Below are 113,176 nucleotides of genomic sequence, written 5' to 3'. Positions count from 1 at the left end.
CTCGATCATCCGAGCCCGTCCCATACCGTGGCCAGATCGGCGGTGGCGTCGATGTTGGGCAGGGGGGCGGCAATCGCGTAGCGTCCGCCGCTGAACAGAAGCGGGGAGGACGCATCCTCATAGCTCGCCCGCACCACGCGCCCGATCATGATCTGATGGTCGCCTGCCGAGACGGTCTGCTCGAGATCGCATTCGAAGTGTGCCAGCGTGTCCTTGAGGAGCGGGCAGCCACCATGGCCCTCGGTGAACTCGAGGTCCCCGAACTTGTCTTCCTTGGGCGTCGCGAAGTGGTGGGAGAGGTTGGACTGCTCCTGGGTGAGGATGTTGATCGAGAACACCCGCGAATCGAGAAAGGCCTTGATGGAGGGCGCTTCGTTGCGGATCGACCACAAGATCAGCGGGGGATCGAGCGAGACCGCGGAGAAGGAGTTGGCCGTCATGCCCTCAAGCTTGCCCTCGGGCGAGCGGGTCGTGATGACCGTGACGCCGGTGGAGAACCGCCCCAGCGCGTTGCGCAACTGGCGGGGATCGGGTGGGGCGCCGTTCTCAAACTCGATCAGTTGTCTGGTCATCGCGAACCTCGCTTCCTGAGTCTATGGTGCGCGGGTCGACTGCCCGGCTGTTGAGTTCCACTGTGACAAGTCCGCCGCGGGCTGGGAAATAAGAATGTCTGCTAGGCCCGATCATCAAAACGGCTAGCGCGGGCGAGCGGATCATCGGCAATGGTGATGCCGCGTAGAAGCAAATATGATTTCAATTGGCCAGAACGCGGCGATACGGTGCGTCACGCCGAAAAGCAAGAGGGGAGAGGCATGCTCGAGATCGCTCGTATCGAGGTCAAGCCGGGGATGGAGGCAGCCTTCGAGGAGGGGGCAGCCAAGGCGGCTCCGCTGTTCAAGCGCGCCAAGGGATGCCAGTCCATGCAGGTTCGGCGGTGCGCCGAGGAGCCCGAGGTCTATCTGCTCATGGTCGAGTGGGAAACGCTTGAGAACCACACCGTGGATTTCCGCAATTCCGAGGACTTCCAGGCCTGGCGCGAGTGCGTATCGCACTGCTTTGCCAAGCCGCCCTTCGTTCAGCACTTCGACCTGTCCCATAAGCATTTTTGAGCCGCCATGACCTCCCAGAATTCCAAGACCATAGCCGCTGACCGTCTTTCCCAGTTCATCGCGCAGGTGCTGGGTGCCGAGGGCATGCCCCGCGTCGACGCCGAAACCGTGGGGCGACTGATGATCGAGGCCGACCTTCTGGGCGGCGATGGGCACGGCATCTTCCGCCTGCCGCGCTATCTCGAGCGGCTGCGGGCCGGGGGCTACAACGCCACGCCCAATATCCGCATCGACCGCGAGCGCGGCGCCATGGCGGTGGTCGACGGGGACAACGCGTTCGGCCATCTCGTGATGAAACGCTGCGCCGACGAGGCGATCAAACGGGCCCGCACTCATGGCATCGGCTGGGTCGGCGCGCACCACAGCAATCACGCGGGCGCTGCGGGCGTCTATGCGATGATGCCGATGGCCCACGACATGATCGGGCTTTACGTCGCGGTGGGCAGCGCCAATCACATGGCGCCCTGGGGCGGGATCGAGATGCTGCTGAGCACCAATCCCATCGCCGTTGCCATTCCCGGCGCCAAGCGGCCGATCCTGCTGGACATGGCGACGACCGTTGCCGCCTATGGCAAGGTCAAGCTGGCCGCCCAGCGCGGCGAGACCATGCCCGACGACTGGATGATCGATGCCGAGGGCAAGCCGGTGACCGATCCGGCCAAGGCCGCGGGGGGCTCGCTCCTGCCGATCGGCGGACCCAAGGGCTACGGCCTGTCGCTGATTTTCGGGCTTTTGGCCGGCACGCTCAACGGGGCGGCCATGGGGCGGGACGTGATCGACTACAATCACGACGACGACTCGGTGACCAATACCGGTCAGTTCATCGTTGCGATCGACGTGGCCAGCTTCAACGAGCTGGATACCTTCAAGAGCGAAGTCGACAGGATCGGGGACGAGATGAAGAGTTCGGCGCTGCGTCCGGGCTTCGATTCCATTCGCATTCCGGGAGAGCGCGCCCTGGCTACGCGCGAGAAGCGGATCGCCGAAGGGATCGCGGTTGCGGCGCCCTTGCTCGAAAAGCTTAACGCGCTTGCCACCCATCACGGGATCGACGAACTTTAGGAGGCAGGAAATGGCCGAAAAACGCGCAATGGTCCGCACGCTCGATGCGATCGACGAGTTCGACCGCGGGGGCGGGGTGGTCACCCGGCTGTTCTGCAATGAAGGCATCTGCGGAGCCGAAGTCACCACGGGCACGACCACGCTGCCGGTGGGCAAGAGCGTTGCGCTGCACCACCACAATTGCGACGAGCAGATCGTCATCCTTCAGGGCAATGCCGAAACCGAATTCGACGGGGAGCGTCGGCCGGTGGGACCGATGGAGGTGGTCTATATCCCCGCCGGGCAGGTCCATTGCTTCCACAATGTGGGCGACGAGCCGTTGCTGATGCTGTTCATCTACGACGCTGGCGAAGTCACGCGTACCTTTGCCGCAACGGGAGAAACCGTGGTCCATCTGGGATCGGGCGACAAGGCGCAGCCCGGCGCGTGACATCGAACGGCGCGATGACGCGGTCTCGGCTCGGCCAGGCGCGGCGGCATCGCTGGTGGCTGTCCTTTGCGCGCGGCATGCGCGCCGCGATCATCCTGCCTGCCTGGGTGGTGGGGTTTTCGCTGATGGGGGTGGGCGCGCTCGCCAATGACTTGGGCTTTTCGTTCTGGATGGCGACGCTTTCGACCGCGCTGGTGTGGGCGGGGCCGGCCCAGCTCGTGATGTTCGGGGGGCTGGCCGCGGGGGCGAGCCTATTGTCGGTCGCCTTGGCCGTGACCCTGAGCTCGATGCGCCTTCTGCCCATGGCCATCTCGCTGCTGGCGCTGATCCCGCGCCGTGACGGAGGCGTGTGGTGGCGGCTGGGGCTGGCCCATTACGCGGTGACGATCACCTGGGCCGAAGGCATGCGCAAGCTCCCGGGCCTGCGTCCGCGGGATCGGACGCCATGGCTATTGGGCTTTGCCAATGTGTGCGTCGGCGTCTCGACGATCCTCACCGCGCTTGGGTTCGTCCTGAGCGACAGCCTGCCGGTGCAGTTCGCGGCGGGCTTCATGTTCCTCACCCCGCTGTTCTTCTCCATATCGCTGGTTGCCTGGGCCAAGGGCAGGGCCGACATCGCGGCCATCGTCGGGGGCGTGGCGCTGATCCCGATCATGGGACCGCTGGTCGGCCCTGACCTCGATCTGCTGGTCGCCGGTGTCGGCGGAGGGCTGATGTCCTACGCGATCCACAGGAGCAGGCGATGACCGAAGCGCTCGGCGCCTGGTGGCCCTTTGTCGTTCTGGTGCTCGTGGGCATCGTGCCGACCGAGATCTGGCGGATCGCGGCTGCGGTTCTGGCGCGCTGGATCGACGAGGAGTCCGAGGTGTTCGTCCTCGTTCGGGCGATCGCCACGGCCATGGTAGCCGGGGTCATCACCAAGCTGATCATCATGCCACCCCCGGCGCTGAGTGGGGTGCCGCTCTGGGCAAGGGTGGTTGCGGTTGCGGCCGGGCTCGTCACCTATTTCCTTGCGCGCCGGTCGACGCCCGTGGGAATCGCGGCGGGGGTGGTGACCATCGTCACGCTGGTCAGCCTTTACGCGGCCTGAAGCATATCCTGTTTCGATTGAATCAGAGCAGGAGCTTTCAGTCTTTGATTTTTCGCGTTTCCGAACCGGAAAAGTGTTTCCACTTTTTCTGGAAACGCTCCAAAGCTGCGCTCGCTGCCGGCCATGGACCCCGCTGATAGCGTCCAGAAGGAATTTTAATTTCAGTCCGGGTGCCCCCCTTCCTATCCTGTTGTCCGGTAATGAGGGCACAAGGGAGGAATGGTGCGATGCCGGTGAAAAAGGAAATGGGTCTGGCGATCGTGGGCTGCGGCACGATCGGGCGGATCAGGGCGATCATTGCCCGCGACTATCCGGGCGTCAAATGGATGGGGCTGTGCGACATCAACCGCGAGCTGGGGGAAAAGCTCAAGGAGGATGCGGGCGCGGACTTCTTTACCACGGACCTCGATGAGCTGCTCAACCGTCCAGAAGTGAACGCGGTGATCGTTGCGACCGACGAGAACAACCACGCCGCCCCGATCCTCGGTGCCGCCGAGCGCGGCCATGCGCTGTTCATCGAAAAGCCGATCGCCACCGATGCGCGGGAATCGCTCTCGATCCTCAAGGCCATCGAAAGCTCGGGCGTGGACGCGGTTATGGGCTACACCCAGCGCTTCCGACGCCGGTTCCTCGCGGTCAAGGAGCGGCTGATCACCGGCCAGATCGGCGACGTCCATTCGGTGGTCACCCGCGCCTTCATGAACCGGATGGTGCCCATCGCCACGGTGCGCCGCACCCAGAATCGGCGGCACCTGACCCCCATGGTCGTCTCGGGCACCCATAGCCTGGACATGTCCATGTGGCTGATGGAGGGCAAGACGCCGGTGTCGATCTATGCCCGCTCCACCGACCGGGTCATGAGCCAGTGGGGCACCAAGGATTCCACCTTCGGCATCTTCGAAATGGACGACGGCACGATCTTTTCCATGAACATCTCCTGGGGGCTGCCCGAAGTGTGGCCCGGCTCGGTCTACGGGCTCGAGATCGGCATCGTGGGCACCGAAGGGGTCATCGATATCGAGGACACTCACCGCGACCTGGTCCTCGCCACCAATGTGCAGCAGGGCGGGGGGTATGTGCCCGATGGCTACAACCCGCCGGCCCGGCACGTGGATTTCCTCACGAGCTATCCGCCGGGCGATCTGCACATGGACCAGCTCTGGGGGCCGATGCGCGAGGAGACCGTCTCCTGGTATCAGCGCATCTGCATGGAACAGCCGACGCCGCACGCTACCGCGCAGGACGGGCACCGGAACCTCGTTCTGACCATGGCGATGGATCTTTCGGCGCGCCGGGGCAAGGAAGTGTCCCTGCCAGTGGACCTTGAAGAGCTGATGGAAGAGGACGTCTAGGCAATAGCTTCATAACAATCACAAAAGGCCGGCGGATCGCCCCGCCGGCCTTTTTGTGTTTCCGGGTGCTGTCGTCGCGGTCAGGCGATCCAGTTGGTCTTGACGTTGGTGAACTCGCGAATGCCCTGCGGGCCGAGTTCGCGCCCGTACCCGGACTGCTTGATCCCGCCAAAGGGCATGCGCGGATCGGACGCCACCATGGCGTTGATGAAGACCGCGCCGACCTCGAGATCACGGACCAGCCGCTTGGCGCGGTCGATATCGCTGGTCCAGAGCGCACCGCCCAGGCCGAACTCGGTGCGGTTGGCCAATTCGATCGCCTGCTCAGGGCCGGACGCGCGTACGACGCTGGCCACCGGGCCGAAGGTCTCCTTGTCGAACGAGGCCATGCCTGCGGCCACCCCATCGATCAGCGTCGCCTGATAGAACGCGCCGGCCCCGGCGGTGGGCTTGCCGCCACGCACGAGCTTTCCGCCCGCCGCTGCGGTGGCTTCGACGATCTCGTGGAGATCGCCACGCAGCCCGGTGCGGGCCATGGGCCCCATGCCGACTTCGGGGTCGATCGGATCGCCGACCACCAACTTGTCGATCCCCGCGGCCATGGCGTCCACGAACCGATCAGCGACCGCGTTTTCGACGATGAAGCGCTTGGGCGAGATGCAGCTCTGGCCGGCATTGTGGAACCGGGCCTTGAGCGCGGTCGCGGCGGCCTTGTCCAGATCGGCATCGGCGAGGACGATGAACGGGTCCGAGCCGCCCAGCTCGAGAACCTGCTTTTTGATCCGGCGGCCGGCCTGAGCGGCCACGAGCGAGCCGACTTCGGTCGAGCCGGTGAGGGTGACGGCCGAGATGCGGTCGTCATCGATCAGCCCCTCGACGGCGCCGGCGCCAATGAGAAGCGTGGTGACGAGCCCGTCGGGCGCCCCAGCCCTGCGCGCTATGTCCTCGACGGCGCGGGCACACTGGGGCACGTTGCTGGCGTGCTTGAGCACATAGCCATTGCCGCCCGCAATGATCGGCGCAAGGCAGCGGAACACCTGCCAGAAGGGATAATTCCAGGGCATGATGGCAAGCACGATCCCGAGCGGCTCGTAGCTGACATAGCTCTCGCTGGCCGGGGTCTTGATGTGCTCGGGCGCCAGGAAGGCCTCGGCGGTCTCTGCGTAATAGTCGCAGTTCCAGGCGCACTTTTCGACTTCGGCCAGCGCCTCGCCGATGGGTTTGCCCATTTCCAGCGTGATGGTGCGCGCGTATTCGGACTTGCCTTCGCGCAGGACCTCGGCGATGCGCTTGAGCAGCGCGCTGCGCTCGGAGACGGCCGTGTTTCGCCATTCGCGCTGGGTTTTGGCGGCACGCGCCAGCGCGGCCTCGACATCGGCGTCAGAATGGCGATCGAGGGTGGCGAGTACCTCGTCATTGGCCGGATTGATGGATTTGAGCATTGATGGTCTCCCCCGGATCGGTCCACGAAACGGCGCCATCAAGGCGCCCGGTGATGGGCGAAGGTTATAGGAGAGCGGGCCGGGGGAAACCTATTATGAATCACGTTTGGGGGTATCAGCAGAAATAATTTCTCACTCTTGTCAGGGAGCCGGTAGGGTGGCTGCGCTTGGATGCATGCCCCCGATGAGATTGACTGCAAAGGCTTGCACTGTGCCCGTTCCGGCACGGGGCGGGCGTTTTGGAGCTGTCGTAAGGGAGGAGACCATGGACTTCGCACAGGAGTTCAAACGGTTCGGCGGGGGTGCGCGGAGTGATTTCATCGTCATGACACCGACACGGTCCGGTCCGTTTACTTTCGGCGGTCTGGATTTACTGGCGGGTCGGAACGCCCGGCAGACGCCGGCGCGCACTGGTCACCTCCACCGTTGCCGATTGGGCATCCGGGCCAATACAGGCTCCTCCGCAGGTTCGACCGCACCCGATAGCTGATCGGACCGCACATTTCCCGGCAGCTGGCCCGCTCCACACGGAGGGCCGAGCCAAACGCCAACCGAAGTAAAAAACGGAGATCGTCTTTTCATGTCCACTCAAAAGCCCGTCATTGACGTCCACGCGCATATCTTTGCCGAGGACACGATGGAACTGCTGCGCAAGGAAACCCCTTCCGTCGCGCCCAGCCTCACCGAGATCACGGAAGAGGGTGCCCATCTCGAGATCGCCGGCGTGCACCAGAACCCCTTCCCCCGCGGAGCGTGGGACCTTGATCGCCGTCTGGCGGACATGGAAAAGTTCGGGTTCGACAAGCAGGTGCTGGCCGTTTGCCCGCAGACCCTGATGTATGATCGGGAAACCGAGCTGACCCTGACGGTCTCCCAGATCCAGAACGAGCAGATCGCCGCGCTGACGCGCAGCCATCCGGACAAGTTCTTTGGTCTGGGCACCATGCCCATGCAGGCCCCGCAGGTCGCCGCGGACGAGTTGCGCCGCTGCGTACGTGATCTGGGGATGAAGGGTGCCATGATCGGCACCAACATCAATGGCCGCAACCTCGACGATCCCGACCTGGAGCCTTATTGGGAAGCCGCGTCGGAAACCGGCGCGTTCATCCTGCTGCATCCGATGAAGGTGGCCGGCATGGACCGGCTCAAGGACTTCTATCTGCGCAACTTCATCGGCAATCCGCTCGACACCACGATTGCCGCCGCAACCCTGATCTTCGGGGGCGTGCTCGACCGTCACCCGGACCTCAAGTTCTGCCTCTCGCACGCCGGCGGGTTCACGCCCTTCCAGTTCGGTCGCTGGATCCACGGCTGGGCCGAGCGCAAGGAAGCTCAGGTGCACCTGAAGGTCTCGCCCGAGGCGTCGATCAACAAGCTGCTCTACGATACCATCACGCACCACCCCGATCCGCTGACCTTCCTCGTCAATTCGGCGGGCGCGGACAGGGTCATGCTGGGCTCGGACTACCCCTTCGACATGGGCATGTACGACGCTGTCGAAGTGATCCAGGATCTCGATTTCGGCGACGACATCAAGGAAAAGCTCCTCACCGGTTCGGCCGAGCGGGCCCTGACCACCAACGTCTGATCCGTCCGGATCGATGTCGGAATTTGATGCAGGCGCTCCGGCGCCTGCATTTTCGTTTGGAGGCTGCGCCGGACGGGGCTATCCTGATGACAGAGAACGCTAGGGCTTCGTTATCAGGTGCGGTGATCGAACATGAATTTGCGGCAACTTGCGATGTTCGTCGGGATCGTCGAGGAGCAGTCGTTCAACAAGGCGGCCCAGAGGCTCAACGCCACGCAGTCGGGCCTTTCGATGCAGATCCGCAATCTCGAGGATCATCTGGGGGTGACCCTGCTCGAGCGGTCTTCGCGTGGCGCGGTGCCGACTGCGGCGGGCGTGAAGTTCTACGACCGTGCGCTGGCCATCCTGCGGCAGGTCGATGAGGCGCAGACCGAGCTGCGTACCATGTCGGGTTCGATCGCGGGCCCCTTGCGCGTGGGGCTGATGCCCACCTTCACGCGCGGGCTCATCACGCCGGTCATCCGGGATTATCTGGAGAAATACCCGCACGTGGAGCTGTCGGTCACCGAGGCCTATAGCGGCGTGCTTCAGGCCCTTGTGGCCGAGGGCGGGGTGGATTTCGCGGTGGTGCCCAAATCGAGCGCGATCGCGGGGCTCAAGACCACTTTTCTCGGCACAGATCGGGAATTGCTGGTGTGCAGGGCCGGCGGGCAACGACAGCATCTCTCGCCGGTCTGCCTGTCGGACCTGCCTCCGCTCAAGCTGGTCCTGCCCGCTCGCGGCAATGCACGGCGCGACGCCATCGAGGCGTTTATCGGCGAAACCAACCTCAAGATCGCGGGCATTCTCGAGATGGACGCGATGTTTGCCACCCTCGAGCTCGTTGCGGCATCGGAGTATGTGACCATCCTGCCGGCCACGGTGTGCTCGCGCGATATCGAGGGCAAGGAGCGCTGGCTGCACCCGATCGTCGATCCCTCCATCACCGTTAATTACGCTCTGGTCGAGCCGGCCGCCCGGGCCCTCACCCCGGCTGCCGAGCGGTTCCTCGTGCATCTGCGCGCTGAATACGAGGCGAGCAATGCCCGCTGGCAGTCCCTGATTCTGGCGTGATCGGCTGCCCGACGGGGGCAGGGTTATTCCGAATTCCGATTGCCTCTATCAGATATTATCGTTTCTGCGTGATCGGACGGTTGCGATAGGTTGCCTTCAAATAGCGGAGGTACACATGCAGCTCGGATTCTTCACCATGCCGATCCACCCCCTGGGCAAGGATTGGCGGCAATGTCTGCGCGAGGACCAGGACGCCTTTGTCCTTGCGGACGAACTCGGGTTTGTCGAGGGCTATGTCGGCGAGCACGTCACCGACGAGGCCGAGAACATCACGTCCTCGATGATCTTCATCGCCACGCTGGCCGATCGGGTCAAGAAGATGCGGCTGGGCACGGGCACGATCAACATGCCCAACACCCATCCGGCGCACGTGGCCGGCGAGATTGCAATGCTCGACCATCTGCTCGATGGCCGGCTCAATTTCGGCATCAGCCCCGGCGGACTGCTTTCGGATGCCGAGGTGTTCGGCAATCTCGACAACGACCGCAATGCCATGTTCCTCGAGGCCATCAACATGGTGCTCGGGATCTGGGAGGGCGAGGCGCCTTATAACCTCAATGGCAATTTCTGGACCGTGAGCACCGAGCGCACGATGATGACCGATATCGGTCAGGGCAAGATCGCCAAGCCGCTCCAGCAGCCGCATCCCCCGATCATCGTCACCGCCGTGGCGCCGTTCTCCAAGGGCGTAAGCGCGGCTGCAGCGCGCGGCTGGGACCCGATCTCGGCCAACTTCCTCCTGCCCAAATGGGTGGCCACGCACAAAAAGAGCTATATCGACGGGTGCAAGGAAGGCAATCGCGAGGCCGATCTGGCCAACTGGCGGGTGGCCAAGTCGGTTTTCGTGGCCGACGACATGGAGACCGCACGGGACTACGTGTTCCGCGACGACAGCCCCTATCTCCACTACTACAATTCGCTTGTCACCAAGCTCAAGAAGAACGGCCGGGCCAATCTGTTCAAGGAAGACCAGGACATGCCCGATGATGCCGTCACGCTCGACTACGTGATGGAAAAGCTGGTGATCTGGGGCACCCCGGAAAAGGTCGCCGACGATGTGCTTGCCTTCCGTGAGGAAGTGGGCCAGTTCGGCACCATGCTTTACGCCGGCCATGACTGGGTCGACGTCGATCTCGCACGCCGTTCCATGACGCTGATGGCCGAGAAGGTCCAGCCCGCGATCATCGACGCCGAAAAGCGCAGCGGATCGGAGGCAGCTCAATGACCCGGCAAGTGGTAACCTCGGGCGACGCCAAGATTTCGGCGCGTCTCGACGGCGACGAGGGCAAGCCGTTCCTGCTGCTTTCGAACTCGCTGGCCGCCGACATGCACATGTGGGACGACCAGATCCTGATGCTGACCCGCACCCATCAGGTCATCCGCTACGATACGCGCGGACACGGCCGGAGCAGTGCGCCCGAAGGCCCCTACAGCTTCGACATGCTGGTGGGGGACATGGTGGCGGTGCTCGACCATTTCGGTGCCGACAAGGCCGACGTCATGGGCCTGTCGCTCGGCGGAATGACGGCGCTGGGCCTGGGGCTCTCCCATGCCGACCGCGTGGGTCAGATGGTGGTGTGCGACGCGCGCGCCGACAATCCCCCGCCCTTCGTTTCGAGCTGGGACGACCGGATCGCAGCGATCAACGAAGGGGGCATGGCGGCGATCGCGGAAGGCACGCTGGCCCGCTGGTTTACAGAGGATTGCCCCAAAGGCGTAAGGGACCGGGCCGAGGCCATGATCCTTGCCACCGAGCCTACCGGTTACATCGGATGCGCGCGGGCGCTCCAGACCCTCAACTACCTCAAGGATCTGGGCCAGCTCGGGATGCCGGTTCTCTATGTAGTGGGTGAGGAGGACATGGGCGCTCCCAAGGCGGCCATGGAAGCAATGGCCGCGGCCACGCCCGATGCCGAGCTGGTGGTTCTGCCGGCTCTGGCCCACATTCCCAACATGGAAGATCCGCAGGCGTTCGACGCGGCCGTCGAGCCGTTCCTGCAGGCCGCAGCCCGGAAGGCACGCGCATGAGCACAAGCGAAAAGCCGGTCGTCGGCGTCATCGGGCTGGGGATCATGGGCATCGCCTATGCCCGCAACCTCATCAAGTCAGGCTTTGTCGTCAACGGGTTCGACCTGTCGGAAAAGTCGGTCAACGATCTCAAGGGGAGCGGCGGCACGCCGCTCTCTTCTGCCCGTGAAGTGGCGGAGAAATCCGATCACCTGCTGATCGCGCTCCCTTCGGTGGCTGCGCTCGATGCGGTCGCGGCCGAGATCGCTCCGGCGCTGCGCTCCGGGATGGTCGTCGCGGAGATGGGCACGCTGCCCATCGACGTGAAGGAAAGGGCGCGGGACGTCATCGAGGCGTCTGGCGCCAAGATGCTCGATTCGCCGGTCTCTGGCACTGGTGCACAGGCGGCCGTTGGCGATCTCGTGGTGTTCTCGAGCGGCGAGGAAGCCGGCAGCGAGGCGATGCGGGTGGTGTTCGAGGGCCTGGGGCGCGACGTACGCCATGTGGGCGAATTCGGCGCCGGCATGAAGCTGAAATATGTCGCCAACCTTCTGGTCAGCATCCACAACCTCGCCACGGCGGAAGCGCTGCTTCTGGCCGAGAAATCGGGGCTGGACCTGCAGACCACCTTCGACGTGATTTCCTCGGGCGCGGGCAATTCGCGCATGTTCGAGGTGCGCGGTCCGCTGATGGTCTCGGGGGAATACGAGCCCGCGACGATGAAGATGGACGTTTACATCAAGGACGTCATGCTTATCCTCGAACACGCGCGAAATGCGCGGTGTCCCGTTCCGCTGATGGCGGCGACGCTTCCCTTCTACAGCGCTGCCCTTGCACAGGGCAGGGACAAGCAGGATACGGCGGCGCTGTTCGAGGTGATCCGCCAGCTTTCGGAAAACACACAGGAGAAGACATGACGCGCCTGACGATGGAACTGGCCGACCAGATCGCCGACGCAACGCTTGCGGCTGGCCGCAATCGCAATGCACAGCCCCTCACCGTGGCGGTCCTGGATACCGGCGGGCATACCGTGGTGCTCAAGCGCGCTGACGGAAGCGGCATCCTGCGTTGTGAGATCGCGACGGGCAAGGCATGGGGCGCGCTGGGCATGGGCCTTGGTTCGCGCGTCATGTTCGAGCGCTCCAAGAACACGCCGACCTTTTTCACCGCGCTGGCCGCCGCTTCCGACGGCAAGGTGGTTCCGGTTCCCGGCGGCGTGCTGCTGCGCGACGAATCCGGACATCTGATGGGCGCTGTCGGGGTGAGCGGAGATACTTCCGATCTCGACGAAGAGTGCGCGGTCGCAGCGATCGAGTCGCTCGGGCTCGCGGCCGATTACGGCCAGAATCTCTGATCGCGCCAGGCGCGATCGTTTCAGAGCACAAAAAAGCCCGGCGCTTTCGCGCCGGGCTTTTTCATGTCGTTTGCAGCAGTGACTACTTGATCGCCTGGGGATTGACCGGCGAGCCGGCGCCACCGGGCAGGTTCAGCGGCGGTGCGCAGAAGAAGAACTCGTAGACACTGTCCTCGGCGCAATCCTCGGCCAGCTCCTTGAGGTAGTAGATTTCGCCCATGGCGATGCCGATGGCGGGGATGACCACCCAGTGCCATGGCTGATTGGCTTCGCTGGTCTCGTTGGGACGCACTTCGCAGCCCCAGGTGTCCGCGCAGATCGCAGCGATGTCGTTCTTGCGAATCCAGTAGGCGGTCTCGAAAGCGAGGCCCGGGGCGTCGCCGCCAGCATAGCCGGTCCAGTCGCCGGTCTTGAGGCAATGCTCTTGGTGGCCGGTGCGCACGATCACGAAGTCACCCTTGCGGATTTCCACGCCCTGCGCCTTGGCGCAGCCGTCGAGGTCTTCGTTGGTGATCGGGTAGCCGGGTTCGAGCATCTCGACGCCCTTCCAGCGGGCGACGTCGAGCAGCACGCCGCGTCCGACGCACTTGTCCTTGTAGTTCTCGATGCCGTTCTTCTGGGCGCCGCGGGCGTCCACGAGATTGGCCGGATAGCCGTTCCACATCTTGTCGTCGAGGAAGATGTGGGCCAGCGCGTCCCATTGGGTCGAGCACTGGCAGGGCAGGTTGATGGCGTCGTCGGCATAGCGCAGATAAGCCTCGCCGATGTCCTGATTGCCGGCCGCGGCGTCCGTGCCCGTGGCGAGCATGGTGTGGATCGGGTTCCAGCGTCCACCGAACAAGCCGGACTGGATCTTCTCGTCCAGCGGGAGCCCGAGGGCAAAGGTCTTGCCCTTCTTGATGAGCTTGGAGGCGCCGACCACGTCCTCGGGCGAAACGAGGTTGAGGGTCCCCAACTGGTCGTCATCGCCCCAGCGTCCCCAGTTGGAGAGTTCCTTGGCCGCCTCGTAAATTGCGGCTCTATCGACTTTCATGGGCATTCGGCTCCTCCATTGCGTGCCAATACGCTTGATATTTATCGCTCGATAAAAATATATCAGGATCAAGGGCCTTACAAGGCAAAACAATCCATGCCCCCTCCAAGGGAGTGGAGACGGCTCGGCTGGCGGCGGGCAGGCAAACTGGGCTAGTCTTTGCTGCCAGCAGCAAGGTAAGGGAGCAGGACTTGAGCGATTCGTCTGCGCACGGGAAAGAAACGCGCCGTACCGCACGGGGCAGGGGACAGCGTACCACCCGGCTACCGCCCGAAGAACGCAAGTCCATGCTCATCGACAAGGCCGCCGATTTCTTTGCCGAACACGGGTTTGAGGCGGGGACACGGGTGCTGGCCGAGGAGATGGGCATCACCCAGCCGCTGATTTACCGATATTTCGAATCCAAGGAAGACCTGATCAACGAGGTCTATTCCGACGTGTGCGTCGCCAAATGGCGTCCGGAATGGGAGACGACCCTCAAGGACCGCTCGCGCCCGCTGAAGGACCGGCTGCACGATTTCTACCACTCCTATTGCGAGGTGGTTTACGACCGCCGCTGGGTCCGGTTCTTCTTTTTCGCCGGTCTCAAGGAGCTCGACATCAACACGCGGTACGTCACCCGCGTGTCCGAGCGCCTGCTCAAGCCCATATGCGTGGAGTTGCGCGCCGAGCTGGGCCATCCCGAGGATGCGCCTGCGATTTCCGAGGAAGAGTTCGAACTGGTCTGGCTGATGCAGGCGATGATCTTTTACCAAGCCATCAGGGCCCACATCTATCGCATCCGGGCCAATCTCGACCCGGCCTTTGCCATAGACACCGCGATCGAAATGTATCTGCGCACCGCGCCCGAGATCGTGGCCAAGGCCTGCGAAGCCGGAAAATGAAAACGGCGGCCCCGAGGGGCCGCCGTTTTTTCGTCTCGGACCCGAGCGCTCAGCGTCCCAAGGTCGGCAGCCAATTGGCCAGTTGCGGGAACGCGATCACCGCGATTGCGGCTCCCAGGATCATCACCCAATAGGGGATGGCGCCCTTGAAGATGTGGCCGAGCTTGAGGTCGCGGTCGGTTATCGCTCCCTTGACCGTATAGACGATCAGCCCGAAGGGCGGGGTCAGAAGACCTGCCTCGATCACGAGGATGCCAAAAATCGCGAAGGCCAGCGGATCGATGCCCAGCGTCATGGCGATGGGGGCAAAGATCGGCACGGTGAGCAGGATGATCGAGGTGGAATCGATGATCATCCCGAGCAGCAGCCAGATCAGTGCCATCAAGCCAATGATCACGATGACGCTGCCGCCGGTGGCAAGGAACAGGTCCTGGATGTAGTTCACCGCACCACCCATGGCGAGGAGGCGCGAATACATCATCGCGGCGATCAGCAGGAACATGATCGGGGCCGTCGTGCGGCCGGCGTTGTAGATGGCATCCATGATGCCCTTGGCCCGCATGCCCTTGGCATAGGCCAGGATCAGCCCGCCGATGGCACCGAAGCCCGCTGCCTCGGTGGGGTTGAACAACCCGCCCCATATGCCCCCGATCACCAGCGCCACGAGCGCGAGGATGCCGACGGCACCGATGATCTCGCTGCGGTCGGATTTGCCCATGTCGATGGTCTCGGCCCTGGGGGCAATCGAGGGATTGATGATCGCGGCAACAACGCACCAGCCCGCGAACAGCGCCGCCAGCAGGAGGCCCGGGATGACGCCCGCGATGAACAGCGCCCCCACCGACATCTCGGTCAGCACGGCCCAGATGATGAGCAGGACGGACGGCGGTATCAGCATGCCAAGGCACGCGCTGCCGGCAACGGCGCCGACGGCGAATTCCTTGTTGTAGCCGAGCTTGCGCATTTCGGGGTAAGCGATGCGCGAGAACGCGGCCGCCGAGGCTACCGATACGCCCGTGACCGCTGCAAAGATGGCGTTGCCCGCGACCGTTGCGACCGCAAGGCGACCGGGCAGACGGCCCAAGGCGCGGTTGCAGACCCGGTAGAGGTCGCCCGCCGCACCCGACCGGGAGACGAGGTCGCCCATGAGGATAAAGAGCGGGATGACGATGAAGACGTGGCTGCGGATGGCCTCATAGGCCGTGCGGCTGAGCATGGAGACCGCGATCTCCATATTGCCCATCATCAGCAGGATGCCGAGCATCGAGGTGAGTGCCAGGACCACTGCAATGTGCAGGCCGAGCAGGACCAGAGCGACCAGCAGGCCGATCATCATGAGGACGGCTTCGACACCCATCATGCGTCTCCCTTGTGGGGCGAGGCGATGGCGTCGGCCACGTCCTCACGGTTCTGGTTTAGCCCGGGCCACGCTGCCTCGTCCTCGAGCTGACCGGTCCAGTCCAGCCAGATCATCGAGATATAGGCGATGGCCGCAAAGACCGATGTGGCGATCAGGATGAAACGGACCGGCCAGGTGGCGACGCGCAGGGCACCCTCTCCCTCGTATTCGCCGATCTCGAAGGCGAAAACGGCCGGCTCCCAGCTCGAGTAGGCGATGAGCAGGAACAGGATGCCGCCCAGCGCGAAGGTGATGGTTCGCAGGAGCCGACGGATCAGAGGGCCAGCCGCGTCGCTCACGATCTCGGTGCGCAGCATCGAGCCGGTCATGATGGCGAGCGGCAATTGCAGGAATGTGATGGCGACCACGGAATTCTTGAGAATTTCGGTGGTGCCCTGGATCGGGAAATTCAGGAATGCACGGCTCAGAACGTCCGCAACGATGGCGAAACCGAGCAGCAGCACCCAGAACGCCGAAACCACGTGAATTCCCCGGGCAAGCTTGCCCAATATGCTAGTGAACATGTCGTTCTCTCCCATCTGGCGTCTGTGACGGTGTTCGCCACGCCTCGGGCCGCTGAATTCCGCCGGGCAGGGTGTGCGCCTGTGCCCGACGGGATGCGGTGCCGGAACTGTTCGTTGACGCGTGCCTCAGCTTTCCAGGCGCACGGTCTCGCCGCTGTCGGACGATTTCACGATCGCCTCATAGACCGCGATATTGCCCACAAGCTGGTCGTCGGACCAGGGATAGTCCGCCTTGCCAGCGACCGCATTGGCGAAGGCTTCGAGATTGGCGACGACCGCGTCGGTCCACTCGAGCTGCTCGCTTTTCGGCTCGCCGCCCTTGGGGAAGTGGATCCAGTCGGTGATCCCGCCGGGAGTGTCGGGGTGGCTGGCATTGCGCACCTCGACCCAGCCTTCCGAGCCAAAGACATGGAAACGCATGAAATGGGGCGTGTGCAGGATGGCGTTCAGATGCGCCGTCATGCCTTCTTTGAAGCCGAACTGGGCGACGACCATGTCGCCGGTGGGCCAGCCGAGCGTTCGGTCACGGACCTGAGCCTGAACCGACTGGATCGGGCCGAACATCCATAGCAGAAGGTCGGTCAGGTGGATGCCCATGCCGGTCATGCCGGCGCCAGGGGAAAGCTCTTTGGATGTGCGCCATCCGCCGGGTTCGATGCCGATGAGCTTGTCATGGCTGAAGGCCGCTTCGGTGTGCATGATGGTGCCGAGTTCCCCGGCCTCCAGCATCGCCTTGAGGCGCTGCATGGCGGGCTCGAAGCGGCGCTCGTGGCCTATACCCATCACCACTCCCGCCTTGCGGCACGCCGCCACCGAGCGGGCGGCGCTGTCGGCAGTGATCCCGAGCGGCTTTTCGCAGAACACGTGCTTGCCGGCCGCGGCGGCCTGGCAGACCTGCTCTTCATGGAACATATGCGGCGTGGTGAGGATCACGGCCTCGACATCGTCCCGCTCGAGCACGGCTTCGTAGCTGTTCACCACGTCGAGCCCCATGGCCCGGATGTCGGCGTGAAGAGCCTCGGCGGGCTCCGCGATCACCACGACCTGCAGGCGCTCATTGCCCTTCAGTCGGGTCGCGATGTGCCGTCCCCACCAACCGAAACCTGCTATTGCAACCTTGAGCACCATCGTTCCTCCCCGGTGTCTGTATCGTCCTCCAGCGCCGGGGCAAGATTGACGCCCCTTGCCGAAACTGACATGATTAGCGTCTGATAAACAACTCGCCGGCCCGTGGCAAGCGCCTCGGGGTCGGTTCGTTGTGTAGTGTTACAAAACAAGACAGGGAGGACTTTGGATGACTTCTGCAAATTACCGCAAGCCGGCGTTGGCCGCCGCACTGGCGGGGGCGCTGCTGGTATCGGCTCTGCCCGGCACCGCCCAGGCTGACAATTTCACGCTCCGCATTGGATCGGGCCACCCCTCGGGGCCCTCGGTCTATGCCAATCTGATGGAAACCTTTTTCGTGCCCGAGGTCACCCGGCGCGTCGAAGAGGAAACCGACCATACGATCAACTTCATCGAAGGCTATGGCGGTGCGATCGCGGGGGTGTCGGACACGCTCGAGGCTGTGCAGGACGGGCTGCTCGACATCGGCGGATATTGCTTCTGCTTCGAGCCATCCAAGCTGTTCGTGCACAACTTCCCGTACTACGCGCCGTTCGGCCCGCAGAGCTCGTCGGACGCCATGACCGTGGTGCGGCAGGTCTACGACGAATACCCCTGGCTCTCCGAGGTGTTCGAGAGCGACTACAACCAGACGCTTCTGGGGCTGTCGGGATGGGACAACTACCATCTGGGCACGACCGATCCCTGGGAGACCGTGGCTGATCTCGAAGGCGTGCGCATCGGCGGCGCGGGCCCGAACCTGCCCTGGCTCGAATATGCCGGTGCGGTTCCCGTGCAGTCCTCGCTGCCCGACGGCTACATGAACCTGCAGACGGGCATCTACAATGGCTGGCTGATGTTCCCTTCGGCCTATCTGGGTTATCGCTGGTACGAGCCGGCCCCCAACTACACGCTGATCGGCTTCGGCCCGATGGTCGTTGTGGGCATGACCATGAACCTCAACTCACTCGCGCGGCTGCCCGAGGATGTGCAGGCCATCATCCGCGAAGTCGGCGCCCAGTACGAGGACCGCAGCGGTGGAGCCCTGGACGAGGCACAGGCCAATGGTCTGGCCGGGCTCGAGGAAGCGGGGGCAAACATTCGTGAGCTGAGTGACGAAGCCCGTGCGCAGTGGGCAGAATCGCTGGGCAATTATCCCGACATCCAGTCCAAGGAAGCGGACGGACGCGGCCTGCCGGGGACCGAGGTCATGCAGATCTATCTCGACAAGGTTGCCGAGAGCGGCCACGAGTGGCCCTTTGCCTACGAGCTGAACTGAGCTCGGGCGCGACACTGGAGCTCCTGTTCTGACTGAATCAGAACAGGAGCTATCAGTCTTTGATGTGTCGCGTTTCCGAACCGGAAAGGTGTTTCCACTTTTCCTCGAAACGCTCTATCGCGACCATGAAAAAAGGGCCGGATGCATATGCATCCGGCCCTTTTGTCGTCCAGAGTGGGTCCCTGCGCTCAGCGATCGACCGCGTAGCGTTTGGGGACCACGGCGGTTTCCATGGCGATGTGCTCGAGATGGGGGTTGTTGCGGCCGTCGGGGTTTCCGCCTTCGGGGTCGTCGTAGATCATGTCGCCCAGTTCCCGACCGATCATCATGGCCAGCTCGGCCTCGGGCTGGCGGTCGGACGAATAGGCTGCGAGCGCGGCCACGGGATCGTCGATGCTCGAAAGCTTGCGGGCGAGGATGCGCGCCTCGTAGGCGGCCTTGGTGACGCCCATGCCCACATGGGGACGCGCCACGCAGGCCGCATCGCCCAGCAACGCCACGCGGCCTTGGGCGAAGGTCGGCGAGATGTGGTCGTAGATCGGCGTGAAGAACGGCTGGGACGATCGGCTCAGGATTTCCCCGAAAGGCGGGGGCAGCAGCTTGTGAGCGAGCTCCTCGCTGCGGCGGGCGACATCCTTGCGCACCAGCGGGGGCGGAATGGAGATGTCGTGACGACGGCCAGTGTCGTCGGTCAGCATGTCGGCGAGTTCCTCATCGGTGACCGGCAGATACCAGACGAAATTGTAGCGGCGGTGGCCGGGCCGCAGATCGTTGCCGACGCCGGCGATGGGATAGCCCACGATCTGGGTTCCGGTGGGCATATAAAAGCCGAAATGGGGGAAGACCTCGCGCCGGACCGCCTCACTGAGGTCCTTTTCCTGGGCCAGCGCCCGCCAGACCACATATCCGGAATAGACCGGCTGAATCTCGGGCAGCATCTGGGCGCGGATCGCCGAGCGGAACCCGTCGGCCCCGATCAGCACGTCCGCCTTGACCGGATTCTTGCCCTCGATGAGCACCTCGACGCCGTCGGGGCCTTCCCGATAGCCGGTGACGGGCATGTCGAGCACATAGGCATCCTTGGGCAGAAGGGCCCTGAGCAATGAGTGCACGCGGTCCCAGGAGGTGACGACCTGGGGCAGGGGGCGGCGGTAGATGATCTCGCCATCGTGATCATACACCACACGCTCCTCGACCTTGACCCCGAGGTCTTCGATCGTGGCGCCCGTGTCGGCGATCAACTCGTTGAGCAGGTCATGGGTCACGATGCCCGCGCCACGGCCCGAGAGCTCGACCGGCGAGCGCTCGAGGACCGTGACCTGCCATCCCGCCTTGTCGAGCATCCGGGCTGCAAACAGCCCTCCGATCGAACCACCGACAATCACCGCATGACGCTTCATCTTTCCTCCCTTGGCCCCGGCAGGGCTTTGCATTCCTTGTTTATCACTATATAAATAAAATCGAAGCGCGGCAATCTGCTATCTGTTCGGTGCCGATCACATAGCAGAGGCCAAGCGAGATCAACAGCTTATCCCAAGGGAGGGAACAATGACGGTCACGTATCTCAAGCGCGGCAAGCCAGCCGAAAGTCGCGCAGAAGACGATGCCAAGGTGCGCAGCGTCGTCGAGACCACGCTCAAGGACATCGAGACACGCGGGGACGCGGCGGTGCGCGAGCTGAGCCAGAAATTCGACGGGTTCGAGCGGCCCAGCTTCCGGCTGACCGATTCGGAGATCGAGGCGGCGATGCAGCGCGTGGGTACGCGCGACATGGAGGACATCAAGTTCGCCCAGGACCAAATCCGTGGGTTCGCCGAGGCCCAGCGTGCGACGATGACCGATCTTGAGGTCGAAACGCGGCCCGGCGTGATCCTGGGGCACAAGAACCTGCCGGTGCAGTCGGTGGGCTGCTACGTGCCGGGCGGCAAGTTTCCGATGGTCGCGTCCGCGCACATGTCGGTGCTCACCGCTTCGGTTGCCGGCGTGCCGCGGATCGTTGCCTCTGCCCCCCCGGTCAAGGGCGAGCCGCACCCGGCGATTGTGGCCGCCATGAAGATGGGTGGCGCCCATGAGATCTATGTGCTCGGCGGCATCCAGGCGGTCGGCGCCATGGCGCTGGGCACCGAGACCATCGAGCCGGTGCACATGCTGGTGGGCCCAGGCAATGCGTTCGTCGCCGAGGCGAAGCGCCAGCTCTACGGGCGCGTGGGCATCGATCTTTTCGCCGGGCCGACCGAGACCATGGTGATCGCCGACGAGACCGTGGACGCCGAGCTCTGCGCCACCGACCTGCTGGGCCAGGCCGAGCACGGCTACAACAGCCCGGCGGTGATGATCACCAATTCGCGCAAGCTGGCCGACGCTACCCTCGCAGAAATCGACAAGCTGCTCGGAATGCTGCCGACCACCGAGACCGCGACCGCGAGCTGGCGCGACTATGGCGAGATGATCGTGTGCGACACCTATGAGGAAATGCTCGAGGTGGCCAACGACATCGCGTCCGAGCACGTGCAGGTGATGACCGACCGGGACGACTGGTTCCTCGAGAACATGCACTCGTATGGCGCGCTGTTCCTCGGGCCGCGCACCAATGTGGCCAATGGTGACAAGGTGATCGGCACCAACCACACCCTGCCCACCAAGAAAGCGGGGCGCTACACGGGCGGGCTCTGGGTCGGCAAATTCCTCAAGACCCATTCCTACCAGAAGATCGTGACCGACGAAGCCGCCGCGGAAATCGGCGCTTATGGATCGCGGTTGTGCATGCTCGAGGGCTTTGTGGGCCATGCAGAGCAGTGCAACGTCCGCGTCCGTCGCTATGGCGGCCGCAACGTGGCCTATGGCGCCGCGGCCGAATGAGCGATCATCGAAGGAGGATCACGCAATGACGGAATTGCCCAAGATGCCGTCCCTCAGCCTGGAGGGACGGACGGCGCTGGTCACAGGCGCCTCGTCCGGAATCGGGCTCGGCGCCGCCGTTGCCTTGGCCGGCGCCGGAGCCCGGGTCGTCTTGGCGGCCCGGGGCAAGGACCGGCTCGAAGAGGCCGCCGAAGCGCTCGCCGCGAGCGGTGCCGATGTGGAGGCTGTCGTTCTCGACGTCGCAGACGTTGCGGCGGTCCAGCGGGTGGTGGCCGAGAAGGGTCCGTTTGACATCCTCGTCAATGCCGCCGGAATCGCCCGGCACGGGCCCTCGCTCGAGACATTGCCCGAGGATTTCGATGCGGTGGCCGCGGTCAATGTCCGAGGCGCCTATTTTGCGGCGCAGACGGTGGCCAAGTCCCTGATCGAGGCCGGGCGTCCGGGCTCGATCATCCAGATCTCGAGCCAGATGGGCCATGTGGGCGGTCTCGACCGCGCGGTCTATTGCGCCACCAAGTTCGCCGTGGAAGGCATGACCAAGGCCATGGCGATCGAGTGGGGCAAGCACGGGATCCGGGTCAACACGATCTGCCCGACCTTCATCCTCACCCCGCTGACCCAGTCGACCTTCGACAACCCCGAGCGGCGCAAATGGCTGCTCGAGAAGATCAAGCTCGGACGGGTGGGTGAAGTCGCGGATGTGATGGGGGCGGTGCTGTACCTGGCTTCGGACGCCTCGGGACTGGTCACCGGCAGCTCCATGCTGATCGATGGCGGCTGGACGGCCGACTGATCGAAGCGGGCTGATTGCCAATCATCTGAAACCAATACGGGCGGCCCCTCTGGACCGCCCGTACCTGCGTCGATTGTGACCAGCGCTAGAGCATATCCTGTTCTGACTGAATCAGAACAGGAGCTCTAAGTCTTTGATTTGTCGCGTTTCCGAACCGAAAAAGTGTTTCCACTTTTTCTGGAAACACTCTAGCGCGGGTTCTTGACCACCACCTTGATGGCGTCCTCGATCCGCTCCCGGGCATAGCGGAGTGCGGTGGGCAACTCCTCCATGTCGAAGGTGTGGGTGTGGATCTTGGTGGCATCGAAGCGCTTGGCGGCCATGAAGGCGTGCGCGCGGGTCGTGGCGCTCTTGCCTTCGCCCCGGATGCCGTAGATGTAGATGTTGTTGCGCACCAGATGCGCGACATCGATCATGTCCGGCTCGTGGGGGAAGGCGGCGAGACAGATCTTGCCCCCGCGGTTGACCATCCGGCCCCCCTGGTTGATGGCGCCGGGTGCGCCCGAGCACTCCACCACATAATCCACGCCCTTGCCGCCCATGATCTTCTGGACCGCCTCGACGGGATCTTCGTTGCGCACATTGATGACGTGGTCGGCACCGAGTTCCTTGCCCACCGCGAGCCGATTGTCGCGCGTGCCGGTGAGGATCACCGGATAGGCGCCCAGCGACTTGGCAACGGCAACGCCGAGAAGACCGATGGGCCCCGGGCCGCTGACCACGACGCTCTCCCCGGCGATAAGGCCGCCCAGTTCGGTTAGTCCGTACATGGACGTGCCCGCGGTCACCACCAGCGTGGCTTCCTCGTCGGTCATCTCGTCGCTGATCTTGGTCAGCGTGTTGATGTTATTGATCGCGTAAGAGGCAAAGCCGCCATTGCTGGTGAACCCATTGGCCCGGTGGCCCTTGTTGAGTTCGCCATAGTTCATGCCGTAGTTCAGGCACGAGGTGTACATGCCCATGCGGCAGCGCTTGCACTGGCCGCAGCCGGCATGAATCTCGACGGTCACGCGCTGGCCGATCTCGAACTCGTCCACCCCTGGCCCGAGCGCGGCGACCGTGCCCATGTATTCATGGCCGGGCGTAAAGTTCTTGTTGAACGGGGCGCCGCCCTCGATCATTGCCGGCGGGCCCTCGGAAATGACATCAAGGTCGGTGGCGCAGATCGCGATCGCGTCGACGCGCACCAGCACCTCGGCCTTGCCGGGCACCGGCGTGTCCTTTTCGATCCGATGCAGCTGGTCGGGATCGCCAAGGACCCATGCCTTCATCGTCTCGGGCACGGGCATCGATGGGTCCGTCTTTACTCCTTGCGGGGCGTACATATGTGTGTGCGTCCTCTCTTGCTATCGTTACGCTGCAGCCTGAAGCCGGACCCCATCGGGGATCGGCAGGGGCTCGTTTTCGCTCAGGCACTTGAGTTCGACCGTGGTGAACAAAAGGTCGGTGTCCCCGATGTTCTCGACGCTGTGGAGCAGGTATTTGTCCTTGGGGAACACGAAGTGCCTGGTGTCGCCGGGGAAGTGGGTGACGTCCTTGATCGTGCCGTCCTCGAAATAGCCACGGGCCTTGCCGTGGTTGTGGCAGGTCCAGAAGTAGTTCAGGACGTGGCGGTGGAAGTTGCAGCGCTTGCCGGCGGGCAGGTGGAGGTGCCAGACCCGGACCTCGTCGGTCTCCGACACCAGCACGCTGCCCACGCAGCCGCTGAAGCGGTTGGCTTCCATGTCCTCGCGCGCCCCTTCGGGCCAGTCTGAATAGCGATCGTCGCTCATGATATCGTCTCCTCTTCGACAGTCAGATTGTCAGCAGCGTGGCCCCGGTCGTCTTTCCTCCCTCGAGGTCGAGATGCGCCTGGGCGGCTTGGGCCAGCGGGTAGCGCTGGCCGATATGGGGCTTGAGATCTCCGCTCTCGAGCAGGGCCATGACCTTGCTCGCCGAGGCGGCGTAAAGTTCTGGCGTTCCGCAATAGGTCACCAGCGTCGGGCGGGTGAAGTAGAGCGAGCCGCGCTTTTGCAACTCCGATGCTGCGACTGCGGGCGGAGGGCCTGAGGTGGCGCCGAACGAGACGAAGTAGCCGCGCGGCGCGAGGCAGTCGAGCGTTGTCTCGAAGGTCGCCTTGCCGATCGAATCAAAAACCACGGGCAGGCCCTTGCCGTCGGTGAGTTCCTTGATCCGCTCCACGATGGTCTCGGACGAGCGATCGATGACCGCGTGGTAGCCGCTCGCGCGCGCCAGCTCGCACTTGTCGGCACCCGAGGCGACCCCGATCAGTCGGAACCCGCGGGCGCGGGCCCACTGGCCGGCGAGCAGCCCGACGCCGCCGCCGGCGGCGTACATCAGGGCCATGTCGCCCTTTTCGAGCCGCACGCAGCGATCGAGCAGGTATTCGACGGTCATGCCCTTGAGAAGCGTTGCCGCCGCGTCTTGTTCGCTCACGCCCTCAGGGATGTGCACCACCCTGTTGCTGAGGACGTTGCGCAAGGACGCATAGGCGCCAGCGCTGCCACCCTGATAGACGACCCGGTCGCCTATCGAGACCCCGACCACATCGGGCCCAACGGCTTCGACCGTGCCGGCGGCTTCGTTGCCCATGCCCATGGGCATGGGGTTCGAATACGAGCCGCTGCGCTGGTAGATATCGAGATAATTGACCCCGCAGACGACTTGGCGCACCTGCACTTCGCCCTGGCCGGGTGCGGGCACGTCGATCTCGCGCAGGGTCATGACGTCTGCCGCCCCTGGCTGGTCGATCTGGATGGCTTGAGCCTTCATCTCATCTGGTCTCCGGATTGGTGTCGACAACGGAAAATGTCTCAAGGCTGTTCATCACCCGGCGGCGGGACCGCTCAATATGATCCTTGGCCTGAGAAATGGCCTGGCGCTTGTTGCGGGCCTTGAGGGCATCGATGATTCCCCCGTGCTCGCGCACGAAGACGTCCAGGGACAGGTCGGACGAACTGGTGACGCTGACATAGGTCAGCCGGTCGAATTCCTCGATCATGTCCTGGGACAGCCGCGCTAGCCGCGCATTGCCGCAATTGAGCGCGATATAAAGGTGGAAATTGCGGTTGTAGGAAATCCACTGGCCGAGATCGGGCGCGCGCTCAAGCGTGCGGAAGGCTTCCAGCCCTTCCATCACATCGTCGCTGGCGGTCTCGATCATCATGGAGACGGTCTCGCGCTCGAGCATGTGGCGCACGCTATACATGTCACGCACATCGCTCAGATCGATGCGGCGCACGCGATAGCCCTTGCGGGGCATGACCTCCACAAGGCCCTGTTCTTCAAGCTTGAGCAGTGCGTCGCGGATCGGGGAGCGGCTGACCGAGAACCGGTCGACCAGCTCCTTTTCCTGGAGCATCTGGCCCGGCCGCAACGCGCATGAGAGCACGTCGCTGCGGAGCTTCTGATATACACTGTTGCGAACCAGATCGCCCTGTTTGCCGTCCAGCACTCCGGTCGTTCCTCGTTAAAATCGCCGAAAAATCCCCGTTTTCCGGGTATAATACAGAGTGACCAGATCATGTCGGCTTTCCGCAAGCTGTCAAGTTTAATATTTCAGTTGACATTGACCCATAGAGTTTGGAATTTCAGCGCACAGCCTGTCAGCGTTAGCGTCAGGCTCTGGGAGAGAGGGAAGAACCATGAAACATCTCGCACTCAAGAGCGGCCTGATGGCGGCCGTGTTCACCGCCGGCATGAGCGCTACAGCAATGGCCGAAGACTTCACTCTGCGTATCGCGTCAGGCCATCCGGACGTGAATACCTACGTCCGGCTGATGAGCGAGTTCTTCGTTCCCGAGGTCGAGGCCCGGGTCGCAGAGCGCACCGATCACACCGTTTCCTTCATCGAGGGCTATGGCGGCTCGATGGTCAGCGTTTCCGACACGCTCGAGGGCGTTCAGTCTGGCGTGATCGACATCGGCGGCTTCTGCTTCTGCTTTGAGGCATCGAACCTGCCGCTGCATGCCTTCCAGGTCATGCTGCCGTTCGGCACGATGAGCCCGGTCGAAAGCGTGACGCTCGCTCGCGCGGTCTACGATCAGGTGCCCGAACTCGAAGGCACGTTCGAGCAGCGCTTCGGCCAGACGCTTCTCGGGCTGATCGCCGACAATGGCTATAACCTCGTGACCAACTTCGAGTGGGAAACCGTCGAGGATCTTCAGGGGCAGCGGATCGCCGGTGCCGGGCTTAACCTGAAATGGCTGGAATATGCGGGCGTGGTGCCCGTGCAGTCCTCGCTCGTCGACGCCTACACTTCGCTCCAGACCGGCGTTTACAACGGCTGGATCATGTTCCCCTCGGGTGTCATCAACTTCCGTCTCTATGAAGTTGCCGACAATTACGCCGAGACGGGCTTTGGTTCGATCACCTGGCACGGCCTGACGATGAACCAGAACCGGCTCAACAGCCTGCCGCCGGAAGTCCAGGAGATCATTCTGGAAGTCGGACGCGAATACGAGGAGATGACCGGCACGGTGAACGAAGAGGATTATGCCGCACAGATCGCAGAGCTCGAAGAGCTCGGCTCCAATGTGTGGGAAATCTCCGACGACGTTCGCGAGACCTGGGCCAATTCGCTCGCCGGATGGCCCCAGGAAATGGCCAACGAGCTCGACGCTGCCGGTCAGCCGGGTTCCCAGGTCCTCAACATCGCGCTCGATGAGGCCGAAGTGCTCGGCTACGAGTGGCCGGTCCGTTACGAGATCGACTGATATTGCCGTACTGGGCCGGGATCCTTGAGGATCCCGGCCATTTTTTCCGAGCGGAGGCTTGAATGCTGTCGAGAGCTCTGGGTTTTGTGGCGCGTACGCTGCTGGTCGTGGCCTCCGTCCTTGCGATGGGGCTGGCGTTCGTAGTCGTTTTCGATGTTATCGGACGCTCGGTGTTCAATCGGCCCCTGCGTGGCACGCCCGAAATCGTCGCGAGTGCCATCGTGGTGATCTGCTATCTGCAGGTGACCTACGCCATCGTGAGCGGGGGCATGATGCAGGTGACGCTGATCACCGACGCCATGCCCCAGCGATTGCGCTCGCTGCTGGCGGCGCTGGCGTCCTTGCTCGGCGTCGTGCTGTTCTTCTTTTTGATGCGCGGAAGCTACACGGGCTTTGTCAATGCCTGGACCTTCGGCAGTTTTGAAGGGGAGGGGGCTCTGCGCATCCCGATCTGGCCGGAACGCCTCACGGTCTTCGTGGGGACCGCTTTGGCAATGGTTGCCTATATTCTCCTTACCCTGCAGCACCTCAAAGCAGTTGCCACCGGCCGGGAAGCGCCGCTGGCTCTGGCTGAAGAATACCAGGACCCGAACCATGTTTGACGCAGGGCAAATGATCCTCATCATCGGGCTGCTGCTCGGTCTCGTCTTTCTGGGGGTGCACATCGCCGTGGCCCTGGGGGTGACGGCGGGCGTTGGCCTCTACATCATGATGCAGGGCAATTTCGACGTCATTTTCGAGTTTCTCTCGACCACGGCCTATGTCGCCATTCGCGGCTATATCTTCGCGGTGATTCCGCTCTTCATGCTCATGGGCGAGTTTCTCGCCCGAAGCGGGGTGGCGGGCGACCTCTTCCGGCTGGTCAACCGATTGACGCGCTGGCTGCCAGGGCATCTGGGCGTCGCGACCGTGATCGCCAACGCCATCTTCGCCTTCGTCACCGGGGTGTCGGTGGCTGCGGCTGCCGCGTTTTCGCGGATCGCCTATCCGCAGATGAAGCGGTATGGCTATGAGCGCATGCTTTCGCTCTCTTGCGTCGCGGGCAGTTCGTGCCTTGGCATGCTCATCCCGCCCTCCGTGCTGCTCATCGTCTGGGCCGTGCTCACCGAGCAATCCATCGGACGGCTGTTCCTTGCCGGCATCATCCCCGGCCTGCTGCTTACAGTGGCCTATATGGGGTACATCATCTTTACCGCCATCAGGAGCCCCGAGCGGGTCGGGAAGCTGCGCAAGGACGCGGATGCCGTTGCCGTGGAAGCTGCCGCCGAGCGTGAACGCGAGGACGACGCCGATATGGCCGGCGCGCTGGTGGGCACACTTGCGGTGGTCGCACTGGTCCTCGGCATCCTCTTCGGTATCTGGCTGGGCTTTTTCACCCCCACCGAGGGCGCAGGCGTGGGGGCGGCGGCCGGTCTGGTGATCGCGCTGCTGCGCGGCATGAAGCCCCGCGAAATCTTCGAGGTTATCCTTTCGGTCGGCCGGACATCGGCGCCGCTGCTGCTGCTGCTTGTCATGGCACAGCTGTATGCCCGCGTGCTCTCGCTCACCGGGGTCACCGGAGGCATCGAGACCCTGCTGGTCAATTCCCCGCTGACGCCGCTGATGATCCTGGGGGTCATGATTCTGATCTGGCTGGTGCTGGGGTGCCTGATCGACTCGATTTCGATCATCCTTCTGACGGTGCCGATCTTCGCTCCGGTGGCTGTGGCCATTGGCATCGATCCACTGGCCTTTGCCATCATGGGCATCATCGCCATCGAAGCGGGGCTGCTGACGCCGCCCTTCGGAATCCTGGTCTATACCGTCAAGGCCGCGTTGCCCGAAGAGAACATACCAGTCTTCGAAATCTTCCGCGGCACCATTCCGTTCTGGTTCCTCATGATCGGCCTGGTCGTCGTGATCATCGCCTTCCCGCAGGTGGCCACCTGGCTGCCGAGCCTCAGCTAAACTTCAGGAGACCGCTGCTCATGCCCGCATATTGGGTCGCCCGTTCGCGCATCATCGATCCCGTCGAGTACAAGAAGTACACCGACCAGGTACCAGCCATCATCGCCAAGTTCGGGGGTAAAGTCCTCGCCCGCGGCGGCCGGTTCGAGATCCTCGAAGGTCCCGACACCTTCCACCGGTTCGTGGTCATCGAGTTCCCGACGCTCGAAGCCGCTCACGACTGCCACAAGTGCGAGGAGTACCAGGCTGCCGCCGCGTTCCGCAAAAATGGTGCCGGCCAGGTCGAGACCATCATCGTAGAGGGCGGCGACGCCACGCACTGACCTGTCGAAACGGGGAAAGACGCCTGATGACCAAGACCTATTTCAGCGGATTGCTGGTTCCCGCGATCACACCGTTCACGGCCGATCTGTCGGTTGACCTCGATGCCTATGTCGATGTCTGCAAATGGCTTCTGGCCAATGGCGCCGACGGGCTGGCGGTGATGGGCACGACGAGCGAAGCGAACTCGCTGTCGCTGTTCGAACGCAGGAAGGCCCTCGAAACGCTGGTCGAGGCCGGCATTCCCGCCGAAAAGCTGATGCCGGGGGTGGGCACGTCCGCGTTCAACGATACGATCGACCTCACCCGGCACGCGCTGGAGCTGGGGTGCGGCGGCGTGCTTTCGCTGCCCCCGTTCTATTACAAGCCCGTCTCCAGCGACGGTCTTTATGCCTGGTACGCCAGGGTGATCGACACCATTGCTTCCGACGACCTAGGCCTGTGGCTCTACCACATCCCGCAGATCAGCGGCGTCGGCATTCCCCACGACCTGATCGAGCGGCTGATCGCCGACTATCCCGATACCGTGCTCGGCATCAAGGACAGTTCGGGTGACTGGGACAATCTCGAAGCCATGCTCAAGCGGTTCAAGGGCTTCAGGATTTTCCCAAGCTCGGAAGGCACCATCGTCAAATCCGGCGCGCTGGGCGGGGCCGGGTGTATCAGCGCCTCGGGCAACATAAACCCCCACGGCATCCGGGCGCTGCTCGACGCCCTGGGGACCCCGGGCGCCGATGCACTCCAGGCGAAGGTCGGGGCGGTGCGGTCCACCTACGCCAAGTATCCACTCATCCCCGCGGCCAAGACGATGCTGGCGCGCGGGCTGGGAGACGCCCGCCTCGAGGCCGTAAGGCCGCCGCTGACCGCGTTGTCGCCCGAGCAGGCCGACACCCTGCATGGCGAGCTCAAGGCGGTCGGATGGAGCCTGCCGGCCCGCTAGGGCATTTGTCTCATCCGTGAACCGGAAACGTGATCCATTGTTTCCGGAAATGCTCGGGGGGACGATTATCGTACCGACGCGCCTTGATCGGGGGAAGCAGGCGAGATATGGCCAGCTACCCCCCCCAATCAAGCGCGAGACCGGCAGTGAAGTTAGCGTTCGTCATTCCAGCCTATAACGAACAGGCCCTGATCGGTGAGTGTCTGCAGTCGGTGCTCGATGAAATCGAGCGGAGCGGGCGGAAAGCGGACTGCGAAGTCATCGTCGTCAACAACGCCTCGACGGACCGGACCGGAGAGATCGCCGGGTCGTTTGCCGGCGTTCAGGTTGTCGACGAGCCCCAGAAGGGCCTCGTGCACGCGCGCGATGCCGGCTTTGCCGCTACCCAGGCGGAACTGGTCGCCAATATCGATGCCGACACCATCGTGCCCGCCGGCTGGCTGAGCAAGGTGTTCGCCGAATTCGGGCGCGACGAGGAGTTGGTCGCCCTGAGCGGACCCTATGTCTATTACGACCTGGGCTTGTGGAATCGGTTCCTGGTCTCGGGCTTTTATGGCCTGACCTACGCCATCTACATCCTTAACAGGTTCATCCTGCGCGTCGGGTCAGTGGTGCAGGGGGGCAATTTCATCTTCCGCCGGTCGGCCTGGGTCGAGGCTGGCGGCTACGACCGGTCGATCACCTTTTATGGCGAGGACACCGACGTTGCCGTGCGCCTCTCGAAGGTGGGCAAGGTCAAGTGGACCTTCGGGCTGAAGATGAAGACCTCGGGCCGCCGGCTCGCCAAGGAAGGCGTGTTCAAGACCGCCGCGACCTACACGCTCAATTTCTTCTGGGTCACCTTCCGCGGCAAGCCCGCCACCATGGACCATTCCGACATCCGCAAGGACTGATCCGGCTCGATTGCTTCGGGCTGGAAAGCCACATGCCAAGGCTTGACAAGAAACGTTTTCTGCTTAGAACGAAGGGATGCAGGAGGCGCCAACGGCTTCTTGCTGGTCAACCATAAGAAACGTTTCGCGTCGGTGCCTGCCGGCGTTCGTTCGGGAGAGATTCGTGAAAGAGAAGCTGACGAGCCTCGATACGGCTCTGGCTCCGATTGCGTCGGGGGCTTCGGTGATGTTCGGCGGCAGCCTCCTGCGCCGCCAGCCCAACGCGGCTGTCCGCCACCTTATCGCCCGCGGGGTTAAGGACCTGACGGTGCTGAGTTGGGCAGGGACAACCGCCATCGACATGCTGGCTGCCGCCGAGGCGATCCGGCGCTACGAGGGCATCTATGTCGGCCTGTTCAATTACGGCCTTGCCCCCAATTTCCGGCGCGGCGTGCAGTCGGGCCGGATCGAGGTGCGCGATTTTTCCGAGACCGCGATGGTCGCCCGGCTCAGGGCGGCCGCCCAAGGGCTGCGCTTTCTGCCCATCAGGACGCTGTTCGGGTCCGACATCGCGGCCAGAAACCCAGAACAGATCAAGACGTTCGCGTGCCCGTTCACCGGCGAGCCGGTGCAGGCGGTTGCCGCAGCCGAGACCGAATTCACCATCATCCACGGCTATAAGGGCGACAAGTACGGTAACGTGCAGTGGCCCGTGGTGCGCGACACTGACGACATGGACCAGCCAATGGCCGCAGCCGCAAAGCGGCTGATCGTCACCGTCGAGAAGATCGTGTCTCACGAGGAGGTCAAGCGCCAGCCGAGCCTGACCTATATTCCCGGCCAGTGGGTCGAGGCGATCGTCGAGGTGCCGCACGGGGCCCATCCCGTGGCCTGCGACACCATCTATGACGAGGACGATGCGCATATGCGGGACTATGTCGCCCGTTGCGCCACCGCCGAGGGGGCTGCTGCCTATCTCGATGAGTTCGCCCGCTCGGTTGCAGATCATGAGGCCTATCTGGACAAGATCGGCGCTGCGCACCTGGCCTCGCTCGACGTTTCCGGAGGTGCACAATGAACGATCAGTCCGCCACCTTTACAACAAACGAACTTATCACCGCCTATCTGGCCCGCCAGATCGAGGACGACGATCTGGCGTTTGTCGGGGTCGGCACCAATGGCAGGGCGTTTACGCTGGCGGTTGGCATTCCGCTTGCGGCCGTGCGGCTCGCCCAGATGCGCCATGCGCCCGGGGCGTGCGTCTACTGGGGCAATCTGCTCGAGCCAGACCTGTCGGAGATCCCCGAAAAGCTGACCCAGGACAGCCTGACGCACTGGCAGGCCGCGGCCTGCCCGCCCGATACGGGCACCAAGTGCGACATGCTCATGCGGCGGGCCTTCGACGTGTGCTTCAATTCCGCCGCGCAGATCGATCGCTTCGGCAACATGAACATCACCGCCATCGGCGACTACCGCCAGCCCAAGGTCCGGCTGGTGGGTTGCCTCGCCCAGCCCGAACATGCGGCTTTCGTGCGCCGGCCCTATATCGTGGTCGATCTCGACAAGCGGACGTTCGTCGAGGAGGTCGATTTCATCACCAGCGTCGGACACTACAAGGGCGGCAGTTCCCGCACGGAGACCGGATTGTCCGAGGGTGGGCCGCGGCTGGTCGTCACCAACAAGGCCGTGTTCGATTTCGCGCCCGGTTCCAAGGCAATGCGGCTTGTCTCGCTGCACCCGGGCGTCACCCGCGAAGAGGTCCTGGACCTCATGGGTTTCGTCCCCGAGGTTTCCGAGGATCTCGGCGAGACCCCGGCGCCGGACGCCGAGGAGCTGCGCCTGATCCGCCATGACATCGATCCCAATCACATCCTGTTGCGCGTATAGTTCATGCTCGATTCCCTCACATCCCATCCCGCCGCCGCGTCGCTTTCAGGGCTCAAGGTCCTGGATCTGTCGCGCTTCATTGCCGGTCCGCACTGCGCCATGGTGCTCGCCGATCTCGGTGCAGACGTGGTCAAGATCGAACGCCCGAAGGGCGGCGACGACACCCGCCTGCTCGGACCCTATCTGGAGCAGGAGAGCATCTATTTCATGATGTTCAACCGCAACAAGCGGTCCATGACGCTCGATTTCCGCAATCCCCGGTCCCAGGACCTGCTGCGCGATCTGGTCAGGGAGGCGGATATCGTGATCGAGAACTTCCGCCCCGGCACCATGGAGAAGATGGGGTGCGGCTGGGAGACGCTGCGCGAGATCAATCCGCGGCTGATCATGGCCCGCCTTTCCGGGTTCGGGCAGAACAATTCCAAGTCCGGCGAGCCCTGCTTTGACGGCATTGCCCAGGCGATGATGGGGCTCATGGACCTGACGGGCCATCCCGATGAAGGGCCCAGCATGGCCGGCACCTTCATCGTGGATTACGTCACCGCGCTGCACGCGACCATCGGCATTCTCTCGGCGCTCGAACACCGGCACCAGACCGGCAAGGGGCAGATGGTGGATGTGAGCCTGATCGGGGGCGCCACATCGCTGCTCATGACGGCGATCCCCGAATATCTGCGTCTGGGCCGGACCATGACCCGGTCGGGCAATCGCGATCGCTACGCCGCGCCCGCCAACACCTTCCAGGCGCGCGACGGCGTCTGGGTTCACGTGGTCGCTGGCAATGACGCGCATTTTCCGCGCTTCGCCCGTATGATCGGGAAGCCCGAACTGCTCGAGGACAATCGCTTCTCTTCGCTCGACGCCCGCATGAAGAACGTCGACGCGATCGAGGCCATCGCTGCCGAATGGATGGCCGGGCTGACGGCCGACGAGGCCCTGGCAGCACTGAATACGGCTGAGTTGCCCAGCGCCCGGGTGCGCACGGTTGCCGAGGTGGCCGACGATCCCTTCATGCGCGAGGCGGGCCATCTGGTGGACATCGAGCACCCCAAGGCCGGCACGGTTACCATGCACGGGATCACCGTCGGGCTCTCGGATGCGCCGGGCAGTGTTCGGATGCCGCCCCCGCAGCTTGGTGCCCACACCCAAGAGGTTCTCTCCGAGTGGCTGGGCCGCTCGGACGACGAGATCGCAGAGCTGCGCGCAAGCGCGGTGGTGTGATTACGTCAGAAATCGATTTTTGCGAAAAGGCAGACATTCTCCATGACGTCATCGACCAATATCAACGCCGCACACACCTTCGCTGCCGCTCTCAAGCGGCACGGCGTCGAGGTGATTTTCGGCCAGGCCATTCCCGCGGCCCTGTTCCTGGCTGCTCCGCACCACGGCATCCGTCAGATCGGTTATCGCACCGAGAATGCGGGTGCGGTGATGGCCGACGCCTATGCGCGCATGACCAACAAGGTCGCCGTCGTCACCGCGCAGAACGGTCCGGCTGCCACCCTTCTGGTGCCCGGCCTTGCCGAGGCCTATAAGGCGTCGGTACCGATCGTGGCCATTGTCCAGGACGTCGCGCGCCCGTTCGCGGACAAGAACGCGTTCCAGGAACTCGATCATCTGGACCTTTTTAAGGGCTGCGCCAAATGGATCCGGCGGGTCGCCGACGCGGACCGTATCGATGATTACGTGGACATGGCCTTTGCCGCCGCTGCCTCGGGACGCCCCGGACCCGCAGTGCTGATCGCGCCCATCGACATGTTCAACGATGTCCCCAAGCCAAGCGACAGCCCGCGGATGGCCAGCCTGGGTTCCTTTCCGCTCGATCGCAGCGCGCCTGATCCCGAGAAGGTCGCCGAGGCAGCGGAGCTTCTGGCCAATGCGAAACGGCCGATCGTGATCGCGGGGGGCGGGGTGCATATTTCCGGCGCCAGCGCCGAACTGGCCCGGCTTCAGGACACGGCGCATTTGCCGGTCGCCACCACGGTGATGGGCAAGGGCGCGGTCGATGAGACCCATCCGCTTTCGGTTGGTGTGGTCGGCTATTTCATGGCGGACCGCAGCCGTACGCGGCACGTGCGCGAACTGGTGACCGATGCCGACGTCGTTCTGCTGGTGGGCAACCGCACCAACCAGAACGGCACCGATAGCTGGTCGCTCTATCCCAAGGACGCCAAGTTCATCCATCTCGATGTCGACGGCCAGGAAATCGGACGCAATTACGAGGCTCTGCGTCTCGTGGGCGACGCCAGGCTCGGCCTGTCGGCTCTGACCGAGGCGCTGACCAAGCGCGATCTCGCCGACCGTTCCTCGGCACGTGCCGGAGTTGAGAAAACGATTGCGGAGGGGCTTTCCAAGGGGCGGAAAGACGCCGCTGCCCAGGAGAACTCGGACGCTGCGCCCATGCGGCCCGAGCGCATGATGCGCGATCTCGATTCCATTTTGACGCCCGAGACCATCGTGGTTGCCGACGCCAGCTATTCCTCGATCTGGGTGGCCAATTTCCTTACCGCCCGCAAGGCAGGGCAGCGTTTCATCACTCCGCGCGGTCTGGCAGGGCTCGGCTGGGGCCTGCCCTATGCGCTGGGCGCCAAATGCGCCAATCCGGACGCCAGGGTGTTCGCGCTGGTCGGCGATGGTGGGTTCGCCCATGTCTGGTCCGAACTCGAGACCGCTCGCCGCATGGGGCTCGATGTCGTGGTGTGCGTGCTCAACAATTCCATCCTCGGCTATGAGAAGCACGCCGAGAAGGTGATCTTTGGGGATTTCTCGGACGCCTGCGACTTCACTGCCGTCGATCACGCGATGATCGCGCGCGGCGCGGGGTGTCATGGCGAACGGATCGAGAGCGCGGACGCGTTCCTGCCGGCGCTCAATGCCGCCTTCGAACGCAAGGGCACTACGGTGCTCGATGTCATCACCGACGAGCGCGCCTACCCGCCCATCAGCGCCTTCAACGACAATTCGGCCCTTACCTACTGAGGGCGCGTGCAACCGAAGATGGCAGGGAGACCGCAATGAAAAAGATCATGAACACCGCCGCCGATTTCGTCGATGAAATGCTCGATGGGCTGGTCGGCGCCTATCCCGAACTCACGCTGGCAGGTGAGGATAAGCGCGTCGTGCGCCGGGCCGCCGAACTCCGGTCGGGCAAGGTGGGTGTGGTGTCCGGCGGCGGGTCGGGGCATTTGCCACTGTTCACCGGATATGTGGGGCAAGGGCTGCTCGATTCCTGTTCGATCGGCAACGTCTTTGAGGGTCCCACGGTCGGCTCGTGCAGCGATGCCATCGCTGCGGCCAATGGTGGCGCGGGCGTGCTGCTTTTGTACGGAAACTACGGTGGCGACCGGATGAATTTCGACATGGCCTCGGAATTTGCCGCCGATGACGGCATCGAGACGCGCACCGTGCTCGGCAATGACGATGTCGCCAGCGCGGGGCCCGACGAGCGCGAGAAGCGCCGGGGCGTGGCCGGGATCGTCTATGCCTACAAGGCAGCAGGCGCCAAGGCAGAAGATGGCGCTTCGCTCGACGAGGTTACCCGGATTGCCGAGTTGGCAGTCTCGCGGACCCGAACGATAGGTGTTGCGCTGTCGCCCTGCCAGGTCCCCGGCTCGGATCGCCCCTCGTTCACACTGGGCGAGAACGAGATCGAGATGGGCATGGGCATCCATGGTGAGCCGGGCATCTGGCGCGACCAGCTCAGGCCGGCCGACGAGATCGTCGACGAGATGATCGGGCGCCTGTTGGACGACGCGCCGAAGGATGCGGGTAAAAGGGTTTCGATCCTGGTCAACAGCCTCGGGGCAACTCCGCTCGAAGAACTGCTGATCATGTTCCGCCGCGCCAAGTCCCGGCTGGCCGGTGAGGGATTTGAAGTCGAGCGGCCGCTGATCGGGCATTTCGCGACCTCAATGGAAATGGCAGGCGCATCGATCAGCCTGTGCTTTGTGGACGATGAACTCTCTTCGCTTCTGGCCGCTCCGGCGCAAACCCCCTTCTGGACGGTCGGCTGATGGGCTGGACGGTAAGCGATATCGCGGGGGCCGTAGGCCGGGCGCACACGGAAATGGGCAGGCTCGAGCAGGAACTTAACGCGGCCGATGCCAAGCTCGGAGACGGTGATACCGGCGGCATGCTCAAGCGGGTTCTCGACCGGATGGCGGCGCTCGATCTTTCAGGGGTCGAGGACGCGGGCTCTGCGCTCAGCCAGTTGGCACGGGCGGCGGCGGCGGCGACGGGCTCAAGCCTGGGCACGCTTCTGGCGACTGCGCTCCTGACCATGTCCCGCGAGCTCAAGGGGCAAGCCGAGGTCGACCCTTCCTCGCTCGATGGCCTGCTGGCGGGTGCTCGCGATGCCATGATGGCACGGGGCAAGGCCGAACTGGGCGACAAGACAGTGCTTGATTCCATCGAAGCAGTAATCGTAGCCTTGCGCTCCCATGGGGGAGGAGATGTGGGTCCGGTGGTTATCGGCGCCGCGCGCGATGCGCTCGATCAGTATCGAGACAGAACCAACAAGCGGGGCAGAGCCCGGATGTTCGGGGACGCCACGGTCGGGATGGACGATCCGGGCATGCTCGCCTTCAAGGAACTTGTGGAAGCAATGGCCCGTTAAGCCGTCGCCATCCCCTCAAAAAGTGCAGGCAGGAGAGACCATGAGCACGTCGTGGGCACAGTTCAAGCGCGAAGAAATCTTTATCGACGGTACCTGGCGCAAGGCCGACAGCGGCAGGATGATCGATGTGTTTGATCCCGCCTCCGGCGAGGTTATCGGGCAGGTTCCCGAGGCGGGCGCCGACGAAACGCGGGCGGCCATCGAGGCCGCGGCGCGTGCATTCGAGACCTACCGCAAGACGACGGCCGAGGAGCGCGCGGCCATGCTGCGCAAGCTCGCCTCTTTGATCGAGGACAACAAGGAGCCGCTGGCTCAATTGCTCACCAAGGAGCAGGGCAAGTCGCTGACCGAGTCGCGCGGCGAAGTGGCCATGAGCGCCAAGTACATCCTCTGGTTCGCCGAGGAGGCGCGCAGGGTCTACGGGGACACCATTCCCTCGCCCTGGGCCGACCGGCGCCTGATGGTCACCAAGGAGGCGGTCGGTGTCGTGGGTGCGATCACGCCCTGGAACTTCCCGTCCTCGATGCTGGCGCGTAAGATCGGGCCGGCGCTGGCCACGGGCTGCACGATCGTGTGCAAGCCGGCGACGCAAACGCCGTTTTCGGGGCTGGCCTGGGGCCTTCTGTGCGCAGAAGCTGGTTTCCCCGCCGGCACCGTGAATATCCTCACCGGTTCGGCGTCCAAGATCGGTGGCGAGCTTACGAGCCATCCCGACGTCGCCAAGATCACATTCACCGGTTCAACCGAGGTGGGCCGCATCCTGCTTGCCCAGGCGGCCACGACGGTCAAGAAGGTCTCCATGGAGCTGGGCGGCAATGCGCCGTTCCTCGTGTTCGACGACGCCGACATCGATCGCGCGGTGGCCGGAGCCATTGCCTCCAAATTCCGCAATTCTGGCCAGACCTGCGTCTGTTCCAACCGCATCTATGTCCAAGCCGGTATTCATGACGCCTTCGTTGAAAAACTGGCCATCGCCGCGGCAGGGCTCAAGCTCGGCTCGGGGTTCGAGGACGGGGTGGAGCAGGGGCCGCTGATCGACGAAAAGGCGATCGAGGGCGTGGGCTCGTTCGTCGAGGACGCAGTCTCCAAGGGCGGCAAAATCGTTCAGGGCGGCAAGCGGGTGCAGCGCGACGGGTTCTTTTACGAGCCGACCGTCATCGTCAACGCGTCGTCGGACATGCGGTTTGCCCGCGAGGAAATCTTCGGTCCGGTCGCGCCGGTCTTCCGGTTCGAGACCGAGGAAGAAGCGATCGCGCTTGCCAACGACACCGAATACGGGCTGGCCTGCTATTTCTACACCCGCGATCTGGGCCGGGCTTTCCGCGTCTCGGAGGAATTGCGCTACGGCATCGTCGGGGTCAACGAGGGCGTGGTGACCACCGAGGTGGCCCCGTTCGGCGGCTTCAAACAGTCGGGTGTGGGCCGGGAAGGCTCGAAATACGGCCTCGATGACTATCTCGAGACCAAGTATGTCTGCATCGGCGGGATTTAGAGCATATCCTGTTCTGATTGAATCAGGACCTCTAAGACCTTGATTTGTCGCAAGCAACCCGGATTCCGCAAGTTCGGCGGCGTCACCACGAGTGGCGCCGCTTTGCGTTGTGCCTAGGTTCAAATGGATGGGCCCGGGCCGCGGGCAGTTCAGCGTCGCGGTGCAGCGCACGATCCGCGTATCGTGAGGTGCGTGGGAAAGATCACCTCGCGGGGCGTGCCTGTCTTCTTGGTGCGGATCCGGCGGATCAGCAACTCGGCCGCGCCGGCACCCATCTCCCGCTTGGGAAGGCGCAGGGTGGTGAGATCGATCCGGCGCAGGCTGGCGATTTCGATATCGTCGCAGCCCAGCAGCGAGAAATCCTCGGGGATGCGCAAGCCCAACTCCACTGCCGCGTCCTGAAGCCCGATGGCGTTGACGTCGTTGCTGGCGATGATCGCCGTGGGACGGTCGGACAGGCCGGCGAAATAGTGCATGGCACGGATGCCGGAATCGATCGTGTAATCTCCCTGGAACACCAGTTCGGGGTCGGCATCAAGCCCAAGCTCGCTGACGAGCTGCTCATAGGCCTCGAGCCGCTCCATGGCGGTCGAAGATTGCTGCGGGCCGGTGACGAAGCCGATGCGCCGGTGCCCGAGACTGTCGAGATAGTTCATCGAATCCCGCGTGCCTTGCATGTTGTCGGACCCGACATAGTCGTCGCGGAACCGGTGACTGCGGCGCTGGACGAGCACGAAACTGCCGGTGGCATCAAGCAGCTTGCGGATTTCTGGGCTCTCGGTGTGCTGGGAAAGCAGGATCATGCCATCCACCCTGCGATCGAGCAGAGCCTGCATCTGGCCGATCTGCCTACGCTCGTCCCCGTCGGTGTTGCACAACAGGATGTTGCACCCTTCCCGCTGTGCGACATCGTCGATGCCACGGATGAACTCGGGGGAGGCGGGGTTGGCGACATCGGCGACCAGCACCCCGATCGTGGAACTCGTCTGCATGCGCAGGGCGCGCGCAATGGTCGAGGGACGATAGCCCAGCGTCTTGGCGATCTCCTGGATATGCTTGCGCGTTTCCTCGTTGACGTGGCGCTTGTCGGCCAATGCGTTTGATACAGTCGAGACCGCGTGCCCACTGGCCTCCGCGACGTCCCGTATCGTTATTCGCCTGTCGTTCGTCACGCTGCCCCGTCCCTGAATGATGCTGCATTATGTGCCCAGATACGTTTTTGGTGCAAGTGTTGACGGGCCGGCGATATCGGTGTTTAAGGATGCAGAACCGTTTTTTAGAAAACGTTTCTTGACGCCCGAAGAGGCGCTGCTGGGAGGCTGAATTTGCCTGATACAAACTCTAGACCGCGCGTCGCGCTGATCGGATGTGGCGCGTTTGCAAATGCGGCGCTGGTGCCAGCGATGCGCATGGCGCCGCTCGATGTGGTCGCCGTTTGCGACCTCGATGAGGCCCGGGCCGTTTCGACCCAACACGCCACCGGGGCACCGCACAGGTTCAGTACAGCCGAAGAACTGGTTAAGTTTGAAGATATCGACGCGGCGGTCGTGGCCATCGGCCCGACGGTCTATCCGCGTCTTGTGCCCGGCCTGCTCGAGGCCGGCCTCGACGTTTTCGTGGAGAAACCCCCTGCGCTGGCTGCCGCTGATGCGCGTGCCATGCAACAGGCGGCAAAGGCAGCTGGAAAGCAGCTCGCCGTCGGTTTCATGAAACGTTTCGCGACAGGCTATCGCATGGCGCGTGAGATCACGGAACGCCCGGAATTCGGGCGTGTGGCGCATGTGAGTGCTCGCATCAGCACCGGTGTCTGGAAGCCGGTCTGGGCCAAGGAGCTCGACGCGTTCTCTTTCGTCATGGATCATTCGGTGCATTTTCTCGATCTGATCGCTTTTTTCGGAGGTCCGGTCCGGTCGGTGACCGCTCTTCCGCTCGTTCGGGATGGGGGGCGCATGGGATTCGCCGTGCTCCTCGGCTTTGATAACGGGGCTACGGGCGTTCTCGAGATTTCCAATCTCGAATCGCGTGGTGTCCCCAATGAGCGCGTCCAGATCATGGGGGATCGGGGCCAGTCGGTGACGGTCGAGAACGTGACGCGGGTCACCTATTCCCGCGAAGCGGCCCCCATGGCCGAAGGGCGGCCGTTCGACCCGGACACCGAGCGTCAGGTCTGGGAGCCGAACATGACCAATATTTCCCAGGAGAACGCGTCGGTTGTTCATATGGGCTATGCTGGCGAGATGCGGAATTTCGCACGGGCATTGAGTTCAGGTGAACCGATTTCGCCCGATATCGCCGATGGCGTGGCCGCGCTGGACCTCGCCCACGCGGTGCTCACCAGCGACGGTGCCTCGGTGACACTCCAGAACGGAACAAGGTAAGAGCGGATGAGCGTTTCAATCGATCTTTCGGGCAAGACGGCGCTGGTAACCGGCGGCGGGACCGGGTTGGGCAAGGCGGCAGCCGCTATCCTTGCGGCGGCAGGTGCCGACGTGCACATCATGGGCCGCAGGGCGGACGTCGTGGAAAAGTCTGCGCGCGATATCGGTGCGCGTCCGTGCGTGGGCGATGTGACGGACGTCGCCTCGCTCGATGCGCTTTTCAAGAGCGTGGCCGGTGATCGCGGCACGATCGACATTCTGGTCAACGCCGCCGGGCTCAACATCCGGGGGTCGTCCTACACCTACCCCATGAGCGACTGGGACACCGTGCAGGAGATCAACGTCAAGGGCCTGTTCGCCTGCTGTCAGGCTGCCGGTCGGCTGATGCGGGATTCTGGCTATGGCAAGATCATCAACATCGCGTCGCTCGCCAGCACCATGGGCATGCCCAACATCGTGGCTTATGGCGCGAGCAAGGGGGCGGTCGTTCAGGTCACGCGCGGGCTGGCTGCCGAGTGGGCTCCCGATGGAATTCGGGTGAATGCCATTGCGCCCGGCTGGTTCAGAACCGAGTTGACCGAACCGTTGTTCGGTGACGCGGCCTGGGTCGACAAAATCACCCGTCGCATTCCGATGGCGCGCGCCGGCGCCCCCGAAGAGCTTGCCGGAACCGTGCTTTTCCTTGCCTCGCCGCTCTCGGACTATGTGACGGGGGTAACCGTGCCGGTCGACGGAGGAGTATTGGGATCATGAGCGATCCGATCGAAAATCAGGACGACGAGAGCCATGCCCACAAGCCGAGCCCGCTCGAGCGCGTGGTCGAGGTCATCGTCGTTCCCCTGATGCTCGCGATCGTCGCCATCGGCTTTGCCGGAGTGGTGATGCGCTTCTTCATGGGCGGCCGATATGCCCTGTTCTGGACCGAGGAGGTAATCCGGTACGGCTTTATCTGGCTGTTCTGGCTCTGCGCCCCGGTTCTGGTCTGGCGGGGGTCGATGTTCGCGGTGGACCTGTTCATCATGGCACTGCCCGAGCGGGCCCGCACGGTCCTGCGGATATTTCATTGCCTGGCCATTCTCGTGCTGGTGGGGCCCTATATTCACTACGGCTGGGCCATGGCGCAGGTGAATGGCCGGCAGCTTTCATCGGCTCTGCAGTTTCCACTGTTCTGGATTTATCTCGCCATTCCTGTGGGTGCGGCTTTGATCGCCGCCGTCGTCCTTTACCAGCTCTTCCTGCTCGTCACAGGCCGCTATAGGGCCGAGGATTACTCATGATTCTGACCCTTTTTGGAAGCTTCATCGTCTTTCTCCTGCTCGGCCTGCCCGTTGCATTTGCGACGGGCCTTGCCTCGCTGCTCGTGGTTTTTACCGAGCCGATTGTCCAGGAGCGCCTGCTGATCACGCGGACGTTCGGGGGCATGGATTCCTTCACGCTCATGGCGATCCCGTTCTTCATTCTGGCAGGCGAGGTGATGTCGCGCTCCGGGCTGACGCTCAAGATCGTCGATCTCGCCATGGCTTTGGTCGGCCACATCAGGGGCGGACTCGCGTACGTCACGGTGCTGGCCAACGGCCTGATGGCCTGCCTTTCGGGCACGGCGGCCGGCAGCGCGGCGGCCATCGGCTCGATCCTGATCCCTTCGATGATCCGGCAGGGCTACAACCCTCGGCTGGCCTCGTTGACCAACGCATTCGGCTCGATGATGGGTCCGATGATTCCGCCCTCGATGTTCATGATCATTTATGGATCGATGGCAGGCGTCTCGATCGGGCGGCTGTTCCTTGGCGGTATCATTCCGGGGATTCTGATCGGGCTTGCGCTTGCGGTTCTGGTCAGCTTCCTCGTACGCCGGGAGTCCTTCAAGGTCGAGACCACGAAATTCTCGTTCCGCCAGGTCGGCATCAGTCTGCGGGATGCGAGCTGGGCCGCTCTCATGCCCATTCTCGTGGTGGGCGGCATCTTGGGGGGCATAACGACGCCGACCGAAGCCGGCATCATCGCCGTGGTTTATGCACTGTTCTACGGCTTCGTCATCGCCCGGACGCTCTCGTTCAAGGCACTGCGCGAGCTCACCATGGCCGCGGCGATCACCTCGGCCAATATCATGCTGGTCGTGGGATTTGCCGCCGTCCTGGGTACGATTCTCGCGCTCGGCCGGTTCGAGCAACATGTGATGGACGGCTTGTTTGCCATTACCACGGAGCCGATGATCATCATCGTCATCCTGATCTTCACCCTGGCCTTCATTGGCAGCGTCATGGACGAGGTGTCCACCGCCGTTCTGTTCGTTCCAACGCTTGCTGCAATCGGGCAGCAGCTCGGGTTCGACCCGGTGCATTTCGGCGTGGTGATGGTGCTGGCGATCATGACGGGCGCGGTCAACCCGCCCGTGGGCACGCTCCTGTTCATCAGCAATGCGCTGGCACGGCTCAAGCTGTCAGACATTCTGGTCCAGGTGTGGATATTCCTTATACCGATCCTGCTCGTGAACATCCTGATTGCCTTCGTTCCCGAGTTGGTCACTTTCCTGCCGTCTCTTTACTGATCAGATCGCAAGAGACGCCCCGAAACGCTACGAGGAGGAGAAGTAGCATGACTTTCAAGAAACGATTTCTGTCGCTGGCTGTCGCCGGTTGCACCGTGTTGGCGTCTGGAGGGGCAGCGATGGCCCAGATCCAGTTGACCCTCGCGGACATCTACAACGAGGACCACAGCAACACGATCGCCGCGCATTATTTCGCCGATCTCGTCGATGAAAAAACCAATGGCGAGGTTCAGGTCAACGTCTTCCCCAACTCCACGATCGGCAGCGAGCGCGAGATCGCGGAATCTCTCATGGCCGGAAGCGTCGACATCGCACCGAGCGGCCTGATCTCGCGGTTCTTCCCCGAGCTTCAGATCCTGGAACTTCCCTATCTGTACCGTGATCTCGAGCACATGCAGCGGGTTGCCGATGCCATCGCGCCGGAAATCGAGGAGATTTTCCGGTCCCAGAACGCCGAGAACCTTGGCTTTCTGTTCCTTGGCCCGCGCTCGATCGCCGGCACGCGTCCCATCCGGAACATCGAGGATATGGAGGGATTCCGCCTGCGTGTCCCCGAGCTGCCGCTCTATGTGGGCATGACCCGAGCACTTGGTGCAACGCCCACGCCCGTGGCGTTCAACGAGGCCTACACCAGCCTCGAGACCGGTGTTGCCGACGGGGCGGAAGGTGAGCCCGCAACGCTCTTTACCCAGAAATGGTACGAGCCGGCCGAGTATGTGAGCCTGACCCAGCACATCTGGCATTTCCGGTTCATCGCCATGAACGGGGCGCGGTTCAACGAATTGTCCGAAGACCATCAGCAGGCGATCCGTGAGGCCGCCCAGGAAGCTCAGGCCCATCAGGCTGGGCTGTTCGTCGAGTTCAACGAAGAGGCGATCGAGCAGATGCGGGCCGAAGGTGCCGAGATCGTCGAGACCGAGGGTCTCGAGGACTTCGCAGAAGCTGTAGCAGACTTCCAGACCGAGTTCGCCGAAGACATCGGTCCCGAAGCCGTTGAGCTGCTCGAACTGGTGCGTGCGGTCGACTGATCGACTGGCATACTCATGCGGTGGGGCGCGACCGCCCCACCGTTCCTGTTTTTTTGTGACCGGATTTCGACATGGCACCTGCAGCCTCAAACACTTCTTCACTGCGCTGGGCCATTCTCGGCACCGGCGCGATCGCCCGCCAGTTTGCCCAGGCGCTGGAGCGATCATCGCGCGGTCGCCTGATCTGCGTCGCCAGCCGGAGCGCCGCGTTCACGGCTGCTCCTGAATTCGGCGGAGCCGAGATCGTTGCCGGTTACGAGACGGCGCTGGCCAGGACCGATGTCGAAGCCGTCTACATCGCCACGCCGCACCCCAATCACGCCGAGTGGGCGATCAAGGCCGCGCGGGCGGGCAAGCATGTGCTGTGTGAAAAGCCCATCGGCATGAATGCCGCCGAGGCGACGGCCATTTTCGATGCCGGCGAGCAGAACGGGGTCCTCATCGTCGAGGCCTTCATGTATCGCACGCATCCCCAGACCAGCAGGCTGCACGAGATTCTGGCGTCCGGCCGCATCGGGCGGGTGCGCCTGATGAGTGCGTCATACGGCTACAACAAGGCCTATGATCCCGAGGCGCGCCACTTCTCCAACGCGCTCGGGGGCGGAGCCATCCTGGACGTGGGCTGCTATTGCGTGTCCATGAGCCGCCTTGTCGCCGGTGCCGCGTCGGGCAAGTCCTTTGCCGATCCGGTCTCGGTTCAGGGGCAGGCAAGCCGCGTTGAGACCGGCGCCGATGAGAATGCCACGGCGATCCTGACCTTTGCAGATGGCATGGTTTCGCGCATCGCTTGCAGCCTCACTACCGTTCAGGACAACACTGTCCGCATCTTCGGGGAAAAGGGCTGGATCGAGGTGCCCTCACCCTGGTTCTGCTCGGGCCGGCAGGGCGGATCGAGCGTGATCCGTATTCACCAGGACGGCGACGTCGAAGACATCGTGATCGACTGCTCGGACTGGCTTTACAGCCTCGAGGCCGATGCATTCGCCGCCTCGGTTGCGGCCGGACGCGCCCAAGGGCTTGCGCCGAGCCCGGCCGATACCTTGGGCAACATGCGCGCGCTTGATGCCTGGCGGAGGGCCGGCGGGGTTACCTATGTCTCGGAAGCGCCCGGGCGTTCGCCGCGGACATATGCGGGCATTGAACTGGCGCGCCCCGGCCAGTCGGCCATGGGACATGTTTCGCCGCTGCCGATCGGCAAATCGCTGTCCCGGCTGGCCATAGGCTGCATGGGGTTCGAGACCTATCCCGACGCCCAGGCGCTCTATGATGCGTTCTTTGAGGCTGGCGGCAACGTCTTTGATACGGCTCATATCTACAAGAAGGGGCTGTCCGACACGCTTTTGGGCCATTGGGTGAAAAGCCGCGATGTCCGTGAAGACGCGGTCATCATCGGCAAGGGCGCGCACTCGCCAAACTGCTATCCCGAGACCATCGGACGCGAGTTGGCCGAAAGTCTCGAGCGTCTTCAGACCGATTATATCGATATCTATTTCATGCACCGGGACAATCTCGACATCCCGGTCGGCGAGTTCGTGGACGTTCTCGATGATTTCGCCCGCAAGGGCACTATCCGGGCTTTCGGCGGCTCGAACTGGACCCTCGAGCGCCTGGGCGAGGCCAATGCCTATGCTCAACGGGCCGGCAGGCAGGGCTTTTCTGCGGTATCGAACCAGTTCAGCCTTGCAGAAATGCTCGAACCGGTCTGGCCGGACTGCATTTCCTCCTCGGACGCGGATAGCATTGCGTGGCTGCGCGGGCGGAACATGCCGCTGTTTGCCTGGTCGAGCCAGGCGCGGGGCTTTTTCACCGACGCGATGAACCCCGACGACCCGGCAACGATCCGGTCCTGGCTCAGCGAGCGGAATCTGGGGCGCCGCGAACGCGCGCGCATCCTTGCCGACCGCTATGGCACGACCATGCCGACCATCGCTCTGGCCTATCTCCTGCACTTGGACTTTCCCGTCTTTCCCATCATCGGGCCGCTTACGATTGCGGAACTGAGGATGTCCCTGGCAGCGCTCGAGGTCTCCCTTGCGCCGGAAGACGTTCAATGGCTCGCCGACGGAGACCGGCCCTGAAATCCATCCGCCTCATCGCACCAAAAACATCACTGGAGGACAACATGACCCTATCGAAATCCTTTCTCACTGTACTGGCCGGCGCCAGTCTTTCGGTTCTCGCCGTCGCGGCCCAGGCCCAGGAAGTCCTGACGCTGGGCGACATTTATGCCCGCGACCATTCCAACAGCCTCGGGGCGGTCCATTTCGCAGAGCTGGTCGAGGAGCGTTCGAACGGCGAGCTCAAGATCGAGATGTATTTCGACGCGACCCTGGGCAGCGAGCGCGAACTGGCCGAAAGCGTCGTTTCGGGCACCATTGACATCGCGCCGTCGGGTCTTTCGGGCATCGGACTGTTTTTCCCGGACCTTCAGGTCCTCGAGATGCCCTATCTCTATGAGGATCTCGACCACCTCGTGCGCGTCGCCGAGGAAATCACCACTGACGTGGAAGAGATTTTCCAGGAGCAGGGCCTGCGCAATCTTGGCTTCTGGTTCCTGGGCCCCAGGGCAATGGCCAGTGCCCGCCCGATCAACCATGTGGACGATCTCGACGGGCTGCGCCTGCGCGTGCCTGAATCTCCGCTCTATGTCGGCATGGCGCAGTTCATGGGGGCAACACCCACCCCGATCGCGTTTCCGGAAGTCTACACCAGCCTTGAGACCGGTGTAGCCGATGCAGCCGAGGGCGAGCCACTGAGCATCTGGACCACCAAATGGTTCGAGCCGACCGGCGGGGTGAGCCTGACCAATCATATCTGGCACTTTCGCCAGATCGTTGTGAACGGGGCACGCTTCGACGCGCTGTCCGAGGAACACCAGCAGATCCTGCGCGACGCAGGGCGTGACGCGATGCTCTATCAGGCCGGGCTTGTCGAAGAGCTCAACGCAGAGGCGCTGGCCAGCATCGAGGCCGAAGGGGTCGAGATCATCGAGACCGAGGGCACCGAAGAACTGGCCGAGCGGTTCGGCGCGTTCCACGACGAGTTTGCGGCCAATATCAGCGAGGGGGCCGTGGAGCTTCTCGAAAAGGTCCGCTCGGTCGAGTGATCGCCTGGTAATGGTCCGTCCCGCCGACGTGCGGGGCGGCCCGCCCCTTCTTTGCGTTCGAGGTGTGACGTGGACTACAAAGAGCCGGTATTCGAGAACGTTTATGTCGGGGAGCGTTTCGGCCCGATCGTGCTCGAAACCGATCCCTTCTTTCTCAAGAGCTACGCGTATGCGACCGACGACTACACCGGCATGGAGCTTTCCGACGGGTTGATCGTGCCCGGGGCGTTCGTCCCCGGGGCCGCCATCGTGTCCGAGCTGATGCTGGTGTTCCTGAGCGTTTATGATCCCGATGGGGTGGTCGGGCTGCACCAGAAGGAAGAGGCCGAATATTTCGCGCCCGTCGCGCCGGGAACGAGGCTGACTCTTTCAGGCCGCTACATCGACAAATACGAAAAGCGCGGCAAGGGCTATGTGGTGCTCGAGGCGGAGGCCCGGGATCTGCAGGGCCGTCTGGTGGTCCGACAGCGCAGTACCGAGATCATGCGCATTCCCACCGGCATTTCGGTGGGCACCGGCTCGGGCGAGCCCGACCGCCGGATCACCCCGCGCCCGCTCGAGGGGCAGAGGGCCGACCGGATCGATGCCGACACCCCGGTGGGAACGGCGCTCGCGCCGCTCGAAAAGCATGTGCGGCAGGCACAGATGTCAGTGTTCTCGGGTGCGGAAATTCACAAGCAGGGCATCCACACCGTTCGCAGGATTGCACAAGATGCAGGTCTGCGCGATTGCCTGGCGCAGGGCATGATGGAATCGTGCTGGGCTTCGGAATACCTCACGCGACTGTTCGGGCCTGCGTTCCTGGCTTCAGGGCGCCACTATACGACGTATCTCCACCCTGTTTATGCGCACGATGTCATCACGGTCGAGGGCGAAGTCACAGGCCGGCAGGCCGACGGACGTGTCGAGGTTGAATACTGGCTCATAAATCAGGACCGCAAGCCGACCGCAGTGGGCTTTGGCAGTGCGGTTCTGCCATGAGTGACCGCAATGACAGCGCTGATCTCTACGGCCTCATCGGACAGCCCGTCGCTGGTCTGCGGTCACCGGGCCTGTTTCAGGCTTCGCTGGCCGAGCGCGGCCTGGGCGGAACGATGGTACCGCTTGAGATCGCTCCGGCGAGCCTCGAGACGGCGCTTTATGGGCTTAGGTCCCTCGCCAACCTGCGGGGTTTCCTGGTCACCATGCCGCACAAGCAGTCCATCGCGCCTCTGCTCGATGACCTCACTGAGGCCGCACGCGTTACCGGGGCGGTCAATATCGTGCGCCGCACCGAGGATGGCCGGCTGGTGGGCGGGCAACTCGATGGCCCTGGGTTCGTCGCGGGTCTGGTGCAGGCGGGGTTTTCGCCCAAGGGTGCCAATGTGTTCATGGCCGGGGCAGGGGGCGTAGCGGCCGGCATAGCCTTTGCGCTTGCCGAGGCCGGTGTCGCCCGGATCGCGATGGCCAACCGCAATCGTGCTCGCGCAGAAAAGCTGTGTGCCCGTCTGGCGGCCCATTTCCCCGATTGCGCCTTGAGCGCAACCGACCTGGCCCCGGGACGCGACATCGGCGTAGCGATCAACGCCACCAGCCTGGGGCTTGACGGGGAGACCGATCTCCCGTTCGCGCTCGATGATCTGCCGGCGGCGGCATTCGTCGCCGACGTGGTCAATCGGCCCGAGCCGACCGCACTGGTTGCCACGGCGCGCACGCGCGGCCACACGGCGATCGAGGGCCGCGGCATGGTCATGCCGCAACTCCCGATGATGCACGCCTTTTTCGCAGGATGACTCCTCCACTCTCAGGTGAACCGGGCGGACGGTGCTCTCGTTCAAAGCGATATGCTTGAACAGAACGTCAGGGGCCGGATTTGCCCGTTTCTACCAAGGCGGTTCGCCTGATCCTGGGCGATCAGCTCTCGCGCGGGCTGGCCAGCCTGCGCGATTGCGACCAGGAAAACGATCTCCTCGTCATGGCGGAGGTGATGGAGGAGGCCAGTTATGTGCGCCATCACAAAAAGAAGCTGGTGTTCGTTTTCTCGGCAATGCGCCATTTTGCCCGCGATCTGGAGGCCGCGGGCTATCGGGTGCGCTATCTTAGGCTCGACGACCCTGACACCCCGGGATCGCTCGACGAGGTGATCTCGAAGGTGGTGCGCGAGCATCGGCCCGAGCGCGTCGTTCTAACCGAGCCGGGGGAGTACCGCGTCCTCCAGAAGTTCGAGGATTGGCGCGAGGACATGGAGATTTCGGTCGTGATCCGGGAGGACGACCGGTTCATCGCCAGCCGGCAGGACTTTGCCGACTGGGCGGGAGACGGTCGCAAGAACTTGCGCATGGAGTTCTTCTATCGCGAGATGCGGCGTCGCACGGGCTATCTCATGGACGGCGACAAGCCCGTCGGCGGCTCGTGGAACTATGATGCCGCGAACCGCAAGCCGATCCCCAAATCGGTGGTCCCGCCCGAGCGGCCGACCAGCCGGCCCGATGAGATCACCCGCGAGGTGATCGAAATGGTCGGCGCGCGGTTTGCCGACAATTTCGGAGATCTCGAGCCCTTCGACTACCCGGTGACCCGCCGCGCCGCGCTTCATGCACTCCACTGGTTTGTCGCGCATGCGCTCGAGGATTTCGGCACTTATCAGGATGCCATGCGGGAGGGCGATCCCCTGCTGTTCCACGCCCACCTTTCGGCCCTGATCAATATCGGTCTTCTGGATCCGCGTGAGGTCTGCGACCGCGCGATAGCGGCTTATGAGGATGGAGCGGCTCCGCTCAACGCGGTGGAGGGCTTCGTGCGCCAGATCATCGGCTGGCGTGAATTCATCCGCGGCGTCTACTGGCGCGAGATGCCGGGTTATGCGACGCGCAACGCGCTCGAGGCGCGGCGCGCGCTGCCCGATTTCTTCTGGACGGCCGAGACGGAGATGAATTGCCTGGCCCAGTCCATCGGAGACACCCGCGCCCATGCCTATGCCCATCACATCCAGAGGCTTATGGTGATCGGGAATTTCTGCCTGCTGGCGGGCATTGATCCGCGCCAAGTGCAGGAGTGGTTCCTGCTCGTCTACCACGATGCCTATGAGTGGGTGGAACTGCCAAACGTTTCGGGCATGGCGCTCTATGCCGATGGCGGTGTCTTCGCGTCCAAACCCTATGCGGCCTCGGGTGCCTATATCCACCGCATGTCGGACTATTGCGGTTCCTGCGCCTATGACGTGAAGGCGCGCACGGGCGAAAAGGCCTGTCCGTTCAATGCGCTGTACTGGAATTTTATCGAAGTGAATCGGGATCGGTTGGCATCCAACACGCGGATGGCGATGCCGCTCAAAACGCTCGAGCGATTCGATCCCGGCGAGCGCGATGAGATTGCGAAGTCGGCGGCGGCCTTTCTGGAAACCCTCTGAGCCTTTCTCTCAGGCTTCGTCCTGCTCGTCGCACTTCCATTTGATCGAGCAGCCCATGGAGGGGATTTGCTCGCCAGGGCCTTCGCCGGTGCGCGCGATCAGCCGCATAGCCTCGATCAGCTCGGCCCGGGCGCCCTGGGGCAGGGGCTCCTTGCGGCCCTCGTCGAGACGGCCGCGATACTTGATGATGCCCTCGCTGTTGAGCCCGAAGAAGTCCGGGGTGCAAACGGCCTCGTAGGCGCGGGCGGTCTCCTGGCTTTCGTCGTGCAGATAGGGGAAGGTGAAGCTCCTGGCCTTGGCGAAAACGGCCATGTTCTCGAACGAATCTTCCGGGTGGCTCCCGGAATCATTCGAGCAGATCGCGGCGAAGCCTACCCCGTCGGCCTTCAGGATCTGTGCGGCGGCGATCAGCCGGTTGGTGATGGCCTTCACATAGGGGCAGTGGTTGGAGATGAAGACGATCACGGCTCCCTTGTCGCGCATGATCTGGGCGCGTGTGTAGATGCGCCCGTCGGTCGCCGGCAGGGAAAAATCCGGGGCAGGAATATCGAGCCTCGGTTGCTCGACGATCGTGGCCATGGCTGGGTCCATCCTTGTTCTGGCAATGGCCGACAAAATGCGACGGACGTGGCCGTAAAATCAAGCGCCGCTCGTGCGCGCTCCGGCCCTCAAATGGTCCAGCACCATTTCCACCGCGTGGGCCTCGCGCGCCTCGACCATGGCTTCCGCCCCCAGATCTGTCTCGAAGATTACCGAAAGGGTCGCGTTGTTGGAGACGTAGAAATAGCCCAGCGCCGCGATGGAAATGTAGAGCTGGACGGGATCCACGTCGGTCCGGAACTCACCGGTCACTTCGCCGCGTTCGACGAGCGTGCGCAATTGATCGACCAGCGGCGAGTGCAGGCCGTGCATTTCGGGTATGGTTTTGAGATAGCGCGCCCGGAGGAGGTTCTCATTGGTGAGAAGCGCAATGAACCAGGGCTTTTCGAGAAAGTGCCGGAAGGTGAAGCGCACGAGCCGTTCCACGGCTTCGGTCGGGGAGAGACGGTCGAGGCTCAAATCGCGTTCGCCGGCCCGGATCTCTCGATAGGCTTCTGTCAGGACCTCCCGATAGAGCGCGTCCTTGTCCCCGAAATAGTGGTAGAGCATCCGCTTGTTGACCTGGGCGCGCTCGGCGATGGCGTCGATCCGCGCACCGCCGAGCCCGTGTTCTGCAAACTCCGCCCGGCTGGCCGCCAGGATTGCTGCCTTGGTCCGCTCCGCATCGCGCCGCCGCGTGCGCGGCTTGGTGGACTGTGATGCAGGAGACGGGGCAGGATCAGCCATTGGGCGTTCGCGCTTCTTTCCCTGGGAAGAGTTTGGAGACCATGGCTCCGACACGGTTCGAAACCGCGGGCATGCTCATCAGGATGGTTATCAGTATGATCGCCCAGAGTACAGCCGAGATGGGGCGTACAAAGAACGGGGTCAGATCCCCGTCCGATACAACCAGCCCGCGGCGCAGGTTCACGTCCAGCAATTCACCCAGGATGATCCCCAGCACCAGCGGCGCCATGGGATAGCGCATTTCGCGCAATACGAACCCGACCAGCCCGAAGAACACCATCACGTAGACGTCGAACATCCGCTGGGTAATGGCGAAGGAACCGACCACGCACAGCACGTAAACGATCGGCATAAGCTTCTCGCGAGGAACGACAAGCACTTTGACGAGCAGCTTGGTGAGCGAAAGCCCGTAAATGGTGATGGCGATCACCGACAAGAGCAGCATTCCGACGACCTGATAGAGGAACTGCGGGTTCTCGGTCATGATCATGGGGCCCGGGCGGATGCCGTGGATATACATCGCCGCGATCAGCACTGCCGCAGCAGCGGAACCGGGAAGGGCGAGCGTGAGGGTCGGGATCATGGCCCCGGGAATAACCGCGGAGTTGCCGGTTTCGGCGGCGACGAGGCCCTCGACAGAACCCTTGCCGAACTGGTCGGCTTCCTTGCTCTTGCGCCGCGCGGCCGCATAGGACGCCCAGGAGCCGATGTCCTCGCCCACGCCGGGGATGATCCCGGCGATGGTGCCGATGATGCCCGAGCGGATGGTGGTCCGCCAGTATTTGGCTACCTCGCCGATCCGGGGGATGACCCTGTCCTTGCTCTCGATGATCTCGGGCACGAAGCGCCGCTTCATCACCCCGAGCAGTTCGGCAAAGCCAAAGGCGCCGACCATGGCGGGAATGATGTCGATGCCCGAGCCAAGCTGCTGCATGCCGAAGGTGAAGCGCTGGTGCGCGTGCAGGCTCTCCATGCCGACCATGGCGAACAACAGGCCCAGGATGCCGGCGATATAGCCCTTGATCGGGTTGTCGAGCGCCGTGAGGCGGCCCGAGATGAGGACGCCGAACAGCGCCAGCCAGAAGAATTCATAGGACCCGAAGCGCAGGGCGAACTCGGCGAGCCATGGCGCGATCAGGGCCAGAAAAAAGATGCCCACGAGCGTGCCCAGCCCCGAAGAGGTGGTCGCAATGCCCATCGCCATGCCCGCCCGACCGGCCTTGGCCAGCGGGTAGCCGTCCAGCGTGGTCGCGGCACTGGCGGGGGTGCCGGGAATCGCCAGCAGAATTGCCGGGCGGCTGCCGCCATAGATCGAGCCGACATAGAGTGCGATGAGGGTCAGGATCGCCTGATCGGGCGCCATGCCGTAGGTGAGCGTCACGAGCAGGGCAACGCCCATGGTGGCGGTCAGGCCAGGCAGCGCGCCGATGATGATCCCGAGAAGACTCGCCCAGGCGAGATTGAACAGGGATTCAAAGCTCATGAAGTGGGCGATGCCCGCGCCAAGCAGAAAGAAGCCGTCAAACATTGCTCAACAATCCTCTAGGGCAGACGGACAAGGAAGCCGCGCTCGAAGGCGACAGTGACGACGGCGGAAACGATGACGGCCTGCACGGCGGCCCAAAGCATGGATTTGGGCAGGGGCTTGGGCTCGTTTGTGGCCCAGACCTCGAAGGCGACGATGAAGGCGAAAACGTACAGGCCCGTGGCCAGCCAGAAGGGGACGCGCCCGAGCAGTACGAGAGCGTAAGCCAGGCTGATGAGCGCTGCGACCGCGAAGCGGCGCGCCTCTGTACCGGCGAACATCGAGCCGAAGTCCTGCCAGCCATTCTCGAGCTTGCGGGTCTCGACCAGTGCCTTGCCGCCGAGCATGGCGCCGCACAGGGCGAGGGCAATACCGAGCAGGCCGGGAACCAGGCCGGGTACAGTCGCAGGATGAATGCCGCGCATTTCGAGCCGCGGCATGGTCCACGAGAGATAGATGATGACAAGGCCGAGCACGAGGAACGCGGTACCTGCGATGAGGTCGGCGTAGGGCATCCGTCGGTTGGCGGCGGCCTCGGGGTCCGTGGAAGTTTGCGGATCGCTCATGAACACAGGCTCCGGTTGAACGGGAGAGCGCCCGGCCGGGGCCGGGCGCTCGTGCTTGGGAGGAGAAATCCTCACATTTCGCTGTGGGTCTCGCAATCGATGCCGATGGTCGAGGGATCGTTGACCATCAGGCCGCGCGGCTCGGCGGCACAGGCTTCCTCGATCACGATCGGCATGGCGCGCTCACGGGCGTCTTCACCATAGGACGGAGCAAAGACCGCGCCGTTGGTTTCGGCGTATTCGGCCAGAGCGTCAGATGTCATCACGTGCTCTTCCCAGATGCGGTCCATGGTGGAAACCACTTCGTCAGGCACGCCGACCGGGATGAAGATGCCGAAATAGTCCGGAGCGATCGGGTAGTCGGGCATCCAGTCGGTGATCGGAGGGATGGGCTCCGCACCCTCGAGCGTCAGGGGCTCGTCGCTGAGCACGGCCAGGCCGCGCAGGCGACCGCCGCGGATCAGTTCGGCCTGCTCGACCGCAAGCTGGGTGGTGACCATGGCTTCGCCGCCGGCGGTGGCGATCGCAGCCGGTCCGCCGCCGTCATAGGTCACCATGCGGTACTCGAATTCGCCTTCCTGGCCGAGGCCGGCGATCGCCGTGCCGCCCGAGGAGGTGACCCCCGCCGTTGCGACCGTGATCTCGGAACCGCGTTCCTGGAACGCTTCGAGAAGCTGTCCGAAATCTTCGAACTCGCTGTCTGCGGGAACCGCGACCACAGGCACGTTGGCGACCGAGAGATAGATATGCCAGTCGTCGATGTTCGTGCCCTCGACAAGGCCCGTCACGCTGTAGGTGGCGTTGTTGGCAATGGCGTTGGCGGTCCAGGTATAGCCGTCGGTGGGAGCGGCGAGCACTTCGGCGGTGCCGGTCGCGCCCGAGGCACCGGGCTGGTTGACCACCACGACGGGAACGCCGAGCTGCTCGGAGATGATCGGGGTGGTCACGCGGGTGACCTGGTCGGTCGAACCGCCAGCGCCCCAAGGCACGATGACGTTGATCGGCCGATCCGGCTGCCATTCCTGAGCGATGGCGCCGGCCGCAGTCAGCGCAAGAGTGGAAGCGGCCGCCGCCAGGGCGACCCGTTTGACGTGATTCATGTTGTCCTCCCGAAAGGGTTGGGTGCGCGCGGCTGTCCTCCCCCGCGTCGCTGCCCGAACTGTGAAACGCCAGATCGCCCCTGTCAAGAAGTAAGTAACTGGTTAGTTCTTATCGCATTCCGACCGCCATCAGCCCGCGCACATACCCCGCAGCGAAGGCCGCCGCGCCCGGACCGTTGGGCACATATTCGAACGGCTCCATGGCCAGAGCGCCATCATAGCCGACCTCTAGCAGCGCGGAAATGAGCGGGACGATGTCGTCGCGCGCCTCCGGGTCGGTGGACTGACCCGGCGCCCTGCGGTTGATCGCGTTGAGCTGGACGTGGGCGAGTTCGCCCGCCGCGTGCATCTGCCGGGCAAGGTCGGCCAGAGGGGTGTTTTCTTCCTGTGCCGAGTGGGACACGTCGAGCATCAGGCCCAGACCGCGCGAGTCGGCGCGGGCGATCATGTCTCGCGCCTGCTCGATCCTGTTGATGAAATTGCATTCCACCGAATTGATGGCCTCAAGGCAGCACACGAGCCCCGACGCGGCGGCGCGGTCGCCGATCGCCTTGAGGTGACCGGCGGCGATCTCGCGCTGGCGGTCCTCGGTCTCGCTATCGATTCGCCGCTGGGCAGGGGAGCCCAGGACCAGAACGCGTGCGCCGAGGGCCGCGCCGATATCGACGATCGAGAGCATGGCGGAGCGGGTGAAGGCCCGAACGTCTTCATCGAGCGATGTGAGCCCGATCCCCTCGGGCGCCATCATCAGCCAGTGCAGGCTGGTCACGACCAGATCGTGTTCCTCGACCGTCTGCCGAACCCTGGCGAGCCGCTCGGCGTCGAGCGCGGTGGGATCTTCGCCCAGTGTGAAGGGAGCGATCTCGAGCCCGTCATAGCCCGCGCCCTTCGCGAACGCGCATTGCTCGCGCAGCGTCATGGGCGTGAGCACCTCATTGCACAGGGACAGCTTCATCAGACCTTCTCCTCACATGTTCGACCAAAGGCGGGGTCGGTTGCCGCTTGACGGGTTATGAAACCGCTAGTAAGTAACTGGGTAGTTACAAAAGATGACATCACAAGGGGTGGAGGCTTGCAATGGCGCAGCGGCGCATCGGCATCATCATGCATGGCATAACCGGTCGGATGGGGTACAACCAGCATCTGGTTCGGTCCATTCTCGCGATCCGCGATCAGGGCGGCATCGCGCTTTCGGGGGGCGACACCCTCATGGTCGACCCGATCCTGGTCGGCCGCAACCTCGACAAGGTCAAGGCCGTGGCCGAAAAGCACGGCATTGCCCGGTATTCTGACGATCTGGACGCCGCCCTGGCCAATCCGGACGACGAAATCTTCTTTGACGCGGGCGCGACCAAGATCCGTGCGGGCCTGCTCGAGAAGGCCCTGGCGGCCGGCAAGAACATCTATTGTGAAAAGCCGACCTCCGACGATCTCTCGATCGCCATCGACATCGCGAAAAAGGCACGCGCTTCGGGCCTCAAGCACGGCGTGGTTCAGGACAAGCTTTACCTGCCGGGGCTGATGAAGCTCAAGATGCTGCGCGATTCCGGGTTCTTTGGCGATATCCTGTCGGTCCGCGGCGAGTTCGGCTACTGGGTGTTCGAGGGTGACTGGCAGAAGGCGCAGCGCCCCTCCTGGAACTACCGCAAGGACGATGGCGGCGGCATCATTATCGACATGCTCTGCCACTGGCGCTACGTGCTCGACCACACCTTCGCGCCGGTCAAGGCGGTGTCGTGCCTGGGTGCCACCCACATTCCCTCGCGTGTCGACGAGCAGGGCAAGACCTATTCCGCTGACGCGGACGACGCAGCCTATGCGACCTTCGAGCTCGAGGGCGGCATCATCGCCCAGGTCAATTCGAGCTGGGCCGTCCGGGTGCGTCGCGACGATCTGGTGACCTTCCAGGTCGACGGCACGCATGGCTCGGCCGTGGCTGGACTTCACAAATGCTGGACCCAGCACCGGGTCAACACGCCCAAGCCGGTCTGGAACCCCGATCAGCCCCAGGTCATGAACTTCTTTGACGATTGGGAAGAAGTGCCCGACAACTGGCCGGCCGACAACGGCTTTAAAGTCCAGTGGGAGGAGTTCCTGCGCCATGTGGTGGAGGATGCGCCCTGGAGCTTTGGGCTCGAGGCCGGTGCGCGCGGCGTGCAACTCGCCGAACTCGGCCTCAAGAGCTGGCACGAACGCCGTTGGCTCGACGTCCCGGAACTGGAGTTCTGATCCATGACTTCGCTGATTTTGCCCAAGGCAGACCGCTCGACCGAGCGCTACACGATCCGCAACCAGCCGGTTCCCGTCGCCAAGCGGGATCCCGGATCGTTCAACCGCATCGCCTATGCGGCAACCCACGTGGTCGCCGATCCGCTGGCGGACAATGATCCGTGGCTGGCCGCCGACATCGACTGGGACCGCACGCTGGCCTTCCGTCATCACCTCTGGGATCTGGGTTTCGGCGTCGCCGAAGCGATGGATACCGCTCAGCGCGGCATGGGCCTTGGCTGGCCCGAGGCGCGCGAGCTGATCGAGCGGGCGCTCAAGGAATCCCGGTCCAGGGAAGGGGCGGTAATCGCCTGTGGCGCGGGAACCGACCATCTGGCGCCCGGTCCCGACGTGACCATCGACACGATCATCGAAGCCTATGAGTCCCAGATCGAGGCGATCGAAGCCCATAACGGGCGGATCATCCTGATGGCCAGCCGCGCGCTTGCGGCCGCCGCCAAGAGCCCGGACGATTACATCAAGGTCTATGGCCGCATTCTTTCGGGCGTGAAGGAGCCGGTGATCATCCACTGGCTCGGAGAAGCCTTCGACCCTGCTCTCGAAGGGTACTGGGGCAAATCCGACCACATGGCGGCAATGGACGTGGCGCTCGACGTCATGGGCGCGCACGCCGACAAGGTCGACGGCATCAAGGTCTCTTTGCTCTCCAAGGAAAAGGAAATCGCCATGCGGCGGCGCCTGCCAGAGGGCGTCCGCATGTATACGGGCGACGACTTCAATTATGCGGAACTGATCGCGGGCGACGAACAGGGGTATTCCGATGCGCTCCTGGGCATCTTCGATGCCATCGCGCCGGTGGCTTCGGCGGCTCTGGGCGAGTTGGGCGCTGGCCGGGACAAGGAGTTCTTCTCGCTCCTCGATCCCACCGTTCCGCTCTCGCGGCACATCTTCAAGGCACCGACCCGGTTCTACAAGACCGGCGTTGTGTTCCTCGCCTGGCTCAATGGCCTGCAGGATCATTTCTCGATGATCGGTGGCCAGCAGTCGGCCCGCTCGATCCAGCATCTCGCCGAGCTGTTTCGGCTCGCCGACGATGCCCGGGTTCTTGCCGATCCCGAACTGGCCGCACGGCGCATGAGCACACTTCTGGCGCTGCACGGCATAGAGTAGCCTGTGTCTTCGGCCCCGCGCATCAGGGTTGTCTCGGCCGAGGCCTTTCGGCGCGAGACACCCTTCAGGTTTCCGTTCCGATTCGGGATCGCCGAGGTGCACCGCGCGCCTCAAGCCTTCGTGCGGATCGTGATCGAAGACGCCTCTGGCCGGCAGGCGACCGGCTGGTCTGCGGAGATGATGGTCCCCAAATGGTTCGACAAGAACCCGGACCTGTCCCCGCACGACAATCTAGACCAGCTTCGCACCTCTCTGGACCTTGCCATGGTGCGGGCGCTCGATACCCCTGCCGGCACCGCGTTCGATCTCCATCATGGTATGGAGGCCGACCACCATGCCCAATGCGCCGGACATGGCCTTGGCGGGCTGATCGCCTCATTCGGCCTGGCGCTCGTCGACCGGGCCATCATCGATGCGCTGGGGCGGCTCAAGGGCAGGGGCGCGGCGGCTCTCGTTACCGCCAACATGCTCGGCATCGACGCCCGCACGGCGCCGGATCTCGAGGGGTTCGACCTGACGGGATTTCTCGGTTCGCTCGCCGTGCCCGCCGAGATGGCGATCCGGCACACGGTGGGGCTGGGCGATGCGCTGGTCGCGGAGGATCTGGGCGAGCGTCTCAATGACGGGCTGCCCGAAACGCTCCAGGATGTGATCGCAGCCTATGGCCACCGTCACTTCAAGCTCAAGATCGCCGGCAATCCAGAAGTGGACTGCGCGCGGCTGGTGCGCATCGCCAAGGGCATCGAGCAGTTCTGCGATGGCTATCGCGTCACGCTGGACGGCAATGAGCAGTATCGGGACGAGGAACAAGTGCTCGAGCTGATGTGGCGGATGGCGGCGGAGCCGGCACTGGCGATCCTCAACCGTCGAATCCTGTTTCTCGAGCAACCCATTGCCCGGGCACACGCTTTGTCGCGCCCGATCCGCAAGCTCGCCTCGTTCGTGCCCGTCGAGATCGACGAGTCGGACGCGGACATGGGCGCTTTCGTGACCGCGCGGGAGCTGGGCTATACCGGCATATCGTCGAAGTCGTGCAAGGGCTTTTACCGCAGCGTTCTCAATGCGGCGCGCGTGGCCAAGTGGAACGCGGAGGAAAATGCGCCCCGCTATTTCCTGTCGGGCGAAGACCTCACCACCCAGTCCGGGGTGTCCGTGCAGCAGGACCTTCTGCTCGCCGGGCTGGTCGGGGTTACCCACGTTGAGCGCAACGGGCACCATTTCGTCGATGGCATGGCCGGGGCTTCGGACGCAGAACAGGGGGCGTTCCTTTCGGCGCATTCCGACATCTATGCGCGCCGTCTCGGTCGCGCGCGGCTCGACATCGCTCAGGGCCGCCTGCCGCTCGGCTCGATCGCTTCGGCACCCGGGCTCGGCGTCGCCGTCGAGCCGATCTGGACAGACATGAAACCTCTCGGGGAGGACTAATCCGATGAGCGCCAAGGGGCAGCTTTCGATCAATCTGGCAACCACGCGCGGCAGCTGGGGCTTTGCAGAGGCCGTGGACGGCTGCCTGCGGCACGACATCACCGCGATTGCGCCCTGGCGCGATCAGGTCGAGGCAATCGGCCTTGATGAAGCGGCACGGATCGTGAAGGCCAATGGGCTCAAGGTGACCGGCCTTTGCCGCGGGGGCATGTTCCCAGCGGTCGATGCGGCGGGGTGGCAGGCCAATATCGACGACAACCTCAAGGCCATCGACGAGGCCGTCGCGCTCGGCGCCGACTGCCTGGTTCTGGTGGTGGGCGGACTGCCCGGTTCTTCGCGCGATATCGTCGAGACCCGCAAGCAGGTGGCCGATGGTATCGCCGCCATCCTGCCTTACGCTCGCAAACAGGGCATGCCCTTGGCCATAGAGCCTTTGCATCCGATGTACGCCGCTGACCGGGCCTGCGTGAACACGCTCGGCCAGGCGCTCGACATCTGCGTCGAGCTCGGCGACGGGGTCGGGGTGGCGATAGACGTCTACCACGTCTGGTGGGATCCAGATCTCGCCGCCCAGATCGCCCGAGCGGGCCAGATGGGCACGATTCTCGCCCACCACATCTGCGACTGGCTGGTGCCCACCACTGACCTGCTGCTCGACCGCGGCATGATGGGCGACGGGGTCATCGATCTTCCCGGTATCCGGGCGATGATCGAGGCAGCCGGGTTCCATGGGCCCCAGGAGGTCGAGATATTCTCAAAGGAAAACTGGTGGAAGCGTCCCGGCGACGAAGTGCTTGCGACCTGCGTGGATCGGTTCGACACCGTCTGCTGATGGCGGCGAGTCCTTCACGCCGTGAAGCGTGGGTCTCCATGCGTTGAATCGGGCTTCGCCTGCAATGCGCTGTTTGACCAGGCAAAATGGTCGTGGTGGGGTTCTCAAGCTTCGGGCGAACCGGCCATCGTCCCGGCAGCGTCGGCGGCCATGAGGTGCAGCGAACCCTGCGCGTAAAAGTCTTTCCGGGCTGGTGCCGGGGAATCGCTTGCCTCGCGGCGCCGTGGGTAAATATGGGTACTGCGTACCCCCATCGCCCACGCTGAGTCACTTTTCCACAATTTCGGTCATCGGCGCCGACCGCTGCGCGACGGCGGCAAACGCCGGCCCCAGCGCGCGAAACCTGTCGAATCCTCCGGAAACCCGCGCCTTCCAGCGCCCCGCTGTCCCTCCACGCCTACGGAAGCACCGCGCGCCTTCAAGTAGAGGGCGCCGGGCCAGCTTGATCTGGATCAATGCCCAAGTCACAGTAGCGTTTACCGTTCGTGGCGGAGCGGTTTTTTGAGAGGTATCATGAGGATAGTCGCGAGGCGCGGGCTCACCGTGTCGCTTGCGGGCGCACCCATTCAGGAGGTCGGCGCCGATCCCGTCGCGTCCCATGTCGGGGTCATGGGGGCGGACTATCCCGTCATGCGCACCGAGCTGCTGGTCGAGGAGGGGCAATCCGTCGAGCCCGGCACCGCGCTCTTTCGCGACCGCAACCGGCCGCGCATCGTCGTCACTTCGCCGGTTTTCGGCGAAGTCGAGCAGATATCCATCGGCCACCGCCGGCGCCTGTCCGCGCTCACCATCGCGCTGGGCGAGGACAGTGGGGGCGAGCCGATCCGCTTCCCGCCGGGCCAGGCAGCGACCCCTGCCGGGCTTCGGACGTTCCTGCTGGAGTCAGGGCTCTGGCCGGCCCTGCGCACGCGCCCGTTCGAGCGCATTCCCGATCCCGATGGTGTCGCCGATGCGCTCTTTATCACCGCGATCGATACCGCCCCCCATGCCCCCGATCCCCGAATTGTGCTGGCCGATCGCGCGGAAGATTTCGCTCGCGGCGTCGAGGCGCTCACGCTGCTCACCGAGGGACCGTTGTTTGTGTGTCAGGACAGCGGGCCGGCGCTGCTCGAAGGCCTGCCGGAGCGGGTTTCCCTCGTCCGGTTCGCGGGCGCCCATCCCGCCGGGCTGGTGGGCACTCACATCGCGCGGCTCCGTCCGGTCGATGGGCAAGGCACGGTCTGGCATATCGGCTATCAGGATGTCGCGGCGCTCGGCCGGGCCCTTGCCAGCGGCAAGCTCGATCCGGTGCGCACCATCGCCATTTCGGGCCCCGGCCTTCGCTCTGCGCGCCTCGTGCGCGCGCCTCTGGGCGTCGATCTGCACGGCCTGCTGCGGTCCGAAATTACCGCAGGCGCCAAGCGCATTATCTCGGGACCGATCCTCTCGGGACGCGAAAGCCGCTATCTGGCGCGCTATCACCAGCAGGTCACCGTGCTAGACCGGGTCGAGCCCCGGCGCCGCCACTGGTTGCTCGGCGCGCTGCGCCAGGCTGCTGCGCCAGCGCCCTTCATCCCCACCCAGGCGCTCGAGCAGTCCTTCGGCCCGAACCTGCCGCTCGTGCCGCTCCTGCGTGCGCTGAGCATCGAGGATGCCCAGACCTGCGAGAGGCTGGGGTGCAAGGCGCTAGCCGAAGAGGATCTGGCGCTCGCCAGCTACGCCTCGGGCGGGAGCACCGATTTCGGGGCCCGGTTGCGGGCGGTGCTCGATCGGATCGAGGAGCCGGCGTGATCAGGGGTCTTTACCATCGCGATACCGTGGGCTGGCTCATCGCCGCAGCGGTCTTGCCCGTCTTGGCGGCAACGGTCGTCGAGCAGGGCGTTCCGGCGCTCGAACGGATGGGGCTGACCCTTGTGGTCGTGCTCGTCTGGCAGGCGGTGTTCCTGTGGGTCCGCGCCCAGCCGGCCTCTGCCACCGCGCTGGTCACTGCGATCGCGGTCGGGGTTCTGGCGCCGGGGGATTTCGCCGTCTGGCAGATCGTGCTGGCGGTCTCGTTCGGCACGGTGATCGGCGAGCAGATCTTCGGCGGCTGGGGTCGCAACATCATCAATGTCGGGGTTGCGACCCTGGCGTTCCTCTATTTCGCGTTCCCCGAGACGCTCCACGAGGGCGCTGGCCCGCTTGTGGCGGCTGCCTGTATTCCGGGTGCGTTATTGCTGTTGGCCACGGGCATCCTGGCGCCGGCGGTTCTGCTGGCCTCGGCGGTGGGAGCCGGCGTGGTGACACTGGGCCTGGACCAGAACCCGGTCGAACTTGTGGTCAATGGCAGTCTCGTCTTCGGACTGGTCTTTCTCGTCTGCGATCCCGTGGCGTCCGCGGCTACACGCGGCGGACGCTGGGTCTTCGGCTTGCTCGCGGGCGGGCTCATCGCGCTGTTCGCCTTTGCCGATGCTGGTTCGGACGTCCCCCACGCGGTGGTGTTCGCCGCGTTGCTTGCCTCGCTCTTTGCGCCGCTGATCGACGCCGCCGTCATCGCTCTCTCCAGCAGCCTGAGGAGGCGCCGCCATGGCTGAGATCAATCCCCTCGTCCTCTGGCGCCGGATTCTGGCCCTGCCCAATGAAAGCCGGATCAAGACGCTCGTGATCGCCTTTGCCGTTTCGGCGGTCTGCGCGCTGGTCGTGTCGGCCGCATCGGTGCTGCTGTCCCCGCTTCAGGAGGCCAACCGGGCCGCGGCGCAGGAGGCGCGCATGCAGGCCATGCTCGAGACCATGCCCGGCATAGCCGACCTGATCGCCGGGCTGGGTGGGGACGGGCTCGAGACCGTGATCGTGGATCTGCGCACCGGAGAGCCGGCCGATATCGACCCGGCGACGTTCGACGAAGCGGCGGTGCGCGCCGATCCCGAGACCAACACGGCCATCCCCGGACCCCAGGATATTGCCGGGCTCGGGCAGCGGCCCGACCTTTTGCCCGTCCATCTTGTGCGCGAGGGCGAGACGCTGCGACTGGTGATCCTGCCGGTCTCGGTGGTGGGCTATCAGTCGACGATCCGCGCTCATCTCGCGCTGCAGGGTGACCTCAATACCGTCGCGGCCTTTTCGGTGATCGAGCAGGGGGAGACCCCCGGGCTGGGCGCGCGCATCGAAGAGCCCGCCTGGGAAGCGCTATGGCCCGGCAAGCAGATCGCCGACGATGACGGTGAAATCCGGCTGACGGTGGTGCGCGGGCGGGCGACCGACGCCTATGAGATCGACGGAATTACCGGGGCCACCCGCACCGGTAATGCGGTCGCTGCAGCCGTCCAGTTCTGGATGGGCCCTTATGGCTTCGGGCCCTATCTCGAAACGCTGCGTGGGGAGGGGATCTAGATGCGCCAGGCGCTCCGCCATCTCTACGGTCCGATCATAGACAACAACCCGGTGACGCTGCAGATCCTGGGGATCTGCTCGGCGCTGGCGGTTACCACCTCGCTTTCGACCGCGCTCGTGATGTGCGCTGCCCTCACGGCGGTGCTGGTGAGCGGCAATATCATGATCTCGGCGATCAGGGCGCATATTCCCACCACCATAAGGCTTATCGTCCAGATCACGATCATCGCGTCGCTGGTCATCGTCACCGATCAGATCATCCAGGCCTTCGCCTTCGAGATGAGCGAGCGGCTTTCCATCTTCGTTGGGCTGATCGTCACCAATTGCCTCGTCCTGGGCCGGGCCGAAGCCTTCGCCATGCACAACCCCGTCGTGCCCTCGGCGCTCGACGGTCTCGGCAATGGGCTGGGCTATTCGCTGATCCTGGTCATTGTCGGCTCCATTCGCGAACTCTTCGGCGCCGGCACGCTTCTGGGTTTCACCATCCTGCCCACCATCTATGGCGGGGGCTGGTTCGTCCCGCTCAACCTCATGATGCTGGCCCCCAGCGCTTTCTTCATTCTGGGCCTGCTGATCTGGACGATCCGGTCCATCCGCCCCGTGCAGGTGGAGCCCGCGGACTTCGAGATATCGATCCAGCCCGACAGGAGAGCGCCGTGATCGATCTCTTCGTGCGCTCGATCTTTGCCGAAAATCTCGCGCTGAGCTTTTTTCTGGGCATCTGTACCTACCTTGCCGTCTCCAAGCGGCTCGATACGGCGGTGGGGCTCGGGATCGCGCTGATCGTGGTGCAGGCGATCACGGTACCGCTCAATCACCTGATCCTCGTTCGCCTGCTGGGTCCCGGATCATGGGACTGGCTCGGGCTGGGCGCGGTCGACCTCACCTTCCTCAACCTCATCGCCTTCATCGGCGTCATCGCCGCGATGGTGCAAATTCTCGAGATGGTGCTCGATCGGCATGTGCCCGCGCTCTACCGGTCGCTCGGCATCTACCTGCCGCTGATCACGGTCAACTGCGCCATTCTGGGGGGCAGCCTGTTCATGGTGGAGCGCGATTACACCCTCGCCGAAAGCGCGGTCTTCGGGCTGGGCTCGGGCATCGGCTGGGCTCTGGCCATCGTAGCGCTCGCCGCGCTTCGCGAACGCCTCAACTATGCGGATGTGCCTGCCGGGCTGCGCGGGCTGGGCATGGCCTTCATCGCGACCGGGCTTTTGTCGATGGGCTTTACCGCCTTTGCCGGGGTGCGCCTATGATCGCCATCCTGCTTGGCACCCTGCTGATCGTTGCGCTGGTCCTGACGCTGACGCTCGTCGTGATGGGTGCGCGGGCCGTCTTCTCGCCTGCGGGCCCCGTGGAGATCACCATCAACGGCGCAACGACGATCGCCGGGACGACCGGGCGCAAGCTTTTGGGCCTGCTCAACGATGCGGGAATCCCCGTGCCCTCTGCCTGTGCCGGGGCCGGGACGTGCGGGCTGTGCAAGGTGCGGGTCGCCGGTGGCGGTACGCCGCTGCCCACCGAGATCGCGAGGCTGGCCCGCGCGGACCTGCGGGAGGGCCAGCGCTTGGCGTGCCAAGTGGTGGTGCGCGAGCCGCTCGCCGTGGAGGTGCCCCAGGACATCCTTGCCGCCGAAAGCTGGTCGGCGGCGGTAGTCTCCAACACCATGGTCGCACCGCTCATCAAGGAGTTGGTGCTCGACCTGCCGGGCGGACGTGCCTTCGAATTCCGCGCCGGCGCGTATGTGCAGGTGGAGGTGCCTCGCTACGCGCTGGCTTTCGCCGATTTGGAAATCGATCCGGCCTACCAACGGGACTGGGACATGCTGGGCTGGCGCAGCCTTGAGGCGAAAAGCAGTGAACCGGTGAGGCGCGCCTATTCGATCGCAAACAGGCCCGAGGACAAGGGGACCATCGTGCTGACCATTCGGCTCGCCGTGCCCCCGCCGGGCGCCGAAGACCGTATTCCCCCCGGCGTAGGCTCGTCCTGGCTGTTCGGCCTGCGCGAAGGCGATACCGTTTCTGTCGCCGGCCCGTTCGGGGAGTTCCACGCCAAGGACACGGATGCGGAAATGGTGTTCATCGGCGGTGGCGTGGGCATGGCCCCGCTTCGCGCGATGATTCACGAGCAGCTCGCAAAGGGCTCGAAACGCAAGATTTCCTTCTGGTACGGCGCGCGCTCGAGCGCCGATATATTTTATCGCCAGGAGTTCGACATGCTGGCCCGGGACCATGAGAATTTCTCCTGGACGCCGGCCCTGTCCGAGCCCCTGCCCGACGCGCGCTGGACCGGGGCGACCGGTTTCATCCACGACGTGGTGCAGCAGCGCTACCTCAAGGACCACGCAGCTCCCGAAGCCTGCGAATACTATCTCTGCGGACCGCCGCTGATGATCCAGGCCGTACTCGCCATGCTGGACGCCAACGGCGTCGAGTCTTCCTCCATCTTCAACGACGATTTCGGGATTTAGCCATGGTTACCCGCCGTCACTTCCTCGCCCTCTCCGGTGCCGCCGCGCTCTGGGCCCCGCATGCCGCGCGGGCCGGGGGAGGCGTTGCGACATTCGGGGGATCGGCCTTCGGCTCCTACTGGCGCCTGACCGCGCCGCTCGGGATCGACCAGCCGTCCATCGCCGCAATGCTTGATGGGATGGTGGTGGACAAGGAACGGGTCTTTTCGCCCTACCGCCCCGACAGCGTGCTCACGGCCTTCAACATGTCACGGACCACCGGGATCCAGCCGACCCATGTGGATTTGCGCGCAGTGCTTGCGTCCGCGCTCGAAATCGCTGCGTCAAGCGAGGGGGCGTTCGATCCGGCCGTCGGCCCCATCGTCGGCCGATACGGGTTCGGCCCGCTGTCGGACGGTTCCCCCGGCCATTTCAGCCAGCTCGCCGTCGATGGCCACGGCATCGGAAAGGACGCGCCGGGGCTTTGCATCGATTTGTGCGGCATCGCCAAGGGGCACGCGCTCGATGCCATGCGGACGGTCCTCGCCGGGGCAGGGGTCACCGACTACCTGCTCGATCTGGGCGGCGAACTCACCGCCTCGGGCCGTCATCCCTCCGGGCGCGACTGGCAGGTGATGATCGACGGCTCGGAGCGCTCGGGCGCGCCGATCGTTCTCGCGCTGGCCGGACGCAGCGTCGCCACCTCGGGCAATGCGGCGCAAGGCTATGAGCTGGGCGGCCGCAGGGTAGGTCACATCATCGATCCGCACGCCAACGTCCCCGCAGCGGGGCCTGTGTATTCGGTCTCGGTGCTGTCCGAGAACGCACTGATCGCCGATGGCTGGGCAACGGCGCTGATGGCCGCGCCTTATCCTCAGGCACTCGCCATGGCCGGCAGCAAGGGGATCGATGCGCTGTTTCTCGTGTCCAATGGTGGGCGTCTCGTGCCGACGACCACCGGCCGTTTTGGTGCCCATCTCGTAAGTTAGGCCAGCATCATGGAAACCGTCATCCTCACCCTCGTCATTGTGCTGCTCTCGGTCGCCGGGCTGGCGCTGGGCGTCATCTTCGGGCGCGAGCCTATCAAGGGATCGTGCGGCGGGCTCGCCTGCCTCAAGGACGTGGACTGCAGCATCTGCCCCCATCACCGCAAAGCCTCGCGGGGAAGCGCCTCGTGAGCGCCGGGGACACGCTTTCGGCATGGATGGTGACCGACATCGCCTCGGTGCTTCCGGACATGGAAATCGGCTACGCGGTTCGGTTTCTGCTGGACCGCAGGATTTCAGGCGCGCCGGTCGTGGACTCCACGGGCGGCATGGTCGGCATCATCACCAAGAAAGACTGCTTTCGCGCGGCCCTCAATGCGGCCTATTACAAGCAATGGGGCGGCACGGTAGAACGCTATATGGTGCGGGACGTCGAGACGCTGGACGCGGATCTCGATATCGTCTCGGCAGCCCAAGCCTTCGCGCGCACGCCCTACAGGCTGTTTCCTGTGATGCGCGACGGCGATCTGGTGGGGCTGTTGTCGCGCTCCGATCTCCTGCGCGCCTTTCTTGCCCAGCACGGCTGACCGCGACATGGCGGATCAAACTCCCGTGCCGTTCGTTGACGTGACACATTTGGACGGCAAGAATACAAGATGATCTCTGTCGCATCGTACAACATCCGCAAAAGCGTTGGCCTCGACTGGAAGCGCGATCCTGGGCGCATTCTCGCGATCCTCAAGGAGATCGATGCCGATGTCGTCGCGCTCCAGGAAGTCGACCGGCGGTTCGGCAGCCGTACCACCTCGCTCTCGCCCGATCTGATCGAGGAGACGACAGAGTATGTCCCGATCAGGTTCGGGGTTCGCAAGCAGAGCCTGGGTTGGCACGGCAATACGATTCTCGTGAAGCGCGGAATCGAGGTGCTCGATATCGCGACGCTGACGCTGCCGGCGCTCGAGCCGCGCGGTGCCGTGCTCGCCGATTTAGCGGTGGGCGAAACCAGGCTGCGCATTATCGGGCTGCATCTGGGCCTTGTCGATCTCTGGCGCCGCCGTCAGGCGCGTTCGGTCCTCCACCAGCTCGACGTGCTCGACGAAACCCTGCCCACCATCATCATGGGCGATCTCAACGAGTGGACCACCGAGGGCGGCTGTCTCGCCGACTTCTCCCGGGACCACAGGATCATCGCGCCCGGGCCGAGTTTCCATGCCTCCAGGCCCATGGTGCCTTTCGACCGGATCATCACCACCATGGATATCGAGGTCAGGGAATCGGGCGTCCATAGCTCGCGCCTCGCGCGTCGCGGATCTGACCATCTGCCCATCTGGGCGCGGATCGAGGTGGACGAGGCCGCCGCCGCCGAGCGCCTGCGCCAGCAGGTCGAAGCGTTGCGGGCTTGAACTCGGGTCCGATTGGCTGCATTGCTCCGGTCAAGTTGTTCCCCACAGTATTTTGGATCTCATGGCCGCGCCCCTCCTGACCCTTCAATCCATCCGCCTCGTGCTCGGCAGCACGCAATTGCTCGACGGGGCCGAGCTTTCGGTCTCGGCGGGCGAGAAGATCGCACTGGTGGGGCGAAACGGGTCGGGCAAGTCCACCCTGCTGCGCATTGCGGCGGGCATCACCGAGGCCGATGGCGGCGATCGGTTCGTCCAGCCGGGCGCCACGGTGCGCTATCTTCCCCAGGAGCCGGACCTTTCCGGCTTCGCCTCCACGCTGGCCTATGTCGAGCAGGGGCTGGAGGGCGCAGACGATCCGTATCGCGCCCAGTACCTGCTCGAGCAACTGGGGCTGACGGGCAGGGAAACGCCGGCCTCGCTCTCGGGCGGGGAGGCGAGGCGCGCGGCGCTGGCGCGGGTTCTGGCCCCTTCGCCCGATATCCTGCTGCTCGATGAGCCCACCAACCATCTGGACCTGCCGGTGATCGAATGGCTGGAAGCCGAGTTGCGCAGCCTGCGCTCGGCGCTGGTCCTGATCAGCCATGACAGGCGCTTCCTCGCCGATCTCACCCGCGCCACCGTCTGGATCGACAGGGGCGAAACGCGCCGGATCGATGAGGGCTTCGGCAAGTTCGAGGCCTGGAGGGACGATTATCTCGAGCGCGAGGAGCAGGCCCAGCACAAGCTTGCCCGCAAGATCGTCGCCGAGGAGCATTGGGTGCGTTACGGGGTCACCGCTCGCCGCAAGCGCAATGTTCGGCGCATGGGCGAGTTGGCCGAGCTGCGCAACAAGGTCCGGGACTATCGCGGGCCGCAGGGCAATGTGAAGATGACGGTGTCGGAAGGCCAGGGCTCGGGCGCGCTGGTCATGGAGGCAGTGGGGATAACCAAGGCGTTCGGCGAGCGGGTGGTGGTGCGCGACTTCTCCACCCGCATCATGCGCGGCGCCCGCATCGGGATCGTCGGGCCCAATGGAGCGGGCAAGACCACGCTCATCCGCATGCTCACCGGCGAGCTCGAACCGGATACCGGTTCGGTCCGGCTGGGCTCGCGGCTCGAGCTTGCGGTGCTCGATCAGCGCCGCGCCTCGCTCGAAGCCGACCAGACCGTCAAGGAGTTCCTCACCGGCGGGGGCAGCGACACCCTGACGATCAATGGCGAGCCCAAGCACGTCATCGGCTACATGAAGGAATTCCTCTTTGCGCCGGACCAGGCCCGGGCCCCGGTGGCCAAGCTTTCGGGCGGCGAGCGGAACCGGCTGGTCCTCGCGCGGGCGCTGGCCCTGCCGTCGAACACCCTGGTACTCGACGAGCCCACCAACGACCTCGATCTCGAAACGCTCGATCTGCTCGAGGAAATGATCTCGGACTATCCCGGCACGGTCATCGTGGTCAGCCACGACCGCGATTTCCTCGACAAAGTGGCCACGTCGATCATAGTTGCGGAGGGCGATGGCAACTGGACCGAATATGCGGGTGGTTATTCCGACATGGTCTCCCAGCGCGGCCAGGGCGTGGGCGCCCGAACAGGCGACAAGAGCCGGGGCGGGCAGGGCTCGGGCGGGGGTGCGAGGGGCGAAAAATCGCCTGCGCCCCAAGCCCAGCGCAAGCTGAGCTTCAAGCACAAGCACGCGCTCGAAACGCTTCCAGGCCGGATGGATGCCCTGCGCCAGGAGATATCAGGTTTCGAGCGTAAGTTGGCCGATCCTAAACTTTATGCCAGGAATCCCGACGAGTTCGCCCGCACCAGCGATGCACTGGACAAGGCTCAGGCCAAGCTCGCCAATAGCGAGGAAGAATGGCTCGAGCTCGAGTTGTTGCGCGAGGAAATCGAGGGCTGAGGTATTCGCCCGCGATCACAAGCTTGCGACCGCAGCGTACTTACGGAATTGTAAATGAGTTTGCGGCAATCTGTCGTTATCGCTCGTTGGCGTTGCACTTCGGCAGCATTTCGCGGCGTTCAACAGTTCTGTCGTGCTTGTGATTTGACGTTCTTGGACAGTGTTTGACAAGCAGTTGAAGTGTTGGTCGTGCGCGAGTTGCGGTCATCGACGGAACCCCTCACAGGCAGAAGGGTTATCTCACCGCACGGGGCGCCGGCAGATGCGGGGGCCGGCTTATTTGAACAACAGACAATGACAGAACAGCAAAAATGATCCGACGCGAATTTCTTGCTGGCGCCGCCAGCCTCTCGGCACTCGCCCTGGCCGGCTGTAGCACCACAGCCCAGCCGCCCCAGCCCACCGAGCCACAGTTCGACCCGTTCTATTTGAATATGTATGGGCCAATGATGGACGAGGGCCGGGCGGTCCCTGCCGTGGATCTGCGGTACCTGGACCCGGCCTATTATCGCCGGGTGGTGCCCAATCCTACCGGCGAACGGCCTGGCACCCTCTATGTCGATACGCCCAACCGTTATCTCTATCTGACCTTGGCTGATGGTCAGGCTGTTCGGTATGGCTGCGGCATCGGGCGCGACGGGTTCGAATGGTCGGGTAAGGGCTACATCAATCACAAGCGCAAATGGCCGACCTGGACGCCGCCGGCGTCGATGATCGAGCGCGAGCCGCACCTCGAGGAATGGCGGAACGGCCAACCGGGCGGGCTCGACAATCCGCTGGGTGCTCGCGCGCTCTATATCTTCGAAGATGGTCGCGACACCATTTACCGTGTGCACGGGTCGGGCGAAGCCTGGACCATGGGCAAGGCGGTGTCCTCGGGCTGCGTGCGCCTGCTGCACCATGATGTCATCGATCTTTACAACCGCGTCTCGAGCGGTTCGCCGATCATCGTCGCCTGACGCCAGGCCCTTGGTCTGCCAAGAGCGAGGCTCGCATCCTGATCGGTGCGGGCCTTTTCCTTTAGGCGGGTGCGGAAATCAACGGCAGGTGGTCGAGTGCCATCGCGCTTCGCACTTCCGCGCTTGTGTGGCCGAGCGAAAAGCCGGCAAGAGTAATAAGCGCTGCACCTACGAGAACGATGGACAGCCACCCCACGGCGAAACCGCGGTAGGAATAGCTCTTGATGGCGACGTGCCGGTGGCGCGTGGACGCGTTGAACTGGAACACGGATGCTCACCCTTTCTTTGTCTGTCTGCTGATCGCTGTGTTGCTCTCTCATTGAGACGGCAGAAGGGTTGCAAAAGGCCAATTGTGCGGCAGCATGCCATCTTCCGGCCACAACCTGGCGCGGCAAAACCCCAAAAAACGCCTGCTATGCCGTCGAGTTCCCGAAAAACTTTTCCTGCATTTTATCGCTGATCCATGTGAATCCGGGTGGTTGGGCTGGAACCACGAACGGGGGGGCGCGTTCTTACCCCCGATGACCGCGGCGGGCTCGTCCTGCACAATGACGGTCAGCAAACTTGAAAAGCGATTTCAGGAGAAAACCATGTATCGCAAGCTTCTTGCCTCTACCGCGCTTTCGCTCGTCATGGCGGGCAGCGCCTTTGCCCAGGACACCACCGTGGACCCGATGGCGAACGATCCAATGATGGACGCTCCCGCCCAGGACACGATGCAGGAAACACCCGAAGAGCCGCTCGTCTCGGCCTCAGAGACAGGCGTGAATGCTGATGGCTGGTTGGCCTCAGAGGTCATGGGTATGGAAATCAACAACTCCACCGCCGAAGATGCCGAAACCATCGGCGAGGTCAACGATTTCGTTCTCAATGCCGATGGCGGCGTCGCAGCGGTCGTCGTAGGCGTTGGTGGTTTCCTCGGCATCGGTCAGAAAAACGTTGCCATCGCATGGGATGAGTTGCAGCTCGTCAGCGATGTCGACGGCAATCAAATGCTCGTTGCTGAACGCACCCGTGAGCAGCTGGAAAGCGCAGCTGAGTTCGATCGTCAGGAATGGCTGGCCAGCGAAAGCGCAACCACAGACGTGCCTGCCGATCCGGCAATGGACGCGGAAGGCGACGCCATGGCTCCGGCAGACCCGGCGATGGAGACCGAGGGTGACGCAATGGCTCCCGCGGATCCCGCTATGGACGCGGAGGGCGATGCAGAGGCCCCCGCTGACCCGGCTATAGAAGCCGAGGACGACGCAATGGCCCCCGCTGACCCGGCAATGGAGACCGAAGGTGACGCAATGGCACCGGCTGGCGACGCCATGGCCCCTGCTGACCCTGACATGGATTCGGCCGAGACCGACGCCATGGACTGGAACACTTACGAGGCCGTGCCCGTGACCGATCTGTCGGCTGAAGAGCTGAACGGCACCACCGTTTACGGTGCAGATGACGAAGATATCGGCGCGATCGGCGATGTGCTGCTGTCGGAAGACGGTCAGGTGGAAGCCGCGATCATCGACTTCGGAGGATTCCTCGGAATCGGCACCAAGCCGGTTGCCGTATCCTTCGAGGATCTTGAGTTCCTGCGTGACGAAGGCGACAACCTCGTGCTTCGCACCAGCCTGACCGAAGAGCAACTCGATGCTGCTCCCGAGTATGACGAGGACGCGTACCTCGAAGCGCCGGGCGACGACACCACCACGCTTCGCGTGCAGTAAGCTCAAGGGCTTATCATCGACCTGACGGTATTTGGCCGGGGCTCACACCCCGGCCATTTCTTTGTGCGCGGTGTCCATGCCCAACAGAGTAAGCCCCTGGGCATCGGCCCCGACCACTGGTTTCTCCGATAAGAACAACGACGGTTCCATGGCCGGGGACAGGTGCGTTCCGCATCGTACAAGGTGGGGAGGGGCGCTTATCCCCGCTATCCCATGCCGGTCCGTCGTGCAGGCGCTGATGATCTGTCTGACTGTGAATTGCGGCTATCGAGGCTTCGCCCAAGCAGGCCCACCGCGCAGGTGGTCGGCCAGTCCGAGGGGTTCGGGACGGACCTGTGCGGGTGCGGCGGAAAGCCTGTAACCCCGCGCCCGCCCTTTCCATCAGCTTTGCACGCATGGACGCAGCCCCTGCCTTAGCCTTTTCGCATTGTCGGAAGACACCGGGGGTCGGCACCAAGGCAGCCGGCACGGATGCGCCAGAATTACGCTCATGGACTCCGGCCCGCGCCGGAAGCAGCGTTGGTGATGTGCGATAGAGCTGAGACGGACACGCTCTGGAGGGGGGCGAGCTATTCTGAGGTACCGATGGTCTGCCAACGGTCGACGCGGTGTCGACGAGAATTGGAAATACTTCTGCGGTTCGCGAGCGCGACGAGGTCGAGGACTGGGAGCCCCGTTCTGACCCAATCAGCAACGGGGAAGGCAGTGGCCAGATACCCGTGAGCAGAATGCGAGGAAGGCCGGAAGCGGTGTCCGGCCTTCCTGTGATGGGTAATAATGAAGCAGCCTGCCTGCCTGGGGCTTTCCAGGAAAAGTGCAAACACTTTTCCTGGTCGGACATGCGCCAAGACAAAGACTTGGGGCTCCTGTTCCGGATCAATCAGAACAGGATATGCTCTAGTCTTCGGAATCTCCAGAACCCCGGCCGAACATGAACCATGCCGTCGCGATCATGGCGGCAGCGGGCAGGAGCTTGGATCCTTTGCTCCGCGACAGGATCCGTACGACCGTGCCGGTGAGCGAAAGGCTCGAGGCAAGCATCGCGGTGTTGACGGAAGACTGCCGGCGCTCACGCTGCTTCTGTTTGGCTCTGGACATCAGCACGCCGGCCAGTATGGCCGCGATCAGGAGCAGCGTGCCCCCGAAGATCAGAGCCGCGATCAACGGATCGCTGACCGAGGCGAGCCAGATATAGGCCGCCGCAACAAGGAAGCCCGCGCCTGTGAGGCCCACAAGCACGAGCGCTGCATAAAGTCCGACAACCTGGCCAACCGACCGCGCCTTTTGCGATGCCTGATTGGCCAGCGCCGAAACGGGGGCGGGCATGGGCATGCCTAGACCCGAAGAATTTTGGACAGGAGATACCCGACGCCCGCGGCGATGAGGACCGAGGTCAGGGGCTTCTCCCGGATCGCGGTCTTGAGCTCGTCTTCGGCGTGCTCGAGATTCTCGTTCACGCTGTCGAGGGTTTCCTCGCCCTTCTTGACCGCCTTGCGTCGGACCCGGTCGGCTTCCTCGCGTGCGGAGTTTCCCCGGTATTTTACGATGTCACCGAGCGTTGCCGTGATCGCGGAGACGTCCTCGCGCAGGGCTGCGATTTCCGCATCGAGATCCTTGGCGGGATCGCGCTGCGCGCTCGTGGTCCGGGTAGACGTTTCTGCACGCGCCATGTGTATTCTCCTAAGGTTGGATCGGTACTAACCGCGACTCAAACGCATGAATGCGTACGAGGTTCCGGGCTTTTCGCCCGAAACCTCGCAGGGGGTGCAATAGACAGGGATCGAGATCAGGCCGCGCTGGGTGAATTGAGGTTCATCACACCCACCGAAACCGCATCGGGCCCGTATTCGCCGTCGCCTTCGAGCTTGAGAATCTTGGAGAGCTGGGTGCGCGCGCGGCTCACGCGGCTCTTGATGGTGCCGACCGCGCAGTCGCAGATGTCGGCTGCTTCCTCGTAGGAAAAGCCTGATGCTCCCACCAGGATCAGGGCCTCGCGCTGATCTTCAGGCAGCATGTTCACCGCGGACTTGAAATCCTCCATGTCCAGACGGCCGACCTGTTCGGGGTGGCTCGACATGCGTTCGGCCATCGCGCCCTCGGGGTCGGACACCTCGCGCTTGCGCTTGCGCATCTGGCTGTAGAACTCATTGCGAAGAATCGTGAATAGCCAGCCCTTGAGATTGGTCCCTGGGGTGAAGCTGGACCGCTTGTCCCATGCACGGACAAGAGTCTCCTGAACCAGATCATCGGCCTTGTCGGCGGCGCCCACCAGCGACATCGCAAAAGCACGAAGATTGGGGATCACGCTGAGCAATTCGGAGCGAAAATCATACTCGGCCATGTCTGCGCCCTCGCTCAATTCGACTTCCCGTCGTCTTCCTCGAGCTTCTTGAGCAGCTCCACGAGACGGTCAGGGACGGGCTCGGACACGACATTGTCGTAAAGTTCGCGCAGCCTGAGTCCGATGAAGGATTGGGAATCGTCACCCAGCCGCGGCTCGTCGGCCCCACCGGCGCTTTCGGGCGCCCTGTTCTCCTGCTTGCTGCTGTTGACTTGGTTCACGTGTGGCACCCCGTATTGAGAATTCTCGTTCCGCCCCAAACGCGGCGCCTTGAAAAAAGTTCCGGACTTTTTGGAACTTTGTCGCGAGACCGTCATTATGAACCTTGTTATCGCCTCACCGGTTCCGGCGGTGAGGATGTTTGTGCGAGGGAGCCAAATAGATGAATCTTGCAGAGGTGATTGCGCCGCATCTCCCCTATCTGCGCCGTTTTGCGCGATCGCTGACTGGCACGCAGGCCAGCGGGGACGCCTATGTCGGGGCCACGCTCGAGGCGCTGGTGTCCGACCGTGATCTGTTTCCTAAGCATCTGGACGCCAAAGTCGGCCTCTACAAGGTGTTTTCGCAGCTCTGGCGCTCCGTGGACATCAATCTTTCCGATGTTCCAGAGCCGAGCCATTCATGGGAAGCGCAGGCGCGTCGCAGCCTGACGGCCATCGCGCCGTTGCCGCGCCAGGCATTCCTGCTGCTGGCCGTCGAGCGGTTCTCGCACAGTGAGGCCTCGGAAATCCTCGGAGTGGACGAAGATGAATTCGGTCGTCTGATCGACCAGGCCTCCTCGGACATGGCCCGGCAGGTTGCAACCGATATCATGATCATTGAGGACGAGCCGCTCATTGCAATGGACATCGAGCAGATGGTCGAGTCGCTCGGGCACACGGTTACGGGTGTCGCCCGGACCCATGCCGAGGCGATCAAGCTCTTCAACGAGAAGCGCCCCGGGCTCGTTCTCGCCGATATCCAGCTCGCTGACGGCAGCTCGGGCATCGACGCAGTCAACGACATCCTAAAGACAGTCAGTGTTCCGGTGATCTTCATCACCGCGTTCCCCGAGCGGCTGCTGACCGGCGAGCGGCCCGAACCGGCCTTCCTCGTCACCAAGCCCTTCCAGCCCGACATGGTCAAGGCGCTGGTCAGTCAGGTGCTGTTCTTCTCCGAGCAGATCGAGGAGGCCGCCTGAATTCGACTTGGTCGGGAACGGCTCGCGGGTTTGATCGTTCTCCTGTCAACGTGTTGGTTATATGCAGTGACGGGAGTTTGACGGATGCTTGGATGGGCTCTAACGTTCCTCATCATAGCGCTGATTGCAGCGGTGCTGGGATTCTCAGGGATCGCTGGCGCCGCTTCGACCATAGCTCAGGTGCTCTTCTTTGTGTTCCTGGTGGCTCTGGTGGTCAGCTTGGTCATGGGTTGGGGACGTCGTCGCACTTAACACGCGCGTCCGCTTGAGAAACGGGCAGATGGGCTGATGCGCATCAAGGCTTTTGAAGATCAGGCGTCGACGGAACGGCCAAAAGCAGGGACCGTGAACCAAAACGACAATGACAGCGGGAATGACGCGGCGCTGCTGGCCGAGGCGGGAGGGACCGATGCAGATCGGTCCCGTCGCCTTGGTTTTGCCATTCGTGCGCTTGGCCGTACCCCCGTGTCGATATTTTATCAATCGTCGGACCTGACCTATCAATGGGCGGAAAACGTGCCCGACGCGATGGGGGGAGGCGATGTCGTGGGTCGCACCGACCACGATCTGCTGCCAAGCCTGGCCGCCGATCGCCTGACCGCGTCCAAGCTCAAGGTGCTTGAAGCCGGTGATCCACAACGGTTCGAGCTTCCCGTCAATCTGGGCGGTGAAGTGCGTTGGTTCGACGTCTGGATCGACCCCGACCGGGACCAGGGGAATCGTGTCGCTGGCGTGTTTACCACACTCATCGAGATGACCGATCAGAAGCGCCGCGAGGTTCAGCTCAAGAACCTGCTGCGCGAGGTCAGCCACAGGTCGAAAAACCTTCTGGCCATCGTTCTCAGCCTCGCATCCCAGACCGCCCGCAGTTCCTCGACGCTGAGCGGGTTCGTCGGCGCGTTCTCGGGTCGACTGCAGGCTATCGCGCGTGCTCAGGATCTGGTGACCGACCGCGACTGGCGCGGTGCGCTCATGAGCGATCTGATCTCCCGCCAACTCGCCCTGTTCCGTGGAGACAAGGCGCTTCCCGTAAAGGTTAGCGGCGAAGATCTGGTCATCTCACCCTCCGCCGCGCTCTATGTTGGTCTGGCCATTCACGAGCTCGCGGCTAACTCCGTGCGCTCGGGCCAGCTCGTGGCACTCAGCGGCTCGATTGATGTGAGCACCCGGATCGAAACGCTCGCGGACGGGGGCAGGGCCCTGGTTCTGGAATGGAGCGAATTGGGTGCTGGCACCGGGGGCGAGATGGAGCCCCTGACGCGGGCATTTCTTGAAAACGTCGTGCCTCTGGCCGTTGAAGGCAGCGGGTCGCTGGCTGCGGACGGCGAGGGCATGCGCTACGTGCTCAAGGTCGACGGCGTCCACATCGCCTGATTTTCGTCCGCTCAGGCCATCAATCCCGAGTTTTCGAGACAAACACTCCTGTGAACGCAGAAAGACCGGCCTCGCATGGCGAAACCGGTCTTCCGATTGACGGGGCGCTGGGGGAAACGCCGCCGTTCGTGAAGATAACGCACGCGCCGCTTTTCGGGTTCCCGAAGAAATGCTCGATCTTTGGACCGTTTCCAGAAAAAGTTGATTTCCTTTTCCACCTCGCAAACCCGGCAGATCAAAAGCCTTCAGCGCCTGTACTGGGCCAGCCACAACGGGTTAGGGTCAAGCGCGATTTTCCCAAAAGAAAGGGAGGATTGCCGGGCAAGCAATCCTCCCAAGGGTAGGGCTTAGGGCGCGACGGAGGTAGGGGCGCCTCCATCGGCTGCATACCAAACGGATTGATCCGCTCAATGGTTCCAGCAAGGCGCAAAAAATGCGCATCGGATGTGGCTGAACGTTGCACAGCGGCAGGGAAATGGCGCTGGCAACGCCTCCGATCTCGTGCAACACTCTGAGCCCGGGAGGGGAAGGATTTGGCCGTATTGAATGGGATGCGACATGCCGCAAAAGCCGATCGTCTACGATGCCCCCAAGCCGCAACCGCGCGCCAACGATGCCGCGAGCCTGAAAAGCGAAATCCTTGAAAAGCTTACATATGCTGTCGGCAAGGATCCCATCGTCGCCCGGGATACCGACTGGCTGACCGCGACGATCCTTACGGTTCGAGATCGCATCATCGACCAGTGGATGGAATCGACTCGCGATACATGGCGGACGTCCAAGAAGCGCGTTTACTACCTCAGCCTCGAATTCCTCATTGGCCGGCTTATGCGCGACGCCATCACCAATCTAGGGTTGATGGACGACGTGCGCGAGGCGCTGGCGTCCTTCAACGTCGATATCGAGGAGTTGATCGAGCGCGAGCCCGACGCTGCGCTCGGCAATGGTGGCCTCGGACGGCTCGCCGCGTGCTTTCTGGAATCGATGTCGACCATCAAGGTCCCCGCCTATGGGTACGGGATCCGTTACGTTCATGGGCTTTTCCGGCAGGAAATTTCCGATGGCTGGCAGGTGGAGTTGCCCGAAACCTGGCTCGCCCACGGCAATCCGTGGGAGTTCGAGCGGCGCGAGAGCTCCTATGAGGTCGGCTTTGGCGGTCATGTCGAGCCGGTGCCTCAGCCCGATGGCACGGTGCGGCAGGTCTGGCATCCGGCCGAGCATGTTCTTGCTGTGGCCTTCGACACGCCTGTTGTCGGCTGGCGCGGCGCGCGAGTGAATACCCTGCGGCTCTGGAGCGCCCAGGCCATCGATCCCATCCTGCTCGATCGCTTCAACTCCGGCGATCATGTGGGTGCGCTCGAGGAGAGTGCCAAGGCCGGAGCGCTGACCCGCGTGCTTTACCCCGCGGATTCCAATCCTGCGGGGCAGGAGTTGCGCCTGCGTCAGGAGTTCTTTTTCTCTTCAGCCTCGCTGCAGGACATCGTGCGCCGCCACCTCCAGCAGTATGGCGATCTCGGTTCGTTGCCCGAGAAGGTCGCCATCCAGCTCAACGACACGCATCCCGCGATTTCCATCGCCGAAATGATGCGCATCCTGATCGACATCCATGGGCTGGGCTGGAAGGAGGCCTGGAAGCTCACGCGCGGCACCTTCGCCTACACCAACCACACCCTGCTGCCCGAAGCGCTCGAGAGCTGGCCGGTGGCGCTGATCGAGCGGCTTTTGCCGCGCCAGATGCAGATCGTTTATGCCATCAACGCCCAGCTGCTCGAGGAGGCCCGCGAGAAGGGCGTGGATGCTGGACGCATCTCGGCCATCTCGCTGATCGACGAGCAGGGGGGCCGGCGGTTGCGGATGGGCTCGCTCGCGTTCGTGGGCGCCCATTCGGTCAACGGGGTCTCGGCGCTGCACACCGATCTGATGAAGAAGACGGTGTTCGCCGATCTTCACCAGATGTATCCCGACCGGATCAACAACAAGACCAACGGGGTCACCCCGCGCCGCTGGCTCATGCAGTGCAATCCGGGGCTGACGCGGCTGGTTTCCGAGCGCATCGGCCCGGGCTTTCTCGACGATATCGAGCTGTTGGCAAAGCTCGATGACCATGCCGAGGACCGGGGCTTCCAGAACCAGTTCGATGCGGTCAAGCGCGCCAACAAGGAGCGGCTCGCCGAGGTGATCGCCGAGCGGATCGGCGTCACCGTGTCCCCTGACGCCATGTTCGACGTCCAGATCAAGCGCATCCATGAATACAAGCGCCAACTGCTCAACATCATGGAGGCCGTGGCCCAGTACAACATGATCCGCGCCCATCCCGAGAAGCAGTGGGTGCCCCGGGTCAAGATTTTTGCCGGCAAGGCCGCGCCCAGCTACTGGAACGCCAAACTCATCATCAAGCTCATCAACGACGTTGCCCGGGTCGTGAACGGAGATCCCGCGGTGCGCGGGCTGCTCAAGATCGCCTATATCCCGAACTACAACGTGTCCCTGGCCGAAACCATCATTCCGGCCGCCGATCTTTCCGAACAGATATCGACCGCCGGCATGGAAGCCTCGGGCACCGGCAACATGAAGTTCGCGCTCAATGGCGCCCTGACCATCGGTACGCTCGACGGGGCCAATGTGGAAATGCGCGATCATCTGGGAGCCGAGAACATCGTGATCTTCGGGATGACCGCCGATCAGGTGGATGAGCAGCGGTCCCATCACCGCTCGCCGCGCGAGACAATCGAGGGGTCCTCCATGCTCGCCGAAGTCATGGAAGCGATAGGGGGCGGGGTGTTCTCGCCAGACGACCGCGGACGGTATCGGGAGCTCATGGACGGGCTCTACGACCACGACTGGTTCATGGTCGCCCGGGACTTCGATGCCTATTACGCCGCACAGCGGAATGTCGATGCCATCTGGTCCGACGATGCGCGGTGGTCGGCCATGGCGATCCGGAACACGGCCCGTATGGCATGGTTCTCCTCGGATCGCACGATCCGGCAATACGCACAGGAGATCTGGAAAGCATAGACATGGAAGGGGCCGCCGGAACGTTTCGGCGGGCCCGCGCTTGATAGAGGCACTGGTGGCAAGGCCCTGTAGGGGCGGGGGAGTTTTATCGCGTGAGCAGGGCGACATCACAATGGCAGGCCGAAGACACCGACATTGACCTTCTGGTCGAGGGCCGCCATTCCGGCCCCTTCGCTGTGCTCGGATTGCATCACGTGGGGCGCTCCTGGGTGGCTCGAACCCTGATCCCTGGCGCCGATGAGGTCGTCGCCGAAACGCTGGACGGCAAGGCGCTCGGAGCGCTCGATCGCCGCCATCCCGCCGGGTTCTTCGAGGGCTCCGTCAAGGTCTCCACCCACCAGCCGCTGCGGTACCGTGCGCGCAATTCCGGTGGCGAATGGAGTGTGGTCGATCCCTATACCTTCGGGCCCGTGCTCGGGCCCATGGACGACTACTACATCGCCGAGGGCTCCCATCTGCGCCTCTTCGACAAGCTCGGCTCTCACGTCATGACCTTCGAGGGCGTCGAGGGTACCCATTTCGCGGTATGGGCCCCCAATGCCCAGCGGGTAAGCGTCATTGGATCGTTCAACCAGTGGGACGGCCGGCGCCACGTCATGCGCAGCCGGCATGAGACGGGCGTATGGGAAATCTTCCTGCCCGGCGTTGAAGCGGGTTCGCCCTACAAATTCGAGATCATCGGCCAGCAGGGCAATCTCCTCCCGCTCAAGGCCGATCCTTTCGCCCGCCAGTCCGAGCTTCGCCCGGCAACGGCCTCGATCGTGGCCGACCCGGCCCCTTTCCGGTGGACGGACGAGGCCTATCTGGGCAGTCGCGGGGAAAAGGACCTCCGGCGCGAGCCCATGTCGATCTACGAGGTCCATCTGGGGTCATGGCGGCGGCGGCCCGATGGTGGTTTTCTTTCCTATGACCAGCTGGCCGAGCAGTTGATCCCCTATGTCGCCGATATGGGCTTCACCCATATCGAGCTGATGCCGATCACCGAGCATCCCTACGATCCGAGCTGGGGGTATCAGCCGACCGGGCTTTATGCGCCCACGGCGCGGTTCGGCGATCCCGCCGGCTTCGCGCGGTTCGTCGATGCGGCCCATACGGCGGGGCTAGGCATTCTGCTCGACTGGGTTCCGGCGCATTTCCCCACCGACGAGCACGGGCTGTCGCGCTTCGATGGCACCGCGCTCTACGAGCATGCCGATCCGCGTCAGGGCTATCACCCAGACTGGAACACGGCGATCTACAATTTCGGCCGCAAGGAAGTCTCGAGCTATCTGGTCAACAACGCGCTTTACTGGCTTGAGAAATTCCACCTCGACGGCCTGCGCGTGGATGCCGTTGCCTCCATGCTCTACCTCGATTATTCGCGCAATCCCGGCGAGTGGGTCCCCAACCAGCACGGAGGCAACGAGAACACCGAGGCTACGGCCTTTCTCCAGCGCGTCAACGCCGAGACCTATGGCCAGCATCCGGGCACGTTCACTGCCGCCGAGGAATCCACAAGCTGGCCGGGGGTGACCGCGCCCACCTATGCCAATGGGCTGGGCTTTGGGTTCAAGTGGAATATGGGCTTCATGAACGACACGCTGCGCTACATGCAGCGTGAGCCCATCCACCGGCGCTTCCACCACCACGACATGACGTTCGGGCTTCTTTACGCCTTCTCGGAGAACTTCATCCTGCCGCTCAGCCATGACGAGGTCGTGCACGGCAAGGGCTCGCTGCTCTCCAAGATGCCTGGCGATGACTGGCAGAAGTTCGCTAATCTGCGCGCCTATTATGCCTTCATGTGGGGGCACCCGGGCAAGAAGCTGCTGTTCATGGGCCAGGAATTCGCCCAGCGCGAGGAGTGGAGCGAAGAGGGGGCGCTGGACTGGTGGCTGCTCGATGCGCCGGCCCATGAGGGCGTGCGGCGTCTCGTGTCGGACCTTAATACGGTCTACCGCGAACTGCCCGCGCTTCATGCCCGGGACTGCGAACCAGAGGGGTTCGAATGGATCGTGGCCAGCGATCAGGCCAATTCGGTGCTGGCCTGGACGCGTCGTGCGCCGGGCGAGCCCCCGGTGGTCGTTGTGTCCAATTTCACGCCCGTGCCGCGCGAGCGCTACCAGTTGCCCATGCCCGCGGCGGGCAAGTGGATCGAGCGGATCAACACCGACGCGGAATGGTATGCAGGCTCCAACCAGGGCAACCGGGGCGCGGTGACCGCGCGTGAAGGCAATGACTACGGCTTCCCTGCGACCGCCGATCTCGTCCTGCCACCACTCTCTACACTCATTCTCCAGCATGACCCCGGATAACGGGCGCAGCACAATACCAACGACAAACAATGGCCGCGTACGGAGCAGGGAAGCCTCCGGGCCGATAAAAAAGGAGAGGAACATGGTACAAAAGAACAATCCGGCTCCACTTGCCCGAGACGCCATGGCCTATGTGCTGGCGGGCGGCAGGGGCACGCGCCTGCAGGAGCTGACAGACCGGCGGGCCAAGCCGGCGGTCTATTTCGGGGGCAAGGCGCGCATCATCGACTTCGCGCTCTCCAACGCCATCAATTCGGGCATCCGCAAGATTTCCGTGGCCACCCAGTACCAGGCTCACAGCCTGATCCGGCACCTGCAACGCGGCTGGAACTTCCTGCGCACCGAGCGCAACGAGAGCTTCGACATCCTGCCCGCCAGCCAGCGCGTGGCCGAGGACCTCTGGTATGCCGGCACGGCGGATGCGGTGTATCAGAACATGGACATCATCGAGGACGAGGGCGTCAAATACATCGTCGTTCTCGCCGGCGACCACGTTTACAAGATGGACTACGAAATCATGCTGCGCCAGCACGTGGATACGGGCGCTGACGTCACCGTCGGCTGCCTCGAAGTGCCGCGCATGGAAGCGACGGCCTTCGGCGTCATGCATGTGGATGCCAAGGACCGTATCGTCGATTTCGTGGAAAAGCCTGCCGATCCGCCCGCCATCCCGGGGAAGCCTGACTCCGCTCTGGCATCGATGGGCATCTATGTTTTCGAGACGAAATTCCTCATGGATCAGCTCCGGCGCGACGCCGCGACCGAAGGATCGAACCGCGATTTCGGCAAGGACATCATTCCCCACATCGTGCGCAACGGGACGGCATGGGCCCACCGGTTCAACCAGTCGTGCGTCCGCTCGAGCCGCGAAGAGGTCGCCTACTGGCGCGACGTAGGCACCATCGATGCCTATTGGGAAGCCAATATCGACCTTACCGACATCCTGCCCCAGCTCGATCTCTACGATCGGGACTGGCCCATCTGGACCCATGCGGAGATCACTCCGCCGGCCAAGTTCGTCCATGACATGGACGGACGGCGCGGGCATGCGGTCTCCTCGCTGGTCTCGGGCGATTGCATCGTCTCGGGCGCTGCACTGCGTCGGACCATGTTGTCCACCGGCGCCCGGGTCAATTCCTATGCCGACCTTCAGGACGCGGTGATCCTGCCGCGCTGCACGATCAACCGCGGGGTGCGGCTGAAAAAGGTTGTCGTGGATGCACGCGTCGAGTTGCCCGAAGGGCTGGTCGTCGGCGAGGATCCGGAATTTGATGCAAAATGGTTCCGGCGGACCCAGAACGGGGTGGTTCTGATCACACAGCCCATGGTCACCAACTACCTGCTGAACCGATGATCGACGTTCTCTCGATAGCCTCGGAAGTCTATCCACTGGTCAAGACCGGGGGGCTCGCCGATGTCGCGGGCGCCCTGCCGGGTGCCCTGCGGCACCACGAGGTGTCCATGCGGACGCTCGTTCCGGGCTATCCGCAGGTCATGGCCAGCTTCCGGCGCGGCCGGGAGATCGCGCATTTCCACGATCTGTTTGGCGGGCCGGCCCGCCTGCTTGCGGCCCGCACATCAGGGCTCGATCTGATCGTGATCGATGCCCCGCACCTTTATGATCGGGGCGGGGGTATTTATGTCGACGATTTCGGTCAGGACTGGCTGGACAACTGGGCCCGCTTCGCTGCCCTGAGCTCGGTCGGAGCCGAGTTGGCGCGCGGGCTGGTCGAGGGCTACCGCCCGTCGATTATTCACGCCCATGACTGGCAGGCGGCTCTGGCTGCGGCCTATGTCCGGTTCTCGGGCGACACGGAGACGCGGGTGGTGGTCACCATCCATAATCTGGCCTTCCAGGGCCGGTTCGGATCCGACATCTTCGCCCATCTGCGGCTGCCCGCCGAAGCTTTCACGGTCGATGGGGTGGAGTATTACGGTGGGGTAGGGTTCCTCAAGGCCGGGCTGCGGCTGGCCGATGCCATCACCACCGTCTCTCCCACCTATGCCCGCGAGATCCGGTCGCCCGGCGCTGGCATGGGGCTCGAGGGCCTGCTGGTCGAGCGCGGCGCCGATCTGCACGGCATCCTCAACGGCATCGATGTCGAGGCCTGGAACCCGCAATCGGATCCGGCGCTCGCCGCTGGGTTCGCAGCGGCGAACGTCAAGAAGCGCGCGCTGAACACCCGCGCGCTCGCCGATCGGTTCGGGCTGGATGACGGGCCGGGCCCGCTGTTTGGGCTGGTCAGCCGGCTCACCTGGCAGAAGGGCATTGATCTCGTCGCCGAGAACATCGACTGGCTGGTCAGCTTGGGCGGCAGGCTCGCCGTCCTCGGGTCTGGCGAGCCGCATCTGGAAGCCGCCATCGCCCAGGCCTCCGTCCGGCACCCGGGGCGGGTCGGGTTCATCTCGGGCTATGACGAGGTGCTTTCCCATCTTGTTCAGGGCGGCGCCGACGTCATGCTGGTGCCCTCGCGGTTCGAGCCGTGCGGGCTCACCCAGCTCTATGGCCTGCGCTATGGCGCCGTGCCTCTTGTCAGCCGGGTCGGCGGACTTGCCGATACGGTGATCGATGCCAACGCCGCAGCGCTGGACGCCGGGGTGGCTACGGGCCTGCAGTTCGCTCCGGTCGAATCGGTTGCGCTCGGCGAGGCCCTTCAGCGGGCGACGGTCCTGTTCGCCCAGCCCGAAGTCTGGGCCAGAATGCAGCGGCGCGGCATGAAGACCGATGTCTCCTGGCAAAAAAGCGCCGGCCAATACGCGGCCCTCTACACGGATCTGATCGGGGAACAATGAGTGCAAGAATAGTTTCGATCACGCCTTTCGATGACCAGAAGCCCGGAACTTCGGGCCTGCGCAAGCGTGTCGCCCATTTTCGCCAGCCCCATTATGTCGAAACCTTCCTGCAGTCGCTGTTCGACAGCCTCAAAGGCTTGCAAGGCCAGACGCTGGTGATCGGCGGGGACGGTCGTTACTTTAACGACACGGTCATCCAGACCGCCATCCGCATGGCCGCCGCCAATGGCGTGGGCCGGGTGATCGTGGGGCAGGGGGGTATCCTCTCGACGCCCGCAGCCTCCCATCTCATTCGCCATAACGGCGCCTTCGGCGGCATCATTTTGTCGGCCAGCCACAATCCGGGCGGCCCGGATGGCGATTTCGGCATCAAGTACAACGCCTCCAATGGTGGCCCCGCACCCGAGCGGATCACCGATGCGGTCTATGCGCGATCCAAGGTGATCGACCGCTATCTGACCGTCGATACGCCAGATATCGATCTTGCCGCCATTGCCAGCCTTGAGGTCGCGGGCATGGCCGTCGACGTCGTCGATCCGGTCGCCGACTATGCGGCGCTCATGGAATCGCTCTTTGATTTCAACGCCATCGCGGACCTCTTCGCCGCGGGCTTTTCCATGCAGTTCGATGCCATGCACGCGGTCACGGGCCCTTATGCCAGGGCCATTCTCGAGGGGCGGCTGGGCGCAGCCGAGGGCACGGTCATCAACGCCGTGCCGCTTCCGGACTTCGGTGGCGGCCATCCCGACCCCAACCTTGTTTACGCCAAGGATCTTCATGATCTGGTGATGAGCCCCGAGGGCCCCGATTTCGGCGCCGCCTCTGACGGGGACGGGGACCGGAACCTGATCATCGGCAAGGGCCGGTTCGTCACCCCGTCCGATTCCCTGGCCGTTCTCGCAGCGAACGCGCACCTGGCCCCAGCCTACAAGGGCGGGATCGCAGGCATCGCCCGGTCCATGCCCACCAGCGCGGCGGCCGACCGGGTGGCCGAAACGCTCGGCGTCGAGATGCACGAGACACCCACGGGCTGGAAATTCTTCGGCAATCTGCTCGACGCGGGGCGGGTCACCATCTGCGGCGAGGAGAGTGCGGGCACGGGCTCTGACCATGTTCGCGAGAAGGACGGAGTATGGGCGGTTCTGCTCTGGCTCAACATCCTCGCCGCGCGCCGCCAGAGCGTCGATGAGATCGTGCAGGCGCACTGGGCCACCTATGGCCGCAATTATTATTCGCGCCACGACTATGAAGAGGTGGACACAGCGGCCGCCAACGCGCTTATGGATGACCTGCGCGCACGGCTCGATACCCTGGTTTCGGAAGGGTTCGAGGGCCGCGAGATCGTGCTTGCCGACGACTTCACCTATCTCGATCCCGTGGATGGATCGACTGCTGCCAAACAGGGCGTAAGGATCGGGTTCGCGGATGGCTCGCGCATCGTTTTCAGGCTCTCTGGAACCGGGACCGTCGGCGCGACTTTGAGGGTTTATCTGGAGCGGTACGAGCCGCCTGCCGGAGATCATGACACCGATACGCAGGAGGCTCTGGCCGATCTTGTCGCGCTTGCCGATACCCTCGCGGGGATCGCCAGCCGAACCGGTCGCAGCACTCCGAGCGTCATAACATAGGGCACTACCTGCAACATGTCTGTAAAAGCCAAAGAGCCTGCATTGCCTGCCCTGGGGGCTACGGCAACCGATACCGGCGTCGATTTCGCGGTCTACAGCGAGCCAGCCGAAGCGCTCTGGGTCTGTCTCTTCGACGAGATGGATAGGGAAACCGATCGCATCGCGCTCACGCGTGGGCCGGGCAATGTTTGGCACACAAGCGTGCCGGACATCGGGCCGGGCACCCGTTACGGTCTGCGCGCCGACGGCGCTTACGACCCGATGCAGGGGTTCTATTTCGACCCCAACAAGCTGCTGGTCGATCCCTATGCCCGCCAGATCGACCGCACCTTCGTGCGCAGCCCCAAGCTGCGCCTGCCGCGCGAGGAAAGTGTGGACACCGCGCCGCTCGTGCCCAAGGCCATCGTGCCGGGCGCTGGCGACATCAAGCACACTCACGAGGACTACGAGCGCCCCAATCTCATCTATGAGCTGAACGTTCGCCCCTTCACCATGCGTCATCCCTCCGTTCAGGGCCCGCTTCGCGGAACGGTGGCCGGGCTGACCACCCAGCGGGTGCTCGACCATCTGCTTCACATCGGGGTGGACGTGGTCGAGTTGATGCCGGTCGCCGGCTGGATCGATGACGGACATCTGCCCGCGCTCGGGCTCACCAATGTCTGGGGCTACAACCCCGTCACCTATTTCGCGCCCGATCCGCGCATCATGCCGCGCGGGCCACAGGAATTGCGCGCGCTCACCGATTTCTATCGGGAAGCGGGGATCCGCGTGGTTCTCGACGTGGTCTACAACCACACCGGCGAGGGCAATGAAGACGGTCCGGTCCTTTCGATGAAAGGCCTCGACGCCCGCGCCTATTACCGGCACGTGGAAGCCGACGGGCAGTTGCACCTGGTCAACGATTCCGGAACCGGCAATACGCTGCGGTGCGACCATCCCGTGGTCCAGGATCTGGTCATCGACAGCCTGCGCTACTGGGTCACCGATTACGGGATCGCCGGGTTCAGGTTCGACCTCGCCACCGTGCTGGGCCGATCGCTGGACGGCTTTTCGCCCGACGCCGAACTGCTCGAGCGTATCCGCAATGACGACATCCTGAGCCAGTGCCTGCTGATTGCCGAACCGTGGGATCCGGGCCCGGGCGGCTATCACGTGGGCCGGTTCGGCGAGCCCTTCGCCGAGTGGAACGACCGCTACCGCGACGAGGTGCGCAAGTTCTGGAAGGGCGAGCCCCATACCATCGGCGCGCTCGCCGGCAAGATCGCCGGGTCCGCCGACCAGTTCGACCATGACGGCCGCAAGCCGTCCGCCAGCGTCAATTTCCTTGCGGCCCATGACGGGTTCACCCTCGCCGACCTCGTCTCTTATGCCGACAAGCACAACGAAGCCAATGGCGAGGAGAACCGGGACGGGCACGACGCCAACTATTCCTGGAACAATGGTGCAGAGGGCCCGACCGACGACGAAACGGTCATCGCCGCCCGAAACCGCGATATCCGCGCCATGCTGGCCACGCTCTTTGTGTCTCACGGCACGCCGATGCTTACGGCGGGTGACGAATTCGGCCGCACTCAGTCGGGCAACAACAATGCCTACGCCCAGGACAATGAACTGACCTGGCTGGACTGGGAAAACGCCGATGGCGAGCTGGTCGACTATGTTGCCGCCTTGTCGCGGTTCCGCCAGGAGCATCCGGCCCTGCGGTCCGACCGTTTCCTCACGGGGGAGGTCCGGGGCGATTTCAAGGACGTCACCTGGTTGCATCCGGACGCCAGGGAGATGACCGAAGCCGATTGGACCGACCCCGATGCTTCGGTGCTGGGCATGCTTCTTTACGAGGAGGGCGAGACCATGCTCGTGTGGTTTAACCGCACGCAGGAGACGATCAGTGCAAGCATGCCCGAGCAAGTTGCCGAAGATCTTTCAATCGTGCTGGTTTCAGACAACAGTGTTGACGTAGTACAGGATGGCGGCCATGTAGAGCTGCCTCCGCGCTCTGTCATCGTCATGGCTAGTTGATCGATCGATACCGTTTCATCTTGAATCTTGTTTTATGTGAGTGCTTACCGGTCTGGTAATCCTGTCGTTGACTACGGGAACCAAACTTGAGGTGCGGCATTTCGTCTACCTAGACTCAAAGTTTAGGAGGCCACAATGAAACGATCTTATGCAGTACTCGCAGGCGCACTCTTGGCGACCACGATGTTTGCCACTGCTCCTGCCAATGCCCAGAAGAGCTTGTTGGGAATAGTCGGAGACAAGGACAGTGGCGCGGCGGTCACTGTCGGACGTGGGGACGCCGGAGACAGCGGCGCCGTCAATGTCGGGGTCGGCGGCGGGGGCGGCAACGTCGTCGATGCCAATGTCGGTAGTCGGTCCAGCGGCGGATCGGCAGCTCGCGCCAATGTCAGCGTCGGCGGAGATTCCGCGGTAGGGGTCGAAGCGGACGTCCTCAACCGCGGTGACCGCAGCGGCGTCAGCGCCGATGTGAACATCGGTGGAGGCGGCGACAATGGCGGGCTGGTCGATGCCTGCGTCAACGTGCTCGGTCCCAATTGTGATGACGGGTCCGGCAATGGCGGCCCGGGCGGCCCCGGTGGTCCGGGCGATCCCATGATGCCGGGTGGTCCCGGTGGCGTGGGTTCGGGCGGGGGCCAGTTCGGTCCCAATTGCGATGTGGCGGATGCCAGCGCATTGCTGGCAGCGATCTCACAGGCGAACTATTCCCGCCAGACGATCGCGCAATGGTCAAGCGCTGCCAATGTCCAGCTCATCCAGGTCCAGCACTGTCCGGAGCTCGAAGCCCAGATCCGGGCTGCCGCTTCGGCAAACGACCGTCAGTCGCTGCTCTGGGGGATTTCCAACGATCCCCTGATCCAGGCTTCGCTGGACCGGAGCAGGGTCAGCCCGCAGAGTGTGGTGCTGGTCCAGTCCAACGGTGGGGCATTGAACGTGTATCTGCTTTAACAGGATCGTCCGCAAATGACGGACGGCAGGCGCCGCGCGCGCCTGCCGTCTCTTTTTTGTGGAACAAACTGCGATGCGGTGGGATTCTGCACACTCATTGTCGCGCTGCGGGGGCGCGAGTTGCCCCCGGATGCAGCGGAGACCGAGCACTCAAAAATCACCTTCATGACTGAACACGCGTCTTGCGGGCGCCCGTTTTCGCTTGTGCGGCCGGAGCGGCGCAGGACAGATGTGCCTGACCGGAATTTTCCGGCCAGGCCGAAGGTGCTGGCCACGTTCCGAACACATTAAATTATTGAAATTAAAAAGAAAAAGTTGAAACTTTCCGCGCTTGGAGCTCGTTCTTGGGTTTAGATTGCAAAAACGCAGTCGGACCGGAAGACCCTCGATCAGGAGGGTTACGCGAAAAAGGAGATGCATAATGTCTACTCTTGCCAAGAGCCTTCTCACTGGTGTTGCTTCGGTTGCCCTTCTTGCTGGCGCGGCCACGGCCCAGGAGCTCGGCGATACGCTCAACGATGTCGGCGATAGCGTTGAAAGCACTGTTGATAGCACCGTCGATAGCGTGGACAACACGGTCGACGGCACCGTCGACGCAGTCGATGATGTAACCAATGACGTCGATAATTCGGTCGGCGATGTGACCGGTACCGGGGATGTGGACGCAGGCGATGCCGAGTCGAATGTGGGCGATGTGGGCTCGATCGGTGACATCGGATCGTTCTCTGACCTTGTCGGCAACATCAATGCCGGTGACGTCGGTTCGATCGGCGATGTGGGTTCGATCTCGCAGATCGGCGTTGTCGATGTTTCCGAGGCCTTCAACGACTTCGATGCGAACGCCCTCAATGAGGCTCTCTCGAGCAACGAGGCCTCGGTTGGCGACCTGCAGAACGAAATTTCCGGTAACGAGGCGCTCAACAACGCCCTCGCCGGCAACAACATCGACGTTTCCGACGTGATCGCTGTCGACAACAGCAACGACGGAACGCTGATTCTGTACACCAACGACTAAGATGGCCCGGTCCATCCTCCATCCCGTGTGGGGCGCATCGCGCCCCACACTCCTGTCCGCACTGATCCTTGCCGGATCGGTCGGCTTTGTCGGCGTTCTCCTGAGCTCGCCGGCCTTGTCTCAACGCATTCTGGGTGACGGGGACAGTGAAACGTCCGTCTCCGTGAGCCCGACCGATACCGAAATTTCCCGCTCCGCGAGCGGCCAACTCGACATCGATCTCGGCGATGACGGCCCGTCCGTCGATGGCGACGGTACGCTCGGTGTCTCGATCGGAGATATAGACCCGGAGATTGGCGCCGCGATCTCGATTGGCGGTCAGGACGATGCAGCGTCCGCCGGGCCGGGCACCACCGTGCCCTCCGCCGATCCGGGCCAGAACTCCGCGACCGCCCCCGGCACGATCGAGACTGGGTGCGACGAAGACCTTGCCCATCTCGATGCGATGCTGTCGGGCTGGAAGCAGGGCGATATGGCCCAGCCCGCGTCTATCTATCTCGTGCCCGTCGCCCTTTGCGGCCGGGACCACGCGACGCTCGAACGCGCCCGTCGGGTCGAACTGGCCAGTGTGCGTGAGAACCTCTCACAGAACTCCGACATCGCGGCCCATCTTGATGCGCAGGGCGTTTTGCCCGATACCGTCCTGGCAGCTCAACGGTTCGATGATGGCCGGCTTTCGATCTATCTTGCCGCCAGCGTGAACGATAGCCCGTAAAGCTGAATCCATGAGCGCCGACCGGCTCCGGCCGGTCGGCGCTCATGTCTCAGGCGATCACTTCGGGGGCAGGGACGAACTCGTAGCCCAGCACGTCGGCGACAGGTGCGCACGTCACCTTGCCATGGGCAACGTTCAACCCGTTGCGCAGATGCGCATCGTCGGTCAGCGCCCGCTTCCAGCCCTTGTTGGCCAGTGCGATCGCGAAGGGCAGCGTCACGTTGTTGAGCGCGTAGGTCGAGGTGCGAGCCACGGCGCCGGGCATGTTGGCCACGCAGTAATGGACCACCCCGTCGACCACATAGGTCGGATCGGCATGGGTGGTCGGCTTTGAGGTCTCAAAGCACCCGCCCTGATCTATGGCCACATCGACGAGCACAGCGCCAGACTGCATGGTCGAGAGCATTTCGCGGGTCACAAGTTGTGGCGCCGCCGCGCCGGGCACCAAAACGGCGCCGATCACGAGATCGGACTGGGCGACATGTTCGGCCACCGCAGCGCCGGACGCGAACACCACCTTGGCCGAGGATTCGAAATGGTTCGAGAGCCGTTCAAGCGCTGACGAGCTCTTGTCGAGGATTGTAACGTCCGCATGCAGGCCCACGGCCATCTGGGCGGCGTTGAAGCCCACGACGCCCCCGCCGATGACGGTCACCTTGGCCGGATGCACGCCCGGCACGCCGCCCAGCAACACCCCGCGGCCGCCATGGGCCTTCTCGAGCGCGGTGGCGCCGGCCTGAACCGACATGCGGCCCGCGACCTGGCTCATGGGCTTGAGCAGCGGCAGCCCGCCATTGGTATCGGTCACGGTCTCATAGGCGATGCACACGGCGCCCGATTTCACGAGGTCCCGCGTCTGATCGGCGTCCGGTGCCAGGTGGAGATAGGTGAAGAGGATATGGTCGTCGCGCAGCATGGCGCGTTCGGCGGCCTGTGGCTCCTTGACCTTCACGATCATTTCCGCGTCCGCAAAGACCGCACGCGCATCCGGCGCGATTTCCGCCCCCGCGGCGCGATAGACGTCGTCGCCCGCCCCGATGCCGTCGCCCGCGCCGGCTTGCACGGCCACCTCGTGGCCATGGGCAACCAGCTCGGCGACGCTTTCGGGCGTCAGGCCGACGCGATACTCATGGTTCTTGATTTCTCTCGGCACGCCAATGCGCATCGCCGCCTCCTATGGTGTGTGTGATCTGGAGGAAAGGCTAGGCTTTTTGTCGCACCAAGCGGTTGCAAAGTCAGCGCCCTGTCCGCATTCTTTGCATCATGATTGCGCTGATCTAGGGAAAATCGGGATGAAAATGCAACTATCGCAGGCAGACCGCAACATCCTGCGATCGGTGCAACGGGATTCGAGCCTCTCGATGGCCGATCTCGGGGCGCTGGTCGGCCTTTCGCCATCGGCCTGTCACCGGCGGCTGCGAGCGCTCGAGGAGCGGGGGCTGGTCAAGGGCTATCGGGCCGTGCTCGGCCAGCGCGAGCTTGGCCTTGTGATGCACTTTTTCATAGAGGTCTCGCTGGTCAGCCAGAGCGAGCCGGTTCTCGAGGCCTTCGAATCGGCGGTGCGCGCCATTCCCGAAATCCTCGAATGTCATCTGATGGCAGGGCAGTCCGATTATATCCTGCGCGTGGTGTGCGAGGACGCGCCGGCCTTCGAGCGGCTGCACCGCGATCTGGTGGCCCGGCTTCCCGGCGTCGCCCGCGTCCATTCCAACATGAGCATAAGGGAAGTGAAGCCGCTGGCCGGTTATCCCGTCTGACGTCTTGCGTTTGCCCAGCGTGCGGGCAAAGGGACTAAGCGCGCTGCCTATCGTGTGGTCAAATAGGCTAGGTGACGCCAAAAACGGCATTTTTTACTTTACAGTCAAAAAATGCGGCGTTTCAATCACCCCCGGCAAACAAGGGGAAACCACCATGCTCAATCGCAGACTGTTCACCGTGACGGCCGGAGCGCTCGTCGCAGGCGCAGCGCTGGCCTCGCCTGCGCTGGCCCAGACCGATGTCCGCTTCACCCTCGACTGGCGGATCGAAGGCCCGGCCGCGGGCTTCCTGCTCGCAGAAGAGAACGGATACTTCGAGGAAGAGGGGCTCAACGTCACATTCGACGTCGGCGCCGGCTCGGTCGAAGTGATCCCGCGCGTGGCCACGGGCACCTACAATATGGGCTTTGGCGACATCAACTCGCTCATCAAGTTCCTCGATGAGGATCCCGACCAGCCGGTCAAGGCGATCATGATGATCTACGAGACCCCGACCTTCGCGGTCGTAGGCCGCCGCTCGCTGGGCGTGACCGATGATCCGGCCTCGCTCGAGGGCAAGACTCTTGGTGCCCCGCCGCCCGATGGCGCGTTCGCCCAGTGGCCGGCATTTGTCGAGGCCGCGGGCATCGACACTTCTGACATCACAATCGAATCCATCGGCTTTCCGGTCCGCGAACCCATGCTGGCCCAGGGCGACGTGGATGCGGTGTTCGGGTTCGCCTTCTCGGTCATCCTCAACCTCAAGGCCCAGGGTATCGAGGATGAGGACATTGCCACCATCCTGATGGCCGAGCACGGTCTGGACCTCTACGGTAATGCCATTCTGGTCAATACCGACTTCGCCGAGGAAAATCCCGAGGCCGTCGAAGGCATGCTGCGCGCGCTGGCCAAGGGCTTTGCCGATGCGGCTGCCGATGTGGAGGCTGGAGCCGCCGCGGTCGTCGCCGCCAATGATATTCTGGACCTCGACATCGAAATCGAGCGGCTTCAGATGGCCAACGACATGAACATCAACACCGCCTACGTTCAGGAGAATGGCATCGGCGGGGTGGACATGGACCGGCTCGACGCCTCGATCGCCCAGCTCGCGACATCGATCGGCATCCAGTCCGACATCTCAGCAGCCGATGTCTTTGACGACAGCTATCTTCCGCCCATGGAAGATCGCATGATGCCCTAACGGCAAATCCATGCTCGAGCCTCTCCCGCAACGGGAGGGGCTCTTTCCCTGCTCCCCAAAAGGGCAGGGGTAAGAACAAGGATCGTCCCCCATGAAGGGGAGGGCAAGGCAAGGGCAGTATCGGGCGCGCACCAAAGGGGTTCAGCGAAGTGGCAAATCATCTCGTCACCATCGAGAAGGTCGACATGCGCTACGGGGGTGCCGATGGCACGCTCGCGGTGTCGGGGCTGGAGATGGCCGTCAAACGGGGCGAATTCGCCGCCGTGGTCGGGCCCTCGGGGTGCGGCAAGTCCACGCTCATGAAGCTGGTCACCGGGCTGCACATTCCCCAGCGCGGGGTGGTGACGGTCGCGGGCACGCACGTCACCAAGCCCGTCTCGATCGTGGGTATGGCGTTCCAGAACCCCACCATGCTGCCGTGGCGCACCACGCTCGACAATGTGCTCCTGCCGCTCGAGATCGTGGAGAAGCACAAGAAGCGCCTGCGCCGGCACAAGAAGGAATATGTGGAGCAGGCCGAGCACCTGCTCGAGACGGTGGGCCTGAAAGGCTTCGGCTCGAAATATCCCTGGCAGCTCTCGGGCGGCATGCAGCAGCGCGCCAATCTCTGCCGCGCGCTGATTCACGAGCCTGACCTTCTGATGCTCGACGAGCCGTTCGGCGCGCTCGACGCCTTCACCCGCGAGGAGCTCTGGCAGGTCATCCGCGACCTCCATGCCTCCCAGGACGTCACCATCGTGCTCGTTACCCATGATCTGCGCGAGGCCGTGTTTCTTGCCGACACCGTGCATGTGATGAGCGCGCGCCCCGGGCGCATCCTGAAGGTTCACGACATCACCTTCGAGCGCCCGCGCGACATTTCGCTGATGTATGAGAGCCGGTTCAATGACGTCGTGCAGGCCCTGCGCGGCGAGATTGCCGATGCGAGGGTCGCAGCATGAGTGCCACCGAGACGAGCGAACCCGTCGCCCTGCCGGTCGAGCCCGAGCGCAAGCCGTTCAACTGGCTGCCGCTCATGCCCTGGATCTATACTGTTGCGCTGTTCGTGCTCTGGGAACTGGGCGTGCGCCTGTCGGGCCTGCCTCACACCATCCTGCCAGCGCCCACGCGCATTTTCGAGGCGATCGTGCAGTATTGGGGCGCCATCCAGCGCCATTCCCTCCAGACGCTTTACACCACCACCGTCGGCTTCCTCCTGGCGGTGGTCGCGGGCATGGCGCTCGGCCTGCTCGTGGGCTGGTCGCGGATGATCTATGCCGGGCTCTACCCCATCATGGTCGGGTTCAACGCCATTCCCAAGGTGGCGGTGGTGCCGATCCTCGTGATCTGGTTCGGCATCGGCACCATCCCGGCCATCCTCACCGCGTTCCTGATCGCGTTCTTTCCCATAGTGGTCAACGTCGCCACGGGCCTTGCCACCATCGAGCCCGAGACCGAGGACGTCTTGCGGGCGCTCGGGGCGAAAAAGATGGACATCATGCTCAAGGTCGGGATTCCTCGTTCGATGCCCTATTTCTTCGGCTCGCTCAAGATTGCCATCACACTGGCTTTCGTGGGCTCGGTGATCTCCGAGACCATCGCGGCCAATTCCGGTCTGGGATTCATGATGGCCTCGGCCCAGAGCCAGTTCAACGTGCCGCTGGTCTTTGCCGGGCTCGTCATGCTCGCCATCGAGGGCATCGCGATGTACGCGCTCATGGCCTGGATCGAGAAGCGCACCACCGGCTGGGCCCATCGCTCCCAGACCATGGCGGGCTGATGAAGGTGAGTGCGGCATTCTCGCGAAGGTTCTGAATCGCGAAAATGCCGCAAGGTTTTGTAATCGAACGCAGTCTCGTCCTCAGTCGGCGCGCCGCCGCTGGGTCAGCGCCATGCCGGCGATGATCATGGCGACGCCTACGGCGCTTGCGGGGATGTTGTCGTTTGCTCCGCGCATGAGGTCGAGGACCACGCCCGAGACCATCTGTCCCCCAATGACCAGCATCGCGGTGTTCGTCGCCCCGATACGCACGATCAGCCAGCTTCCCGAGGCCACGAAGATCACCCCGAGTGTTCCGGCGAAGTAGGTGTACCAGGGTGCAGACAGCGCCCCCTCCGGCCAGAGCATGCCCAGCGCCAGCCCGACAACGGTCAGCGCCACAAAGCCCACGATGTGGTTCCAGAACGACGCGGCGAGCGCGCTGGTCGAGAGCGCCAGCCGTCCGTTAATCTGGCGGGAAAGGCTGATCAGGACGCCCGCGAGCAGGGCAAGAAGGATCGCGGTGGTCATGGTTTACCCCCACCCGAAAATGATGAGCACCGAGCCGCCCGCGATCAGCGCCAGCGCACCGAAATCGGTGAGCCGCGGCATACGCCGGGGCAGGCCGAACAGACCCCATCGGTCGGCAGCCAGCGAAAACAGCACCTGACCGGCAAGACCGAGTGCCAGCGTGCCCGAAAGCGCCAGCGCCGAATTGGCTGCGGTCGAGGTCAGCATCACCGTCGCACCCCCGAGAATCCCGGCCGAATAGGCCCAGAGCGGGGCGGGGGGCCTTCCGCCCTTGGCGGCGGCGGACGCGCCCATACGCAGGATGGCAAGAAAGATCAGCCCCGCCACCGAGCCGGTCGCGTGCGCCACCCATGAGGAATGAAACGCGCTGGAATGGGAGGCCAGCAGCGCATTGAAATCCACCATCACCGTCAGCAGGCCCCCGCTGGCGAACGCGAGCAGCAGGTGCAGGAGGGATGGTCGGTGGACGATGGTGGGCATGGGGCGACTCGGGAGGGCGTAGCGGGCCCGACCGTGCTAGAGCATTTTCCTGACGGATGGAATCAGAACAAGCATTCTAAGTCATTGATGTGCCGCGCTTCCGATACGGAAATCCGGTCGCCCGCATGCATGCTAGCACTCGGTCGGGGTCCCTCGCTGATTGATTCAGAAGACGGCGCCAAGTCCTTGATTGTCGAGGTTCGACGCCCGGATTCAGCTATTTGTCGCCGATCAGCATCGAGGCGCCGAAAACGCCGAGCATCAGAAGGCCCAGGCCGAAGACCATCACGATGGCCGGGCTGTGCACCCAGCCCACTGGGGCCAGCCGACCAAACCACAGCGGATGGTAGATTGCGGCCCCGAACACCGACCACCCGCCGGTGAAGGCCGAATAGAACCGCTCGCGCCAGCGGGCGCGGGGCAGCAGCCCCCTGATGGCGGCGGCAAGGATCATCAGGCCGCAAAGCGGAATGAGCAGGGTCTGGAGCATGCTTGGGCACCTGGTATGTTCGATCCGAGACTTAGCGCCCCCGCCGGGCCGCGACCATATGCCGTCTCGTCGCAGCCCCGATTGCGTCGCGCCGGGGCGCGGGTGCATAGTGCGGCCAAGGAGACCCCCACCCATGAACCAGCAGCGTCCCATCGTCGGCGGCGGCCCCAAGAAGGTCCTTTACACCCTCCAGACCGTCTCGCGCATGGGAGTCGGCAAGGCCGCCAAGGCGCTCACGGCCAAGAACACCTGCAAGGCCTGTGCTTATGGCATGGGCGGGCAGCGCGGCGGCATGACCAACGAGCTCGGAGAGTTTCCCTCGGTCTGCAACAAGAGCGTGCAGGCCCAGTCCACCGATATCCAGCCTCCGATCCCCCATGAAATCTTCGATCACCCGCTGGCCGAGCTCAAGGAGCTTTCCGGCCGGGAAATGGAGCATCTGGGCCGGCTGGGCGACCCGATCTACAAAGGCGCGGGCGAAGATCGCTATCGGGTCGTCGACTGGGATTTCGCACTCGATATTGCCGCGTCCCGGCTCCGCGCCACTGATCCGGACCGCAGCTTTTTCTATTCCTCGGGCCGCTCGTCCAACGAGGCGGGATTTCTGTTTCAGTTGATCGCCCGGCTTTACGGCACCAACAACGTCAACAATTGCTCGTATTTCTGCCATCAGGCCACCAGCGAGGGCCTCGCCACCACCATCGGCAAAGGCACCGCAACGGTGGAACTCGCCGACCTCAAGGGCGCGGACCTTATTTTCGTGATTGGCGCCAATCCGTCATCGAACCACCCGCGCTTCATTCACATGCTCAAATCCTGCCGGGACAGGGGAGGGGAGGTCATCGTCATCAACCCGGCGCGCGAGCCCGGGCTGGTCAAGTTCGCCGTGCCCAAATCCCCCAGCTCCATGCTCAAGGGCGGCGACGAGATCGCCTCTGACTATCTCCAGCCCCGCATCGGCTCTGACATCGCGCTGCTGAAGGGCGTCGCCAAGGCGCTGCTCGAAGCGGGCAGCACCGACAACGCCTTCATCGCCGCGCACACCAGCGGGTTCGAGGCGTTCCGGGCCGATATCGCGACGACCGACTGGGCCACGATCACCGAGGCTACCGGCATCGCCCGGAAAGAGATCGCGCACGTGGCCCAGCGCTACGGGATGGCCTCAAACGTCGTCTTTGCCTGGGGCATGGGGATGACCCATCATGTCCACGGGGTCGAGAACGTCGAGATGATCGCCAACCTCGCACTGCTGCGCGGCATGGTCGGGCGGCCCAATGCCGGGCTTCTGCCGCTGCGTGGGCACTCGAACGTCCAGGGTATCGGCACCATCGGGGTCAAGCCTGTCCTTGCCGAGGAGGTGTTCGCGCGCATGGAAGAGGCGCTCGGCATCACCCTGTCGCGCAAGCCCGGGTTCGACACCATGGCCTCGCTCGGTGCCGCCCATCGCGGCGATATCGACGCTGCGGTGATGATGGGCGGCAATCTCTACGGCGCCTCGCCCGATACCGCCTGGGCGCGTGATGCGCTCGATCGGATAGGGTTCAAGCTGTTTTTGACCACCACGCTCAATCTCGGCCATGTCCACGGCCACGACGACAGCGAGAGCCTCGTTCTTCCGGTCACCGCGCGCGACGAGGAATGGGAGCCCACCACCCAGGAATCGATGTTCAATTTCGTCCGTCTCTCGGATGGAGGCATCGACCGGCTGGCCAATGTCCGGCCCGAAAGCGTCATTCTCTCGGAGCTTGCCGGCCGGATTCTGGACGATTGCCCCATCGATTTTTCTGCCTTTGGCAAGCATCGGCAGGTCCGCAAGGCCATCGCCGATATCGTGCCCGGGCTCGAGGACCTCGCCGATCTCGATGTGGCCAGGCGAGAATTCCATATCCGCAACCGCGTGATGCACACGCCCGCATTCGCCACCGGAGACAGCAAGGCCCATTTCGTTCTCACCGCCACGCCCGCCCCGGTCACGGCCCCGGACGGGCAGCAGGCCATCACGCTGGCCACCATCCGGTCCGAAGGCCAGTTCAATACCATCGTCTACGAAGAGACCGACAGCTACCGCAACAAGGCCCCCCGCTGGAGCGTGCTGCTCAGTGCCGCCGACATGGCCGCGCGCGGTATTGGCTCGGGTGACCGGGTGGACCTCGTCTCCTCCAGCGGGCGCATGTCAGGCGTCGTTGCCTTGCCCTACGACCTGCCGTCCGGCTCGGCGCTCGCCTATTACCCGGAAGCCAATGTGCTCGTGGGCACCGCCATCGACCCGCGCTCGCGGACCCCGGCCTTCAAGTCCGTGCCGGTCTGGATCGAGCGCCCGTGACGGTGAAACGGCGGGCCAGGCGATCCCGCCTGCGCCTGTTCGCGCATCTGGCCGACCACCGGCGCACCGGGGCCACCGATTTCACCCTGGCGCTTATCCTGTCGTTCGTGGCCGGCGGCATCAATGCGGGGGGCTTTCTCGCCATCGGGCGCTATACCTCGCACGTCACCGGCTATGTGGCCGAGGCCGCCGACCATGTGGCACTCGGCAACTGGACCATCGTCGCCGCGGGCTTGGGCGCGGTCGCCGCCTTCACGGTCGGTGCCGCCTTGTCCGCCGCGCTCACGGGCTGGGCGCGCCGGCACACTCGGTTCAGCCAGTATTCGCTGCCGCTCGGGGCCGAAGCGGCGCTGCTGCTGGTCTTTGGCGTGGTGGGCTTGGTTGCCGGGGGCAGTCCCGGGTTCGTCTTAGCGGCTGCCTATATCCTGTGCCTGCTCATGGGGCTTCAGAACGCAACCATCACCACCATTTCCGGCGCCCGGATCCGCACCACCCATTTCACCGGGGTGGTCACCGATATCGGGATCGAGCTCGGGCGGTTCGCCTATCGCAATCTCGACCCGACCGTGCCGGAGAGGCGTGCGGTGCGCGGAGACAGGGCCAAGCTGGCAACGCTTGTCAGCCTGCTCTTTGCGTTCTTTTCAGGCGGCGTGGTCGGCGCGGTGGGCTTTGGATATCTAGGCTATGGCTTTACCGTGCCCCTGGCCCTGCTGCTCGCCGCCTGCGCGCTGCCCACTGCGTTGAGCCGCCAACGCCGCGCGCGTGCCTCGCGCGGCCATTGAAGCCGGCAGCCTGGCGCGTGCAGCCCCGCCACCCCATTGCCCTTGGCCAAGCCTTGCCCTACATACGGGCCCAATCGCATTTCACCCGAAATTCACGAGGCTGACTGCTTTATGGCTCGCCAGTTCATCTATCACATGCACTCCATGTCCAAGGCCTATGCCGGGGGCAAGAAGGTGCTCGACAACATCAACCTCTCGTTCTACCCGGACGCCAAGATCGGCATTCTGGGCCCCAACGGCTCGGGCAAGTCGACCCTCCTCAAGATCATGGCCGGCATTGAGACCGAGTTCACCGGCGAAGCCTGGGCGGCCGACGGCGCCAAGGTCGGCTACCTGCCCCAGGAGCCCCAGCTCGACGACCAGCTCGACGTACGCGGCAACGTCATGATCGGGGTCAAGGAAAAACAGGCCATCCTCGACCGCTACAACGAACTGATGATGAACTATTCGGACGAGACGGCCGATGAAGCCTCAAAGCTTCAGGACCAGATCGACGCCGATGACCTCTGGGATCTCGATTCCAAGGTCGAGATGGCCATGGAAGCGTTGCGCTGCCCGCCTCCCGAGGCTGGCGTTGCGAGCCTGTCGGGTGGCGAGAAGCGCCGCGTGGCGCTCTGCCAGCTCCTGCTGTCGGCTCCCGACCTGCTGCTGCTTGACGAACCCACCAACCATCTGGACGCCGAAACCACGGCTTGGCTGGAAAAGCACCTTCGCGAATTCCCGGGCGCGGTGTTGATCATCACCCACGACCGCTACTTCCTCGACAACGTCACGGGCTGGATTCTCGAGCTAGACCGCGGCCGCGGCATTCCTTACGAGGGCAACTACACGGCCTATCTCACCGCCAAGTCCAAGCGCATGGCGCAGGAAAAAAGCGAGGATCAAGCCCGCTCGAAAGTGCTCGAGCGCGAAAAGGAATGGCTCGGCCAGTCGCCCCAGGCGCGCCAGACCAAGTCCAAGGCGCGTATCCGGGCCTATGACGAACTGGTCAAGGTCAACGAGGCGCGCACTCAGTCCTCGACCGCGCAGATCATCATTCCGCCCGGCGAGCGTCTGGGCCAGAACGTCATCGACGTCGAAAGCCTGCGCAAGGGCTATGGCAACCAGCTTCTGATCGACGACCTCACCTTCAAGCTGCCCCCCGGCGGCATCGTGGGCGTCATCGGGCCGAACGGCGCGGGCAAGTCCACGCTGTTCAAGATGCTCACGGGCCACGAAAAGCCCGATGGCGGCTCGATCACCATCGGGGACACGGTCCATATGGGCTATGTGGACCAAAGCCGGGATTCGCTGGACCCCAAGAGGTCGGTCTGGGAGGAAATCTCGGATGGCAACGACATCATCCGGCTGGGCAAGCGGGAGGTGAACTCGCGCGCCTACACCTCCTCGTTCAACTTCAAGGGCGGGGACCAGCAGCAGCCCGTGGGCACGCTTTCGGGCGGCCAGCGCAACCGCGTGCATCTGGCCAAGATGCTCAAGTCCGGCGCCAACGTCCTCCTGCTCGACGAACCGACCAACGATCTGGACACCGAAACCCTCGCCGCGCTCGAAGAGGCGCTCGAGGAGTTCGCCGGCTGCGCCGTGGTCATCAGCCACGACCGCATGTTCCTTGACCGTCTGGCCACCCACATCCTCGCCTTCGAAGGCGACAGCCATGTGGAATGGTTCGAGGGCAATTTCCAGGACTACGAAGCCGACAAGATCCGCCGGCTCGGCGCCGAAGCCGTCAATCCGCGCCGGGTCAGCTACAAGCCGCTGACGCGGTAGAGGCCGCTTCGGGCACGCCCCGAATTGCGTTGATAGGAGGCCGGGCAGAGATGTCCGGCCTTTCGTTTTGCTCTAGAGTGAACCCATGATCGAATCCTTTTCCCTTGAGATCGAAGATGCCGTCTTTGCCTGCCTTGAGGCGGGGGAGGGGATTCCCGTGGTGTTCCTCCACGCGGGGGTGGCCGACAGCCGCATGTGGACCGGCCAGCTTCGGGCCGTGGCCGATGCGGGGTATCTCGGGCTCGCCTATGACCGGCGGGGCTTCGGGCAGACCTCGTCGCCCGACGAGAGCTTCTCGCACCTCGAGGACCTCGAGGCGATTCTCGATGCGCTCGATATCCATGCCTGCGTTCTGGTGGGCTCCTCACGGGGCGGGGCGCTGGCGATCGACTTCACACTGGCCCACCCGGGCCGCGTCGCCGGGCTGGTCCTGATGGGCACGTCGATCTCGGGTGCCCGCCGCTCCAAGCTTACGCCAGACGTCATGCGCATCGTGCACGCCATGGAGGCGGTGACAGAGAGCGGGGATATCGACGCGATCAACGCGGTGCAGGCCCATGCCTGGCTCGACGGTCCACTTTCGCCCAGCGGACGGGTGAGCGGGCCGGTGCGCACGCTCTTTCATTCCATGAACGGGGCAATCCACGCCCACCCGCGTCTCACCCGTGAGGAGGCGCCCGAACCGGCAGCCGACCTCGTCGCGAGCCTCGATACCCCCACGCTGCTAATCGCGGGCGATCTCGATTTCCCTCATATCGTGAACCGGCACGACGATCTCTCCGAGGACATGGAGAACGCTTTCGCGGTGGTCATCGAGGGCACCGCTCACCTGCCCAATCTCGAGCGGCCCGATCTCTTCGATGCGCTTCTTCTGGAGTTCCTCGATACGCTCACCGGCGAGGACCAACCCGCGCCCCAGTGATGGGTCCGATCACAAACTGCACTTTGCCAGCGCTGGGGTGAGCCGGTAGTCTGGACGCCCATCCGCTCTGAAAGCCCACGTCCATGACATCGATAGAAGGTGCGCCCGCCGCCGCCGGCGCGCCCCCGGTCCGCCCCAACCCTCCTGATCCCAATGTCCGCTTCGGCGTCATCGCGGCCATCGTGACCTATTCGATGTGGGGCCTGTTCCCGCTGTTCTTCAAGCTGCTCGATCATGTCGATCCGGTGGGCGTTGTCGCGCACCGGGTGATCTTCTCACTGGTCTTTCTGTGTCTCGTGCTTGCGCTCCACCGCCGGTTCGGCGAGGTCATCGCCGCCCTTCGCGATATGCGGGTGCTAGGGGTCATGGCGGTGACCACCACCCTTCTGGCTTTCAACTGGCTCATCTTCGTTTGGGGCGTTTCGATCGGTCAGGTTCTGCAGGTCAGCTTCGGGTATTTCATCAACCCGCTGGTGTCGGTCGCCATCGGCATGGTGCTGTTGGGCGAGCGGCAGTCCCCCTGGCAGACCGCTGCGATCGGGATTGCCGTGGCTGCGGTGGTCATCCAGGCCATCGCGCTTGGGGACGTGCCCTGGATTGCGCTCGGGCTGGCGATTCTCTTCGGGTTCTACGGCTATTTCCGCAAGACCGTGCGGGTCGGCTCGGCGCCGGGGCTGTTCGTGGAAACGCTCCTGATGCTGCCCCCCGCCGTGATCTATCTGATGGTCAGCGCGATGGTGTTCGGGCGCGATTATTATTCCGATGCGGTCACCGCCACCGCCCTTGTGGTTTCGGGACCGCTCACGGCGCTGGCGTTGATCTTCTTCGCTTACGCGGCGCGGCAGTTGCGGCTGACCACCATCGGCATGTTCCAGTATATCGCCCCCTCGCTCCACTTCCTCTCGGCCGTCTTTCTGTTCGGCGAGACCCTCGATCCCGTAAGTCTTCTGAGCTTCGTTCTGATCTGGCTCTCGCTCGTCGTCTTTTCCTTCGACACATGGCGCCGTCGCGGGCGCGGACCCCGTCCGGCCTGACGAGGGCCAGTCGTGGCTCAGCCCGCCCAGTCGCTGCGCAGTGCCGCCTGGCCGACCTCGGCGATCACGGCGGCGATCTCCTCGTAGACGTGCCCGTGCGGTGAGGCGCTGCGCCACACCAGCCGCAGGGTCCGCGAGGCACCGGGCGCCTTGAGCCGGTGGATGGCGATGCCCCCGTGCCCGCTCTCGCGCTTGAGGCTGATGGCGGGCAACAGCGTCACACCGTAGCCATTGGCCACCAGCTCGAGGATCGTGGTCAGGGACGTGGCCGCGAAGGTGCGGCCTTCGAGGTCGGACGGCAGCGAGCAGGCATCCACCGCCTGATCGCGCAGGCAATGGCCTTCCTCGAGCAGCAGCAGCCGGTCGCGGGGCAGGTCGACGGGGTCGACTGGGCCCTCGGGCACCGTCCCCCGGGGCGCGGCAAGAACGAACGGGTCGGCAAAAAGCGTGCGGCTGACAAATCCGGCTTTGGGCGGCGGCGTGGCCACCAGCGCGAAATCGACCTCCCCGTCCTGCAGCGCGGCGATCAGTCGGTCGGTCTTGCCCTCGCTCACTGCCAGCGTCACCGTGGGCACGCTCTCGGCAATGGCTGGCAGGATATCGGCGAGCAGATAGGGCGCAACCGTGGGGATCAATCCGAAGCGCAGGGGCCGAGCCGGATGGCCCGTCGCCATGTCGGCAAAAGATTCGAGATCGCGGGCCGCTTCCATCACGCGGGTCGCACGCGCAAGGAAGTCGCGTCCGAACCGTGTTGGGCGCACACTCTTGCCCAGACGCTCGAATATGGGCGCGTTGCACCGTTCCTCGAGCAGCTTGATCTGCTGGGAGAGGGCCGGCTGGGTCACGTGGCAGCGCGTGGCGGCGCGGCCGAAATGGCCTTCCTCGGCGATGATCCGGGCATAGTGAAGCTGGCGCAGGGTGATCGTGAACATGAGGTGCAGGTCCGGTAGATCCGATAAGCGATCCTAATCGCTGCGGTCAGTTTTATCAATTTGCGTAATCGCCATTTCCCCTGTAGACGAAGGGCCACCTTAGAATCGTTACAAAGACGGAGGCCTCATGTCCGACAAGACGATGACGACGACCGCCGGCGCCCCGGTGCCCGACAACCAGAATTCGATCACCGCAGGCCCGCGCGGCCCCGTGCTGATGCAGGACTACCAGCTCCTCGAGAAGCTGGCCCATCAGAACCGCGAGCGTATCCCCGAGCGCGTCGTGCACGCCAAGGGCTGGGGTGCCCACGGCACCATGACGATCACGGGCGACATTTCCAAGTATACCCGTGCCAAGGCGCTGCAGCCCGGCGCAGAGACGCCGCTGATCATGCGTTTTTCGACCGTGGCCGGTGAGCTGGGCGCGGCCGATGCCGAGCGTGACGTGCGCGGCTTCTCGATCAAGTTCTACACCGAAGAGGGCAACTGGGACCTGGTTGGCAACAACACCCCCGTCTTTTTCGTGCGCGATCCGCTCAAGTTCCCGGACTTCATCCACACCCAGAAGCGTCACCCGCGCACCAATCTGCGCTCGGCGACCGCCATGTGGGATTTCTGGTCGCTCTCGCCCGAGAGCCTGCACCAGGTCACCATCCTGATGAGCGATCGCGGCCTGCCTGTGGCGCCCATGTTCATGAATGGCTATGGCAGCCACACCTATTCGTTCTGGAACGACAATGGCGAGCGGTTCTGGGTAAAGTTCCACTTCAAGACCGAGCAGGGCCACAAGCACTACACCAACGAGGAAGCCGAGAAGGTCATCGGCTCGACCCGCGAGAGCTATCAGGAAGAGCTGTTCGGCACCATCGAGCGGGGGGAATTCCCGCGCTGGAAGGTTCAGGTGCAGATCATGCCCGAGGCCGATGCGGACAAGACCGGATACAACCCCTTCGATCTGACCAAGGTCTGGCCGCACGCCGACTATCCGCCGATCGACATCGGGGTGCTCGAGCTCAACCGCAACGCCGACAACTATTTCGCCGAGATCGAGCAGGTTGCGTTCAGCCCCTCCAACATCGTTCCGGGAATCGGTCATTCGCCCGACAAGATGCTTCAGGCCCGCGTCTTCTCCTATGCGGACGCGCACCGGTACCGCCTGGGGACCCATTACGAGTCGCTGCCCGTGAACGCTCCCAAGTGCCCGGTCCATCACTACCACCGCGATGGCCAGATGAACGTCTATGGCGGCATCAGGACCGGCAATCCGGACGCGTATTACGAGCCCAACAGCTTCGACGGTCCGACCGAGAACAAGGCCGTGCAGGAGCCCCCGCTCAAGATTTCGGGCGATGCGGACCGGTACAACCACCGCGAAGGCAACGATGATTTCGGCCAGCCGCGCGCGCTGTTCACCCTGTTTGACGACGGGCAGAAGATGCGTTTGTTCGCCAACATCGCCGCGGCGATGGATGGGGTTCCCGACGAAATCGTCGAGCGCCAGTGCAAGCTCTTTGACCAGGTCCACCCCGATTACGGCTCGGGCGTGCGCCATGCCATCGAACAGGGCAAGCAGGAGCGCCCGGCGGCGATCTCCGCAGCCGAGTAAGCGTTCGATATCGACAAGCGGCCTCACACCGCGCACGAAAGCCCCGTGTCCTCGCGATGCGGGGCTTTCTTCATGTCTTGTTTGTCATTTCAGGAAAATTTGAATCAAACGCTTGCCATTGAGTTCAGGCGATGGCGAAATCCCTGTGCCAGCTTCACGACCAGAAGCGGCATGGTGCCGGGGAGACGACACATGTTTGAGACCAGTGAGGGCACGCGCGCGTTCTCCAATTTCCGCGTTCTCAACGGTGAAGCGGATGCGGCCGAGCGTGACCATCTTATCCGCAATCTCGCCCAGCTCTTTTCCTACGTCTCGGACCGGTGCGATGACGAGCAGGTCGCCCAGTATGACGAAGTCCTGTGCCAGCTCGCTGACATTGTGGAAGTCGAAGCGCGGGCCCATGTGGCCCGGCTGCTCGCGCCGCTTGAACGCGCGCCGGGCATGGCGGTCATCAAGCTCGCCAATGATGTCATCGAGGTCGCGGCACCGCTGCTCGAATTTTCGTCCGTGCTCTCTGACGACGACCTGATCGAGATCGTCGAACGCCAGACCGAGGCCCACCGCGCCATTATCGCGCGCCGCAAGGGCCTGGGCGAGCGCGTCGCCGACGCCATCGTCGCCAATGGCACCGAGGCCTCCCTTACCGGGCTCCTGCGCAACACCGATGCCGAGCTCAGCCGCGTGTCGCTCGATGCGCTGGCCAGAATCGCCAGCGCCAACCAGTCGATCGCCGCCGACCTGCGGGGACGCACGGACATCGACTGGGCCAAGGTGCGCTCGGAAGTGTCCACCGTGGGCGAAGAAGCGCTCGAGGCCGTGGGTATCGATGCCGAACAGGACGTCGCGATGCCGGGCCACGTCCAGGCGCTGGTCTACAACCGGATCCGCAACCGCGCTGGCTTCACCGCGCAGGAGTGGAAGCTGGCCTGGAATCAGGTCAAGGCGCTCGCCGACCGGCGCCGCTTCGATCTCAAGGCACTCCAGCGGTTCACCCGCTTCGGCTATGGCCACCATGCCGCTGCCGGGCTCACCATGCTGCTCGAGGTGCGCCCGGAAGTCTTCGTCAAATGGCTGGCCATGCAGGATTACGTGGCGATCACCGTTGCCGCCCGCGGCATCGGGATTTCGCCTGAGCTCTTCGAGGCTATGATTGCAGTGCTCCCCTGGCGGGACATGCCCACCAGGGAAGACATCGACAATGTCCGCAAGCGCTTCGAGGCGTTGAGCGAAGATGAGGCTGCCGGGATCTTCGATCTCTGGCGCAGCCACGCTTTCCGTCGCCGTCCGCCGGGACAACAGGAAGCCGTCGCCTGACCGGTCGGGTCAGGCGTCTTCATCCTGCAAAGCGGCCTTGGACAGCACGGTTTCGAGCCAGTCCCGCGGGCCCTCGAGCCCATTGGCCACCAGCATGCAGACGCGCCATTGCCTGTCCACGCTGCGGCGGATCATCCCCGCACGTTCCAGTATGGACAGATGCCGGGAAATTGCCGGAGCGCTGATCTGGAACGGCTCGCTGAGCTTGCCGACAGTCATCGGGCCCTCTGCGGCCAGTCGCGCAACAATGTCGCGACGCACCGGATCGGCCAGAGCTGAAAAGGTCAGGGAATCTGTGTCTGGATAATCGTCCTGCACTTGCAGGTTAACTAAGCTCATGCGATCCACCCCCGCGGAACTCGCCACTGAAAAGTCTCTAAGTACAAATACTGCTTACACGACATCGTGATCAAATCAAACGCAGCATTCCATTCTTGGCTAAAGAAGTGGGCCTCGGTCAAGACCCGGTGAGCGTGCTTGTTGCGCGCAGATCGCCACAAATCCCCCTGTGCCCCTGCAATCCCGGACTTGACGCAAGGGATATAAAGATATCTTTATGCCCCTGACGAAAAGCGTGAGGGTATCGCGGTGGCAACGCTCCCGGCGAACATCGTGGCATGTTTCAAGGCGGCTGGCGAGACCACCCGCCTGCGGCTGCTCGCGCTGCTCCATGAAGGAGAGCTCTCGGTCAAGGATTTCACCGAGATCCTGGGGCAGAGCCAGCCCCGCGTCTCCCGCCACCTCAAGCTTCTGGCCGACGCCGGCCTGATCACCCGCCACGCCGAGGGCGCCTGGGCCTATTACCGGCTGGCCGATGGGGGGGTGGCAAGGGCGCTGCTCGACTGGATTGGCGGCGCCATGGACCCCGACGCTGCCGATCTCGCAGCGGATCGCGCCAAGCTCGCGCGGGTGCGGGCCCAGCGCAAGGCCCAGGCCGATGCGTGGTTCGCCGATATCGCGCCGAGCTGGGATCGCCTGCGCTCGCTCCATGCGCCCGACGCCGCGGTGGAAGCGGCCATTCTGGCCTCCATGCCTTCGGGCCCCGTGCCCATGCTGCTTGATCTGGGCACCGGCACCGGACGGATGCTGGAGCTGCTTGCGGGCCGCTACGAGCAGGCGGTGGGCGTCGATGCCAGCCGGGAAATGCTGGCCCTGGCCCGCAGCAAGCTCGAGAGCGCCGGGCTTGCCCATGCCCGCATACGGCATGGGGACATCGAGGCGCTCGAGGAATATCGCGGGCAGGCCGACCGGGTGGTCATTCACCAGGTCCTGCACTATTTCGATGATCCCGGCATTGCGCTCGCCAGCGCCGCGCGCTGCCTGCGGCCGGGCGGGGCGATGCTGATCATCGATTTCGCGCCCCACGCGCTCGAATTTCTCAGGACGGAGCAGGCGCACCGGCGTCTGGGCCTTTCGTCCGCGCAAATGGAGGTCTGGGCCGCCGATGCAGGGCTCACCCTCACAAGAGTGCAGACCATCGCTCCGGAACGTGCGGACGGGCTGACCGTCTGCCTCTGGCAGCTCGAACCCGAGACAGGAATGGAGACCACGGCGTGACACCCAACGCTGGAGAGCGGCTCAGCCGCCAGCCCGAGACAGCCCGCCCGCCGCTGGCTGTGAGCTTTGAATTCTTTCCGCCCAAGACCGACGCCATGGAGGCGCGGTTCTGGGACAGTCTCGAGCGCCTCGCGCCGCTGGGCCCGCGCTTCGTGTCGGTCACCTACGGGGCAGGGGGCACGACCCGCGAGCGCACCTTGCGCATGGTCTCGCGCATCACCGCCGAATCGGGGGTGCCCGCCGCTGCCCACCTCACCTGCGTCGGCGCGAGCCGCGAGCAAGTCGACACCGTCGTTCGCGGCTTCGCCCAAGCCGGGGTCAACAGCATCGTCGCCCTGCGCGGGGATCCGCCCGAGGGCGTCGGCCAGCCTTTCACGCCGCATCCGGAGGGCTATGCCGGCGCCGCCGATCTGGTGGCCGGCCTGCGCCGGATCGGGGATTTCGACATCTCGGTCGCCGCCTATCCGGAAAAGCATCCCCAGAGCCCTGACTGGGACGCCGAGATCGACAACCTCAAGCGCAAGCTCGATGCAGGCGCCAACCGCGCCATCACCCAGATGTTCTTTGAGAACGCCGATTACTGGCGCTTTCTCGAGCGCGCCCGCAAGGCCGGGATCACCGCGCCCATCGTCCCGGGCATCCAGCCCATCCACTCGTTCCGCCAGATCGCGAGCTTTGCCTCCAAATGCGGCGCGAACGTCCCCCATTGGCTGGCCGATCGGTTCGACGGGCTCGACGACGACCCCGAAACCCACGCGCTGGTCGCCGCCGCGGTCGCAGCCGAGCAGGTGACCGAGCTTCTCGATTCGGGGGTCACCGAGTTCCATTTCTATACGCTCAACCGCTCCAGCCTCGTTTTGGCGCTCGCGCGCCTTCTGGGCATCCGGCCCTGAGCGCGGCTGCAACCAACGGTTAACCACGCCGTTCATC

111 protein-coding genes (1 of these 111 only partly in view) are annotated in these 113,176 nt (G+C 63.8%); 81 read left to right on the top strand and 30 right to left on the bottom strand.

Translation table 11 applies throughout. The features are described 5' to 3' along the window. Together EO136_RS03255 and EO136_RS03250 are read right to left on the bottom strand one after the other, a co-directional pair. A protein-coding gene (locus tag EO136_RS03255) for a carboxymuconolactone decarboxylase family protein (RefSeq protein ID WP_127143033.1) crosses the window boundary here: on the bottom strand, nt 1-9 show its beginning. Its footprint begins 567 nt before the window's first position; only the first 9 of its 576 coding nucleotides appear in the window; its start codon is at nt 7-9; its stop codon lies beyond the left edge, outside the window. Continuing rightward, a complete protein-coding gene (locus EO136_RS03250; RefSeq protein WP_127143032.1) occupies nt 6-572 on the bottom strand; it encodes a flavin reductase family protein in 567 nt (188 codons plus the stop codon). The genes EO136_RS03255 and EO136_RS03250 overlap by 4 nt, the downstream gene beginning before the upstream one ends. A gap of 240 nt (nt 573-812) precedes the next feature. On the opposite strand from EO136_RS03250, the gene EO136_RS03245 reads away from it, so the two are divergent. The 6 genes from EO136_RS03245 to EO136_RS03220 all read left to right on the top strand — a co-directional run bounded on the left by EO136_RS03245 (nt 813) and on the right by EO136_RS03220 (nt 5,043). Further along, nucleotides 813-1,109: an antibiotic biosynthesis monooxygenase family protein gene (locus EO136_RS03245; RefSeq protein WP_127143031.1), complete on the top strand. Its 297-nt coding sequence runs from the start codon at nt 813-815 to the stop codon at nt 1,107-1,109. A gap of 6 nt (nt 1,110-1,115) precedes the next feature. Beyond that, nucleotides 1,116-2,171, top strand: a complete 1,056-nt coding sequence (locus EO136_RS03240; protein WP_127143030.1) for an Ldh family oxidoreductase — start codon at nt 1,116-1,118, stop codon at nt 2,169-2,171. A 10-nt stretch (nt 2,172-2,181) separates the two neighbouring features. Further along, the gene (locus EO136_RS03235) at nt 2,182-2,601 is read left to right on the top strand and encodes a cupin domain-containing protein (protein ID WP_127143029.1); all 420 of its coding nucleotides are present in this window, start codon (nt 2,182-2,184) and stop codon (nt 2,599-2,601) included. Nucleotides 2,602-2,615: 14 nt separating this feature from the next. Next, nucleotides 2,616-3,347 (top strand): AzlC family ABC transporter permease, encoded by a 732-nt coding sequence (locus EO136_RS03230; RefSeq protein ID WP_127143028.1) that lies wholly within the window; start codon nt 2,616-2,618, stop codon nt 3,345-3,347. After that, a complete protein-coding gene (locus EO136_RS03225) occupies nt 3,344-3,691 on the top strand; it encodes an AzlD domain-containing protein (RefSeq protein WP_127143027.1) in 348 nt (115 codons plus the stop codon). The genes EO136_RS03230 and EO136_RS03225 overlap by 4 nt, the downstream gene beginning before the upstream one ends. Nucleotides 3,692-3,918: 227 nt before the next feature. Continuing rightward, nucleotides 3,919-5,043 carry a Gfo/Idh/MocA family protein gene (locus EO136_RS03220; RefSeq protein ID WP_127143026.1) on the top strand — a complete coding sequence of 375 codons (1,125 nt, stop codon included), beginning with the start codon at nt 3,919-3,921 and terminating at the stop codon, nt 5,041-5,043. Between the two features lie 80 nt (nt 5,044-5,123). Here EO136_RS03220 and EO136_RS03215 read toward each other — a convergent pair whose 3' ends face one another. Further along, on the bottom strand, nt 5,124-6,485 hold the full coding sequence (locus tag EO136_RS03215; RefSeq protein WP_127143025.1) for an NAD-dependent succinate-semialdehyde dehydrogenase: 1,362 nt from the start codon (nt 6,483-6,485) through the stop codon (nt 5,124-5,126). A gap of 580 nt (nt 6,486-7,065) precedes the next feature. Here EO136_RS03215 and EO136_RS03210 point away from each other — a divergent pair. The 6 genes from EO136_RS03210 (at nt 7,066) to EO136_RS03185 (ending at nt 12,487) form a co-directional block, all read left to right on the top strand. Further along, nucleotides 7,066-8,073 (top strand): amidohydrolase family protein, encoded by a 1,008-nt coding sequence (locus tag EO136_RS03210; RefSeq protein ID WP_127143024.1) that lies wholly within the window; start codon nt 7,066-7,068, stop codon nt 8,071-8,073. 132 nt (nt 8,074-8,205) lie between these two features. Further along, nucleotides 8,206-9,126, top strand: a complete 921-nt coding sequence (locus EO136_RS03205; protein WP_127143023.1) for a LysR family transcriptional regulator — start codon at nt 8,206-8,208, stop codon at nt 9,124-9,126. Between the two features lie 115 nt (nt 9,127-9,241). Beyond that, entirely contained in the window at nt 9,242-10,351 is a 1,110-nt protein-coding gene (locus EO136_RS03200) for an LLM class flavin-dependent oxidoreductase (RefSeq protein WP_127143022.1), read from the top strand. Beyond that, entirely contained in the window at nt 10,348-11,154 is an 807-nt protein-coding gene (locus EO136_RS03195; protein ID WP_127143021.1) for an alpha/beta fold hydrolase, read from the top strand. The genes EO136_RS03200 and EO136_RS03195 overlap by 4 nt, the downstream gene beginning before the upstream one ends. Further along, a complete protein-coding gene (locus tag EO136_RS03190; RefSeq protein WP_127143020.1) occupies nt 11,151-12,050 on the top strand; it encodes an NAD(P)-dependent oxidoreductase in 900 nt (299 codons plus the stop codon). The genes EO136_RS03195 and EO136_RS03190 overlap by 4 nt, the downstream gene beginning before the upstream one ends. Beyond that, nucleotides 12,047-12,487, top strand: a complete 441-nt coding sequence (locus tag EO136_RS03185) for a GlcG/HbpS family heme-binding protein (protein ID WP_127143019.1) — start codon at nt 12,047-12,049, stop codon at nt 12,485-12,487. Before EO136_RS03190 ends, EO136_RS03185 begins: the two co-directional genes overlap by 4 nt. A gap of 82 nt (nt 12,488-12,569) precedes the next feature. Here EO136_RS03185 and EO136_RS03180 read toward each other — a convergent pair whose 3' ends face one another. Beyond that, nucleotides 12,570-13,520 (bottom strand): cyclase family protein, encoded by a 951-nt coding sequence (locus EO136_RS03180; protein ID WP_127143018.1) that lies wholly within the window; start codon nt 13,518-13,520, stop codon nt 12,570-12,572. Nucleotides 13,521-13,711: 191 nt separating this feature from the next. Here EO136_RS03180 and EO136_RS03175 point away from each other — a divergent pair, with 191 nt between their 5' ends. Further along, complete coding sequence (locus EO136_RS03175; RefSeq protein WP_127143017.1) at nt 13,712-14,404, top strand: TetR/AcrR family transcriptional regulator; 693 nt, start codon at nt 13,712-13,714, stop codon at nt 14,402-14,404. A 49-nt stretch (nt 14,405-14,453) separates the two neighbouring features. On the opposite strand, the gene EO136_RS03170 is transcribed toward EO136_RS03175, so the two are convergent. The 3 genes from EO136_RS03170 to EO136_RS03160 form a co-directional block, all read right to left on the bottom strand. Beyond that, complete coding sequence (locus tag EO136_RS03170) at nt 14,454-15,764, bottom strand: TRAP transporter large permease (protein ID WP_206513256.1); 1,311 nt, start codon at nt 15,762-15,764, stop codon at nt 14,454-14,456. Then, nucleotides 15,761-16,327 carry a TRAP transporter small permease gene (locus EO136_RS03165; protein WP_164730420.1) on the bottom strand — a complete coding sequence of 189 codons (567 nt, stop codon included), beginning with the start codon at nt 16,325-16,327 and terminating at the stop codon, nt 15,761-15,763. The genes EO136_RS03170 and EO136_RS03165 overlap by 4 nt, the downstream gene beginning before the upstream one ends. A gap of 126 nt (nt 16,328-16,453) precedes the next feature. Beyond that, a complete protein-coding gene (locus EO136_RS03160; RefSeq protein ID WP_127143015.1) occupies nt 16,454-17,455 on the bottom strand; it encodes a Gfo/Idh/MocA family protein in 1,002 nt (333 codons plus the stop codon). 166 nt (nt 17,456-17,621) lie between these two features. Between EO136_RS03160 and EO136_RS03155 the strand changes: the two genes are divergently transcribed. Next, complete coding sequence (locus EO136_RS03155; protein ID WP_127143014.1) at nt 17,622-18,710, top strand: C4-dicarboxylate TRAP transporter substrate-binding protein; 1,089 nt, start codon at nt 17,622-17,624, stop codon at nt 18,708-18,710. Between the two features lie 188 nt (nt 18,711-18,898). Here EO136_RS03155 and EO136_RS03150 read toward each other — a convergent pair whose 3' ends face one another. Next, on the bottom strand, nt 18,899-20,110 hold the full coding sequence (locus EO136_RS03150; protein ID WP_164730419.1) for an FAD binding domain-containing protein: 1,212 nt from the start codon (nt 20,108-20,110) through the stop codon (nt 18,899-18,901). Between the two features lie 148 nt (nt 20,111-20,258). On the opposite strand from EO136_RS03150, the gene hisD reads away from it, so the two are divergent. Both hisD and EO136_RS03140 read left to right on the top strand, forming a co-directional pair. After that, a complete protein-coding gene (hisD, locus tag EO136_RS03145) occupies nt 20,259-21,569 on the top strand; it encodes a histidinol dehydrogenase (RefSeq protein ID WP_127143012.1) in 1,311 nt (436 codons plus the stop codon). A gap of 25 nt (nt 21,570-21,594) precedes the next feature. Next, nucleotides 21,595-22,362, top strand: a complete 768-nt coding sequence (locus tag EO136_RS03140) for an SDR family NAD(P)-dependent oxidoreductase (RefSeq protein ID WP_127143011.1) — start codon at nt 21,595-21,597, stop codon at nt 22,360-22,362. Nucleotides 22,363-22,550: 188 nt separating this feature from the next. Here the strand turns inward: EO136_RS03140 and EO136_RS03135 are convergent, their stop codons facing one another. The 4 genes from EO136_RS03135 to EO136_RS03120 form a co-directional block, all read right to left on the bottom strand. Then, nucleotides 22,551-23,651, bottom strand: a complete 1,101-nt coding sequence (locus EO136_RS03135) for a zinc-dependent alcohol dehydrogenase (protein WP_246018251.1) — start codon at nt 23,649-23,651, stop codon at nt 22,551-22,553. Between the two features lie 63 nt (nt 23,652-23,714). After that, on the bottom strand, nt 23,715-24,134 hold the full coding sequence (locus tag EO136_RS03130; protein WP_127143009.1) for a cupin domain-containing protein: 420 nt from the start codon (nt 24,132-24,134) through the stop codon (nt 23,715-23,717). A gap of 22 nt (nt 24,135-24,156) precedes the next feature. Further along, nucleotides 24,157-25,134: a quinone oxidoreductase family protein gene (locus tag EO136_RS03125; RefSeq protein WP_206513255.1), complete on the bottom strand. Its 978-nt coding sequence runs from the start codon at nt 25,132-25,134 to the stop codon at nt 24,157-24,159. Nucleotide 25,135: 1 nt separating this feature from the next. After that, a complete protein-coding gene (locus tag EO136_RS03120; protein WP_127143008.1) occupies nt 25,136-25,816 on the bottom strand; it encodes a GntR family transcriptional regulator in 681 nt (226 codons plus the stop codon). Between the two features lie 190 nt (nt 25,817-26,006). On the opposite strand from EO136_RS03120, the gene EO136_RS03115 reads away from it, so the two are divergent. The 13 genes from EO136_RS03115 (at nt 26,007) to EO136_RS03055 (ending at nt 39,151) form a co-directional block, all read left to right on the top strand. After that, nucleotides 26,007-27,077: a C4-dicarboxylate TRAP transporter substrate-binding protein gene (locus EO136_RS03115; protein WP_127143007.1), complete on the top strand. Its 1,071-nt coding sequence runs from the start codon at nt 26,007-26,009 to the stop codon at nt 27,075-27,077. Between the two features lie 62 nt (nt 27,078-27,139). After that, a complete protein-coding gene (locus EO136_RS03110) occupies nt 27,140-27,679 on the top strand; it encodes a TRAP transporter small permease (RefSeq protein ID WP_127143006.1) in 540 nt (179 codons plus the stop codon). Beyond that, on the top strand, nt 27,672-29,024 hold the full coding sequence (locus tag EO136_RS03105; protein WP_127143005.1) for a TRAP transporter large permease: 1,353 nt from the start codon (nt 27,672-27,674) through the stop codon (nt 29,022-29,024). The genes EO136_RS03110 and EO136_RS03105 overlap by 8 nt, the downstream gene beginning before the upstream one ends. 20 nt (nt 29,025-29,044) lie before the next feature. Further along, nucleotides 29,045-29,347 (top strand): DUF1330 domain-containing protein, encoded by a 303-nt coding sequence (locus EO136_RS03100; protein WP_127143004.1) that lies wholly within the window; start codon nt 29,045-29,047, stop codon nt 29,345-29,347. Between the two features lie 26 nt (nt 29,348-29,373). Next, nucleotides 29,374-30,285 (top strand): dihydrodipicolinate synthase family protein, encoded by a 912-nt coding sequence (locus EO136_RS03095; RefSeq protein ID WP_127143003.1) that lies wholly within the window; start codon nt 29,374-29,376, stop codon nt 30,283-30,285. A gap of 146 nt (nt 30,286-30,431) precedes the next feature. Further along, the gene (locus tag EO136_RS03090) at nt 30,432-31,178 is read left to right on the top strand and encodes a glycosyltransferase family 2 protein (RefSeq protein WP_127143002.1); all 747 of its coding nucleotides are present in this window, start codon (nt 30,432-30,434) and stop codon (nt 31,176-31,178) included. A 163-nt stretch (nt 31,179-31,341) separates the two neighbouring features. Further along, nucleotides 31,342-32,235: a CoA transferase subunit A gene (locus EO136_RS03085; protein WP_164730418.1), complete on the top strand. Its 894-nt coding sequence runs from the start codon at nt 31,342-31,344 to the stop codon at nt 32,233-32,235. After that, complete coding sequence (locus tag EO136_RS03080) at nt 32,232-33,044, top strand: CoA-transferase subunit beta (protein WP_127143000.1); 813 nt, start codon at nt 32,232-32,234, stop codon at nt 33,042-33,044. Before EO136_RS03085 ends, EO136_RS03080 begins: the two co-directional genes overlap by 4 nt. Before the next feature lie 3 nt (nt 33,045-33,047). Then, nucleotides 33,048-34,265 carry a CaiB/BaiF CoA transferase family protein gene (locus tag EO136_RS03075; RefSeq protein WP_127142999.1) on the top strand — a complete coding sequence of 406 codons (1,218 nt, stop codon included), beginning with the start codon at nt 33,048-33,050 and terminating at the stop codon, nt 34,263-34,265. A gap of 42 nt (nt 34,266-34,307) precedes the next feature. After that, nucleotides 34,308-36,023 carry an acetolactate synthase catalytic subunit gene (locus EO136_RS03070; RefSeq protein WP_127142998.1) on the top strand — a complete coding sequence of 572 codons (1,716 nt, stop codon included), beginning with the start codon at nt 34,308-34,310 and terminating at the stop codon, nt 36,021-36,023. A 35-nt stretch (nt 36,024-36,058) separates the two neighbouring features. Then, the gene (locus EO136_RS03065) at nt 36,059-37,057 is read left to right on the top strand and encodes a dihydroxyacetone kinase subunit DhaK (RefSeq protein ID WP_127142997.1); all 999 of its coding nucleotides are present in this window, start codon (nt 36,059-36,061) and stop codon (nt 37,055-37,057) included. Next, nucleotides 37,057-37,659 (top strand): DAK2 domain-containing protein, encoded by a 603-nt coding sequence (locus tag EO136_RS03060; RefSeq protein ID WP_127142996.1) that lies wholly within the window; start codon nt 37,057-37,059, stop codon nt 37,657-37,659. Before EO136_RS03065 ends, EO136_RS03060 begins: the two co-directional genes overlap by 1 nt. Nucleotides 37,660-37,699: 40 nt before the next feature. Further along, complete coding sequence (locus tag EO136_RS03055; protein WP_127142995.1) at nt 37,700-39,151, top strand: NAD-dependent succinate-semialdehyde dehydrogenase; 1,452 nt, start codon at nt 37,700-37,702, stop codon at nt 39,149-39,151. A gap of 149 nt (nt 39,152-39,300) precedes the next feature. On the opposite strand, the gene EO136_RS03050 is transcribed toward EO136_RS03055, so the two are convergent. After that, a complete protein-coding gene (locus EO136_RS03050; protein ID WP_127142994.1) occupies nt 39,301-40,323 on the bottom strand; it encodes a LacI family DNA-binding transcriptional regulator in 1,023 nt (340 codons plus the stop codon). A 153-nt stretch (nt 40,324-40,476) separates the two neighbouring features. Between EO136_RS03050 and EO136_RS03045 the strand changes: the two genes are divergently transcribed. The 10 genes from EO136_RS03045 to EO136_RS03000 all read left to right on the top strand — a co-directional run bounded on the left by EO136_RS03045 (nt 40,477) and on the right by EO136_RS03000 (nt 51,599). Continuing rightward, entirely contained in the window at nt 40,477-41,529 is a 1,053-nt protein-coding gene (locus EO136_RS03045) for a Gfo/Idh/MocA family protein (protein ID WP_164730417.1), read from the top strand. Nucleotides 41,530-41,535: 6 nt separating this feature from the next. Further along, a complete protein-coding gene (locus EO136_RS03040) occupies nt 41,536-42,282 on the top strand; it encodes an SDR family NAD(P)-dependent oxidoreductase (protein ID WP_127142992.1) in 747 nt (248 codons plus the stop codon). Next, nucleotides 42,279-42,806 (top strand): TRAP transporter small permease, encoded by a 528-nt coding sequence (locus EO136_RS03035; protein ID WP_127142991.1) that lies wholly within the window; start codon nt 42,279-42,281, stop codon nt 42,804-42,806. Before EO136_RS03040 ends, EO136_RS03035 begins: the two co-directional genes overlap by 4 nt. After that, nucleotides 42,803-44,077, top strand: a complete 1,275-nt coding sequence (locus EO136_RS03030) for a TRAP transporter large permease (protein ID WP_127142990.1) — start codon at nt 42,803-42,805, stop codon at nt 44,075-44,077. Before EO136_RS03035 ends, EO136_RS03030 begins: the two co-directional genes overlap by 4 nt. A 47-nt stretch (nt 44,078-44,124) precedes the next feature. After that, nucleotides 44,125-45,105, top strand: a complete 981-nt coding sequence (locus tag EO136_RS03025; RefSeq protein WP_127142989.1) for a TRAP transporter substrate-binding protein — start codon at nt 44,125-44,127, stop codon at nt 45,103-45,105. A 71-nt stretch (nt 45,106-45,176) separates the two neighbouring features. Next, complete coding sequence (locus EO136_RS03020; protein ID WP_127142988.1) at nt 45,177-47,183, top strand: aldo/keto reductase; 2,007 nt, start codon at nt 45,177-45,179, stop codon at nt 47,181-47,183. Between the two features lie 44 nt (nt 47,184-47,227). After that, nucleotides 47,228-48,211, top strand: a complete 984-nt coding sequence (locus tag EO136_RS03015) for a TRAP transporter substrate-binding protein (RefSeq protein WP_164730416.1) — start codon at nt 47,228-47,230, stop codon at nt 48,209-48,211. Between the two features lie 69 nt (nt 48,212-48,280). Next, the gene (locus EO136_RS03010) at nt 48,281-49,192 is read left to right on the top strand and encodes a MaoC/PaaZ C-terminal domain-containing protein (protein ID WP_127142986.1); all 912 of its coding nucleotides are present in this window, start codon (nt 48,281-48,283) and stop codon (nt 49,190-49,192) included. Next, the gene (locus tag EO136_RS03005) at nt 49,189-49,983 is read left to right on the top strand and encodes a shikimate dehydrogenase family protein (protein WP_127142985.1); all 795 of its coding nucleotides are present in this window, start codon (nt 49,189-49,191) and stop codon (nt 49,981-49,983) included. The genes EO136_RS03010 and EO136_RS03005 overlap by 4 nt, the downstream gene beginning before the upstream one ends. An 80-nt stretch (nt 49,984-50,063) precedes the next feature. Next, nucleotides 50,064-51,599 (top strand): cryptochrome/photolyase family protein, encoded by a 1,536-nt coding sequence (locus EO136_RS03000; RefSeq protein WP_127142984.1) that lies wholly within the window; start codon nt 50,064-50,066, stop codon nt 51,597-51,599. A 9-nt stretch (nt 51,600-51,608) separates the two neighbouring features. Here EO136_RS03000 and EO136_RS02995 read toward each other — a convergent pair whose 3' ends face one another. The 6 genes from EO136_RS02995 to EO136_RS02970 all read right to left on the bottom strand — a co-directional run bounded on the left by EO136_RS02995 (nt 51,609) and on the right by EO136_RS02970 (nt 57,071). Further along, complete coding sequence (locus EO136_RS02995) at nt 51,609-52,178, bottom strand: thioredoxin family protein (protein WP_127142983.1); 570 nt, start codon at nt 52,176-52,178, stop codon at nt 51,609-51,611. A 60-nt stretch (nt 52,179-52,238) separates the two neighbouring features. Next, nucleotides 52,239-52,925 carry a TetR/AcrR family transcriptional regulator gene (locus EO136_RS02990; protein WP_127142982.1) on the bottom strand — a complete coding sequence of 229 codons (687 nt, stop codon included), beginning with the start codon at nt 52,923-52,925 and terminating at the stop codon, nt 52,239-52,241. Beyond that, entirely contained in the window at nt 52,918-54,453 is a 1,536-nt protein-coding gene (locus EO136_RS02985) for a tripartite tricarboxylate transporter permease (protein WP_127142981.1), read from the bottom strand. Before EO136_RS02985 ends, EO136_RS02990 begins: the two co-directional genes overlap by 8 nt. Nucleotides 54,454-54,467: 14 nt before the next feature. After that, nucleotides 54,468-55,016 (bottom strand): tripartite tricarboxylate transporter TctB family protein, encoded by a 549-nt coding sequence (locus EO136_RS02980; RefSeq protein ID WP_127142980.1) that lies wholly within the window; start codon nt 55,014-55,016, stop codon nt 54,468-54,470. Nucleotides 55,017-55,087: 71 nt separating this feature from the next. After that, nucleotides 55,088-56,116: a Bug family tripartite tricarboxylate transporter substrate binding protein gene (locus EO136_RS02975; protein WP_127142979.1), complete on the bottom strand. Its 1,029-nt coding sequence runs from the start codon at nt 56,114-56,116 to the stop codon at nt 55,088-55,090. Nucleotides 56,117-56,225: 109 nt separating this feature from the next. Further along, nucleotides 56,226-57,071, bottom strand: coding sequence for a sugar phosphate isomerase/epimerase family protein (locus EO136_RS02970; protein WP_127142978.1), 846 nt, complete (start codon nt 57,069-57,071; stop codon nt 56,226-56,228). A 122-nt stretch (nt 57,072-57,193) separates the two neighbouring features. On the opposite strand from EO136_RS02970, the gene EO136_RS02965 reads away from it, so the two are divergent. The 16 genes from EO136_RS02965 (at nt 57,194) to EO136_RS02885 (ending at nt 72,796) form a co-directional block, all read left to right on the top strand. Then, a complete protein-coding gene (locus EO136_RS02965) occupies nt 57,194-58,345 on the top strand; it encodes a Gfo/Idh/MocA family protein (protein ID WP_127142977.1) in 1,152 nt (383 codons plus the stop codon). 3 nt (nt 58,346-58,348) lie between these two features. Continuing rightward, nucleotides 58,349-59,515, top strand: coding sequence for a dihydrodipicolinate synthase family protein (locus EO136_RS02960; RefSeq protein ID WP_127142976.1), 1,167 nt, complete (start codon nt 58,349-58,351; stop codon nt 59,513-59,515). A gap of 3 nt (nt 59,516-59,518) precedes the next feature. Continuing rightward, nucleotides 59,519-60,940 carry a mandelate racemase gene (locus tag EO136_RS02955; protein ID WP_127142975.1) on the top strand — a complete coding sequence of 474 codons (1,422 nt, stop codon included), beginning with the start codon at nt 59,519-59,521 and terminating at the stop codon, nt 60,938-60,940. A 4-nt stretch (nt 60,941-60,944) separates the two neighbouring features. Further along, complete coding sequence (locus tag EO136_RS02950; RefSeq protein WP_127142974.1) at nt 60,945-61,772, top strand: sugar phosphate isomerase/epimerase family protein; 828 nt, start codon at nt 60,945-60,947, stop codon at nt 61,770-61,772. A gap of 513 nt (nt 61,773-62,285) precedes the next feature. Then, nucleotides 62,286-63,542 (top strand): hypothetical protein, encoded by a 1,257-nt coding sequence (locus EO136_RS02945; RefSeq protein ID WP_127142973.1) that lies wholly within the window; start codon nt 62,286-62,288, stop codon nt 63,540-63,542. Then, nucleotides 63,539-64,324 carry an RnfABCDGE type electron transport complex subunit D gene (locus EO136_RS18525; protein ID WP_164730415.1) on the top strand — a complete coding sequence of 262 codons (786 nt, stop codon included), beginning with the start codon at nt 63,539-63,541 and terminating at the stop codon, nt 64,322-64,324. Before EO136_RS02945 ends, EO136_RS18525 begins: the two co-directional genes overlap by 4 nt. Beyond that, nucleotides 64,317-65,120, top strand: coding sequence for an NADH:ubiquinone reductase (Na(+)-transporting) subunit C (gene nqrC, locus EO136_RS02930; RefSeq protein WP_127142971.1), 804 nt, complete (start codon nt 64,317-64,319; stop codon nt 65,118-65,120). The genes EO136_RS18525 and nqrC overlap by 8 nt, the downstream gene beginning before the upstream one ends. Continuing rightward, the gene (locus EO136_RS02925; protein ID WP_127142970.1) at nt 65,121-65,780 is read left to right on the top strand and encodes an NADH:ubiquinone reductase (Na(+)-transporting) subunit D; all 660 of its coding nucleotides are present in this window, start codon (nt 65,121-65,123) and stop codon (nt 65,778-65,780) included. It begins immediately after the preceding gene. Then, nucleotides 65,777-66,376, top strand: coding sequence for an NADH:ubiquinone reductase (Na(+)-transporting) subunit E (nqrE, locus tag EO136_RS02920; RefSeq protein WP_127142969.1), 600 nt, complete (start codon nt 65,777-65,779; stop codon nt 66,374-66,376). The genes EO136_RS02925 and nqrE overlap by 4 nt, the downstream gene beginning before the upstream one ends. Then, complete coding sequence (gene nqrF, locus EO136_RS02915) at nt 66,373-67,590, top strand: NADH:ubiquinone reductase (Na(+)-transporting) subunit F (protein WP_127142968.1); 1,218 nt, start codon at nt 66,373-66,375, stop codon at nt 67,588-67,590. The genes nqrE and nqrF overlap by 4 nt, the downstream gene beginning before the upstream one ends. Before the next feature lie 2 nt (nt 67,591-67,592). Then, nucleotides 67,593-68,558: an FAD:protein FMN transferase gene (locus EO136_RS02910; RefSeq protein WP_127142967.1), complete on the top strand. Its 966-nt coding sequence runs from the start codon at nt 67,593-67,595 to the stop codon at nt 68,556-68,558. 9 nt (nt 68,559-68,567) lie between these two features. Then, on the top strand, nt 68,568-68,747 hold the full coding sequence (nqrM, locus tag EO136_RS02905; protein WP_127142966.1) for a (Na+)-NQR maturation NqrM: 180 nt from the start codon (nt 68,568-68,570) through the stop codon (nt 68,745-68,747). Beyond that, nucleotides 68,744-69,142, top strand: a complete 399-nt coding sequence (locus EO136_RS02900) for a CBS domain-containing protein (protein ID WP_246018250.1) — start codon at nt 68,744-68,746, stop codon at nt 69,140-69,142. The genes nqrM and EO136_RS02900 overlap by 4 nt, the downstream gene beginning before the upstream one ends. Nucleotides 69,143-69,211: 69 nt before the next feature. Beyond that, nucleotides 69,212-69,958 (top strand): endonuclease/exonuclease/phosphatase family protein, encoded by a 747-nt coding sequence (locus EO136_RS02895; protein WP_127142965.1) that lies wholly within the window; start codon nt 69,212-69,214, stop codon nt 69,956-69,958. A 61-nt stretch (nt 69,959-70,019) separates the two neighbouring features. Further along, complete coding sequence (locus EO136_RS02890) at nt 70,020-71,837, top strand: ABC-F family ATP-binding cassette domain-containing protein (RefSeq protein WP_127142964.1); 1,818 nt, start codon at nt 70,020-70,022, stop codon at nt 71,835-71,837. 311 nt (nt 71,838-72,148) lie between these two features. Then, on the top strand, nt 72,149-72,796 hold the full coding sequence (locus tag EO136_RS02885) for a L,D-transpeptidase (RefSeq protein WP_127142963.1): 648 nt from the start codon (nt 72,149-72,151) through the stop codon (nt 72,794-72,796). Nucleotides 72,797-72,857: 61 nt separating this feature from the next. Here the strand turns inward: EO136_RS02885 and EO136_RS02880 are convergent, their stop codons facing one another. After that, complete coding sequence (locus EO136_RS02880; RefSeq protein WP_127142962.1) at nt 72,858-73,064, bottom strand: hypothetical protein; 207 nt, start codon at nt 73,062-73,064, stop codon at nt 72,858-72,860. 280 nt (nt 73,065-73,344) lie between these two features. Between EO136_RS02880 and EO136_RS02875 the strand changes: the two genes are divergently transcribed. Next, nucleotides 73,345-74,508 (top strand): PRC-barrel domain-containing protein, encoded by a 1,164-nt coding sequence (locus tag EO136_RS02875; protein WP_164730414.1) that lies wholly within the window; start codon nt 73,345-73,347, stop codon nt 74,506-74,508. 897 nt (nt 74,509-75,405) lie between these two features. On the opposite strand, the gene EO136_RS02870 is transcribed toward EO136_RS02875, so the two are convergent. From EO136_RS02870 to EO136_RS02855, 4 genes are all read right to left on the bottom strand, one after another. Continuing rightward, nucleotides 75,406-75,834: a phage holin family protein gene (locus EO136_RS02870; protein ID WP_164730413.1), complete on the bottom strand. Its 429-nt coding sequence runs from the start codon at nt 75,832-75,834 to the stop codon at nt 75,406-75,408. Between the two features lie 8 nt (nt 75,835-75,842). Next, nucleotides 75,843-76,178, bottom strand: a complete 336-nt coding sequence (locus EO136_RS02865; protein WP_127142959.1) for an ElaB/YgaM/YqjD family protein — start codon at nt 76,176-76,178, stop codon at nt 75,843-75,845. Between the two features lie 116 nt (nt 76,179-76,294). Then, entirely contained in the window at nt 76,295-76,849 is a 555-nt protein-coding gene (locus EO136_RS02860) for a sigma-70 family RNA polymerase sigma factor (protein WP_127143072.1), read from the bottom strand. A 14-nt stretch (nt 76,850-76,863) separates the two neighbouring features. Beyond that, the gene (locus EO136_RS02855) at nt 76,864-77,070 is read right to left on the bottom strand and encodes a NepR family anti-sigma factor (protein ID WP_127142958.1); all 207 of its coding nucleotides are present in this window, start codon (nt 77,068-77,070) and stop codon (nt 76,864-76,866) included. 161 nt (nt 77,071-77,231) lie between these two features. Here EO136_RS02855 and EO136_RS02850 point away from each other — a divergent pair, with 161 nt between their 5' ends. The 12 genes from EO136_RS02850 to EO136_RS02795 all read left to right on the top strand — a co-directional run bounded on the left by EO136_RS02850 (nt 77,232) and on the right by EO136_RS02795 (nt 93,833). Next, entirely contained in the window at nt 77,232-78,029 is a 798-nt protein-coding gene (locus tag EO136_RS02850; RefSeq protein WP_127142957.1) for a response regulator, read from the top strand. An 84-nt stretch (nt 78,030-78,113) separates the two neighbouring features. Further along, a complete protein-coding gene (locus EO136_RS02845) occupies nt 78,114-78,281 on the top strand; it encodes a DUF1328 domain-containing protein (protein ID WP_127142956.1) in 168 nt (55 codons plus the stop codon). 93 nt (nt 78,282-78,374) lie between these two features. Continuing rightward, complete coding sequence (locus EO136_RS02840) at nt 78,375-79,403, top strand: sensor histidine kinase (protein ID WP_164730411.1); 1,029 nt, start codon at nt 78,375-78,377, stop codon at nt 79,401-79,403. Between the two features lie 558 nt (nt 79,404-79,961). Continuing rightward, complete coding sequence (locus tag EO136_RS02835; protein ID WP_164730410.1) at nt 79,962-82,421, top strand: glycogen/starch/alpha-glucan phosphorylase; 2,460 nt, start codon at nt 79,962-79,964, stop codon at nt 82,419-82,421. 92 nt (nt 82,422-82,513) lie between these two features. Beyond that, the gene (glgB, locus tag EO136_RS02830; protein ID WP_127142953.1) at nt 82,514-84,715 is read left to right on the top strand and encodes a 1,4-alpha-glucan branching protein GlgB; all 2,202 of its coding nucleotides are present in this window, start codon (nt 82,514-82,516) and stop codon (nt 84,713-84,715) included. 82 nt (nt 84,716-84,797) lie between these two features. Beyond that, a complete protein-coding gene (glgC, locus tag EO136_RS02825; RefSeq protein ID WP_127142952.1) occupies nt 84,798-86,069 on the top strand; it encodes a glucose-1-phosphate adenylyltransferase in 1,272 nt (423 codons plus the stop codon). Then, nucleotides 86,069-87,508: a glycogen synthase GlgA gene (gene glgA, locus EO136_RS02820; RefSeq protein ID WP_206513258.1), complete on the top strand. Its 1,440-nt coding sequence runs from the start codon at nt 86,069-86,071 to the stop codon at nt 87,506-87,508. Before glgC ends, glgA begins: the two co-directional genes overlap by 1 nt. Beyond that, nucleotides 87,505-89,136: an alpha-D-glucose phosphate-specific phosphoglucomutase gene (locus EO136_RS02815; protein ID WP_127142950.1), complete on the top strand. Its 1,632-nt coding sequence runs from the start codon at nt 87,505-87,507 to the stop codon at nt 89,134-89,136. Before glgA ends, EO136_RS02815 begins: the two co-directional genes overlap by 4 nt. 42 nt (nt 89,137-89,178) lie before the next feature. Then, nucleotides 89,179-91,155, top strand: coding sequence for a glycogen debranching protein GlgX (gene glgX / locus EO136_RS02810; protein ID WP_246018249.1), 1,977 nt, complete (start codon nt 89,179-89,181; stop codon nt 91,153-91,155). Between the two features lie 135 nt (nt 91,156-91,290). Next, nucleotides 91,291-92,103 (top strand): hypothetical protein, encoded by an 813-nt coding sequence (locus tag EO136_RS02805; protein WP_127142948.1) that lies wholly within the window; start codon nt 91,291-91,293, stop codon nt 92,101-92,103. A gap of 421 nt (nt 92,104-92,524) precedes the next feature. Beyond that, the gene (locus EO136_RS02800; RefSeq protein WP_127142947.1) at nt 92,525-93,118 is read left to right on the top strand and encodes a hypothetical protein; all 594 of its coding nucleotides are present in this window, start codon (nt 92,525-92,527) and stop codon (nt 93,116-93,118) included. 1 nt (nt 93,119) lies between these two features. Beyond that, nucleotides 93,120-93,833, top strand: coding sequence for a hypothetical protein (locus EO136_RS02795; protein ID WP_127142946.1), 714 nt, complete (start codon nt 93,120-93,122; stop codon nt 93,831-93,833). A gap of 49 nt (nt 93,834-93,882) precedes the next feature. Here EO136_RS02795 and ald read toward each other — a convergent pair whose 3' ends face one another. After that, on the bottom strand, nt 93,883-94,998 hold the full coding sequence (ald, locus tag EO136_RS02790; protein ID WP_127142945.1) for an alanine dehydrogenase: 1,116 nt from the start codon (nt 94,996-94,998) through the stop codon (nt 93,883-93,885). Nucleotides 94,999-95,125: 127 nt separating this feature from the next. Here ald and EO136_RS02785 point away from each other — a divergent pair, with 127 nt between their 5' ends. The 4 genes from EO136_RS02785 to EO136_RS02770 all read left to right on the top strand — a co-directional run bounded on the left by EO136_RS02785 (nt 95,126) and on the right by EO136_RS02770 (nt 98,529). Then, on the top strand, nt 95,126-95,590 hold the full coding sequence (locus tag EO136_RS02785) for an Lrp/AsnC family transcriptional regulator (protein WP_127142944.1): 465 nt from the start codon (nt 95,126-95,128) through the stop codon (nt 95,588-95,590). A 154-nt stretch (nt 95,591-95,744) separates the two neighbouring features. Beyond that, a complete protein-coding gene (locus tag EO136_RS02780; protein ID WP_127142943.1) occupies nt 95,745-96,770 on the top strand; it encodes an ABC transporter substrate-binding protein in 1,026 nt (341 codons plus the stop codon). Between the two features lie 185 nt (nt 96,771-96,955). Then, the gene (locus EO136_RS02775) at nt 96,956-97,711 is read left to right on the top strand and encodes an ABC transporter ATP-binding protein (RefSeq protein ID WP_127143071.1); all 756 of its coding nucleotides are present in this window, start codon (nt 96,956-96,958) and stop codon (nt 97,709-97,711) included. Further along, nucleotides 97,708-98,529 (top strand): ABC transporter permease, encoded by an 822-nt coding sequence (locus tag EO136_RS02770; protein ID WP_127142942.1) that lies wholly within the window; start codon nt 97,708-97,710, stop codon nt 98,527-98,529. The genes EO136_RS02775 and EO136_RS02770 overlap by 4 nt, the downstream gene beginning before the upstream one ends. 81 nt (nt 98,530-98,610) lie before the next feature. Here EO136_RS02770 and EO136_RS02765 read toward each other — a convergent pair whose 3' ends face one another. The 3 genes from EO136_RS02765 to EO136_RS02755 form a co-directional block, all read right to left on the bottom strand. After that, nucleotides 98,611-99,039, bottom strand: a complete 429-nt coding sequence (locus tag EO136_RS02765) for a DMT family transporter (RefSeq protein WP_127142941.1) — start codon at nt 99,037-99,039, stop codon at nt 98,611-98,613. Nucleotides 99,040-99,042: 3 nt separating this feature from the next. Continuing rightward, the gene (locus EO136_RS02760; protein ID WP_127142940.1) at nt 99,043-99,519 is read right to left on the bottom strand and encodes a DMT family transporter; all 477 of its coding nucleotides are present in this window, start codon (nt 99,517-99,519) and stop codon (nt 99,043-99,045) included. Nucleotides 99,520-99,736: 217 nt separating this feature from the next. After that, on the bottom strand, nt 99,737-100,009 hold the full coding sequence (locus EO136_RS02755) for a hypothetical protein (protein ID WP_127142939.1): 273 nt from the start codon (nt 100,007-100,009) through the stop codon (nt 99,737-99,739). A 133-nt stretch (nt 100,010-100,142) separates the two neighbouring features. On the opposite strand from EO136_RS02755, the gene EO136_RS02750 reads away from it, so the two are divergent. From EO136_RS02750 to rarD, 5 genes are all read left to right on the top strand, one after another. Next, entirely contained in the window at nt 100,143-102,332 is a 2,190-nt protein-coding gene (locus EO136_RS02750) for an FdhF/YdeP family oxidoreductase (RefSeq protein WP_127142938.1), read from the top strand. Further along, nucleotides 102,329-103,114, top strand: coding sequence for a YoaK family protein (locus EO136_RS02745; RefSeq protein WP_246018248.1), 786 nt, complete (start codon nt 102,329-102,331; stop codon nt 103,112-103,114). The genes EO136_RS02750 and EO136_RS02745 overlap by 4 nt, the downstream gene beginning before the upstream one ends. A 111-nt stretch (nt 103,115-103,225) precedes the next feature. Continuing rightward, entirely contained in the window at nt 103,226-104,881 is a 1,656-nt protein-coding gene (ettA, locus tag EO136_RS02740) for an energy-dependent translational throttle protein EttA (RefSeq protein WP_127142936.1), read from the top strand. Between the two features lie 85 nt (nt 104,882-104,966). Next, nucleotides 104,967-105,803 (top strand): alpha/beta fold hydrolase, encoded by an 837-nt coding sequence (locus EO136_RS02735; protein ID WP_127142935.1) that lies wholly within the window; start codon nt 104,967-104,969, stop codon nt 105,801-105,803. 83 nt (nt 105,804-105,886) lie between these two features. Beyond that, nucleotides 105,887-106,837, top strand: coding sequence for an EamA family transporter RarD (gene rarD / locus EO136_RS02730; RefSeq protein WP_127142934.1), 951 nt, complete (start codon nt 105,887-105,889; stop codon nt 106,835-106,837). 17 nt (nt 106,838-106,854) lie between these two features. Here the strand turns inward: rarD and EO136_RS02725 are convergent, their stop codons facing one another. Next, nucleotides 106,855-107,769, bottom strand: a complete 915-nt coding sequence (locus tag EO136_RS02725) for a hydrogen peroxide-inducible genes activator (RefSeq protein WP_127142933.1) — start codon at nt 107,767-107,769, stop codon at nt 106,855-106,857. Between the two features lie 127 nt (nt 107,770-107,896). Here EO136_RS02725 and EO136_RS02720 point away from each other — a divergent pair, with 127 nt between their 5' ends. Continuing rightward, nucleotides 107,897-109,375: a catalase gene (locus EO136_RS02720; protein ID WP_127142932.1), complete on the top strand. Its 1,479-nt coding sequence runs from the start codon at nt 107,897-107,899 to the stop codon at nt 109,373-109,375. A gap of 192 nt (nt 109,376-109,567) precedes the next feature. Then, complete coding sequence (locus EO136_RS02715) at nt 109,568-110,689, top strand: DUF2336 domain-containing protein (protein WP_164730409.1); 1,122 nt, start codon at nt 109,568-109,570, stop codon at nt 110,687-110,689. A 9-nt stretch (nt 110,690-110,698) separates the two neighbouring features. Here EO136_RS02715 and EO136_RS02710 read toward each other — a convergent pair whose 3' ends face one another. After that, nucleotides 110,699-111,028, bottom strand: a complete 330-nt coding sequence (locus tag EO136_RS02710) for an ArsR/SmtB family transcription factor (RefSeq protein ID WP_127142930.1) — start codon at nt 111,026-111,028, stop codon at nt 110,699-110,701. A gap of 273 nt (nt 111,029-111,301) precedes the next feature. On the opposite strand from EO136_RS02710, the gene EO136_RS02705 reads away from it, so the two are divergent. Further along, nucleotides 111,302-112,246, top strand: coding sequence for an ArsR/SmtB family transcription factor (locus tag EO136_RS02705; RefSeq protein ID WP_246018247.1), 945 nt, complete (start codon nt 111,302-111,304; stop codon nt 112,244-112,246). Beyond that, nucleotides 112,243-113,139 carry a methylenetetrahydrofolate reductase [NAD(P)H] gene (gene metF / locus EO136_RS02700; protein WP_127142929.1) on the top strand — a complete coding sequence of 299 codons (897 nt, stop codon included), beginning with the start codon at nt 112,243-112,245 and terminating at the stop codon, nt 113,137-113,139. The genes EO136_RS02705 and metF overlap by 4 nt, the downstream gene beginning before the upstream one ends. The last annotated feature ends 37 nt before the right edge of the window (nt 113,140-113,176 follow it).

The organism is Pelagibacterium montanilacus, assembly GCF_003992665.1.
In the GTDB taxonomy this organism is placed as follows: domain Bacteria; phylum Pseudomonadota; class Alphaproteobacteria; order Rhizobiales; family Devosiaceae; genus Pelagibacterium; species Pelagibacterium montanilacus.
This window is presented reverse-complemented; position numbering and strand designations above follow the sequence as displayed.

What these genes read in the sequence shown, in the direction of transcription:
- EO136_RS03250 (WP_127143032.1), bottom strand. Translation starts at nt 572, where the DNA reads ATGACCAGACAACTGATCGAGTTTGAGAACGGCGCCCCACCCGATCCC.
- EO136_RS03245 (WP_127143031.1), top strand. Translation starts at nt 813, where the DNA reads ATGCTCGAGATCGCTCGTATCGAGGTCAAGCCGGGGATGGAGGCAGCC.
- EO136_RS03240 (WP_127143030.1), top strand. Translation starts at nt 1,116, where the DNA reads ATGACCTCCCAGAATTCCAAGACCATAGCCGCTGACCGTCTTTCCCAG.
- EO136_RS03235 (WP_127143029.1), top strand. Translation starts at nt 2,182, where the DNA reads ATGGCCGAAAAACGCGCAATGGTCCGCACGCTCGATGCGATCGACGAG.
- EO136_RS03230 (WP_127143028.1), top strand. Translation starts at nt 2,616, where the DNA reads ATGACGCGGTCTCGGCTCGGCCAGGCGCGGCGGCATCGCTGGTGGCTG.
- EO136_RS03225 (WP_127143027.1), top strand. Translation starts at nt 3,344, where the DNA reads ATGACCGAAGCGCTCGGCGCCTGGTGGCCCTTTGTCGTTCTGGTGCTC.
- EO136_RS03220 (WP_127143026.1), top strand. Translation starts at nt 3,919, where the DNA reads ATGCCGGTGAAAAAGGAAATGGGTCTGGCGATCGTGGGCTGCGGCACG.
- EO136_RS03215 (WP_127143025.1), bottom strand. Translation starts at nt 6,485, where the DNA reads ATGCTCAAATCCATCAATCCGGCCAATGACGAGGTACTCGCCACCCTC.
- EO136_RS03210 (WP_127143024.1), top strand. Translation starts at nt 7,066, where the DNA reads ATGTCCACTCAAAAGCCCGTCATTGACGTCCACGCGCATATCTTTGCC.
- EO136_RS03205 (WP_127143023.1), top strand. Translation starts at nt 8,206, where the DNA reads ATGAATTTGCGGCAACTTGCGATGTTCGTCGGGATCGTCGAGGAGCAG.
- EO136_RS03200 (WP_127143022.1), top strand. Translation starts at nt 9,242, where the DNA reads ATGCAGCTCGGATTCTTCACCATGCCGATCCACCCCCTGGGCAAGGAT.
- EO136_RS03195 (WP_127143021.1), top strand. Translation starts at nt 10,348, where the DNA reads ATGACCCGGCAAGTGGTAACCTCGGGCGACGCCAAGATTTCGGCGCGT.
- EO136_RS03190 (WP_127143020.1), top strand. Translation starts at nt 11,151, where the DNA reads ATGAGCACAAGCGAAAAGCCGGTCGTCGGCGTCATCGGGCTGGGGATC.
- EO136_RS03185 (WP_127143019.1), top strand. Translation starts at nt 12,047, where the DNA reads ATGACGCGCCTGACGATGGAACTGGCCGACCAGATCGCCGACGCAACG.
- EO136_RS03180 (WP_127143018.1), bottom strand. Translation starts at nt 13,520, where the DNA reads ATGAAAGTCGATAGAGCCGCAATTTACGAGGCGGCCAAGGAACTCTCC.
- EO136_RS03170 (WP_206513256.1), bottom strand. Translation starts at nt 15,764, where the DNA reads ATGATGGGTGTCGAAGCCGTCCTCATGATGATCGGCCTGCTGGTCGCT.
- EO136_RS03165 (WP_164730420.1), bottom strand. Translation starts at nt 16,327, where the DNA reads ATGTTCACTAGCATATTGGGCAAGCTTGCCCGGGGAATTCACGTGGTT.
- EO136_RS03160 (WP_127143015.1), bottom strand. Translation starts at nt 17,455, where the DNA reads ATGGTGCTCAAGGTTGCAATAGCAGGTTTCGGTTGGTGGGGACGGCAC.
- EO136_RS03155 (WP_127143014.1), top strand. Translation starts at nt 17,622, where the DNA reads ATGACTTCTGCAAATTACCGCAAGCCGGCGTTGGCCGCCGCACTGGCG.
- EO136_RS03150 (WP_164730419.1), bottom strand. Translation starts at nt 20,110, where the DNA reads ATGAAGCGTCATGCGGTGATTGTCGGTGGTTCGATCGGAGGGCTGTTT.
- hisD (WP_127143012.1), top strand. Translation starts at nt 20,259, where the DNA reads ATGACGGTCACGTATCTCAAGCGCGGCAAGCCAGCCGAAAGTCGCGCA.
- EO136_RS03140 (WP_127143011.1), top strand. Translation starts at nt 21,595, where the DNA reads ATGACGGAATTGCCCAAGATGCCGTCCCTCAGCCTGGAGGGACGGACG.
- EO136_RS03135 (WP_246018251.1), bottom strand. Translation starts at nt 23,651, where the DNA reads ATGCCCGTGCCCGAGACGATGAAGGCATGGGTCCTTGGCGATCCCGAC.
- EO136_RS03130 (WP_127143009.1), bottom strand. Translation starts at nt 24,134, where the DNA reads ATGAGCGACGATCGCTATTCAGACTGGCCCGAAGGGGCGCGCGAGGAC.
- EO136_RS03125 (WP_206513255.1), bottom strand. Translation starts at nt 25,134, where the DNA reads ATGAAGGCTCAAGCCATCCAGATCGACCAGCCAGGGGCGGCAGACGTC.
- EO136_RS03115 (WP_127143007.1), top strand. Translation starts at nt 26,007, where the DNA reads ATGAAACATCTCGCACTCAAGAGCGGCCTGATGGCGGCCGTGTTCACC.
- EO136_RS03110 (WP_127143006.1), top strand. Translation starts at nt 27,140, where the DNA reads ATGCTGTCGAGAGCTCTGGGTTTTGTGGCGCGTACGCTGCTGGTCGTG.
- EO136_RS03105 (WP_127143005.1), top strand. Translation starts at nt 27,672, where the DNA reads ATGTTTGACGCAGGGCAAATGATCCTCATCATCGGGCTGCTGCTCGGT.
- EO136_RS03100 (WP_127143004.1), top strand. Translation starts at nt 29,045, where the DNA reads ATGCCCGCATATTGGGTCGCCCGTTCGCGCATCATCGATCCCGTCGAG.
- EO136_RS03095 (WP_127143003.1), top strand. Translation starts at nt 29,374, where the DNA reads ATGACCAAGACCTATTTCAGCGGATTGCTGGTTCCCGCGATCACACCG.
- EO136_RS03080 (WP_127143000.1), top strand. Translation starts at nt 32,232, where the DNA reads ATGAACGATCAGTCCGCCACCTTTACAACAAACGAACTTATCACCGCC.
- EO136_RS03075 (WP_127142999.1), top strand. Translation starts at nt 33,048, where the DNA reads ATGCTCGATTCCCTCACATCCCATCCCGCCGCCGCGTCGCTTTCAGGG.
- EO136_RS03070 (WP_127142998.1), top strand. Translation starts at nt 34,308, where the DNA reads ATGACGTCATCGACCAATATCAACGCCGCACACACCTTCGCTGCCGCT.
- EO136_RS03065 (WP_127142997.1), top strand. Translation starts at nt 36,059, where the DNA reads ATGAAAAAGATCATGAACACCGCCGCCGATTTCGTCGATGAAATGCTC.
- EO136_RS03060 (WP_127142996.1), top strand. Translation starts at nt 37,057, where the DNA reads ATGGGCTGGACGGTAAGCGATATCGCGGGGGCCGTAGGCCGGGCGCAC.
- EO136_RS03055 (WP_127142995.1), top strand. Translation starts at nt 37,700, where the DNA reads ATGAGCACGTCGTGGGCACAGTTCAAGCGCGAAGAAATCTTTATCGAC.
- EO136_RS03040 (WP_127142992.1), top strand. Translation starts at nt 41,536, where the DNA reads ATGAGCGTTTCAATCGATCTTTCGGGCAAGACGGCGCTGGTAACCGGC.
- EO136_RS03035 (WP_127142991.1), top strand. Translation starts at nt 42,279, where the DNA reads ATGAGCGATCCGATCGAAAATCAGGACGACGAGAGCCATGCCCACAAG.
- EO136_RS03030 (WP_127142990.1), top strand. Translation starts at nt 42,803, where the DNA reads ATGATTCTGACCCTTTTTGGAAGCTTCATCGTCTTTCTCCTGCTCGGC.
- EO136_RS03025 (WP_127142989.1), top strand. Translation starts at nt 44,125, where the DNA reads ATGACTTTCAAGAAACGATTTCTGTCGCTGGCTGTCGCCGGTTGCACC.
- EO136_RS03020 (WP_127142988.1), top strand. Translation starts at nt 45,177, where the DNA reads ATGGCACCTGCAGCCTCAAACACTTCTTCACTGCGCTGGGCCATTCTC.
- EO136_RS03015 (WP_164730416.1), top strand. Translation starts at nt 47,228, where the DNA reads ATGACCCTATCGAAATCCTTTCTCACTGTACTGGCCGGCGCCAGTCTT.
- EO136_RS03005 (WP_127142985.1), top strand. Translation starts at nt 49,189, where the DNA reads ATGAGTGACCGCAATGACAGCGCTGATCTCTACGGCCTCATCGGACAG.
- EO136_RS02995 (WP_127142983.1), bottom strand. Translation starts at nt 52,178, where the DNA reads ATGGCCACGATCGTCGAGCAACCGAGGCTCGATATTCCTGCCCCGGAT.
- EO136_RS02990 (WP_127142982.1), bottom strand. Translation starts at nt 52,925, where the DNA reads ATGGCTGATCCTGCCCCGTCTCCTGCATCACAGTCCACCAAGCCGCGC.
- EO136_RS02985 (WP_127142981.1), bottom strand. Translation starts at nt 54,453, where the DNA reads ATGTTTGACGGCTTCTTTCTGCTTGGCGCGGGCATCGCCCACTTCATG.
- EO136_RS02980 (WP_127142980.1), bottom strand. Translation starts at nt 55,016, where the DNA reads ATGAGCGATCCGCAAACTTCCACGGACCCCGAGGCCGCCGCCAACCGA.
- EO136_RS02975 (WP_127142979.1), bottom strand. Translation starts at nt 56,116, where the DNA reads ATGAATCACGTCAAACGGGTCGCCCTGGCGGCGGCCGCTTCCACTCTT.
- EO136_RS02970 (WP_127142978.1), bottom strand. Translation starts at nt 57,071, where the DNA reads ATGAAGCTGTCCCTGTGCAATGAGGTGCTCACGCCCATGACGCTGCGC.
- EO136_RS02965 (WP_127142977.1), top strand. Translation starts at nt 57,194, where the DNA reads ATGGCGCAGCGGCGCATCGGCATCATCATGCATGGCATAACCGGTCGG.
- EO136_RS02960 (WP_127142976.1), top strand. Translation starts at nt 58,349, where the DNA reads ATGACTTCGCTGATTTTGCCCAAGGCAGACCGCTCGACCGAGCGCTAC.
- EO136_RS02950 (WP_127142974.1), top strand. Translation starts at nt 60,945, where the DNA reads ATGAGCGCCAAGGGGCAGCTTTCGATCAATCTGGCAACCACGCGCGGC.
- EO136_RS02945 (WP_127142973.1), top strand. Translation starts at nt 62,286, where the DNA reads ATGAGGATAGTCGCGAGGCGCGGGCTCACCGTGTCGCTTGCGGGCGCA.
- nqrC (WP_127142971.1), top strand. Translation starts at nt 64,317, where the DNA reads ATGGCTGAGATCAATCCCCTCGTCCTCTGGCGCCGGATTCTGGCCCTG.
- EO136_RS02925 (WP_127142970.1), top strand. Translation starts at nt 65,121, where the DNA reads ATGCGCCAGGCGCTCCGCCATCTCTACGGTCCGATCATAGACAACAAC.
- nqrF (WP_127142968.1), top strand. Translation starts at nt 66,373, where the DNA reads ATGATCGCCATCCTGCTTGGCACCCTGCTGATCGTTGCGCTGGTCCTG.
- EO136_RS02910 (WP_127142967.1), top strand. Translation starts at nt 67,593, where the DNA reads ATGGTTACCCGCCGTCACTTCCTCGCCCTCTCCGGTGCCGCCGCGCTC.
- nqrM (WP_127142966.1), top strand. Translation starts at nt 68,568, where the DNA reads ATGGAAACCGTCATCCTCACCCTCGTCATTGTGCTGCTCTCGGTCGCC.
- EO136_RS02895 (WP_127142965.1), top strand. Translation starts at nt 69,212, where the DNA reads ATGATCTCTGTCGCATCGTACAACATCCGCAAAAGCGTTGGCCTCGAC.
- EO136_RS02890 (WP_127142964.1), top strand. Translation starts at nt 70,020, where the DNA reads ATGGCCGCGCCCCTCCTGACCCTTCAATCCATCCGCCTCGTGCTCGGC.
- EO136_RS02885 (WP_127142963.1), top strand. Translation starts at nt 72,149, where the DNA reads ATGATCCGACGCGAATTTCTTGCTGGCGCCGCCAGCCTCTCGGCACTC.
- EO136_RS02875 (WP_164730414.1), top strand. Translation starts at nt 73,345, where the DNA reads ATGACGGTCAGCAAACTTGAAAAGCGATTTCAGGAGAAAACCATGTAT.
- EO136_RS02870 (WP_164730413.1), bottom strand. Translation starts at nt 75,834, where the DNA reads ATGCCCGCCCCCGTTTCGGCGCTGGCCAATCAGGCATCGCAAAAGGCG.
- EO136_RS02865 (WP_127142959.1), bottom strand. Translation starts at nt 76,178, where the DNA reads ATGGCGCGTGCAGAAACGTCTACCCGGACCACGAGCGCGCAGCGCGAT.
- EO136_RS02860 (WP_127143072.1), bottom strand. Translation starts at nt 76,849, where the DNA reads ATGGCCGAGTATGATTTTCGCTCCGAATTGCTCAGCGTGATCCCCAAT.
- EO136_RS02850 (WP_127142957.1), top strand. Translation starts at nt 77,232, where the DNA reads ATGAATCTTGCAGAGGTGATTGCGCCGCATCTCCCCTATCTGCGCCGT.
- EO136_RS02845 (WP_127142956.1), top strand. Translation starts at nt 78,114, where the DNA reads ATGCTTGGATGGGCTCTAACGTTCCTCATCATAGCGCTGATTGCAGCG.
- EO136_RS02835 (WP_164730410.1), top strand. Translation starts at nt 79,962, where the DNA reads ATGCCGCAAAAGCCGATCGTCTACGATGCCCCCAAGCCGCAACCGCGC.
- glgC (WP_127142952.1), top strand. Translation starts at nt 84,798, where the DNA reads ATGGTACAAAAGAACAATCCGGCTCCACTTGCCCGAGACGCCATGGCC.
- EO136_RS02815 (WP_127142950.1), top strand. Translation starts at nt 87,505, where the DNA reads ATGAGTGCAAGAATAGTTTCGATCACGCCTTTCGATGACCAGAAGCCC.
- EO136_RS02805 (WP_127142948.1), top strand. Translation starts at nt 91,291, where the DNA reads ATGAAACGATCTTATGCAGTACTCGCAGGCGCACTCTTGGCGACCACG.
- EO136_RS02800 (WP_127142947.1), top strand. Translation starts at nt 92,525, where the DNA reads ATGTCTACTCTTGCCAAGAGCCTTCTCACTGGTGTTGCTTCGGTTGCC.
- EO136_RS02795 (WP_127142946.1), top strand. Translation starts at nt 93,120, where the DNA reads ATGGCCCGGTCCATCCTCCATCCCGTGTGGGGCGCATCGCGCCCCACA.
- ald (WP_127142945.1), bottom strand. Translation starts at nt 94,998, where the DNA reads ATGCGCATTGGCGTGCCGAGAGAAATCAAGAACCATGAGTATCGCGTC.
- EO136_RS02785 (WP_127142944.1), top strand. Translation starts at nt 95,126, where the DNA reads ATGAAAATGCAACTATCGCAGGCAGACCGCAACATCCTGCGATCGGTG.
- EO136_RS02780 (WP_127142943.1), top strand. Translation starts at nt 95,745, where the DNA reads ATGCTCAATCGCAGACTGTTCACCGTGACGGCCGGAGCGCTCGTCGCA.
- EO136_RS02775 (WP_127143071.1), top strand. Translation starts at nt 96,956, where the DNA reads ATGCGCTACGGGGGTGCCGATGGCACGCTCGCGGTGTCGGGGCTGGAG.
- EO136_RS02770 (WP_127142942.1), top strand. Translation starts at nt 97,708, where the DNA reads ATGAGTGCCACCGAGACGAGCGAACCCGTCGCCCTGCCGGTCGAGCCC.
- EO136_RS02765 (WP_127142941.1), bottom strand. Translation starts at nt 99,039, where the DNA reads ATGACCACCGCGATCCTTCTTGCCCTGCTCGCGGGCGTCCTGATCAGC.
- EO136_RS02760 (WP_127142940.1), bottom strand. Translation starts at nt 99,519, where the DNA reads ATGCCCACCATCGTCCACCGACCATCCCTCCTGCACCTGCTGCTCGCG.
- EO136_RS02755 (WP_127142939.1), bottom strand. Translation starts at nt 100,009, where the DNA reads ATGCTCCAGACCCTGCTCATTCCGCTTTGCGGCCTGATGATCCTTGCC.
- EO136_RS02750 (WP_127142938.1), top strand. Translation starts at nt 100,143, where the DNA reads ATGAACCAGCAGCGTCCCATCGTCGGCGGCGGCCCCAAGAAGGTCCTT.
- ettA (WP_127142936.1), top strand. Translation starts at nt 103,226, where the DNA reads ATGGCTCGCCAGTTCATCTATCACATGCACTCCATGTCCAAGGCCTAT.
- EO136_RS02735 (WP_127142935.1), top strand. Translation starts at nt 104,967, where the DNA reads ATGATCGAATCCTTTTCCCTTGAGATCGAAGATGCCGTCTTTGCCTGC.
- rarD (WP_127142934.1), top strand. Translation starts at nt 105,887, where the DNA reads ATGACATCGATAGAAGGTGCGCCCGCCGCCGCCGGCGCGCCCCCGGTC.
- EO136_RS02725 (WP_127142933.1), bottom strand. Translation starts at nt 107,769, where the DNA reads ATGTTCACGATCACCCTGCGCCAGCTTCACTATGCCCGGATCATCGCC.
- EO136_RS02720 (WP_127142932.1), top strand. Translation starts at nt 107,897, where the DNA reads ATGTCCGACAAGACGATGACGACGACCGCCGGCGCCCCGGTGCCCGAC.
- EO136_RS02715 (WP_164730409.1), top strand. Translation starts at nt 109,568, where the DNA reads ATGTTTGAGACCAGTGAGGGCACGCGCGCGTTCTCCAATTTCCGCGTT.
- EO136_RS02710 (WP_127142930.1), bottom strand. Translation starts at nt 111,028, where the DNA reads ATGAGCTTAGTTAACCTGCAAGTGCAGGACGATTATCCAGACACAGAT.